The organism is Acidovorax sp., from assembly GCF_046294525.1.
GTDB lineage: Bacteria > Pseudomonadota > Gammaproteobacteria > Burkholderiales > Burkholderiaceae_C > Acidovorax.
On record NZ_JBKBKQ010000004.1, the window covers coordinates 112125 to 225500 of the forward strand.

Here is a 113376-nt window from a genome sequence, read left to right on the forward strand (position 1 = left end):
CTGCCCTTGCCCAGTGGCACGACTGTCGCGGAGTGCTGGGGTCGCTAACGCAGGGCGGCAAGATCTGGAATACCATCCGGACGCCATGCATACCGTCCTAACCCTCATCCGTGAGACGACAGGAGGGGCTCCACGCTGAAGTCATGGCCCTGCGGCAGGCCGCAAAGTCTGGTGAGGGTGTGCGTGGTGCTACAGCTTATGTCACCATGAGGCCATGTGCAGCAGCCCGAGGGGGCACCCTCGCAGGCTGTGATGCGCTGGTGTCCGCCGGCATTGCGCGGGTGGTGGCGTCGATGCAAGCCCCAAACTGGATGGTGCGACCGCGTTACTCAACGGACAGAGCCAATGGACTACCTCCCGGCAGGCGCGTGCGGACGGCCACGCGTGGCGCGTCCGCGCATGTGCGGTGCTGACTGGCATGGACACCGTACTCGACGATGACCCACGTATGGATGTACGCGAGGTGGAGACGCAACGACAACCTTACGTCGTTCTGATAGACAGTTCGCTGCAGCTGCCTCTGAACGCCCGGCTGCTTCAAGTGCAGCGCACGTGCCTGGTCTACACCGCAGATCTAGACCCAGCCAAGCAGTCGGCGCTGCGGGCGCTCGGTATAACGTAATTTCTTTGCCGAATGCAGCGGGCAAGGTTGACTCGACCGCAATGCTGCATGATCTGGCCGCCCGCGGCGTGAACGAAGTCCATGTGCTGGCGGTGGGCTGCTTCGGCTTCAATGTGATAAGCGCCCAAACGGTGGGCAAGCTGTCGAGCCTGGTTGCCGTGAATTCACTGATGGCCATGGTGGGCGGCACGTTGGCCGCCCTGTTGCTGGCAAGAACGACTCCGGCTTTGTGCACAACGGCCCTTTGGCTGGGCTGGTGGCTGTGTGCGCGGGGTCTGACCTGATGCACCCGCTAGGCGCGCTGGTGGTGGGTGCGGTGACGGGCTCGATTTTTGTGCTGACCTTCACCCAGACGCAGAACCGCTGGAAGATTGATGACGTGCTGGGGGTCTGGCCGCTGCACGGCTGGTGCGGCACCTGGGGCGGCGTGGCGGCAGGCATTTTTGGCAGCAAGGCCCTGGGCGGGCTGGGCGGTGTGAGTGTGTGGGCAAAGTTGCTGGGCTCAGCGATGGGCGTGGCCTGGGCGTTGGCCGGGGGCGTTGCCGTGTACGGCATCCTCAAGAGCACCGTGGGCCTGCGCCTGTCGCAGGAAAAAGAGTTCGATGGAGCCGACCTGTCGATCCACAAGATCAGCGCCACGCCGGAGCGCGAGGTCAACTGGTAGCAAAGCGCCGCGGGGCCTTACGGCCGCGGTCTGGGCAGCTGTTCACGCGGGCGCTTCTTGCCCACGAAAGGCCCCCACGAAACGCCGACGCGTAGTTCAATGCAGCCCCCCTGCACTGCCGCCGGACAGGCACCGCGTTGGCGCTGCGTCCGACACACGGCGTGCACACGCACGGCGACAATCGCGCGATGCAAACCCTGCCCGCTATCGCCACCCCAACCGCTCCCGCTTTTTTGGCGCGCACCGCGCGCTACGGCTGGATGGCTGTGCTCGCACTGTGCGTGGCCGGCGCGGCGGCCATGGTCGGATGCACGGGGTTGCCCAAGGACGTGGAGCGGCCCGTGTCTGCGGCGCTGCCCTCCCCCTCAGGCACCGCGCTCGGCCAGTTGGTGGCCGCGCGCAGGCAGGCAGACGGCGGCAAACATCCCTCGGGCTTCTTTCTGCTGAGTGGCCCGCAGGACGCGTACAGCAGCCGCCTGGCCCTGGTGGATGCCGCAGAAAAAACACTGGACTTGCAGTACTACGCGATCCACGCAGACGCCAGCACCGAGCGCCTTTTGCGCAGCGTGGTCGCTGCTGCCAAGCGCGGCGTGCGGGTGCGGGTGCTGCTCGACGACTTTCACAGCACCGGGCGCGATGCGCAGGTGATGCGCCTGGCGTTTGTGCCCAACATCGAGATGCGCATGTTCAATCCGCTCACGGGTGCGCGTGGCTCGCCCATTGGGCGCATTTTCAGCGCACTGGGCGACTTCTCCCGGGTGCAGCAGCGCATGCACAACAAGCTGTTCATTGCCGACAACGCCATGGGTGTGACAGGCGGACGCAACTTGGGCGATGCGTATTTCGGCACGGCTGACGCAGGCAACTTTGTGGACCTGGACGTGCTGGCCGCCGGGCCCGTGGTGCTTGAACTGTCGCGCAGCTTTGACAGCTACTGGAACAACGAACGAGCCTACCCGGTGCAGTCATTGATCACCCGCGAAGAGCTGCTTGCCATGCGCGAAAGCCTGCGCGCCGCCGATGCCGCGCAGCGCGAGCGGGTGGACGGCGACGCCCACTTGCCCGCACCCGACGGCACCCAGCCAACCAGCCAGGGCCACTCTGCCAATGAGGCGAAGCGCGCCCGCATCTGGGACTACCAGCCCATGGACCTGGCGCAAGCGCGGTTCAGCTGGGCTCCAGCCGCCGTGCTGGTGGACAAACCCGCGAAGATCCCGGCCGACAGCACCGCCACCGGCGCGCTGCCCGAGCAGCCCCCCGCCAAGGCCACGCCATTGGCCATCACATCCCAGGGCGCTGGCACGGCCGCCAAGTCCACGCGGCCCGCACCCGGCACACGGCCCGACGCTCTCCAGGTTGCGACTCCTGTGGATTCGCTCGACGCGACCACTGCGCGTTCGCCCCTCAGCGCAGAGGTACAGGCCGCGCAGACCGACACTGTGGTGGACGGCCTGCTGCAGCTCATGGGCCAGGCGCGGCGCGACCTGCTCATCATCTCGCCCTACTTTGTGCCAGGCCCCGACATGAAAAAGGCCTTTGCCGACGCGCGTGCGCGCGGGGTGCGCGTGCGGGTGCTCACCAACTCACTGGCGTCCAACGACGCCCCCATCGCCCACGCCGGCTATGCACGCCACCGCCCTGACCTGCTCGCCATGGGCGTGGAGCTGTATGAAATGCGCAGCGAGCTCACGGGCGTCTTGCGGGGCTCTTTGGGCTCTACCGGCAGCTCTGGCAACGCCAGCACCCACGGTTCCGCCACAGGCAGCAGCGGCGGCTCGCTAGGCAGTTCGCGGGCCATGCTGCACTCCAAGCTGCTGATCCTGGACGGCCGGCTGCTGGTGGTGGGTTCGATGAACCTCGACATGCGCTCCCAGCTGCAGAACACCGAGATTGCGCTGCTGATCCGCAGCACCGAGCTCTCTCGTCGCGCCACCGCACAGATTGAAGATGCGCTGCGCGAGGCCGCCTGGCATGTGCAGCTGCAGCCGCAGGGATCGCTGCTGTGGCGCGCGCCCCAGGGCAGCGGGTTGCAGGATGCGCGGTCCGAGCCCGACGCCAGTGCGCCACTGCGCCTGATGCTGAAGTTGCTCGGCCCCCTCGCTCCAGACCACCTTCTTTAAAAATAAGCGGCGAACCCGGTGCAATCCACGGACAGTTTCATGCACCGTGGCGCTGCTGGAGGTCATCCACCCACAGGCTGATGGCGCGCTGGTCTGTCATGGTGCGCACGTGCTGGTAGGCATCCTCGGCCTCGCCATAGCGCCTGCGCAGCAGATTCAGCCACTGCTTGAGCCGACCTGCGCGCTGGCGCGGCTCCAGGTCGTCGCACACCAGTTGCCAGAACATTGCCAGGTGCGGCACCAGGTCGGCCCAGGCGACTACATCTGTGCCGGGTCGCCCCTCATCAGACGCACGGATGGCACGGGCCAGTCCCGGGTCGGCCACCATGCCGCGCCCCAACATGAGGTGGTCGCAGCCTGACACAGCGCGGCAACGCTGCGCGTCCGCCACAGTCCAGATCTCGCCATTGGCCACGACCGGAATCGCCACTGCCGCTCGGATGTTGGGGATCTGCTCCCAGTAAGCGGGCGGCCGGTAGCCGTCTGCCTTGGTACGCGCATGCACCACCAGCTCAGCCGCGCCGCCTGCCTGCATGGCCTGAGCGCATTCACGCATCAGCGCCGTGTCGTTGAAGCCCAGGCGCATCTTGGCCGACACAGGCAGGTGCGCGGGCACCGCACGGCGCACAGCCCCCACCACGGCCGCAATACGCTCGGGCTCCTGCAGAAGCGCCGCGCCACCACCGTGCCGATTGACAACCTTGGCAGGGCAGCCAAAGTTCAGGTCAATGCCTTCGGGCCCCAGGGCTGCCAGCCGGGCCGCGTTCTCGGCCATGGAGACGGGGTCCGACCCCAGCAGCTGTGCACGCACCGGCACCCCGGCCAACGTGCGGCTGCCATGCTTCAACTCGGGGATGTAGCGCAGGAACACCTTGTCCGGTAGCAGCGTGCCAGTGATGCGGATGAACTCCGAAACGCAGCGGTCCACCCCGCCCACACGGGTCAGCACATCGCGCAGTACAAAATCCAGAAGCCCCTCCATGGGCGCAAGCAGCAGGGTCATCGCAGACAAATCACTCGCCGCCGCCACATACAAACCGCGGCGGCATGGCCAAGACAAAAATATGTATAAAAACAGGCTCTAGCGCTTATCCAGCAAGCGCTAGCAGCTATCAAAAACAAAGCACAAGCCTCACGGCTGCGCTGCCCATGCGTCCTCTGCGACCTCGCGCCCGGCGCCGCTGCAGCCAACGCGCCATTGTGCGTCAGCGGGGTCATCACGGCGTCACGGCGGGCTGCTGCAATGCCCCGCATCGAATCCGCTGGCTCCCCGTGAACGAGGCCCCCATGCTGCTCCAAAAAACTGACAAAGCCCGCCTGGAACTCTCACCCGGCGTCCGATCCCTCAGCCTGCGCGAGCGCTCGCTGCTGCTGCTGGCCGACGGCAAACCGCTGTCGGACCTGCAGGCCATGTACAACGGCGTCGGCGCACAGATTGTGGAAAACCTCATGCGGCAGGGCTACCTGTCTGGGCCGTCGACTTTGCCTGCGGCGGACCCGCCCGCCGCTGCCGCCAGCACGGTGCAGGCACCGTCCGTGCAGCGGCCCGAGCCCGGCGAATCGCTGCGCTCCCAGGCCGGTGCGCGCATGTATCTGTTTGACACCTGCGAGCGTCTGTTTGCCCGCCGCGACCCTGCGCTGGCGCAGCAATTTCGCGAGGCCCTGCGCGCCGCGAAAGACCGCGAGAGCATGCTGGACGTGGGCGAAGCCATGCTGGAGGAAGTGGCACTGGCCGCAGGCAACGAACGCGCCGCGACGCTGCGCGAGCGGCTGGAGCAGTTGCTGCCTCGCACGCCGGCCCAGGGCAGCTTCGCTTCCACGCAACCCGCCGACCTGGACTGACGCGACTCCGCCAATCCGATCCAACCGTCAGGCCACCCGCAATCGCCAGAGAGAAGTGACTTCGGCCGCGCGTGCAGCATGCAACGGGTCTTGTGCATCGGCCGCCTTAGCGTGCCGGGGCTTCACGTCGCGCCGGCCGCTCACCACCAGGCCCGCATCAGCAATCCAACCCAGCAACTGGTCGCGGGGCCGCAGCCCCAGGTGCTCGGCCAGATCCGACAGGATGAGCCAGCCTTCACCGCCTGGTTCCAAGTGGTCCTTCAAGCCCGACAAGAAGCCGCGCAGCATGCGGCTGCCTTCGTCGTACACCGCATGCTCGATGGGCGAACTGGCGCGCGCGGGCACCCAGGGCGGGTTGCACACCACCAGCGGCGCACGGCCAGCCGGGAAAAGATCGGCCTGCAGCAGTTCCACCTGCGGCAGAACGCCCAGGCGCTGCAGGTTTTCGCGCGCACATACCAGCGCGCGCGGGTCCTGGTCCGTGGCCACGACACGCTGCACACCCCGCCGCGCGAGCACGGCAGACAGCACGCCCGTGCCCACGCCAATGTCAAACGCCAGGCTGGTGCCCGGCAAGGGCGTCTGCGCAACAAGGTCCACATACTCGCCCCGCACGGGCGAAAACACGCCATAGTGCGGGTGAATGCAGTTGTGCGGCGGCGCGCCCAGCGCGGGCACTTCCACGCCCTTTTTGCGCCATTCGTGTGCGCCCACCAAGCCCAGCAGCTCGCGCAGCGTGGCCACCCTGCGCTCACCCGTGGCCGGGCCCCAGGCCTCGGTGCAGGCCTCGCGCCAGTCGGGTGCCCGGCGCAGCGCAATGCTGTAGTCGCCCTCCAGCGGGATGAGCACGGCCGCCAGCACCCGGGCGCGCTGCGCCTGGGCTTGCCGGTGCAGGTGGAAGGCCTCTGCAGGGGTGGCAGCGGCCAGCTTTTGCGACGCCTTGGTGGCGGACTTGCGCGGCTTCTTATCCACCCGGCGCATCAGCGCCTGCAGCAAGTGCCGCGCGTTCTGAAAATCCCCTTGCCACAGCAGCCCCGTGCCCTCGCACGCCATGCGATACGCCGTATCGGCCGACAAGGTGTCGTCGGCCACCTCCACCCGGCGTGGCGCTGGCGCGCCGCTCTCCGAGCGCCACAGCGCTTGCTGGGGCTGGCCTCGGTGAATCCAGTGGATCAACGGAATCTGTACGGACATTGAATTTTGACTGCGCGGTCGCTACCGACAGCCTGGGAAACTGGCAGGACCCAGACCAGCGCCACCGCACAAAGGCCGCCAAGCCGCGTGGGCGGCGCTTCGCTTGCGTACGCTGGGTGTGTCCCCATCCCGAGGGAGAGGGGAAAGGCGCCGCAGGCGACTCAGGGGGAGCCTCATCGCGTTATGCGTTGATCGGACGCTTCAACCGCACTTCTTCAATCTTCACGCCGCCAATCACCGCCGTCTTGGCCGTGGACAGCTCGCGCTTGAAGCCTGCCATTTCGTGGAAACGCAGGGCGCGCTCGTTGCGCAGCGGCACCCAGGCCGTCACGTTGGTGCAACCCTCTTCCTGCAGACCGTCGCGGGCGGCATCCCACAGGGCCAGGCCCACGCCCTGGTTCCAGTGGGTGGGGGCGGCGTAGATGGCCCAGATTTCACCGGTGGTAGGGCGCGACTTTTCGTCGCGCGAACGGTCATAGCCCACAAAACCGACGATCTTTTCGCCGTCGACGGCCACCTGGACCTGGGGCTCGCAATATTCGATGGCCTCGCGCCAATAGGCCTGGCGCTTTTCGACCGAAGACATGGCTTTCAATTGCTCGTCTGGCACCAACCCTTTGTAGGCCTCTTGGGCAGAGACGGTGTGGATCTGGGCGATGGCTTTGGCATCGCGAAGCGTAGCGGGACGAACCTGGATACTGGACATGGAAAAACCGAACGAAAACTGGGAATGAAAAATCGAAAACCCAGCATTGTCGCCGCAAACGGTTTTTCACTCCCTTCGCGCCCCTGGGCGGGCTCCGGAAAATCCGGCGCCACCCCGGCAAAGATCATCAAGCCATCAACATGCCCGCAGGCGCGCCGCCAGCCGCCATGGCAGCCCGCTGCGCCAGTGCACGCTTGTTGCGCGGGCGGGGAACGTGCACTTCGGGCGGTGTGCCGTTCACGGCCCCCAGGCTGAGCACCAGCGTCACGGTGCGCGACCCGTCGTCACGCTCGTCCGGCGCATAGGCCCGGTAGCTGCCATTGCCCGGCCCATGATTGCGCTGCACGGTGTGGAAGGCCACGCGTGCGCCCGTCACGCGGTGGCCGCCAAAGGGCAGCACGCGCAGGCGGGCATCGCGGTTCAGGGCCAGGCCCAGATGGCCGGCGCGGTTGATGAGGTCGGTGCGAATGGCCCGCCAAGTCTGGCCCTCATCGATGGAGAACTGCCAGGTGCCGGCCTGCGCGTCCAGGTGTTCGATGACCACGCCGGCTGCGGCCAACAGGTCAGGGCAATTGCTCTCCACGATGTGCGCCACGGTGTTGCCGCCCAGGCCCGTGGCCGCCTCTGCAGCACCGCCGGCGGGCGCGGCGCGGCGGGGGCTGCGGCGGATTACGCCGCCCTCGGAAGAGTCGGATGCGGCGGAGCCTTGGACGGTGGCATTGGCAGTCATGGAAATCCCTTCAGAACTTGGATGGAACAGGCATCGACACGGATGTCATCGCAGGTGTGCGCATTGGTGTGCCCTCCAGGTTCTTGTCCGTCTAAGGTGCATTTCAATGCTTGACGGAAAGTCTAAAAAGTGGCCCAGCACGCGTCCATCGCACAAATGGACTAGTCCGCCACGCCGGGTTGTGCGCAATACTCCGGTGTATGAGTGCACGCCTATTGCTTGTGGATGACCACGCCCTGTTCCGCACCGGGCTGCGCCTGATTGTTCAAGACCACCCGTCCGTGGGCGTGATCGCCGAGGCAGGCTCCATTGCCGAGGCCTGCGTCTTGAAGGCGGCCGACACCGACCTGGTGCTGCTGGACATCCAGCTGCCGGGCATGAGCGGGCTGGATGGCCTGCGCCCGCTGCGCCAGGCCTGCCCGGCCGCACGCATCGTGCTGGTGTCGGCCAGCGTGGCGCCCGACGCTATCCACGAGGCGCGGGGTCGCGGGGCTGATGGTTTTCTGCCCAAGTCCGCCAGCGCTGCAGATATCTTCGAGGCCATCACCAGCGCCCTGCAGGGCAAGCCGTGTTTTCCCATTCTCAACAGCACCAGCGCCGCGCCGCGCGCGGCCGACGCACCCGCGCTCACCACGCGGCAGCTGGAAGTGCTGTCGCTGCTGTGCACCGGCCGGCCCAACAAGGTCATTGCGCGCGACCTGGGGCTGAGCGAAAACACGGTGCGCGTGCACGTGGCCGCCATCTTCGCCCAGCTGGGCGTCAACAGCCGCAGCGCGGCACTGCTGGCCGCGCAGCGCCTGGGCCTGTCCACCCCGCAGGTCCATGACACGCTCTGAGGCGGCCGCCCCGCCCCTGTCGTCCACGCCTGCCGCTACGCCGGTGAACGAAGCCGGCGCACACCCGCCCACACGCTGGGGCTGGCCCCTGTGGGAGCGCGACGAGGTGCTGCGCGAACAGGTGGCGCTGCTGCGGCAGAACTTTCCGATGACGCTGCTGGCCTCGCTGGCCACAGCCCTGGGCACCCTGTGGGTGATGGCCCGCGTGGCCGATGCGCAGGCCGTGACCATATGGCTGATCACGCACACGCTGGTCGTAGCAGGGGTGTATGCCACGCTGCGCAGCATTGACCCGTTTGCCGACCCCGCCCCGCAGGCAGCGCGCAAACTCATCGCATGCATGGCGGCCATGGGCCTCAGCTGGGGCAGCCTCGGGTACGTGGTGCTGTACTGGGGCACGTCGGACAGCGTGATCTACGCCATCGGCATCATCAGCACCGTGTCGTCCGGCGCACTGGGACTGGGGGCCCCGCTCTACCGCGCGTACCTCACCTACCTCACCTGCGCCATCGGCGGGGTGATGGCGGCCGTGGCCCTCGCCGCCAGTGCGGTGATGTGGCCCGCGCTGTTTCTGACCAGCGTGTACTACGCCCTGACCAGCCTGCAGGCGCGCACCGCAGACCGCGCCACGCGGCGCAGCATCGCCCTGAAGCTGGAAAACGAACGCTTGGTGACCGAGCTGCGCGCCCAGTCGCAGCGCGCACTGGCCGCGCAGGAGGCAGCGGAACGCGCCGATCGCGACAAATCGCGCTTTCTGGCAGCCGCCAGCCATGACCTGCGCCAGCCCCTGCACGCCATGGGCCTGTTCCTGGAGTCACTGCAGCGCAGCCCCCTCAACGACCATCAGCACACCGTGCTGCGGCACGCCCACGCCGCGTCCGGTGCTGCGGCCGAGATGCTCACCACGCTGCTGGACTACTCGCGGCTGGAAGCCGGCGTGGTGAAGGTGCGCCCCGAGGCCTTTGCTGTGCAACCCTTGCTCACGGCGCTGGAGCAGGAATTCGGCGTGCAGGCCGATTCGGCCGGGCTGGTGTACCGCACGCGCGAGACCTCGGCCGCCGCATTTGCAGACCGGTCGCTGGTGGGGCTGGTCATGCACAACTTCATCTCCAATGCCCTGCGCTACACAACGCGCGGCGGCGTTCTGATTGCCTGCCGCACCCGGGGCAGGCGGCTGGCGCTGGAGGTGTGGGACACCGGAGCCGGCATACCCGAACACCAGTGGGACGACATCTTTCGCGAGTTCCACCAGCTCGGCAACCCCGAACGCGATCGCCGCAAGGGCCTGGGCCTGGGCCTGGCCATCGTGAAGCGGCTGGCGCGCGAGATGAAGACATCGGTCGAGCTGCGTTCCCAGCCCGGCCATGGCTCGGTGTTCCGGCTGTGGCTAGACCGCTGGCAAGGCGCGCTGGAAGACGAAACGCCCCCCGCGCTGGACGCACGCTGCCTGGTGGGTCTGAAAGTGCTGGCCATCGACGATGACGAGGCCGTGCGTCTGGGCATGCAGTCGCTGCTGCAAAGCTGGGGCTGCCACTGCATCACCGCGGAATCCAGCGCCGAGGCGCTGGAATGCCTGGACGACCTGACGCCCGACCTCATCATCACGGACTTCCGGCTGCGGCATGAGGAAACCGGCAAACAGGTGCTGGAGGCCCTGCGCGCCTACCTCGGCACGCCCGTGCCCGCCATCATCATGACGGGCGACACATCGCCCCAGCGGCTGCGCGATGCGCAGTCCACCTCGGCGCTGCTGCTGCACAAGCCCGTATCTACCGGCCAACTGCGCGATGCGATGGTGCAGCTGATGACTCAGCCGATGTTTGAGCCGTCAACGCCCCCCCACGGCGATCACCACGGCGACCACGATCACCCCGGCCACGCCGCTGGTGGAAACCCACCCGCTACAACCAGCGCCGCAGCATCGCCATGACCTGGTCGAACCGCGCGCCGTACGGCGGGTAGAACAGCGAGCCCATCGACCAGCGCGACTGGACCAGCACCGACTTCTGGTGGCAAAAGCGCAGAAAGCCCTGTTCACCGTGGTACGCGCCCCAGCCGCTGTCGCCCACCCCGCCAAAGGGCAGGTTATCGTGAGCAATGTGCATCAGCGTGTCGTTCACAGTCACGCCGCCGCTCACGGTGCGGCGCAGCACGTCGTCGCGCACCGCCTCACTGTTGCCAAACCAGTACAGCGCCAGAGGGCGTGGGCCGGCGTTGATATGGGCAATGGCATCGTCCAGCCGCTCGTACGAGATCACGGGCAGGATGGGGCCGAAGATTTCTTCCTGCATGAGCTGCATCTGCGACGTTGCGCCGAACACCAGCGTGGGCGCCATCTGGCGGCTGGCGCCGTCGCCCAAGGTGCCCGAGGTGTGCACAGGCGGTTTGCCCGCCGCTGGGTCAATGGTGTGCACCTCGGCGCCCTGCGTCTGGGCCTGCTGCAGCATGGTGCGCAGGCGCGCATGGTGGCGTGGGGTGATGATGGATGCGTAGTCGCCGTTGCCCTCCAGCGTGGGAAACAACCGCTGCACCGCCGCACGGTACGCCTGCGTGAACTCTGCCTCGCGGCCACGGGGCAGCAGCACGTAGTCCGGAGCAATGCAGGTTTGCCCGGCGTTCAGCAGCTTGCCGTGTGCGATCTTGAGCGCGGCGTCCTGCATATCGCAGTGGCCGTCAATGATGCACGGTGACTTGCCGCCCAGCTCCAGCGTTGTGGGCGTGAGGTGCTGCGCGGCCGCCTGCGCCACCTTGCGTCCCACGGCTGTGGAACCGGTGAACACCAGGTGGTCGAATGGCAGCGACGCAAAGAGTGCCGACAGGTTGGCATCGCCCTGTACCACGCAGAACTCGTCCGGCGTAAAAAACTGCGCTACCAGCGCCGCCAGCTGGGCCGAGGTGTGGGGCGTGAGTTCGCTGGGCTTGAGCATCACGCGGTTGCCCGCAGCCAGAGCTGTGATGGCCGGCGCCAGTGCCAGCTGCACCGGGTAGTTCCACGGCGCAATCACGCCCACCACCCCCAGCGGCTGGCGCTGGATGAAGGCGTGGGCAGGTTTCAGATACAGCGGCGTGTGCACGCGGCGGGGCTTCATCCAACGCGCCAGGTGGCGCAAAGTGTGTGACAGCAGCGTGCGCAGCACAAAGAAATCCGCCACCTCGGTCAGGCGCGGGGAACGTATGCCAAAGTCAGCCTGTACGGCCGCAGCCAGCACGGGGCCATGTTCGTCCAGCATCTTGCGGATGCGTAAGAGCCGCTCGCGGCGCACCAGCAAAGGCACATCCACCTGCGCGCGGCTGGCCTGGTGTTGGAGATCGAAATGGGCGTGGATATCGGCAGGTGTCATGGCTCAGGCGTGTCACAAAAAAACGAACGCACCCACAGGGTAACCGCCCTGTGGGTGCGTTCTACGAGGCACTTGACGCACCCTTAGCGCACTTCGCGCGCTTCGACGTCAGTGACTTCGGCAGAAGAGCCCGGCAGGATACCGCCCCGCCGCGATGCGGCGCCGTCAGTACCTGCCTCGGCCGCATTGCCTGCGCCGGAAGCCGCGCCGCGCCCGCCATACGCTGACCAGCGCTCTGTCGAGCGGAACACCGTGCTGAACCCAGTTCGCGGGTCCATGCGCATCACCCAGGGTGTCACGGGCCGACCTGTCAGGCGTGCCCAGCCAGCGCGCAGCAACCACACCAGCGCCAGCAGTGTCACCGCGACCAAGAGGCTTGCAAACAGCACCAGCCCCATGGCAACGACCACGACCTTCAGCAAAAGGCGCACAAGGCCCGATACAAAATCATTCAAACGACACCTCTCCTTCACAACGCAGGGGCTAGGCGGCCTGTGCCCCGTGCGGCTTCACGCGGCTCAGCTCGGTTCGGACACGCCGAACTGGAACACGCCTGGCTCCAGCACCGGGTTCACGGTAACCGGAATCACACTCTTGGGCGGGAAGCGCCCTTCGAGCAGCAGCTTCGACAACGGGTTCTCGATGCGCTGCTGGATCGCCCGCTTGAGCGGCCGCGCACCAAACACCGGGTCGAACCCCACCTTGGCCAATTCTGCCAAGGCGGCGTCGGACACCTGCAGCTCCAAATCCATCCGTGCCAGGCGGTTTTGCAGCGCCAGCAGCTGGATCTTGGCGATGGCGGCAATGTGCTGCGCATCCAGCCCGTGGAACACCACCGTCTCGTCAATGCGGTTCAGGAACTCGGGGCGGAAGTGGTTCTTGAGCTCGCCCCACACCGCGTCCTTCACGTCCTCGTAGTCCTGGCCCACCATGGCCTGGATGAGGTGCGATCCGATGTTGCTGGTCATCACGATCACCGTGTTCTTGAAGTCCACGGTGCGGCCCTGGCCGTCCGTCAGGCGGCCATCGTCCAGCACCTGCAGCAGCACGTTGAATACATCCGGGTGGGCCTTTTCCACCTCGTCGAGCAGCAGCACGCTGTAGGGCTTGCGGCGCACGGCTTCCGTCAGGTAGCCGCCCTCTTCATAGCCCACGTAGCCGGGCGGCGCGCCGATCAGGCGGGCCACGGAGTGCTTCTCCATGAATTCGCTCATGTCGATGCGCACCAGGTGGTCTTCGCTGTCGAACAAAAAGCCCGCCAGCGCCTTGCACAGCTCGGTCTTGCCCACGCCCGTGGGGCCGAGGAACAGGAACGAGCCCGTGGGCCGGTTCGGGTCCGACAGACCCGAACGCGAGCGGCGGATGGCGTTGGCCACGGCGGCAATCGCTTCGTCCTGGCCCACCACGCGCTCGTGCAGCTTGGTCTCCATCTGCAGCAACTTGTCCTTTTCGCCCTGCATCATCTTGGCCACGGGGATGCCCGTGGCGCGGCTCACCACCTCGGCGATTTCTTCAGCGCCCACCTGCGTGCGCAGCAGGCGGTTGGGGGTGGACACACCGTCCTTGCCCTCTTCCTTGGCCTGCGCTTCCTTCAGCTGGCGCTCCAGGTCGGGCAGCTTGCCGTACTGCAGCTCGGCGACCTTGTTGAAGTCGCCCTTGCGCTTGAGTTCCTCGATCTGCAGCTTCACCTTCTCGACCTGCTCGCGCACCTGCTGGCTGCCCTGGGCCTGCGCCTTCTCGGCGGTCCAGATGTCTTCCAGGTCGGCAATCTCTTTCTGCAAACGGGCGATTTCCTCTTCCAGCAGCGTGAACCGCTTTTGCGAGGCCTCGTCCTTTTCCTTCTTCACGGCCTCGCGCTCGATCTGCAGCTGGATCAGCCGGCGGTCGAGCTTGTCGATGGCCTCGGGCTTGGAGTCGATCTCGATCTTGATCTTGGCCGCGGCCTCGTCGATCAGGTCGATGGCCTTGTCGGGCAGGAAGCGGTCGGTGATGTAGCGGTTGGAGAGCTCGGCCGCAGCCACGATGGCCGGGTCAGTAATGTCCACGCCGTGGTGCAGCTCGTAGCGTTCCTGCAGGCCGCGCAGGATGGCGATGGTGGCCTCCACGCTGGGCTCGCCCACGAGGATCTTCTGGAAACGCCGCTCCAGCGCCGCGTCCTTCTCGATGTACTTGCGGTATTCGTCCAGCGTGGTCGCGCCCACGCAGTGCAGTTCGCCGCGCGCGAGGGCGGGCTTGAGCATGTTGCCGGCGTCCATCGCGCCCTCGGCCTTGCCGGCGCCCACCATGGTGTGCAGTTCGTCGATGAAGACGATGGTCTGGCCTTCGTCCTTGGCCAGCTCGTTGAGCACAGCCTTCAGGCGCTCTTCAAACTCGCCGCGGTACTTGGCGCCGGCCAGCAGGGCCGCCATGTCCAAGCTCAGAACGCGCTTGTTCTTGAGCGACTCGGGCACCTCGCCCGCGATGATGCGCTGAGCGAGACCCTCCACGATGGCGGTCTTGCCCACGCCGGGCTCGCCGATCAGCACAGGATTGTTCTTGCTGCGGCGCTGCAGCACCTGGATGGCGCGGCGGATTTCATCGTCGCGGCCGATCACAGGATCGAGCTTGCCCGCGCGGGCGCGCTCGGTCAGGTCCAGGCAGTATTTCTGCAGCGCGCCGCGCTGGCCTTCGGCCTCGGCGCTGTCCATCTTCTGGCCGCCGCGCACGGCGGTGATGGCGGCTTCCAGGCTCTTGCGGGTCAGGCCGTTGTCTTTGGCGATCTGGGCGGCGTCGCCCTTGCTGTCGGTGAGCGCCAGCAAGAAGAGCTCGCTGGCGATGAACTGGTCGCCGCGCTTGAGCGCCTCCTTCTCAGTCGCCTGCAGCACGCGGCCCAGTTCGGGGCCGCCCTGCACCTGGTCATGCCCCTGCACCTGCGGCAGGCGCTTGATGGCGGCTTCGGCCGCGCTGGTGAGGCCGGGCACGTTGGCGCCCGCACGCTGCAGCAGCGCCTTGGGGCCGTCGTCCTGCTTGAGCATGGCCAGCAGCACGTGCACGGGTTCTATGTAAGCGTTGTCATGGGCCAGGGCGAGGCTCTGGGCATCGCTCAAGGCTTCCTGGAACTTGGTGGTGAATTTGTCGAGACGCATGGGTGAATGTCCTCCGATTGCGTCTCATGTGAGGAGGGGCATGCAGTTTTCAAGCTGATGCAGATCAACTTATCCACAGCTTCACGGCGTGCTACGAGCGTCAATTACTATCATTTTGATAGCTTCCAGCGATTGACGGATAAGCGTTGGAGCCTATTTTCACTCAAAACATCTGGCCACGATCTCTTCGGCGCCGGCGCTGCCAGGCTGCCATCCCCGCCAGCAGCAGCGACATCCCGGCAAGCCCCGCCCCCGACAGCGTGGGAATGCCTACGGCCCCGCCCGGTGCAGCGAGCGGCACGGCCACCACCGGATCGTTGATGGTGCCGTCCAGCGCGCCGAAGCTGTCGTCGCCCAGCCCGCCGTCCGTCACGTCATACGTGGCCGTGTTGCCGCTGATCTGCAAGTTGGCAGGGTCGTAGTAGCGGCTGGTGGTAGGGCTCGCGGGCGTGGGCCCGTATTTCTTGATCGTGAGGCCCGCGAGACTCGGGAAGGTCACGGCCACGCGCACCGTCTCGCCTGGCTGGCAGTTGACAAGGCGCAGGCGGAAGGCCCCGTGGGGCAACGTGCCGGCGCCCGGGTATGGCGCAGGTGCCGCCACCGGGCCGGTGCCAGCCAGGTCGAGCCGGCAGCCCGCGCTGCCATTGACGACGCCCACGGTCACGGGACCGGAGCCGGTACTGGTGTCCACCGGAACGGTTTCAAAGCGGGCTTGCACCTGGCATGCGCCCATCACGGCGGCGGTGGTAAATGCGCTGCCGGCCAGCGTGCCGCCACAGCCGGTGACGGCAGCAATGCGATAGCCGGCGTCGGGAGCGAGGTTGAAAGCCCGCGTCTGCCCCTGCGCCACGCTCACTGCACCGGCCGGGCTGATGCTGCCGCCCGACTGGGCCGAGGCCGTGACGGTGTGCAGGATGGGCGTGAACGACGCCGTAACGGTGCAGTTCTGCGTGACCGCGGCGGTGGTGTAGAGGTTCTGCACCAGCGTGCCGCCGCAGCCAGTCACCGACGCGATCTGGTAGTTCGCCAGCGGCGTGACGGTGAAGCTGGCGGTGGCGCCGTCCGCAACGGCCTGGGCACCGCTGGGGCTGATGCTGCCACCCGCGCCTGCGGTGGCTGTCACGGTGCGTGCCACGGCAAAGCCGGCGCTCACGGTGCAGTCTTGCGTGACCGGGCCGGCGGTGTAGGTGGTGCCTGCCAGCGTTCCGCCGCAGCCCGTGGCGGACGTGGCGATCCACCCGGCGTTGGCCTGCACCTGCAGGCTGGCGCTGTCCCCCTGGCGCACAAGCTGCGGGGTCCAGGGCAGGAAGTAGCCTTGGCTGCTGACGGTGGGGGTGACCGTGTACTGCGGCACATACTGGTCCGCCGCAGTGCCTTGCCCCATGGCCAGCACCCGCCCTGACGGCAGCAGCACCGACACCAGCGAGGCCCGCGCCGACCGCAGCGACGACGCCTCGGTCCAGGTGCCAAGCGCGGGGTCGTACAGCAGAGCACTGGCGTAGGCAAAGCCGTTCACCGTGACGGCGTAGGGGGATTTGTCCCCGCCAGCAATTAGGACCCGGCCATCGGAGAGCAGTTGGGCCGTGTGCTTGGCGCGCGGGGTGTACATGTCCGCCAGGCGCCTCCAGCCGGACAAGGGGTTGTAGGAATAGACCGACGGCAGGGCGTGGCCGTTGAACCCACCGCTCCCATATCCGCCCACGGCCAGCACCTCGCCTGACGGCAGCCGGGTCAGCGTTGCTCCGCCGACGGCCTGGCCCAGGCCGCCAGCGTCTGTCCAGCTGTCTGTGGCAGGGTCGTAAAGCTCGCTGTTCGATTCGCCGCTCATCCCGTCGCTGCCCACCACCAGCACCTTGCCAGACGCGAGCAGCACGGCAGCGTGGCCCTTGCGCTGCCGCAGCGGGTTGGCAGCCGCTGACCAAGTCTGCGTAGCGGGATCGAACAGCTCCGCGCTGCCGGCGGTGCTGCCAGAGCCTTCGCCGCCGACGACCAGCACCCGGCCGTCTAACAGGGTCGTGGCGGAGTGTCGGCTTCTGGGTTGGGCCATGTCGGGCACGTTGGTCCAGGCGTCGGCGGCGGGGTCGTACACCTCCGCCGTCCGCGAGTACGAGGTGCTCAGCGACCAGCCCCCCGTCGCCAGCACCTGCCCCGACAGCAGCTTGGCCGCCTCAAACCGGTAGCGGTGGTGGTTCATCGGCGCCGCCGGGGCCCATTGGTCGGCGGCCGGGTCGTACAGGTCCGCACTGCTCAGGTAGGTACTGCCATACCCCCCAAACACCAGCACCTTACCGGTGTCCAGCAGGAAGGCGCGGTGCTCCATGCGCGGGGAAGGCATGTCCTGCGCGTCATCCCAGAGCCCCGTGCCCGCCGTGTTGTGATAGCGCTCCGCCCGGGACACCGCCCCGCTGGCGCCCGCGCCGCCCAGCGCCAGAATTTCTCCATCGGCAAGCCTCACGGCCACATGCCACATGCGCCCCGTGCCCAGCGGCGCATCGGCGCGCCAGGTGCCCGATGACGGATCGAACCGCTCGGTGGTGGCGGTAAAGCCTGCACTTGGCACATCCTCGCCGCCGAACACGATCACCTCGCCGTTGGGCAACAGTCCGGCCTCGTGGGAAGAGCGGGCCTGGGCCATCGGGCCCACGCTGGACCAGGTGCCGGTGGCCGGGTCGTAGAGTTCGGCCGAAGCGAGCTGCGCGCTCCCGCTGCGCCCGCCCGCCACCAGCACCAGTCCCGAGGGCAGCAGCGTGGCGGTGTGCTCGGTGCGCGCCTCGGCCATCGACCCGGTGGCAGACCACGTATTGGTGGCCGGGTCATACAACTCGGCACTCGACTCCACCCCGGCGCCCGAGTACCCGCCCACCACCAGCACCTTACCCGACAGCAGGAGGGTTGCGGTATGTTGCTGCCGCCGCACCTGCATGGCCCCGGTCGCACTCCAGGTGCCGGGAGACCCGGGCACGAACACTTCGGCCGAACCCGCGGCCAGATTGCCGCCCGCCACCAGCACACGGCCGGACAAGAGGCGCGTGGCCGTGTGCCGAAAGCGCTCCACGGCCAGCGGCGGCGTGGCCACGCTGGCGCCTGTGGCCGGGTCGTACACCTCCGCCGACGCCAGCGGCCACCCGGCATAGCCACCCGCCACCAGCACCCGACCGGTTGCCAGCGGGGTCACCGTGTGCAGCTCCCGCGGCTCGAGCAGGTCAGGCATGGCGGTCCAGGTGTTGTCGCGCGACTGGTACCGCATGACGGTGGCGGTGACGCCCGCGTTGCCCGAGCCGCCAGTAAGCAAGACATCGCCAGACGCCAGCAGTGCCGCCGCGTGCTGGTAGCGGGGGATGCCAGGGTTCGCAGCGTCGCGCCAGTGGCCTGACTGGGCCGCCGCAGCCAGCGCCATGCCCAGGCAGGCCGCAGCCAACATCCCTTTCAAGCCCCGGCGCGCGAGGCGCATCCACCGGCCTCCGATGCTCCTTCCACCCTCCTCTCCATCAAGACCGGACCGGCCAACAAGCGGGGGCAGAGGCAGCAAGGGAGGAGGGCAATGAGGGCGCATGAGGACCATGGGGGTGGCAAAGCGCGCAGTATCCCGAGCCCCGCACTGCGGTGCCAAGTCCAAAGATTGCATGGATCTCGCCCGGCGCCTTCCGGCCGACACAGAGGAGAACGGGCTCAGAGCCTGTTCACGCTCTCTCAGGCGTTACGCGCCGTGATGCCCCAGCGCGCCAGCGCCGCATCGTCGCTCACGCGGGCGTCCACCCAGCGGGCGCCCTGGGCGGTCTGCTCTTTCTTCCAGAACGGGGCCTGGGTCTTGAGGTAGTCCATCAAAAACTCGCAGGCCTGGAAGCTCTGCCCGCGGTGCGCGCTTGTCACGGCCACCAGCACGATCTGGTCGAGCGGCTGCAGCAGGCCCACGCGATGGATCACGCGCGCACTGAAAATGTCGAAGCGGGCGAACGCCTCGTCCACCATGGCCTCGATGGATTTTTCGGTCATGCCGGGGTAGTGCTCCAGCTCCATCGACGACACCGCGTCGCCCTCGTTGCGGTCGCGCACGGTGCCGACAAAGCTGCACACGGCGCCCACGCCCTTGTTTTCGCGGCGCAGGGCGGCTACTTCAGCGCTAAGGTCAAAGTCCTCGGTCTGGATGGAAACACGGGGCAAGGTCATGGCTGTGACGAAAGAAGGCGGAATGCAAAGCGGTCAAGGGGCGCGGTGCAGGCGCGGCGCGGCGAGCAACGCGCGTTCTTCTTCCACCACCTTGTTCAGCTGCACCATGGCGGGCGTGGAAGGCAAATCGGCCAGCAGGGCCTGTAGGCGCGTGATGTCGCCCACCGTGGGCGCCACCTTGATCTGCGCCACGGCCGCAGGGATGTTGCCGCCCCGTACCAGGGCCAACACCTTGGTCGGCCATTCACTTTTGTTTTTGGGGTTGCGTGCCATAGAACGAAGGGCAAAAAGCTTTGTCTGTACGATGCGATCCAATTCGGCAGCACTGTACCCTCTCTGCAGCGCGCAGCAGCCTTTTCCCAGCACCCGCCCATGGCCACCCAGACGATCCAGACCGAGCTGTACAAGCTCTACCCCTCGCCGCGCAACACGACCAAGGAGGTCTTTGCGCACCAAGTGTTCGTGCCATATCCCTACGCCATCATTGACCTCGAAGTGATGGAGCTGGCTGGCAAGACCACGCTGTTTGCAGCCTGCCGGCTGGCCGACATGAAGATGGGGCAGGTCGTGACGTTCGAGCTGGCGGCGGACCAGGCGCGGTTCGAGCGCCTGTTCACGCCCGACTGATCCACCCCAGCGCACCGGTCCATGGATTTCGAGGAATCGTTCCACCCGCTGGAGTCGCAGGCGCCCGACGCCTACACCGAAGCCGTGGAAGCCTACTGCCACGGCATCCTGCGGCTGCACTGGAACGAGCGGCTCATCAACAAGATCTTCGGCCGCGCGCTGCAGTCCCACGCTGCAGGGCGGCTGGTGGTGCAGCACTTCCAGTGGCAACGCGAAGGCGCACCCCGCCCGACCCTGGCCTTGCTGCAGCGTCAGGCGGGCAGCGGCGGCCGCACGCTGGCCACGTTCTTTGCCGTGCTGCGGCTGGCCGGCATGGTCAGCGCCGCGCCCGATGCGGCGGACCGCCGTGTGCGCTACCTGGTGCCCGGCCCGCGGCTGCTGGACGGGCTGCGCACCTGGGTGGTCCACCACCTGCAGTGCGCCGAGGCCCTGGGCGTGCTGGCCCGCGGCCACGCGGCGCGGTTGGGGGCGGATGCCGACTACTTCGAATCCTTTCTGTGCCGGGCCGACACCATCCTGGACCGCCTGGCCGCGCACCGCGGCCACTTTGGCGGTTGGGACTGGTTCGACCAGCGCGAGGGCGGCGGGCGCGTGGCCATGCTGCTGCTGCGCGAGCACTGCCGCACCACCGCGGCCCGCGTGGGCGGCCCGGCGCCGCTGTTTCCGCTGCGCGCGCAGGAGCTGGCCGAGCGCCTGGGCTTTTCGCACTCGCACGTGCGCAACCTGGTCAACGACGCCACGGCCGAGGGTCTGCTCACGCAGGACGGGCGCCGAGGCCTGGTAGCGCTGACGCCCCGCTTCGAAGCCGACCTGCGCCACTGGCTGCAGCACGTGCTGGGCTGGTTTGCCGAAGCCGCCCAGGCGGCCAACCGCAGCCCACAGCCACATGCCCGCCGCTGACCCCATCCGAGAACCCATGTACGACGACAACCAGATCCACGTGCCGCCATCCTTCATGGCGGTGTATTCCGACGCGCGCGGCCGGCTCACAGAGAGCGCCGACACCGTGCGAACCCGCTACGAGCTGTGCGAAGACCTGGCCGGCCACTTGGTGGAACAGGCGCAGACGCTCTACCACGTGCAGGCCCCGTCCGAAGCCGAGATACTGCGGCGCATCCATGCCGGGCTGTGCACGGCCGAGTCGGGCGTGCTGGTGCCCGAAGCCACCTGGATCACCACCCGCCTGGCCGAGCTGCTCAACTGGCCTTGCCCCGAACTCGTGCCTCCCACGCCACAGTCCTCAGAGGGCGCCTGAGGCGCTTGGCTATACTGCGCCGCATGCCCACGCACGCCCCCATCGCCCTGACCGCCCCACCGGCGGCGGCGTTGCAGTGCGCGGTCATCACCACCAAAGCCAAAAAACCCCAGCTCATCTGACCGGAGCTGCGTGGTTCCGTCCCGGATGAGCGACGGAACCCTTGGCACACAACCCTTCTTTGTTGATTCCTGGTTTTCCGCGCGCACACCCTGGACGGTTCTTCCTTGCGGTCGAATCTCCGTGGAGTGTTTCGCATGCCTTCTTCGTTCTCGCAGTCCACCGACGCCGCCGTTGACACCGTTTTCAGCGGGCTATGGATTCCCCTCGTCACGCCCTTCCGTGACGGCGCCATCGACCACCCAACCCTCGCCAAGATGACCGGCACTCTCGCGCAGCAGGGTGTCTCGGGCTTTGTGGCCTGCGGCTCCACCGGCGAGGCAGCGGCGCTGGACAAAGCCGAGCAGCTGGCCGTGCTGGAAACGGTGCTCGGCGCTGCCCAGGGGCTGCCGGTGGTGATGGGCCTGTCTGGCTACCACCTCGGGCAGACGGTGGAGTGGGTGCAGACGCTGGCGCGCTGCCCGCTGGCCGGCCTGCTGGTGCCCGCACCGCACTACATCCGCCCAGGGCAGGACGGCCTGCTGCACTGGTTCCGCACGCTGGCCGATGCGAGCCAAGTGCCGCTCGTCATTTACGACATCCCCTACCGCACGGGCGCCACGCTGGCCACCGAGACGCTGCTGGCGCTGGCGGCCCACCCGCGCATCCGCGCCATCAAGGACTGCGGCGGCAGCCCGGCCAAGACGCAGGCGCTGATCGCCGATGGCCGCCTGGCGGTGCTGGCGGGCGAAGACGCGCAGATGTTCGCCACCCTGGCCCTGGGCGGCACGGGCGCCATCGCCGCCAGCGCGCACTGGCGGGCACCGGAATTCTTGGAGCTGATGGTGCTGCTGCGTGGGGGGCAACTGGCCGAGGCCCGCCGTGCGTGGCAGGCCCTGTTGCCCTGGGTAGAGATGTGTTTTGCCGAGCCCAACCCCGCCCCGCTCAAGGCCGTGCTGGCGCAGGCGGGATGGATGCGCAACGAATTGCGCGCGCCGATGATGCCGGCCTCGCAGGCGCTGATCCAACGCCTCGGGGCCTTGCCGGGGATCAGCCGCCCGTGACCGGCGGGAAGAACGCCACCTCGGCCCCATCGGCCAGGGTGGCGGATTCGTCACTCAGGGTCTGGTTGAGCGCCATGCGCACCGCCTTGCCGCGCGCCAGGCTGGTGGCATGCGCACCGCCGCTGGCGATGAGTTCGTCGCGCAGCGCACCCAGGGTGGCGGCGCTGGTGTCCAGTGCCTCGCTGCCCTGGCCGATGGCCTCGCGGATGGAGGCGAAGTAGCGGACGGTGATCTTCATGAAATGAGGTCCGAGAAGGCGATGTACTGCACGGTGTCACCCGCCGCGATGGTCTGGCCGGCCGGGTTGTCCACCACGCCGTCACCCCAGGCGGCGGATGTGAGCACGCCCGAGCTTTGGTTGCTGAACAGCTCCAGGCCTCCTTGTGGATGGCGCCGCACGCGCAGAAATTCACGGCGTTTATCGGCTCTAGGCCAATCAAATCGAGCGGTGACAGCTATTGATTTAGGAGCAACCTCCTGCACCCCTTGCAGGCGCAGTACGAACGGCCGCACCAAAAGCGCGAAGGAGAGGAAGCTCGACACCGGGTTGCCCGGCAGCCCCATGAAATGCGCATTGCCCACCGTGCCGTAGGCAAACGGCTTGCCCGGCTTCATGGCGATCTGCCACAGGTCCAGGCGGCCCAGCGATTCGACGGCGGGCTTGATGTGGTCTTCCTCGCCCACGCTCACGCCGCCGCTGGTCAGGATCAGGTCGTGCGCGCTGCTGGCGTCGCGCAGCGCGGCGATGGTGGCCTCGCGCCGGTCGGGCACGATGCCGAAGTCCGTCACCTCGCAGCCCAAGCGCAGCAGCATGGCGCGCAAAAAGAAGCGGTTGCTGTTGTAGATGGCGCCGGGCCGCATCTGATCGGGCGGCACTTCACCGGGCATGACCAGTTCGTCGCCAGTGGAAAACAACGCCACGCGCGGGCGGCGTGCCACGGGCAGCAGGTGCAGGCCGATGCTGGCGGCCAGACCCAGCTCGGCGGGGGACAGGCGCGTGCCGGCAGCCAGCACCACGGCGCCACGGGTGATGTCTTCGCCCGCGCGGCGGATCCACTGGCCCGGCTGGGGCACGGCGTTGAGGCGCACGCTGCCGGGCTCCACGGCCTCGCAGTCTTCCTGCATCAGGATGGCATCGGCCCCTGCAGGGACCGGCGCGCCGGTGAAAATGCGCGCGGCCGTTCCGACAACCAGCGGCTCGCCTGCGCTGCCAGCGGCAATGCGCTGCGACACGGGCAGCACCGTTCCGGGTGCGGCAATGTCGGCGCAGCGCACGGCGTAGCCGTCCATGGAGCTGTTGTCCTGCGGGGGCACGTGCAGGGCAGAGATGCAGTCCTGCACCAGCACGCGGCCATCGGCGTCGAAAGTGGCCACGGTGTCGGTGCCCGGCAGCGGCGCGGCCAGGGCCAGCAGCTCGGCCAGGGCGTCGTCCAGGGGCTTGAGGGGCTGTTTTTTCATGCTGATGCGGGTACGGTTGTGCAAAGGGAACAGACGCGCGGCGACCCTGAGGCCCAAGGCATCGCCGCTAAGCCGACGGCAGCAAGCCTCCGTGCAGTTCCCAGTTGTATTCGAAGCGGTGCTCGTACTGGATCAGCCAGTCCACCACTTGCGAAGGCGCGTTCAGGTTCAGCAAGGGCAACTGGGTCGGCACAGGCAGCTGGGTGGGTGCATCGGTGGCCACGGCGGCCACAAAGTCGTCGTCGGGATAGCGCACGGGCTTGGCCACCTGGCCGGGCTCGGGCGCGCGCCACACTTCCACCTTGAGCAGGTCGCTGTCCTTGAAGCCCTCCACCAGCACCCAGTCCACGCCCTGGTACAGCTCAGCCAGCAGGTGGTGCACGCTGAGCGTGGCGGGCTGTTCGAACTCGCGCACCAGCATCAGGCGCTTGTCCGACGCAGCTACCACTTCAAACGCTCCGGCCTCGCGGTGCCGGTAGGTGTCCTTGCCCGGGTGGTCGATGTCAAAGCTGTGGTGGGCGTGCTTGACCACCGACACACGCAGGCCCCGCAGCCGCAGCTCGGGGATCAACTGCTCCACGAGCGTGGTCTTGCCACTGCCGGAGAAACCGGCAAAACCGACAACCTTCATCCGATGCTCCTTGTATAGCGATGCTATTTAATTTATAGCTGCCAGCGCTTACCAGAAAAGCGCTAAGGGCATTTTTTATTCAAAACTCTGCACCCGAAGGGCGGCACCAGCCTAGGCCGCAGGCCCGCAGTTGCGTTCGATATAGGCCTTCACCAGCACCACGTCGGCCGGCATCACCTGCACCCGCTTGGGCAGATCTTCGATGCCCGCAAACTTTTCGGGCCGGTCGGGCGCGTGGCCCAGCGCCTCCACGATGGTGGAAGCGAACTTGATGGGCAGCGCCGTCTCCAGCACGATCATGGGTACGTTCGCGTCGCCGCGGTGCTCCAGCGCCACCTTCACGCCGTCGGCCGTGTGGGTGTCAATGGTGACGCCGTGGCGCTGGTAGTTGTCCTTGATGGTGGCCAGGCGATCGGCGTGCGTACTCTTGCCGCTTTCAAAACCGTACTTGCCCGCTGCGTCGGCAAAACGCGGGTCGCCGCTCAGGTCGAACTGACCGTCCTTGGCCAGCGCATCGCCGAACAGCGCCTTCGTCTTGGCACTATCGCGGCCCAGCAGGTCGAACACAAAGCGCTCGAAGTTGCTGGCCTTGCTGATGTCCATAGAGGGGCTGGACGTCTCGTGCGTGTCCGCACTGCCGCGCACGCGGTACACGCCGGTGCGGAAGAACTCGTCGAGCACGTCGTTCTCGTTGGTGGCCACCACCAGCTTGTCAATCGGCAGGCCCATCATGCGGGCCACGTGGCCGGCACACACGTTGCCGAAGTTGCCGCTGGGAACTGTGAAGCTGACCTTCTGGTCGTTGGTCTCGGTGGCCTGGATGTAGCCTGCAAAGTAGTACACCACCTGCGCCAGCAGGCGCGCCCAGTTGATGGAGTTGACGGTGCCGATCTTGTACTTGCGCTTGAAGGCCAAGTCGTTGCTCACGGCCTTGACAATGTCCTGGCAGTCGTCGAACACCCCTTCAATGGCGATGTTGTGGATGTTCTCATCCTGCAGGCTGAACATCTGCGCCTGCTGAAAGGGGCTCATGCGGCCGTGCGGGCTGGTCATGAACACGCGGATGCCCTTCTTGCCGCGCATGGCGTATTCAGCCGCGCTGCCAGTGTCGCCGCTGGTGGCGCCCAGGATGTTCAACTCGGCGCCGCGGCGGCCCAGTTCGTATTCGAACAGGTTGCCCAGCAACTGCATGGCCATGTCCTTGAAGGCCAGCGTGGGGCCGTTGGACAGGGCTTCGAGCCACAAGCCGTCTTCAAGGTGGCGCAGGGGCACGATCTCGCCGGTGCCGAACACCTCGGCGGTGTACGTCTTGGCGCACAGGGCTTTCAGGTCGGCGGCCGGGATGTCGTCGATGTACAGCGACAGGATCTGGAACGCCAGTTCGGCGTAGCCCTGCTCGTGATAAGCCTTGCGCAGGCGCGTGAGCATGGCGGCATCCACCTGCGGGTAGTGCTCGGGCAGGTACAGGCCGCCATCGGGCGCCAGGCCTTCGAGCAGGATGTCGCAGAACTGTTTGCGGTCTGCGTGGCCGCGTGTGCTGAGGTATTTCATGAGGGGGTCCCGTCGGTGTCGCTCAAAGACTGATGCCGTACACACGGATATCAAGGTAAAAACGTGAGGCGATCAGCAGCAGAAAGCCGCCGATCAGGATCAGCCAGTACAGTGGCTTGTCCTCGTAATTGTCCGTGCGCTCCAGCAGCACGAAGTACAGCCAGCCTGCCAGAAAGCTGCCCACGCCGTTGAGGATGGCCTCCCCACGCGGCATGGACTGGAACAGCGCCAGCGTGATGAGCACGCCAAACCAGAAGGCCAGATGCCAGCGCGGCATATCCAGATGGGCCATCTTGAGCAGCGCCGCCAGCGTGAGCGCAGCGACCAGCGTAGGCATGGCGGTGGGGCTTGATCATCACGCGGCGGCGCCGGGCGTCGGCAGCTTCATCGTCATCATCGTCAGTTCAGCTCTTCCTTGCGGATGCGCGTGATAGGCGCCAGCACCGTGGGCAGGGCCTGCATCTGCGCGATGACGGCGTCCATGGTGCCTTCGCGCGTGTCGTGGGTCAGGATGATGAGGTCGGTTTGCGTGGAACCTTCACCCCCCACCTCGTCGGCCTCGCGCTGCAGCACCGCATCGATGCTCACCCCGGCCTCGGCCAGCAGGCCCGTGACCTTGGCCAGCACGCCAGCCTGATCAGCCACACGCAGGCGCAAGTAGTAGCTGGTCACGATTTCGCTCATGGGCAACACCGGCAGCGCGTCCATGGCGTCGCTGAGCGTATTCGGCTGGAAGGCCAGGTGCGGCACACGGTGCTCGGGGTCGGCCGTGTGCAGGCGGGCGATGTCCACCAGGTCGGCAATCACCGCGCTGGCCGTGGGCTCACTGCCCGCGCCCTTGCCATAGTAGAGCGTGGTGCCCACGGCATCGGCCTGCACCACGACGGCGTTCATGGCGCCTTCCACGTTGGCGATCAGGCGCTTGGCGGGCACGAGGCTGGGGTGCACGCGCAGCTCCACGCCCTTTTCAGCACGCTTGGTAATGCCCAACAGCTTGATGCGGTAGCCCAGTTGCTCGGCGTACTTGATGTCGGCGGCGGAGAGCTTGGTGATGCCTTCCACATAAGCCTTGTCGAACTGCACCGGGATGCCAAAGGCAATGGCGCTCATGATCGTGGCCTTGTGGGCGGCGTCCACGCCTTCGATGTCGAAGGTCGGGTCGGCCTCGGCGTAGCCCAGGCGTTGCGCTTCTTTGAGCACCACGTCAAAGTCCAGGCCCTTGCTGCGCATCTCGGACAGGATGAAGTTGGTGGTGCCGTTGATGATGCCGGCGATCCACTGGATACGGTTGGCGGTGAGGCCTTCGCGCAGCGCCTTGATGATGGGGATGCCGCCGGCCACGGCGGCCTCGAACGCCACCATCACGCCCTTGGCTGACGCGGCGGCAAAGATCTCGGTGCCATGCACGGCCAGCAGGGCCTTGTTGGCAGTGACCACGTGCTTGCCGGCGGCAATTGCCTCCAGCACCAGGCCCCGCGCAATGCCGTAGCCGCCAATGAGCTCGACCACGATGTCGATCTCGGGGTTGGCGATGATGGCGCGGGCGTCGTTGACCACCTGCACGCCGTCGCCCACCACGCTCCTGGCGCGCTCCACATCCAGGTCGGCCACCATGGCGATCTCAATGCCGCGGCCTGCGCGGCGTCGGATCTCTTCCTGGTTGCGACGCAGCACGTTGAACACGCCGCTGCCGACGGTGCCGATGCCCAGAAGGCCTACTTGGATGGGTTTCATAACAACAATCGAGAGAAAAAGTGAGAAATGGAGGAGATTGAAAATCGATCAGGGCGCAGCCGCCATCACCGTGTGACGTGGGAAGGCAATTGCCAAGCGCCGCCGGCAAAACCGCGGCACATGCTGTCGCCCGCCTCACGGGCCCGTACGAACACGTGCCCGTCAAACTGCCACTCGCGCGTCCACCAGCAGTCGCCAATGCCTCGCCCCTTCATCGCGGAATGCACTCTGCCGGTGGCGGAGTCGAACTCCCCGTCCACGTCGCGCAGCGGCTCGGGCTGGTACGGGGGCCGGTCGTTGGCGATCCACAGCAGGCTGCTGAAGTTGTAGGCCCCCATGCCACAGGGCACGGACAGAAGCACCTTGCGGTCGGTCAGTCGGTGGACCTGGACATTGGCCGGGTTGAAAGCGTCGTCGCCATTGCACTGCCCTTCGGCGCTGGCGCGGTCCAGTGCCGCCAGAAGAGGCTTGGCCAGCGCGGCATCGCCCTTGCGCGTGGGCACCGGCGCCACGGCCTTGACCGCTGGCGCCGGCAGAGGTGGCAGCACCGATGCTTCTGGCCGCGAACCCCGGCGCACCAGCGCACCAGGCGTGCCTACACGGCCCTGGGCCTCGTCCATCTTGAGCAGCACCGCATGGGCGCCCGCCAGCGACAGCGTCCACTGGTCCTTGCCGGCCGAGACAGTCGCCTCGTTGTTCTTGAGCAGTTCCTGCAGCAGCCGCGGCACCTGGCCCGGCGACACGCGCGGCGCATTGCCCTTCAGGCCACCCAATACAAAAGAGCCCACCTTGATCTGCAGGACCGCGGGACTGGCCTTTTCGGAATAGACCTGCAGTTCCACCTGGACCGGCGTGTCCGGGCCGGCATCGCGGGTCAGCAGCACGGACACGGGCTCGGAATCGCCGCCCTCGGCCTGGTAACCCACGGCGCGGCACGTGCGGGTGTTGTCACACTGCAGGGCCCAGTCCTTGTGCTGGAAGCTGAGGGAAGCCTTGTCCTGGTCCTTATGGTCGTCCGCCGCGTGCACCGGCACCAGGCCTGCGGCGACTGCCACCAGCGCACCCCACAGGCACGCCAGGCGTGCCCCTGAATGGTGGGTCACACGGTACATGCGCATGGGGCGGTCTCTTGCGGCAGCGACGGGCTCAGGCCGCGAGCGCAGCCGGCGCCGAGGCCTGCCGGCGCTTGCGGTACTGCTCCAGGAACTTCGCCACACGACCAATGGCGTCGCGCAGGTCGTCTTCGTGCGGCAGGAACACGATGCGGAAGTGGTCGGGTGCCGACCAGTTGAAGCCTGTGCCCTGCACCAGCATCACCTTAGTCTCCTGCAGCAGTTCCAGAAAGAACTGCTGGTCGTCTTCGATGGGGTACACGGCCGGGTCCAGGCGCGGGAACATGTACAGCGCCGCCTGCGGCTTCACACAGGTCACTCCAGGGATGGCGGTGATCAGCTCGTAGGCCAGGTCACGCTGCTTGCGCAACCGGCCGCCCTCACCCACCAGTTCGTTGATGCTCTGGTAGCCGCCCAGCGCCGTCTGCACAGCCCACTGGCCGGGCACGTTGGCGCACAGGCGCATGTTGGAGAGCATGTTCAGGCCCTCGATGTAGTCCTTGGCGGCCTTCTTGTCGCCCGACACCACCAGCCAGCCCGCACGGTAGCCGCAGGAGCGATAGCTCTTGGACAGCGAGTTGAAGGTGAGCGTGAGCACATCCTCGCTCAACGATGCGATGGCCGTGTGCTTGGCGCCGTCGTACAGAACCTTGTCATAGACCTCGTCGGCAAAGATCACGAGGCCGTGTTCGCGCGCGATGGCGATGATGCCCTTGAGCAGCTCATCCGAGTACAGCGCGCCCGTGGGATTGTTGGGGTTGATGACCACGATGCCCTTGGTGCGGGGCGATATCTTGGAGCGGATGTCGGCCAGGTCGGGCATCCAGCCATTGGCCTCATCGCACAGGTAGTGCACGGGCGTGCCGCCCGAGAGGCTGGCCGCCGCCGTCCACAGCGGGTAGTCGGGCGAAGGCAGCAGCAGCTCGTCGCCGTTGTCCAGCAGGGCGTTGGTGGCCATCACGATGAGTTCGCTGGCCCCGTTGCCCAAATAGATGTCGTCCAGCATCACGCCCTTGATCCCTTGCTTCTGCGTCTCGTGCATCACGGCCTTGCGCGCGGCGAAGATGCCCTTGCTGTCGGAGTAACCCGCCGAGTTGGGCAGGTTGCGGATCATGTCCAGCTGGATCTCTTCCGGCGCGTCGAAACCGAACACCGCCAAGTTGCCGATGTTGAGCTTGATGATCTTGTGCCCGTCTTCCTCCATCTTCTTGGCCGCGTCCATGATGGGCCCCCGGATGTCGTAGCAGACGTTGGCGAGCTTGGCTGATTTCTGGACGGTTTTCATGCGCTGACGGGTGTGCAGTGGGGTCAGGGGGCGGCCCCGCAAGGGATGCTGGGGCGAAACCTATAATTTGACCACAGTTCACCCGCGCCCTTTGGCCCCTCACCGGGCTTGCAGGCCAAGAACCAATGCCTTCGGCAGAGCCCACAACCACCCCGCCGCCATGAAATTCCAACCCGACCGATCCAGCGCACAGACCATCAGCGGCTACGGCCCCGGATGGATCGGTGTAGACGCGGACCGGATCACCCACAGCGTCATCATCGGCTCGGCCGGCCTGCGGCAAGCCTGGGCGCCCGCGCGGTTTGAGGACTTGGGGCCAGAGCACTTTGCTGAACTGGCCACGCTGGAGGCCGAACTGGTGATCTTCGGCAGCGGCAGCCGCAACCGGTTTCCGCCGCCGGCCTGGCTCGCCCCTCTGATGGCGCGGCGGATGGGCCTGGAAGCCATGGACACGGCCGCAGCCTGCCGCACCTACAACATCCTGGCCAGCGAGGGCCGCAATGTGGTGGCGGCGCTGATTCTGGAGCGTTAACACGCCCCCAGTTCCCGCCGTCGTAAAACGATTGCGCACGGGCACCCGATCCCTCGGCCAGAGGGCTAGACACACTGTCTTACATTTGGCCGAGGAACGATTTCGGGGTAAAATCTCCGGTTGCGGTCGGGGGCACTTCCAAGAGCAATAACACACCCGCTCCCCCGGCTTACCAACGACTACATCCTGAGAGATTGAAGTGTTATGGCGATCGTTGTCAACAAACCCCTCCCCGAATTTGAAGCCAACGCGACCGGCGGCCTGAAGGTCTCCAACACCTCGCACCTTGGCCAGGTTCTGGTTCTGTACTTCTATCCCAAGGACAACACGCCCGGCTGCACCACGGAGGCCATGCAGTTCCGCGACAAGTACAAGGATTTCGTGAAAGCTGGCGCCGCAGTGTTCGGCGTCTCGCGCGACAACATGAAGTCGCACGACGACTTCAAGGAAAAGTTGGAACTGCCCTTTGAGTTGATTGCCGACACCGAAGAAAAGATGTGCCACATGTTTGGCGTGGTCAAGAACAAGATCATGTACGGCAAGAAGGTAAAGGGTATCGAGCGCAGCACTTTCCTTATCGGCCCTGATGGTGTGCTGCTGCAAGAGTGGCGTGGCCTCAAGGTGCCCGGCCACGTGGACGACGTGCTCAAGGCCGTCAAGTCCATTAAGGCCTTGAAGAAGGCTGCCTGAGCCGGCTTGGGCCCTCCACTCCTTTTGGCCGGACGGTCATCTGGAGTAGGCATAATGGGCCGATGTCCCAGGTTTGCGCAACGCTTGCTTCCCCCGAAAAAGCCGCCTTGGCCTCCAGGCGGCTTTTTGCTTTCTGAACATCCTTGACCGAGGCCCTGCCACCATGCCCCTGCCCCCCGCCCCCAGCCGGCGCGCCGCGCTCCTCGCCCCAGAAGCCTTTGAGATCACCGCGCCACCCCGCGCCACATCGCTGTCCGCCGGCGATGCAGATGATTCGGTGATTCCACTGAATGCACCCGCTGCCAACCGCAGCAGCCGCAGAACAACGTCCAGCGCATTGACGCAGGCCCCTACCGCCGTTGCGGCCCCGCTGGTGCAGGTCGAAACCCGCGCCCGTGCCGCCGAGCCGACCCCGGTAGCACGCGGCCGTGCAGTTGCCACCGCCGACGCGCTCACGGCCCGCGGCACCACCAGCCGCCGCAGCACGACTGCCAAACCCACCGCTGTGGCCGCTGCACCTGCAACAGCAGCTGCCCCAGCACCCAGCCGCGCCAGCGGTAGCAGCAACAGCAAACGCACGCGCCCCCAGGGCCCCCCCACCAAGCTGTTTGTGCTGGACACCAACGTGCTGCTGCACGACCCCTCCAGCCTGTTCCGCTTTGAGGAACACGACATCTTCCTGCCCATGATCGTGCTGGAAGAGCTGGACGGCCACAAGAAGGGCATGACCGAAGTGGCGCGCAATGGCCGCCAGGCCAGCCGCACGCTGGACGCGCTCGTGGCTACACAGGGCGCTGACATGGCACGCGGTCTGCGGCTGGATGCCACGGGCCAGAAGGCGGCAGCCGGCTGCCTGTACTTCCAGACCGCGCCGCTGAACTACAGCCTGCCCACCAGTCTGCCGCCCGGAAAGGCCGACAACCAGATCCTGGGGGTGCTGGAGGCCCTGTCCAAGCTGCACGCGCCTCGCGAGGTGGTGCTGGTGTCGAAGGACATCAACATGCGCGTGAAGGCGCGGGCCCTGGGCCTCTCGGCCGAGGACTACCAGAACGACAAGACCCTGGAAGACGGTGACCTGCTCTACGCCGGCGTGATGGCCCTGCCGCCCGACTTCTGGGCGAAGACCGGCAAGAACGTGGAAAGCTGGCAAAGCGGCGCGCACACGTACTACCGCATCGGCGGCCCCATCGTGCCGCAGTTGATGATCAACCAGTTCGTCTATTTCGAGGCCCCTGGCGAGCCCAGCCTGTTTGCGCGCGTGAGCGAGATCCGCGAAAAGACGGCCGTGCTGCAGACCCTCAAGGACTACGGCTCCACCAAGAACGCCGTATGGGGCGTGACCACGCGCAACCGCGAGCAGAACTACGCCATGAACCTGCTCATGGACCCGGAGATCGACTTCGTCACGCTGACCGGCACGGCCGGCACCGGCAAAACCCTGTTGGCCCTGGCCGCCGGCCTGACGCAGGTGCTGGACGAGCGGCGCTACACCGAAATCATCATGACGCGCGCCACCGTGAGCGTGGGCGAAGACATCGGCTTTTTACCCGGCACTGAAGAAGAAAAGATGGGCCCATGGATGGGCGCGCTGGACGACAACCTGGAGTTTTTAGCCAAGGGCGATGGTGGCAATGCCGGCGAGTGGGGCCGTGCGGCCACCAACGAGCTGATCCGCAGCCGCATCAAGATCAAGAGCATGAACTTCATGCGTGGGCGCACCTTCCTGAACAAATACGTGATCATCGACGAAGCGCAGAATCTGACGCCCAAGCAGATGAAGACGTTGATCACACGCGCAGGCCCGGGCACCAAGATCATCTGCATGGGCAACCTGGCGCAGATCGATACGCCGTACCTGACCGAGGGCTCTTCCGGCTTGACGTATGCCGTGGACCGCTTCAAGGGATGGCCGCACAGCGGCCACATCACCCTGGCACGCGGCGAGCGTTCGCGCCTGGCGGACTTCGCCAGCGAAGTGCTCTGACCCGGGAGGCACCTAACCATGGCCGTGTGGCTCACCGCGCTGAAACTGGTGCCCTGGGGCGATGTCATCGAGGCTACGCCCCAGATCCTGAATGCCGCCAAGAAGCTGATGGGCAAGACTCGCGCCGGTGGCGCCGACCCAGCTGCAGGCGCACTGGCAAACGCTGGTGATGCGGCCGCCACGCCGGTGGAGGCGCAGATCCAAGCGCTGACACAGCGGGTGGCGCAGTTGGAGCAGGAGCAGCGCGATTCTGCGGCGCTCATCGAGTCGTTGGCCGAGCAGAACGCGGTGGTAGTGCGCGCGGTGGAAGCCCTTCGAAAGCGCTCCCAGCGCCTGTCGGTGGCCATGTGGGTGCTGGGCATGGCCTGCGCAGCTCTGGGGGTGTGGGTGCTGCGCCAAGCCTGATCGTCACAACGCCGCCCGCTACTGTATTGATAGCTGCTAGCGCTTATTCAGTAAACGCTAGCAGCTATTTTTATGCTTAAAAGTCGTCGCCAGACCCCATCGCCAGGTTCTCAAAGCGCGTCTGGTTCTTCTGGAAGAACAGCTTGACCGTGCCCGTGGGGCCGTTCCGCTGCTTGCCGATGATGACCTCTGCCACGTTGGGCTCCTTGGAGTCTTTGTTGTAGTAGTCATCACGATAGATGAACATGATGATGTCCGCGTCCTGCTCGATGGCGCCGGACTCGCGGAGGTCGGACATCATGGGGCGCTTGTCGGTGCGCTGCTCCACCGAGCGGTTGAGCTGCGACAGCGCGATCACTGGGCACTGCAGCTCCTTGGCCAGCATCTTGAGGCCCCGGGAGATTTCGCCCAGCTCGGTGGCACGGTTGTCGCTGCCACTGCTGCCCGAGCCGCTCATGAGCTGCAGGTAGTCCACCACGATCAGGCCCAGCTTGCCGCACTGGCGCGCCAGGCGGCGCGCGTTGGCGCGTAGCTCGCTGGGAGTGAGGCCCGGCGTCTCGTCGATGTGCAGCGACACCGTGCGCAGCTTTTCGATGGCTTCAGTCAGGCGCGGCCATTCATCGTCGGTGAGCTGACCGGTACGCAAATGCCCTTGGTTCACGCGGCCGATGGAGCCCACGATACGCACCGCGAGCTGGGCGGCCCCCATTTCCATCGAGAAGATGGCAACCGGCAGCCCTTCGTTGAGCGCCACATGCTCGGCGATGTTCACGGCGAACGAGGTCTTGCCCATGGAGGGGCGCGCGGCCAGCACGATCATGTCGCCGGCCTGCAGGCCCGAGGTCATGCGGTCCAAGTCGGCAAAGCCGGTGGGAATGCCGGTCACATCCACCGGGTTGTCCGCCATTTCCTGCACTTTGTCGAGCAGGTCGATGACCAGCGTGTCGAGCGACTGGAAACCCTGCTTGGTGCGCGATCCTTCCTCGCCAATGGCAAAGATCTTGGCCTCGGCCTCGTCCAGTATCCGCTCCACCGTCTTGCCCTGCGGATTGAAGGCGTTGGTGGAAATATCGTCGCTGGCGGTGACGAGTTTGCGCAAGATAGCCCGCTCGCGCACGATCTCGGCGTACCGGCGGATGTTGCTGGCGCTCGGCACATACTGCGCGAGATTGTTCAGGTAAGTCAGCCCGCCCGTTTCCTGCGCCTTCCCCAGGTTGGTGAGGTGCTCGAACACTGTGATCACGTCCGCAGGCTTGCTGGCATTGATCAGTGCTCCGATGGCCGTGAAGATCATCTGGTGCTCGTGCCGGTAGAAGTGGCTTTCCACCAGCAGGTCCCCCACGCGGTCCCAGGCGTTGTTGTCCAGCAGCAGCCCGCCCAACACGCTGGATTCGGCCTCGATGGAATGCGGGGGCACACGCAACTGCGCCACATCACGGTCCGGCACTGGCGTGAAGCCATCGTCAAGAGGGGGAAAAACGGCAGACATGGAATCCTCGGAGCTAACCCGGCATGCTAGCGCCCGTGCGGCGCGCCGTCATGGCACAAGTCTGTGGATAAGGCGGGAGTAACCCGTGGGCAACCTTGTACAAAACCACGGTCACATAAAACAAAAAGCCGCCCGAAGGCGGCTTTATCGTCAGTCTTGAATGAAGGACGATCAGGCAGTTTCGCCGTAGACCGAAACGGTCACTTCGACCACCACGTCAGTGTGCAGAGCCACGCTCACGGTGCTTTCGCTCACGACCTTGATGGGGCCGTTGGGCATGCGCACTTGGGACTTCACCACCTTGTAACCTTGTTTGTTCAGCTCTTCGGCGATGTCATGGTTGGTCACCGAGCCGAACAAACGGCCGTCCACGCCAGCCTTTTGCGTCAGCTTGACGGTGGTGCCGGCCAATTTCTCGCCTTGGGCCTGGGCTTCTGCCAACTTGGCGGCAGCCGCCTTTTCAAGTTCAGCGCGCTTGGCTTCGAACTCGGCCTTGTTGGCTTCGGTGGCGCGGCGTGCGCGGCCCGAGGGAATCAGGAAGTTGCGTGCGTAACCGTCTTTGACCTTGACGATTTCGCCGAGGTTGCCGAGGTTCACAACCTTGTCGAGCAGGATGATTTGCATGGGTTGTGCTCCTTAGATCTTGTGCTGGTCGCTGTAAGGCACCAGGGCCAGGAAGCGGGCGCGCTTGATGGCGGTGTTCAGCTGACGCTGGAAAATGGCGCGCGTGCCGGTCAGGCGTGCGGGGATGATCTTGCCGTTTTCGGCGATGAAATCGCGCAGCGTATCGACATCCTTGTAGTCGATTTCTTCAACACCGGTCACCGTGAAGCGGCAGAAGCGCTTGCGCTTGAACAGCAGGGACTGGGTGTTGCGCTTTGGGCGCTTGTCTTTGTTGAACTTCTTGAACGTGGCCATTGCGGACCCCTTGAAAATTAATTTTGTTGAATATCCTGGATGTGCAGCACTGCCGTCTTGCCATTGCGCGGGGTGGCCAGAAATCCTTCAAAAGTCCAGCGACTTCCGATGTTCTGCCTTGCCAGACGCTCTGCCATCGCCCCGAAGGCCATGGCTTTGATGGCGGCCTTGACGTCGCGCGGGTGGCCTGCTTCAGTCTGCTGGGACTCGTGTTCGAGGCGCAGCGTGAGGGCAGGCAGTCCGGCGGGCGTGTAGCGCAGGGGCTCGGCCTCTGCAATACAGGCGGTCAAGACGACGCGGTTCTCCACTCCAAAGAGGAAGGATCAGCGCTCGCCGCGCTCGCCAGCAGCTGCGTATTCAGCTTGGCTGGCCTTACGGGCTTCTTCACGCTCCACGGTCTTCATCATGGAGGAAGGACCAGTTTCGGCCTTCTTCTTTTGCACGGTCAGGTGGCGCAGCACGGCGTCGTTGAACTTGAAGGCGTGCTCCAATTCAGCCATCACAGCCTGGTCGGCTTCGATGTTCACGCACAGGTAGTGGGCCTTGGCCAGCTTGTTGATCAGGTACGCCAGTTGACGACGGCCCCAGTCTTCCACGCGGTGCACCTTGCCACCGCCAGCGGTGATCATGCCCTTGTAACGCTCCAGCATGGCTGGAACTTGTTCGCTTTGATCCGGATGGATCAACAAAATGATTTCGTAATGACGCATGCAGACTCCTTTTGGATGAAGCCACCCACCGCGTCCAGAAGTGGTGTGGCAAGGGAAAGCCTGCGATTATAACCCGCCCCGCACGGCTTGTACACTCTGGCACCTTGCGCTGCCGAATGTGCGCCGCCAGCGCAGCCCTGCCCTTGCAAAACGCGGGACCGGGCCGACATGCCAAGCAACAATGTTCTCTGCCCGCATGCCTTAAATGGCATATCCCTTGCGCAGACCTTGATTTGCGGCAGCCTGCCCTCAACTCCCGCGCGTGTCCGCAGCTTCATTCGGTTTTCTGCTGCAGCTGTCCACCTTTACCTTCAGACCACAACATGTCCGATACCAGCCCTACCAATCCACCCCAAAGCGCTCCCGCCCCCGAAGAAGTTGAAGCCGCCATGGCTGCACACGCCTCTGACGAGATGGCCCGCCTGCAGGGCGAGCTGGCCGAGCTGAAGGCCAAAAGCGCCGATCTGGCCGACCAGTTCCTGCGCGCGAAGGCCGAGGCGGAAAACGCCCGCCGCCGCGCCGAGGATGAAGTAGCCAAGGCCCGCAAGTTCGGCATCGAGAGCTTTGCCGAAAGCCTGCTGCCCGTGTGTGACAGCCTGGATGCAGCCTTGGCCATCAAGGAGGCCACCCCCGAGCAGCTGCGCGAAGGCGCGGACGCCACTCTGCGCCAGTTGACCACCGCCCTGGAGCGCAACAAGGTGCTGGCCATCAACCCCGCCGCAGGCGCCAAGTTCGACCCGCACCAGCACCAGGCCATCAGCGTGGTGCCCGCCGAGCAGGAGGCCAATACCGTCGTGGCCGTGCTGCAAAAGGGCTATGTGATTGCCGAGCGCGTGCTGCGCCCCGCGCTGGTCACCGTCGCAGCGCCGAAGTAAGCCCCATCCTTTCAAAAAAATCAGCGCGGACGACTTGAACCCCCACGAGTTATCCACAAGTTACTAGCCATCCAAACCATTCCAGCATTCGGAGAAAAATCATGGGAAGAATCATCGGCATTGACCTGGGCACCACTAACAGCTGCGTGTCCATCATGGAAGGCAACACCACGCGTGTGATCGAGAATAGCGAAGGTGCACGCACCACGCCCTCCATCGTGGCTTACCAGGAAGACGGCGAAATTCTGGTCGGCGCATCGGCCAAGCGCCAGGCCGTGACCAACCCCAAGAACACGCTGTTCGCCATCAAGCGCCTGATCGGCCGCAAGTTCACCGAAAAAGAAGTGCAAAAGGACATCGACCTGATGCCCTACTCCATCGTGGCCGCCGACAACGGTGACGCCTGGGTGGAAGTGCGCGGCAAGAAGCTGTCGGCACAGCAGGTGTCGGCCGACATCCTGCGCAAGATGAAGAAGACGGCCGAGGACTACTTGGGCGAGCCGGTCACGGAAGCCGTGATCACGGTGCCCGCGTACTTCAACGACGCCCAGCGCCAGGCCACCAAGGACGCCGGCCGCATTGCAGGCCTGGACGTCAAGCGCATCATCAACGAACCCACGGCTGCAGCCCTCGCCTTCGGCCTGGACAAGCAGGAAAAGGGCGACCGCAAGATCGCCGTGTATGACCTGGGGGGCGGCACTTTCGACGTGTCCATCATCGAAATCGCCGACGTGGACGGCGAAAAGCAGTTCGAAGTGCTGTCGACCAACGGCGACACCTTCCTGGGCGGCGAAGACTTCGACCAGCGCATCATCGACTACATCATCAGCGAGTTCAAGAAAGAGCAAGGCGTGGACCTGTCCAAGGACGTCCTGGCCCTGCAACGCCTGAAGGAAGCCGCTGAAAAGGCCAAGATCGAGCTGTCCAACTCGGCCTCCACCGATATCAACCTGCCCTACATCACGGCAGATGCCTCGGGTCCCAAGCACCTGAACATCAAGCTGACCCGCGCCAAGCTGGAAGCCCTGGTGGAAGAGCTGATCGAGCGCACCATCGCCCCTTGCCGCATGGCCATCAAGGACGCTGGCGTGTCCGTGTCTGACATCCATGACGTGATCCTGGTGGGCGGCATGACCCGCATGCCCAAGGTGCAAGAGAAGGTCAAGGAATTCTTCGGCAAGGAACCCCGCAAGGACGTGAACCCCGACGAAGCCGTGGCCGTGGGCGCTGCCATCCAGGGCCAGGTGCTGTCGGGCGACCGCAAGGACGTGCTGCTGCTGGACGTGACACCGCTGTCGCTGGGCATCGAAACCCTGGGCGGCGTGATGACGAAGATGATCACCAAGAACACGACCATCCCGACGAAGTTCGCGCAGACCTTCTCGACGGCCGACGACAACCAGCCAGCCGTGACCATCAAGGTCTACCAGGGCGAGCGTGAAATGGCCTCGGGCAACAAACTGCTGGGCGAGTTCAACCTGGAAGGTATTCCGCCTGCAGCACGCGGCGTGCCACAGATCGAAGTGTCGTTTGACATCGACGCCAACGGCATCTTGCACGTGGGCGCCAAGGACAAGGGCACGGGCAAGGAAAACAAGATCACCATCAAGGCGAACTCGGGTCTGTCGGAAGAAGAGATCCAGCAGATGGTGAAGGACGCCGAGCTGAACGCCGCCGACGACAAGAAGAAGCTGGAACTGGTGCAGGCCAAGAACCAGGGCGAAGCCGCCGTGCACAGCGTGAACAAGAGCCTGGCCGAGCATGGCGACAAGCTGGACGCTGGTGAAAAGGACGCGATCACCGCCGCTGTAAAGGCCCTGGAAGATGCCCTGAAGGGCGAGGACAAGGCCGCCATCGACGAGAAGACGACCGCGCTGATGGCCGCGAGCCAGAAGCTGGGCGAGAAGATGTACGCCGAGTCCCAGGCTGCGCAAGCGGCCCAGGCCGCAGGCGGTGCAGAAGCCGCAGGTGGCGCCTCGGCCGGCGCGTCCAGCAAGCCAGCGGACGACGACAACGTGGTGGACGCTGAAGTCAAGGAAGTCAAGAAGGGCTGATCAGCCTGCTGTTGACCCGAGCCGCCGCGCGGTGCCGTTGAAGGTGCTTGCGCGGCGTTCCTGTTCCAACCGGGCTTAGAAGACCATGTCCAAAAGAGACTTTTACGAAGTGCTGGGCGTTCCCAAGAACGCATCGGACGAAGAAATCAAGAAGGCCTATCGCAAGCTGGCGATGAAGTACCACCCTGACCGCAATCAGGGTGATGCGGCCAAGCCTGCGGAAGAGAAATTCAAGGAGGCCAAGGAGGCCTACGAGATGCTCTCGGACCCCCAGAAGAAGGCGGCCTACGACCAGTACGGCCACGCCGGCGTGGACCCGAACATGCGCGGCCCGGGCGCGGGTGCGGAAGGTTTTGGCGGCTTTGCCGAAGCCTTTGGCGACATCTTCGGCGACATGTTTGGCCAGCAGGGCGGGCGTGGGCGCGGTGCCGGCGGCCGACAGGTGTACCGGGGCAGCGACCTCAGCTACGCCATGGAGATCACGCTGGAAGAAGCCGCACGCGGCAAGGATGCGCAGATCCGGATCCCCTCGTGGGAGAGCTGCGACACCTGCCACGGCAGCGGCGCCAAGCCCGGTACCAGCGCCAAGACCTGCGGCACCTGCCAGGGCGCAGGCACGGTGCAGATGCGCCAGGGCTTTTTCAGCGTGCAGCAGACCTGCCCGCACTGCCGTGGCACTGGCAAGATCATTCCCGAGCCCTGCACAACCTGCCATGGCCAGGGCAAGCTCAAGAAGCAAAAGACGCTGGAAGTGAAGATCCCTGCGGGCATCGACGACGGCATGCGCATCCGCAGCACCGGCAACGGCGAGCCTGGCACGAATGGCGGCCCACCGGGTGACCTGTACATCGAAATCCGCCTGAAGAAACACGACATCTTCGAGCGCGATGGCGACGACCTGCACTGCCAGGTGCCCGTGAGCTTCATCACGGCAGCACTCGGCGGCGAGATCGAAGTGCCCACGCTGGCTGGCAAGGCAGCGATCGACATTCCTGAAGGCACCCAGGCCGGCAAGCAGTTCCGCCTGCGCGGCAAGGGCATCAAGGGCGTGCGCGCCAGCTACCCGGGAGACCTGTACTGCCACATCGCGGTCGAGACGCCCGTCAAGCTGACCGAGCACCAGCGCAAGCTGCTGCGCGAACTGGAAGAGTCGCTCAAGAAGGGCGGCGCACGCCATTCGCCCAGCGGCGAGAGCTGGACGGACCGGCTGAAGAACTTCTTCAGCTGACCTCTCTCCCAGCCGACCGCCAGTGCCTTCTCGGGCCTGGCGGTTTTTTTTTGCGCCGCCACGGACAGTCCTGGCGCCATGAAACGGACGGAATGCTTGATGCGCATCAAGCCGGATTCGCGGGCATGCGACATCCCGCCCCACAGCGGCCGTGCAGCCCATACCATGGCCGCTGTACACACGCGGGAGCAATGGCATGGACGTGAACATCACCTTCCTGGGCGGCGCCGGCACGGTTACCGGCTCCAAGTACTTGGTCCGCCACAACAGCAAAAGCCTGCTGATCGACTGTGGGCTTTTCCAGGGTTACAAGCAGCTGCGCCTGCGCAACTGGCAACCTCTGCCGCTGGCCCCGGGCCAGATCGACGCGGTGCTGCTTACGCATGCCCACCTGGACCACAGCGGCTACCTGCCGCTGCTGACGCGCGATGGCTACCACCGCGCGATCCACACCACGCCCGGCACGCGCGACCTGTGCGCCATCCTGTTGCCCGACAGCGGCCACCTGCAGGAGGAAGACGCCGCCTTCCTGAACCGGCACCAGCTCAGCAGCCACACGCCCGCCTTGCCGCTGTACACACGTCTCGATGCGCTACACAGTCTCAAGCAATTCAAGGTGCACCCGCTGCACCACCGTTTTGATCCGCTGCCCGGCTGGCATGCCACGTTCTCCAGCGCGGGCCACATCCTGGGCGCTGCCAGCGTACTGCTGGAGGTGGGCGGGCGGCGCATTCTGTTCTCGGGCGACCTGGGGCGGCCCGACGACATGCTGATGAACCCGCCCGACTCGCCGCCGCAGGCCGACACGGTGCTGATCGAATCGACCTACGGCGACCGGAAGCACCCTCAGGAAGACCTGCTGAGCGAACTGGGCCCAGCCCTGCAGCGGCTGGCCGCGCGCGGCGGCGTGGCCGTGGTGCCGGTGTTCGCCGTGGGGCGTGCACAGGTGGTGCTGCACGCCATCGGGCTGCTCAAGGCGCAGGGCGTCATTCCCGCCAACCTGAAGGTGTTCCTCGACAGCCCCATGGCCGTCAGCACCACCGGCCTGTACCGCCATCATTTGGGCGAGCACCGGCTGGACGCGCGGCAGGTTAACGCGCTGGAGCACGGCGCCACCATGGTGCAGACGCCCGAGCAGTCCAAGGGTCTGGCCCGCCTGCACGGGCCCATGGTCATTCTGTCGGCCAGCGGCATGGCCACGGGCGGGCGCGTGCTGCACCACCTGGCGCTGCATGCGGGCGACCACCGCAACATGATCATCCTGACTGGCCACCAGGCGCCAGGTACACGCGGCGGCCGCCTGGCCGATGGCGAGAAAACCATCCGCATCCATGGGCAGGACGTGGCGGTGCGCGCCGAGGTGGTGAAGCTCAACACCGCATCGGCCCATGCAGACGGCAACCAGCTCCTCGCTTGGCTCCACAGCATGGACCACGCGCCCGACCAGGTGTTTGTAGTGCACGGCGAGATGGGCGCGGCCGACCAGCTTCGCCAGCGGATCGCGCACGAATTGCGCTGGCGTGCCACGGTGCCGGAACACGGCAGCACCGCTACCGCTTGAGCTATAACAATAGGAGCACTCAGCGCTTTAATAGCAACAGCTTTAGCTATTTTTTATGATTCAGTCTTCAGCCGACAAGCGCCAGCAGCTCACTTTTTCCATAGCTATTATCATGGCTACGACATCAACCATCGTATTCCACGATGGCAAGATACATGAGATTTGGGGGAAAATACACAGCCTTCTCCAAACAAGAAGGCTTACCCCCACCCATGAAAAGCTCAGAGCGCAGTTTTGCGCGCCGTATTGACCTGACCTCGCTGCAATTGTTTGTGGCGGTGTGCGAGCTTGGCAGCATCGGCCGCGCGGCCGAGCGCGAGTTCATCGCGGCATCGGCCGTCAGCAAGCGCCTGTCGGACCTGGAAACGGCCGTGGACACCGCTCTGCTGTACCGCCACAGCCGGGGCGTCACGCTCACCCCCGCAGGCGAGAGCCTGCTGCACCACGCGCGCACCGTGCTGTTCGGCCTGGAGCGTATGCAGGGCGAACTCAGCGAATACGCCGACGGCGTGCGCGGCCATGTGCGCATGCACGCCAACATCTCGGCCATCTTCCAGTTTCTGCCCGAAGACCTGGGCGCCTTCGCGCGCGAGCACAGCCAGATCAAGATCGACCTGCAGGAGCACCTCTCCAGCGACGTGCTTCACGCCGTGCAGGAAGGCGCCGCCGACCTCGGCATCTGCAACGTGGGCATGGCGAACGGCGGCGGCGCCCTGGCGCTGCAGACCCGCCCCTACCGCGCAGACAATCTGGTACTTGTTGTGCCCCGGGCGCACGCCCTGTCTACGCTGGCAGCTATCAATTTTGACGAAGTCCTTGACTGGGACATCGTGGGCCTGCACGCCAACAGCAGCATCAGCCTGGCCATGCGCGCGGCTGCTGCTGCCGCCGGGCGCCCACTGCGCCAGCGCATCCAGGTCACGGGTCTTGATGCCATGTGCCGAATGATCGACAACGGCCTGGGCGTAGGGCTATTGCCCGACAGGGCCTTTGCACTGATGCGCGGCGTGGGCAACCTGCAGGCCGTTCCGCTCACCGATGCCTGGGCGCACCGCGAACTGCGCGTGGTGGCCCGTGACTTTGACGCCCTGCCTGTCACGGCGCGTTTGCTGGTGGAACACCTGTCGCCGCGCCAGGACCCCGACACTAAAATCCAAACCCCCACCTGAAGCCAGGAAGCACAAAGAAAGAAAGCCACGCCATGGGACGCACGCTGTACGACAAGATCTGGGACGAACACGTCGTCCACACCGAGGAAGACGGCACGTCCATCCTCTACATCGACCGCCACCTGGTGCACGAAGTCACCAGCCCCCAGGCGTTTGAAGGCCTGCGCGAGGCGGGCCGCAAGGTCTGGCGCATGAGCTCCATCGTGGCCACGGCCGACCACAACACCCCCACCACGGGCTGGGAGAACGGCTACGACGGCATCACCGACCCGATCAGCAAGGAACAGATCACCACGCTAAACGACAACATCGCGCAGATCACGCCGGCGGCATTCTTCCCCTTCATGCACAAGCGCCAGGGCATCGTGCACGTGATCGGCCCTGAAAACGGCGCCACCTTGCCCGGCATGACGGTGGTGTGCGGCGACAGCCACACGAGCACGCACGGCGCGTTCGGCGCACTGGCCCACGGCATCGGCACCTCCGAGGTCGAGCACGTGATGGCCACGCAGACCCTGCTGGCCAAGAAGGCCAAGAACATGCTGGTGCAGGTGGACGGCCAGCTCGCCAAAGGGGTGACGCCCAAAGACGTGGTGCTGGCCATCATCGGCAAGATCGGCACGGCCGGCGGCACGGGCTACACCATCGAATTTGCAGGCTCCGTCTTCCGCGCGATGAGCATGGAAGGCCGCATGACCGTGTGCAACATGGCCATCGAAGCCGGTGCCCGCGCAGGCTTGGTGGCGGTAGACGACAAGACCATCGAATACGTCAAGGGCCGCCCCCTGTCGCCCACGGGCGTGGAATGGGACCAGGCCGTTGCGTACTGGAGGACGCTGCACTCCGACGCCGACGCAAAGTTCGACACCGTGGTCAAGCTTGATGCGGGCGACATCGTGCCGCAGGTCACCTGGGGCACCAGCCCCGAGATGGTGCTGGGCGTGGACGCTCGCGTGCCCGACCCGGACAAGGAAAAGGACGTCAACAAGCGTGGTGCCATCGAGCGCGCCTTGACCTACATGGGCCTCACGCCCGGCAAGCCGATCAACGACATCACCATTGACAAGGTGTTCATTGGCAGCTGCACCAACAGCCGCATCGAAGACATGCGCGAAGCCGCCGCCGTAGTGAAGAACCTGGGCCGCAAGGTGGCCGGCAACGTGAAACTGGCCATGGTGGTGCCTGGCTCGGGCCTCGTCAAAGAGCAGGCCGAGCGCGAGGGCTTGCACGAAATCTTCAAGGCCGCAGGCTTTGAATGGCGCGAACCTGGCTGCAGCATGTGCCTGGCCATGAATGCCGACCGCCTGGAGCCCGGCGAGCGCTGCGCATCCACCAGCAACCGCAACTTCGAAGGCCGCCAGGGCGCTGGTGGCCGCACCCATCTCGTCAGCCCCGCGATGGCTGCCGCTGCCGCCGTGCACGGCCACTTCGTGGACATCCGCCAGTTCGCCTGATCGACAACCAAGGAGCGCATCATGAAAAAGACTGCTGCATTCATCACCCTCGCGCTGGCTTTTGTGCTGGCGGGTTGCAACACCGTCAAGGGCGTGGGCCAGGACGTACAGCGCGCTGGCGGTGCCATCGAGCGCGCGGCCAACAAATAAGTAATACACACGCCATGCAGAAATTCACCGTGCACCAGGGCCTCGTGGCCCCGATGGACCGCGAGAACGTCGACACTGACGCCATCATCCCCAAGCAGTTTCTCAAGTCGATCAAGAAGACGGGCTTTGGCCCCAACCTGTTTGACGAGTGGCGCTACCTGGACAAGGGCGAACCCGGCATCCCTGAAAGCCAGCGCAAGCCCAACCCCGACTTCGTGCTGAACCAGCCGCGCTACCAAGGCGCCAGTATCCTGATCGCGCGCAAGAACTTCGGTTGCGGCTCCAGCCGCGAACACGCGCCCTGGGCGCTGGACCAGTACGGCTTTCGCGCGATCATTGCGCCCAGCTTTGCCGACATCTTCTTCAACAACTGCTTCAAGAACGGCCTTTTGCCCATCGTGCTGCCCGAGACCACTGTGGCCCAGCTGTTTGATGAGGTGGCGGCCTTCCCCGGCTACCAGCTCACCATCGACCTGGAGCGCCAGGTCATCGTGCGCCCGCAGGGTGAAGAGATTCCGTTCGAGGTGCAGGCCTTCCGCAAGTACTGCCTGCTCAACGGCTTCGACGACATCGGCCTGACCTTGCGCCAGTCGGAAAAGATCAAGGCCTTTGAAGCCCAGCGCCTGGCCACCAAGCCGTGGCTGGCCCACACCATGGTGTCCTGATCAAAAAAATTCAGGTCAAATTGGCCGCTAGCGCTTACTAAACAAGCGCTGGCAGCTATCGTTTTTGAATCACATTAAGTCATGAAAATCGCAGTTCTGCCGGGTGACGGCATTGGCACCGAAATCGTCGCCGAGGCCGTCAAGGTCCTGGAAGTGCTGGACCTGAAGTTCGAGATGGAATCCGCCCTGGTCGGCGGCGCCGCCTACGAAGCCCACGGCCATCCGCTGCCCGACTCCACCCTCAAGCTCGCCAAAGAGGCCGACGCCATCCTGTTCGGCGCCGTGGGCGACTGGAAATACGACAAGCTCGACCGCCCCCTGCGCCCCGAGCAAGCCATTCTGGGCCTGCGCAAGAACCTGGGCCTGTTCGCCAACTTCCGCCCCGCCATCTGCTACGAGCAACTGGTGGGCGCATCGAGCCTCAAGCCCGAGCTCATCGCGGGCCTCGATATCCTCATCATCCGCGAGCTGACGGGCGACATCTACTTTGGCCAGCCGCGTGGCCGCCGCGTGGCCACCGATGGCCACTTCCCCGGTGCCGAGGAAGCCTTCGACACCATGCGCTACAGCCGTCCCGAGATCGAGCGCATCGCCCACGTCGCCTTCCAGGCCGCCCGCAAGCGCAACAAAAAGGTCACCAGCGTGGACAAGGCCAACGTGCTTGAAACCTTCCAGTTCTGGAAGGATGTGGTCACCGACGTGCATAAGGAATACCCCGACATCGAGCTGCAGCACATGTACGTGGACAACGCGGCCATGCAGCTGGTCAAGGCCCCCAAGGCGTTTGACGTGGTGGTGACCGGCAACATGTTCGGCGACATCCTGTCGGACGAAGCCTCCATGCTCACTGGCTCCATCGGCATGCTGCCCTCGGCCAGCCTGAACAGCAGCAACCAGGGCCTGTACGAACCCAGCCACGGCAGCGCCCCCGACATCGCCGGCAAGGGCGTGGCCAACCCGTTGGCCACCATCCTGTCGGCCGCGATGATGCTGCGCTTCAGCCTGAACCAGGAAGCCGCCGCCCAGCGCATCGAAGCCGCGGTGCAAAAGGTGCTGGCCCAAGGCCTGCGCACACCCGACATCTTCAGCGAAGGCACGACCAAGGTGGGCACTGCACAGATGGGCGATGCGGTGGTGAAGGCGCTGTCGGCGCAGTGAGTCTGACGCCCGGCCCTGTAAAGCCACCCCATCACGAAGAAGCGCCGCCCCCTGCGGCGCTTTTTTCATGACCGGACGGTTTAGCCTGTATCCAGAAAACATCGGAAAAACGCGAAACGGCGATCAAAACGGTCGAAAACCGCCAAGACCCCATCCGCGCGACTGCGGTCAAAGGCTTATCCGCTACAATCCCGCCCAATGTTTGCCGCCCGCCCGTTCGCCCTGATGAACACCGCTACTGCCGCCCTGGCAGGCGTGGCTGTGCGCGCAATCACCACCAAAACCACGACCATTAAGGGCTGACCTAGCTCCGGTATCGTCGTGCGCCCTCCCTGGCCCAGACGAGCCGGGGCAAAGGTCCAGTCCCGGTCGGGCACTGTTTCTTACACTGAAAAGGGGCGTTGAAATGAGCAAGTTGGTAGGGTTGGTCGGCTGGCGCGGCATGGTCGGCTCGGTTCTGATGGACCGCATGGAACAAGAGAAGGACTTCGATCTGATCGAGCCCATGTTCTTCTCCACGTCGAACGCAGGCGGCAAGGCGCCCGCCCAGGCGAAGAACGAGACCACGCTGCAGGACGCGTTCAACATTGATGCTCTCAAGCGCTGCGAAATCATCATCACCGCTCAGGGCGGCGACTACACCAACGAGGTGTACCCCAAGCTGCGTGCCGCGGGCTGGAACGGCCACTGGATCGACGCGGCCTCGTCCCTGCGCATGGAGAAGAACGCGGTCATCGTCCTTGATCCGGTGAACATGCCTGTCATCAAGAATGCCCTGGCCAACGGCGGCAAGGACTGGATCGGCGGCAACTGCACCGTGAGCTGCATGCTGATGGGCGTGGGCGCGCTGTACAAGGCGGGCCTCGTGGAATGGATGAGCACCCAGACCTACCAGGCCGCTTCGGGCGGCGGTGCCCAGCACATGCGCGAGCTGCTCACGCAGTACGGCACACTGAACGCCGAAGTCCGCGCCCTGCTGGATGACCCCAAGAGCGCCATCCTCGAAATCGACCGCAAGGTCATCGCCAAGCAGCGCAGTCTCTCCGCTTCCGAAACTGCCAACTTCGGCGTGCCGCTGGGCGGCTCGCTGATCCCCTGGATCGACAAGGACCTGGGCAACGGGATGTCCAAGGAAGAATGGAAGGGCATGGCCGAGACCAACAAGATCCTGGGCCAGGGCGAAGGTTTCAACACCGCCGCCATCCCCGTGGACGGTTTCTGCGTGCGCGTGGGTGCGATGCGTTGCCACAGCCAGGCGCTGACCTTCAAGCTCAAGAAGGACGTGCCTGTGGCGGACATCGAGGCGATGATCGCCGCCGACAACGAATGGGTGAAAGTGGTTCCCAACACCCGTGAAGCCACCATCAAGGATCTGACTCCCGTCGCCGTAACCGGCACCATGACCATCCCCGTGGGCCGCATCCGCAAGCTGGCCATGGGCCCAGAGTACGTGGGCGCCTTCACCATCGGCGACCAGCTGCTGTGGGGCGCCGCCGAGCCGCTGCGCCGCATGCTGCGTATCCTGCTGGACGCCTGAAACCGCTACACACCTCCCTCGAAAAAGCGCGCATAACGGCCGTTGTGGGCGCTTTTTTACAGCCAACGTCTTGACACACCCGGTTACGGGTCGTTGGCAATTGGCAACAACCCAATGCCCCAAGTTGGGGCGTGGGGCCGCCGCACAAAGCTTCGGCGCCACCTCAGCTTGTCAGTGCAAAACATTGATGCTATGGTGCTTTTTACATATTTTCACGCGCCGGGGCGGGGATCAGACTATGAGAAAAACTGCACCGCTCGACCGAGCCGCAAAAAATCCTAATCAGTTGTTGGCAAACATGCATCGTTGGAAAATTTCTGCCTTGGCGGCTGCGGCCGTTGTGTCGGCTGGCTTTTACGCTGGAGACGCAGCCGCTTTGGCCCTGGGTCGCATCACTGTGCAGTCTGCTTTGGGCGAGCCTCTGCGCGCCGAGATCGACCTCCCCCAGATCACGCCCGCCGAGGCCGATACGCTGCGGGCCACAGCCGCCTCGCCCGAAGTCTTCCGTGCGCAGGGCATGGAATACACCCAGACGATGAACAGCCTGCAGATCCAGCTGCAGCGCCGCGCCGACGGCACCGCCGTGCTGCGCCTGTCCAGTGACCGCCCGGTCAACGAGCCTTTCCTCGACCTGGTGCTGGACGCCAACTGGGGCACGGGCCGCATCCTGCGCAGTTACACCATGCTGTTCGATCCGCCCACGCTGCGCCGCCCGGCGCCCGCAGTCACGGCGTCGCCCCAGATCACTGCGCCCGCCGCGCAGCCTGCACCGTCTACACGCGCCACGCCCCCCGCCCCGGCCCGCAGCGAATCGGCCGCAGCGCCCTCAGCACCGCGTCCGGCCGCCACACCACGCACCGCACCCGCCGATGGCGTGACGGTTCAGGCCGGCGATACGGCAGGCCGCATTGCCAACGCCTACCGCCCTGCGGATGTCTCGCTCGACCAGATGCTGGTCGCCATGATGCGCGCCAACCCCGACGCATTCATCCAGGGCAACGTGAACCGCCTCAAGGCCGGCGCCGTGCTTCAGATGCCCGACCAGGCTGCCGCACAAGCGACCCCCGCCGCCGAAGCCCGCCAGATCTTGTCGGCGCAGGCCCGCGACTTCAACGAATTCCGCCGCAAGCTGGCGGGCGCAGCCCCTTCTACCGAAGTGGCCGCCGCGCAGCGCTCTGCCACCGGCACGGTGCAAACCCGTGTCGAAGACCGCAAGCCTGCCACCACGGCGCCCGACAAGCTCACGCTGTCCAAAGGCTCCGTCACCGGCCAAAAGGCCGCGGAAGACCAGGTGGCCCGTGACAAGCAAGCCAGCGAAGCCGCCACGCGCATGGCCGAGCTGTCGAAGAACATCACCGATCTGAACAAGCTGGGCGCAGCGTCGGCCCCCACGGGCAGCGCCGCCCCTGCCGCGGCAGGCGCCGCCAGCGCCCCCGCTGGTGTGGCTGTGCAAACACCCGCCGTGCCCGCCACGCCAACCGCCCCGGAGGCGCCGGCATCTGCCCCCGAAACCTCTGCCAGCGCCCCCGCCCCCGCTGCCGAAGCTGCGGAAGCCGCTTCCGAACCCGCGTCGGCTCCTGAACCCGCACCCGCCCCAGCGCCCGCGCCAGTGCCAGCCCCCGCACCGGCCGAGGAGCCCGGCTTCCTGTCGGGCCTGATGGACGACCCCGTGCTGCCCCTGGCGGGTGGCGGCCTGTTGGCATTGCTGCTGGGCTATGGCGCCTACCGCGTGGTGCAGCGCCGCAAGCAAAACGCTGGCGTGGACAGTTCCTTCCTGGAAAGCCGCATCCAGCCCGATTCGTTCTTCGGCGCCAGCGGCGGCCAGCGTGTAGACACCGCCAACAGCGAGATGACCACCGGCTCGTCCATGGCCTACTCGCCCAGCCAACTCGACGCGGGCGGCGACGTGGACCCCGTGGCCGAGGCCGACGTGTACCTGGCCTATGGGCGCGACCTGCAGGCGGAGGAAATCCTCAAGGAGGCCATTCGCCACAACCCCGCCCGGGTGTCGGTGCATGTGAAGCTCGGCGAGATCTACGCCAAACGCCAGGACCGCAAGGCCCTGGAGGCAGTGGCCGGTGACGTGTTCAAGCTGACCCAGGGCGAAGGCCCGGACTGGGCGCGCATCGCCGAACTGGGCCGTGACCTGGATCCCGACAACCGCCTGTACCAGCCTGGCGGCCGCCCTGGAATGGGCGACGACGACTACCCATCGCAACCACCCGGCGGCTTCCCCAGCACGTTCACCGGCGCGGGTGCCGGAACAGCGGCTGCGACTGCAGCAGCCATGCCGCCCGACCTGGATCTGGACCTCGACCTGGATCTGCCGGACGACGCGCTCACCGACGCGCCCCCCGCGGCCCCCGGCGGCTTTGCCGCTGCAGCGGCAGCCGCAGCGGCCCACTCGCGCAGCGCTGCACGCGACGAAGACGAGCCCCCCACACTGCGCCCCGGTCTGGATTTGCCGGATGTGTCTCAAGCCACGGCAGCGCCTGCCTGGAACGCCCAGGAAACTGCGCCGAGCCCCATGGCACCACCTCCCGTCGCCAGCCTGGACTTTCCGACTGACGACCTGAGCATGGCGCCCTCGGGCCCCATGCCCCTGTCGGGCCAGGCGCAGGACTCCGGACCCATGGAATTTGACCTGGGCGAACTTTCGCTCGACCTGAACGCCCCCGTCAAACCCATGGCGGCGCCCGCCCCCAAGGCAGCCGCCCCCGCACCGGTGGCCGATCTTTCGGACGATGGCGCAGCCGGTTCAGACGACCCGCTGGCCACCAAGCTGGCACTGGCCGAAGAGTTCAACGCGATCGGCGATACCGACGGTGCACGCACGCTGATCGAAGAAGTAGTGGCGGAATCCAGCGGCGCCCTGAAAACCCGCGCCCAGCGCATGCTGGCCGAACTGGGTTGATGCCACACCTGCGGGCGCTTTTGACACACCGCGCCCCCACCCTGCCCCAGGCCGCACGATGAGGGTGGCCCTGAGTGTGAGCTACAACGGTAGCACCTACAGCGGCTGGCAAAGCCAGCCGTCTGGCAACACCATTCAAGACAAACTCGAAGCGGCCCTGGGCCGCTTTGCTACGCACCCCGTCGGCACCCTGTGCGCAGGCCGCACGGATGCAGGGGTGCACGGCTTGATGCAGGTGGTGCATTTCGACACGCCACTGCAGCGCCCGCCCGCCTCGTGGGTGCGCGGCACCAACACTTTTTTGCCCGCCGACATTGCCGTGCAATGGGCGCAGGCCGTACCAGACAATTTCCATGCGCGGGGCAGCGCCGTGGCACGGCGCTACGCCTACGTGCTCCTGCAGTCCCCCGTGCGCCCCAGTGTGGATGCCGGGCGAGTGGGCTGGGTCTACCGCCCACTGGATCTGGGCGCCATGCGCGAGGCTGCCGGCTTTTTGCTGGGAGAGCACGACTTCACCTCGTTCCGCGCTTCGGCCTGCCAAGCGAAGACACCCGTCAAGACGCTGCACCGCATCGACATCTCACGGCGCGGCCAGGGCAACCCGCACACAGAGCTGGGCTGGAGCCCTTGCTACTGGCGCTTCGAGTTTGAGGCCAATGCCTTCCTGCACCACATGATCCGCAACATCATGGGCTGCCTGATCACCGTGGGCCAGGGCGACCAACCGCCGCAATGGATGCAACAGGTGCTGCAAGCGCGCTCGCGCAAGGTCGCGGCGCCGACGTTCTCGCCGGATGGCTTGTACTTTCAAGGCCCCGTCTACGGCCCCGAATGGGCATTGCCCGAGCGCACGGCTGCGTATGATTGGCTGCCATGAAAGCAGCCGCACTCCCAACCACGCCCGCCCCCGCCCGCACACGCATCAAGATCTGCGGCCTGACACGCGAGCAGGACGTGGATGCGGCCGTGGCTGCAGGGGTCGATGCGGTAGGTTTTGTGCTTTACGCGCCAAGCCCCCGTGCGGTAACTCTGGAACGCGCCGCAGAACTGGCCCGCCGCCTTCCCCCTTTCGTCACTCCCGTTTTGCTGGTGGTGAATGAGACCGCTATCAATGTGATAGCTGCCAGCGCTTTGATACCAAGCGCTACCATCCAATTTCATGGTGATGAATCGCCCGAGGAGTGTCTGGTTGCCACCAGTCAGGGCGCGCGGCCCTACCTGCGCGCGGCGCGAATTCCCCTGGGCGACGAGGCGGCACACTTCGACCTCGTAAAATACGCGCTCGATTACTCCCACGCCCAGGCCATCCTGCTCGACGCCCATGTCGAGGGTTATGGCGGCGGCGGCAAGGCATTCAATTGGTCACTCCTTCCACCAAGCGTCAGCTCTCACCTCGTTTTGTCTGGTGGACTCACGCCTGCAAACGTGACCGATGGCATTTTGCAAGTCCGCCCGCGTTGCACCACGCTGGCGGTTGATGTCAGCTCCGGCGTCGAAGCCGATGGCCCTGATGGCAAGCCCATCAAGGGCATCAAGGACGCCGACAAGATCCAACGCTTCGTTGCCGCCGTGCGCGCGGCCGATGCACAACTTGCAAAGAATCCGCATGAATTCCTATCAGCAACCTGATGCTTCGGGCCATTTCGGCCCCTATGGCGGCAGCTTCGTGAGTGAGACCCTCACCCACGCGATTGCCCAGCTGCGCGAGGCCTACGCCCGCTACCAGAACGACCCCGAGTTCCTCGCGGAATTCGAGTACGAGCTCAAGCATTTCGTGGGCCGCCCTTCGCCCGTGTACCACGCTGCCCGCACCAGCCGCGAGCTGGGCGGCGCACAGATCTACCTCAAGCGCGAAGACCTTAACCACACCGGCGCCCACAAGATCAACAACGTGATCGGGCAGGCCATGCTCGCCAAGCGCATGGGCAAACCGCGGGTGATTGCCGAAACCGGTGCCGGCCAGCACGGCGTGGCCACTGCCACCATCTGCGCCCGCTACGGGCTGGAATGCGTGGTGTACATGGGCAGCGAAGACGTGAAGCGCCAAAGTCCCAACGTGTTCCGCATGAAGCTGTTGGGTGCCACCGTGGTGCCCGTCGAGTCGGGCAGCAAGACGCTGAAAGACGCGCTGAACGAAGCGATGCGCGACTGGGTGGCCAACGTGGACAACACCTTCTACATCATCGGCACCGTGGCCGGCCCTCACCCTTACCCGATGATGGTGCGCGACTTCCAGAGCGTGATTGGCAAGGAAGCCATCGAACAGATGCCGGCCATGCTGGCGGAACAGAAGATCGCGGCCCAGCAGCCTGACGCCGTGATCGCATGCGTGGGCGGCGGCAGCAACGCCATGGGCATCTTCCACCCCTACATCCCGTTCGAGAAAACGCGCCTGATCGGTGTGGAAGCGGCTGGCGAGGGGCTGGACAGCGGCAAGCATTCCGCCAGCCTGCAGCGCGGCAGCAGCGGCGTGCTGCACGGCAACCGCACCTTCATCCTGCAGGATGCCAACGGCCAGATCACCGAAACGCACAGCATCAGCGCGGGCCTGGACTACCCCGGCGTGGGCCCCGAGCACGCGTGGTTGCAAGAAATCGGCCGCGCCGAGTACGTGGGCATTACCGACCAGGAGGCGCTGGCGGCTTTCCACTTCCTGTGCCGCACCGAAGGCATCATCCCCGCGCTGGAATCCAGCCACGCCTTTGCCTACGGCATGAAGCTGGCCAAGACCATGCGCCCGGACCAGTCCATCCTGGTCAACCTCTCGGGCCGGGGCGACAAGGACATCGGCACCGTGGCCGACCTGTCGGGAGAGGATTTCTATGACCGCCCGTCCATGCGCGGTCTGACTGTCAAGGGTGCCCCAGGAGACGCCAAGCCATGAGCCGCATCGCGACCACTTTTGAACAGCTGAAAGCCCAGGGCCGCAAGGCGCTGATTCCTTATGTCACGGCCGGTTTCCCGTTTGCCGACATCACGCCGGCGCTCATGCACGGCATGGTCGACGCGGGGGCCGACGTGATCGAGCTGGGCGTGCCCTTCTCCGACCCTATGGCCGACGGCCCCGTGATCCAGAAGGCCGGCGAAAAGGCCTTGGGACTGGGTGTGGGCATGGTGCAGGTGCTCGACCACGTGCGCGAATTCCGCAAGCGCAACAGCACCACGCCGGTGGTGCTGATGGGCTATGCCAACCCCGTGGAGCGCTACGACCAGATCCATGGCGAGGGCGCCTTTGTGAAGGACTGCGCTGTCGCTGGCGTGGACGGCGTGCTCATCGTGGACTACCCGCCCGAAGAGTGCGAGGCCTTTGCCGCCAATCTGCGCGCGCACGGCATGGACCTGATCTTCCTGCTGGCCCCCACCTCTACGTCCGAGCGCATGGCCCAGGTGGCGCGCGTGGCCAGCGGCTATGTGTATTACGTGTCGCTCAAGGGCGTGACCGGCTCGGGGGCGCTCGACACCTCGGCCGTGGAGCAGATGCTGCCGCGCATCCGCCAGCATGTGCAGATTCCGGTGGGCGTGGGCTTTGGCATCCGCGACGCGGCCACGGCCCAGGCCATTGGCAAGGTGGCGGATGCCGTGGTCATCGGCACCCGCATCATCCAGCTGATCGAAGACCAGGAGCACGCCAAGGTGGTGCCCCTGACCATCGACTTCCTGCGCGGTATCCGCAAGGCCCTGGATACTGCCCCCAACGCATAATGCAGCCCGGCGCAGCCCCACCGGGCTGCGCTATTCCCAAGGAGAACACCATGTCCTGGCTTGAAAAACTTCTGCCCTCCAAGATCCAGCAAACCGACCCCACCGAGCGCCGCCAGGTGCCCGAAGGCCTGTGGACCAAGTGCCCGAGCTGCGAGACGGTGCTCTACAAAACCGATCTGGAGCAAAACCAGAACGTCTGCCCCCACTGCAGCCACCACCACCGCATCGGTGCCCGCGCGCGCCTGAACGCCTTCCTGGACGCCGAAGGCCGCTACGAGATCGGCCAGGAAGTGCTGCCCGTGGACGCCCTCAAGTTCAAGGACAGCCGCAAGTACCCCGAGCGCCTGAAGGAAGCCCTGGAGAACACCGGCGAGACCGACGCGCTCATCGTCATGGGCGGCGCGGTCAAAAGCGTCAATGTGGTGGCGGCCTGCTTCGAGTTCGACTTCATGGGCGGCTCCATGGGCTCCGTGGTCGGCGAGCGCTTCGTGCGCGGCGTGGAAACCGCCATCGAGCAGAAGGTGCCCTTCATCTGCTTCACCGCGACCGGCGGCGCGCGCATGCAGGAAGGCCTGCTGTCGCTGATGCAGATGGCCAAGACCAACGCCGCCCTCACCCGCCTGGCCAAGAAGGGCCTGCCCTACATCAGCGTGCTGACCGACCCGACCATGGGCGGCGTGAGCGCAGGCTTTGCTTTCGTGGGCGACATCGTGATTGCCGAGCCCAAGGCCCTGATCGGCTTTGCCGGCCCCCGCGTGATCGAATCCACCGTGCGCGTGACGCTGCCCGAAGGCTTCCAGCGCGCCGAATTCCTGCAGACCAAGGGCGCCGTCGATTTCATCTGCGACCGCCGCGAGCTGCGCAACACCGTGGCCAGCAGCCTGGCCATGCTGCAGCGCCTGCCGGCCGACGCGGTGATGTAAGACCTCCGCGAGACCCGGTGGTCTGCAAAAGGCGCCCCGCGAGAGCGCCGCTTCTTTTTTGATAGCTGCCAGCGCTTACCAGATAAGCGCTAGAGGCCGATTTGATCAAAAAAAACACCCAGCAGGACAAGTGTGCGCCAATATCGGCGCGTGCCCATCGCCCCCCGGGGTAAAACGCCGTGCGCGGCGCAGAGGGGGGGCTACCTCATCACATTAGCCTGCAGGTGGCCCAGCATGATCATCACCACCTGTAGCAGCACCAGCACCACCAGCGGCGACAGGTCGATGCCCCCCACCAGAGGGATGATGCGGCGGAACGGACGCAGCACGGGCTCGCTCAGCCGGGTGATCACATCGGCCAGCGGCGAACGGGCCTGCACCCACGACAGCACGGCATAGACGATCAGCAGCCCGATGAGCCCGGACACAGCCACGCGCGCGAGCCCGAACAGCGCCAGCCAAGGCAACCAGGCCCAGGCCGATGCGGCGCCCAGCAGCAGCGTGAGCAAGAAGTACTGCGCCAGTTGCAGCAGCACGGCCGCCACCAAGCTCGACACATCAAATCGCCCCACTGGCCGGATCACCCGGCGCAAGGGCAAGACGAGCCAGTCCGTCAAGGCAAAGATCAGCCCGCCGACGGGGTTCCCAAACGGGATGCGCTGCCACTGCATGTACAGCCGCAACAGGCATGCCCCGGTAAGCAGGCCTCCGATTACGTCGAGCAGGAATGAGGCGATCTGGTAGAGCATGGATAAGACAAAAGCAAGGGCGCGCCGCGAAAGCGGGCGGCATCATGGGATGATAGCGGGCCAAGGTGTTTCGATTACATGACCCAACCCCTCACCCTGACGTCCCTGCCCCTGTTTCCGCTGGGCTCCGTGCTGTTCCCCGGTGGTTTGCTGGCGCTGCGCGTGTTCGAGGTGCGCTATCTCGACATGGTGCGCAAATGCCACCAGGCGGGTGCACCCTTTGGAGTGGTCTCGCTCACGCAGGGCCGCGAGGTGCGCCAGGCCGGCGCGCCCGACGAGCAGTTCAGCGACGTGGGCACGCTGGCCGTCATCGAGCAGATCGACACCCCGCAGCCGGGGCTGATCACGCTGCTGTGCCGAGGCAGCCAGCGCTTTCGCATCACACAGCGCAGCCACCTGCCCCATGGCCTCTGGATTGCCGACGTGGGCCATCTGGACGACGACCTCACTGTCCCAGTACCGGCGGACCTCAAGAAAGCCGCCACGGCCCTCGCCCAGGTGCTGCACACCCTGCACCAGCGCGACCCCGACGCCGCCATTGCGGCCACGCCCACCCCGGCTCAGCTGGACGACTGCGGCTGGGTGGCCAATCGGTGGTGTGAGCTGCTACCCGTGCCGCTAGAGTTGAAACAGCGGCTGATGGAGTTGGACAACCCCCTGGTGCGGCTGGAACTGGTGGGAGACGTGCTGGAGCGTACGGGGATAGCGCCCGCCCCATGAGCCGACTCACCGCCTCCAAGCCGCCCGCCTACGCCGTTCTTGTACACCCATGCTGAGTCGCATCCTGGGTTGGTCGCGAGCGGCCAAGCGCTTCGTGGTGGTGGTGCTGGACGTGATCATGGGTGTCGCCGCCATGTGGCTGGCCTTCACGCTGCGGCTGGAAACGCCGCACTGGCCTCAGGGCATGCAGTGGGTGGTTTACGTGCTTGCACCTGCGCTCGCGTTTCCAGTGTTTGCCAAACTGGGGCTGTACCGGGCCATCTTCCGCTACACGGGGCTCACGGCGCTCATCACCACGGGCAAGGCGGTGGCCATCTATGGCGCGCTTCTGGCGGTGTGTGTGCTGGCGGCCCAGTGGGATGGCGTACCCCGCAGCGTGGGCATTCTGCAGCCGCTGCTGTTCATGCTGCTGGTGGGGGCCAGCCGCGCGCTGGGCTGGCTGGTCCTGGCGGGGCGCAGCCGTAACCCGGCCTACCGATTGCTGATCTATGGCGCGGGCAGCGCAGGCGCGCAGACCGCAGCCGGCCTGGGCAGCATGCGGCAGTACGAGCTCAAAGGCTTTGTGGACGACGACGCCACCAAGATTGGCCGCAGCATCAATGGCGTGCGGGTCTACGCCACCCAGGCACTGCCCGACATGGTGCAGCACCTGGCCATCACCGACGTGCTGCTGGCCCTGCCCAGCGCCACGCGGGAGCGGCGGCGCGAAATCATCGAAAGCCTGCGCGACCAGCCCGTGCGCATCCGCACCCTGCCCGGCCTGTCGGACTTGGCCAGCGGGCGCGTCACCCTCACCGACTTCCAGGACCTGGAGATCGAGGACCTGCTGGGGCGCGAGCCCGTCGCTCCCAACCCGGGCCTGCTGGGCCGCAACCTGGCGGGCACCGTGGTGCTTGTGACAGGCGCGGGTGGCAGCATCGGCAGTGAGCTGTGCCGCCAGATCGTGCGCGAGAGCCCCACGCTGCTGCTGCTGGTGGACCACAGCGAATATGCGCTCTACACCATCCACCACGAACTGCAGGCCCTGGCGCAGCAGGGCGAACACACGTGCGAGCTGGTGCCCCTCTTGGCCAGCATCACCCAGGCCGCGCGCATGAAGGAGATCTGCAGCACATACTGCCCGGTGTCCATCTACCACGCTGCCGCCTATAAGCACGTGCCGATGGTGGAAGCCAACGCGGGCGAAGGCGTGCTGAACAACGTGTTCGGCACGCTGCAGATGGTGCAAGCGGCCATGGAATGCGGCGCCCGGCACTTCGTGCTGATCTCCACCGACAAGGCGGTGCGGCCCACCAACATCATGGGCGCGAGCAAGCGCGTGGCCGAAATGGTGCTGCAGGCGATTGCCGCCAGCGCCACGCCGCCGTTTGCCCCCGCCAGCAGCGCATCAGCAGCGCCCACCCGCCTGTCCATGGTGCGCTTTGGCAATGTGCTGGGCTCCAGCGGCAGCGTGATCCCGCTGTTTCACAAGCAAATCGCGGCCGGCGGGCCCATCACCGTCACACACCCCGAGGTCACCCGCTACTTCATGACCATTGCCGAGGCCGCCCAGTTGGTGCTGCAGGCCGGCGCCATGGCCGAAGGCGGGGACGTGTTCCTGCTGGACATGGGCGAGCCACTGCAGATACTGGAACTGGCACGGCGCATGGTGGGACTGTCGGGTCTGACGGTGCGTGACGAGGACCATCCCGAAGGCGACATCGAGATCGTGTTCACCGGCCTGCGGCCTGGCGAGAAGCTGTTTGAAGAACTGCTGATCGGCGACAACCCCCTGCCGACTGCCCACCCGCGCATCCTGCGCGCGCGCGAGGAATACCTGCCGTGGGCCGAGCTGCAGCATCAGCTCAACGCGCTCAAGGACGCCGTGGGCCAGGGCGACCGCAACGCCATCATCGCGCTGCTGCATCAGCTGGTGCCGGGCTACCACCCCGAGCCCCAGAGCGAACCATGAAGCCCGGCATGCTGCGGGCCACGCTGACCCTGTTGACGGGCAGCGCGGCGGCCCATGCCGTTCCGCTGCTGCTGGGCCCGGCCCTCACCCGCGTGTACATGCCCGACGCGTTCGGGCAGTTTGCGCTGCTCTGGGCCATTGCCACCAACATCGCCGTCATCGGCTGCGCGCGGTATGAATTTGCCCTTCCGCTTGAAACCTCGGAGCCCCGCGCGGCCGAGCTGATGGCGCTGTGTGCGCGCATCCTGCTAGCGGTGACGGCAGCGTCGGTCGCTGTGGGGCTGGGCCTGCACCTCGCGCGCGGCCTGCCCCTGGCCTGGGCGCTGCCTGCGGCGGTGCTGGCAGGTGGGGCCGTGCAGTGGCTCACGATGTGGGCCACGCGGTCGCGGCGTTTTGGCCTGCTCGCCAGCGCGCGGCTGGTGCAACACGGCGGCGGCGCCAGCCTGCAGCTGGCGCTGGGCGCGCTGTCGGCAGGCCCTGGCGGGCTGGTGCTGGGCGCCACGGGGGCCAGCCTGGTGGCGGCATGGCTGCTGGCCCGCCCAGCGCCCGACGGCGGCTGGGCGGGGCTGTGGCGCCAGCCGTCCGCCGGCCTCAAGGCTATGGCACGGCGCCACCGCGATTTTCCGTGGCTCAACACGCCCCACGCGTTTCTGGGCGCGCTGCAAGACACGCTGACCCTGGTGCTGCTGGCTACCTGGACCGGGGACGCCGCGGCCGGCTACTGGGCCCTCGCCGTGCGCTACCTCAAGGCCCCCGCCACGCTGGTGGGTGGTGCTCTGTCGCAGTCGCTGTACCCCCACCTGCTGCAGGCCCGCACTCCAGAGCAGGCGCGCGCGCTGGTGCGCCGCACACTGCTGCTGCTGATCGCCCTGGCCGCGCCGCTAGCGGCGGTGCTGTGGTTGGCGGGGCCAGCGCTGTTTGCCTGGGCCTTCGGTGAACAATGGGCGCCAACGGGGCCCCTGGCCCGCGCGCTGGCGCTGTACATTGCGCTGCACTTCATCGCATCGCCCCTGGCCGTGGTGACCATGGCGTGGCGCGCGCAGGCCTGGGCGCTGCGGCTGGCCCTTGCGGGGCAAGTGGCCTACTTTGCGGGGCTGCTGGGCGGGCTTGCCTACGGGGGGCTGGTGGGTGCGGGCTGGGGCGTTTCGATCAGTATGCTGGCCTACTTTGCGTACTACTTCTGGGCCCTGGCCACATGGAAGGACATTCCGCATGAGAGCTTGGCTTAACCGCTGGCGCCGCCGCCTGTGGCAGGCGCTGTTCTACCGCATGGTGTTCGGCGAGCGCTCGGCCCAGGGCCTGCCGCTGCCCCACACGCGCATTGCGCCCAGCACCTGCATCGCGGGCGAGGATGGCCTTGTCCTCGCCGACCATGTGTTCATCGGCCACTTCAATTTTCTGGATGCGGCCGGGGGCCTCACCATCGGCGAAGGCGCGCAGATCACCAACTTCGTGAGCGTGGTCACCCACAGCTCGCACCGCGCCGTGCGGCTGATGGGGCGCAGCTACGCAACCCATGCCGGGCCCGCAGGGCAGCGGCCCGGCTACCTGCAGGCGCCCGTGCACATCGGCGCCTATGCGTTCATCGGCCCGCACAGCCTGATTGAGGCAGGCAGCCGCATCGGCAAGGGCGCCGTGGTGTGCGCCTATGCCCAGGTGCGCGGCGAGGTGCCGGACTTCGCCATCGTGGCTGGGCAACCGGCGCGGGTGGTGGGCGACGTGCGCACGCGCGATGCCACCCTGCTGGCGCAGCACCCCGAGATGGCAGTGCACTACGCCGCATGGGCGGGCGAACTGCCCGCTGCCAGCGCGAACCCCGCCGGAGCGCCGTGACCATGACAGCTCCCGCCGCCGCGTCGCCGCACCTGTGCCTGCTGGGCGATGCCACCAGCCCCCACATCCAGCGCTGGGCGCGCGAGATGCGTGCGCGCGGCTGGCGCGTGTCGCTGGTCACCGCGCGGCCCGCGCCCATCGACGGCGTGCACCAGCAGGTGCTGCGCCCCGTGCGCCGTTCGGCCCAGTGGCTGTTGCGCGCGGGCGTTGCCCGCCGCGCCATCGCCGCCCTGGCGCCCGACATCGTGCACGCGCACTACACCACGTCCTACGGCTACCTGGGCGCCCGCGCCGGCCGGCACCCGCTGGTGATGACGGCCTGGGGCAGCGACCTGCTGGTCACCCCCCACGCGAGCCCCTGGATGCGCTGGCTTACGGCCTGGACCCTGCGCTGCGCCGACCTCATCACCGGCGATTCGCAAAGCCTGGTGGACGCGGCGCACAGCCACCAGCCCACCGCGCCCGTGCACTGCATCCACTGGGGCGTGGAGCTGGAGCGCTTTGCGCCCGTGCCGTGGCAGGGCAAGCCGGGCTTCGAGATCGTGAGCCTGCGCTCCTGGGAGCCCAACTACAACATCCCCACCCTTATCGACGCCGTGGCCCAGCTGCACCGGGCGCAGCCCCACCTGCCGCTGCACCTGCACCTGCTGGGCGGCGGGTCGATGGAAGCCCCGCTGCGCGCCCAGGTGGCCGCGCAGGGCCTGCAGGCGCTGGTGAGCTTTCACGGCCGCCAGGACGATGCGGGCATGGCCCGCGTGCTGGCGCGCTGCAAGGTGTCGGTGTCGGTGCCCACGCAGGACGCGACCTCGGTGTCCGTGCTGGAGAGCATGGCCTGCGGCCTGCCCGTGGTGGCCACGCAGCTGCAGGCCAACACCCAGTGGCTGGAGCCCCGCTGGCTGGTGCCCGCGCGCGACAGCACCGCCCTGGCGCACGCGCTGGCCCAGCTGGCGCAGGATGATGCGGCGGCCCAAGCCACCGGCCAGCGCAACGCCGCGCTGATGCAGCGCGAGGGCGACCGCCGGCTGCAGATGGACCGCATGGATGCGCTGTACCGCGAACTGCTGCAGGCCCGCGCCGCGGCACGCCACCAGAATTCAAGCAAAATTGGCCGCTAGCGCTTATCCAGTAAGCGCAAGCAGCTACTTAAAATATAGCAATCACCGCATGTTCCTCCACCCTCCAGAATCTCAGTGCCTGAGCGTCATTGCGCCCTGCCGCAACGAGGCCGCGCACATCGATGCGTTTTGCGACAGCGCGCTGGCCCAGCAGCTGCCCGCAGGCTGGCGCATGGAGGTGCTGGTGGCCGATGGCCGCAGCGATGACGGCACACGCGAGCGGCTGCAGGCGCGCTGCGCGGCCGACCCCCGCCTGCGCTGGGTGGACAACCCCGGCCGCATCGTCTCCACCGGCCTGAACGCCTGCCTGCGCGAAGCGCGCGGCAGCGTGATTGCGCGCCTGGACGTGCACACCCGCTTTGCGCCGGACTACCTGGCCCAGTGCCTCGCAGCGCTGGAACGCACCGGCGCCGACAACGTGGGCGGGCCCTGGGTGGCCGAGGGCGTGGGCCACGTGGGCCAGGCGATTGCCGCCGCGTTCCAGAGCCGCTGGGTGGTGGGCGGCGCCCGCTCGCGCGACACGGCATACGAAGGCCCGGTGGACACGGTGTACCTGGGCTGCTGGCCCCGCGCCACGCTGGAGCGCTTTGGCGGCTTTGACGAGGCCCTGGTGCGCAACCAGGACGACGAGCACAACCTGCGCCTGCGCCTGGGCGGCGCACGCATCTGGCAAAGCAGCCGCATCCGCTCGCACTACCGCCCGCGCAGCTCGCTGCGCCACCTGTTTGCCCAGCAGCGCCAGTACGGCTACTGGCGGCCGTTTGTGATGCGCAAGCATGGCCAGCCAGGCTCGGTGCGCCAGCTGGTGCCGGCGGTGTTCGTGGCAGCGCTCCTGGCCAGCGTGCTGCTGGCGCCGTGGATGGCCCTGCCGCTGGCCGTTCTGCTGGGCGCGTATGGCACGTATCTCGGCGCCGTCAGCGTTCAGGCCGCCGTGGCCAGCGGCCACCTGGCCGCCCTGCCCTGGCTGCCGGTGGTGATTGCCGCCTACCATGTGGCCTACGGCCTGGGCACCTGGCGCGGCCTGTGGGACGTGCTGCGCGGCCAGGCGCCGTCCTCGCAATTTGCGCGCATCACGCGATGAGCCCCGTGCCCCCGCCCTCCTCCGAGCCCCAGGCCGTGGCCGCACGCTACGCCCGGCGCGATGCCGCGCAGGACGCGCAGCGCTACAGCCTGTATGCCAGCGCCTCCGCCCTGCAGGCCCAGCAAGAGCGCCTGCGCGCCCTGCGCCGCCTGTGGCTGGCCCACGGCTGGCACAGTCTGGCGGGCCTGGCCATGACCGAAGTGGGCTGCGGCAGCGGCGGCAACCTGCACGACCTGATCCGGCTGGGCGCCGACCCGGCGCAACTGCAGGGCCTGGAGCTGCTGCCCGAGCGCGCAGCGCAGGCGCGCGAGCGCCTGCCCGCCGCCGTGCGCATCACGCCGGGCGACGCGCTGCAGGCCCCCATCGCACCCGGCAGCCAGCAGGCCGTGCTGGCCTTCACGCTGTTCAGCTCGGTGCTGGACACCGCATTTCGCACCGCCCTGGCCCAGCGCATGTGGCAGTGGGTGGCGCCGGGCGGCGGCGTGCTGGTGTACGACTTCACCGTGGGCAACCCGCGCAACCCTGATGTGCAGGGCGTGCCGCTGCGCGAGGTGCAGCGGCTGTTCCCGGGGGCGCAGATCGCCTCGCGCCGGCTCACGCTCGCGCCGCCGCTGGCGCGCCGCCTGCCCCCCGCGCTGCTGGCCCCGGCGGCCGCCGTGCTGCCGGCCGTGCTGCCCGTCGTGCGCACGCACCGCCTGAGCTGGGTGGTCAAACCGTCTTCTTCACCGTTGTCATCGTCATGAAAATCACCGTCATCGGCACGGGCTACGTGGGGCTGGTCACCGGCGCCTGCCTGTCTGAAATGGGCAACCACGTGGTCTGCCTGGACCGCGACGCCGCGCGCATCGCCACGCTGCAGCAGGGCGGCATCCCGATTCACGAGCCGGGGCTGCCAGACCTGGTGCGCCGCAATGCGCAGGGCGGGCGCCTGTCCTTCACCACCGACGTTGCCGCGGCCGTGGCGCACGGCAGCGTGGTCTTCATCGCCGTGGGCACGCCGCCGCAGGAAGACGGCTCGGCCGACCTGCAGCACGTGCTAGCCGCCGCCGAGGCTGTGGGTCAGCATATGGCCGGCTACAAGCTCATCGTGAACAAGAGCACCGTGCCCGTGGGCACGGCCGAGCAGGTGCGCGGCGTGCTGGCGCGGGCGCTGGCCGCGCGCGGGCTGGCGGCGGAGTTTTCGGTGGTGTCCAACCCCGAATTCCTGAAGGAAGGCTCGGCCGTGCAGGACTTCATGCGCCCCGACCGCGTGGTGGTGGGCAGCGACGACGAGCGCGCCACCGCCCTGATGCGCACGCTGTACGCCCCCTTCATGCGCAACCGCGAACGCCTGGTCGAGATGGACGTGCGCAGCGCCGAGTTCACCAAATACGCCGCCAACGCCATGCTGGCCACGCGCATCAGCTTCATGAACGAGCTGGCGCTGCTGGCCGAGAAGCTGGGGGCCGACATCGAAAACGTGCGCATCGGCATCGGCTCGGACCCGCGCATCGGCACGCACTTTTTGTACGCCGGCACGGGCTACGGCGGGTCGTGCTTTCCCAAGGACGTGCGCGCGCTGATCCAGTCCGCCGAAGGGGTCGGCCAGCCGCTGCAGATCCTGCAGGCCGTGCAGTCGGTGAACGAGCGGCAAAAGCGCGTGCTCATCGACAAGATCGTCGCCCGCTTCGGCCCCCGCCTGCAAGGCCACCGCTTTGCGCTGTGGGGCCTGGCCTTCAAGCCCGGCACCGACGACATGCGCGAAGCGCCCAGTGTCACCGTGATCGAAGAGCTACTAGCGCGTGGCGCAGAAGTAGTAGCCTACGACCCCGAAGCCATGCCGCAGGCGCAAGCCGCCCTGGGCAACCGCGCCCACCTGCGGTATGCGCCACAGGCCGACGCTGCGCTGGAAGGCGCCGATGCGCTGGTCATCGTCACCGAATGGAAGGAGTTCCGCAGCCCCGACTTCGCCCACCTGGCCGCCACGTTGAAGCACCCGGTGGTGTTTGACGGGCGCAACCTGTTTAACCCCGCCACCGTGCAGCAGGCAGGCCTGGAATACCACCCTATTGGCCGGCGGCCCACCACGCCGGAAAGCCCATGACTGCCCCCACCTCCAACGCCCTTCCCTTCCTCCCCTTCGCACGCCCCGACATCGGGGATGCCGAAATCGCCGCTGTCACCGAAGCCCTGCGCTCGGGCTGGGTGACGACCGGGCCCATGGCCAAGCAATTCGAGGCCGCCTTCACCGACTACCTGGGCGGCGGCCTGCACAGCGTGGCCGTGAACTCGGCCACCGCCGGCCTGCACCTGGCGCTGGAGGCGCTGGGCATCGGCCCGGGCGACGAGGTGATCGCGCCCACGCTCACCTTCACCGCCACGGTGGAGGTGGCGCGCTACCTGGGCGCCGACGCGGTGCTGGTGGACGTGGACCCGGTGACGCTGAACATGGACCCTGCGCGCGTGCGCGCCGCCATCACGCCGCGCACGAAGGCCATCGTGCCGGTGCACTACGGCGGCCTGGCGTGCGACATGGATGCGATCCTCCCCATCGCCCGGGAACATGGCCTGAAAGTGGTGGAAGACGCCGCCCACGCGCTGCCCACCACCTGGCGCGGCACGCTGGTGGGGCAGCTGCCGTCCGACGTGACGGTGTTCAGCTTCTACGCCAACAAGACCATCACCACCGGCGAAGGCGGCATGGCCGTGACGCGCGACGAGGCCGTGGCCCAGCGCATGCGCGTGATGCGCCTGCACGGCATGAACCGCGACGCGTTCGACCGCTTCACTTCCAAGACCCCGGCGTGGTACTACGAAGTGGTCGCGCCCGGCTTCAAATACAACATGACGGACGTAGCCGCCGCCATGGGCGTGCAACAGCTCGCGCGCCTGCCGCAGTTCGTGCAGCGGCGCGAATACCTGGCCAAGCGCTACCATGCCGCGCTCGCCAATCTGCCGCTGGTGCTGCCCGCCACCGCGCCCGTTGGCGACCAGCACGCCTGGCACCTTTATGTGGTGCGGCTCGCGCCCGGTGCGCGCCTGGGCCGCGACGACCTTATCCAGGGCCTGTCGGACCGCGGGATTGGCACCAGCGTGCACTACGTCCCCCTGCACCGCCACCCGTACTGGCGCGACCGCTATGGCCTGGCGCCCGAACAGTTCCCCCACGCCGACGCGGCCTACCAGGCCATGGTGAGCCTGCCGCTGTTCACCGCGATGAGCGACGCGGACCAGGACCGGGTCATTGCCGCACTGCACGAGCTGCTGGGTGGCTGACAGCCCTCACCCGCCCATGGCCAAGCGGCTCTTTGACATCCTGTTTGCCGCCAGCGCGCTGCTGGCATTGGCGCCGCTGCTGGCGGCCATCGCGCTGTGGGTGCGGCTGGATTCGCCCGGCCCGGTGTTGTACCGGCAGACCCGGGTGGGCCGGGGCGGGCGGCACTTTCGCATTGCCAAGTTCCGCACCATGCGCATCGGGGCTGACCAGGCGGGCCCGGCGATCACGATCGGGGCGGATGCGCGCATCACCCGTGCGGGGCACTTCCTGCGCCGCACCAAGCTCGATGAACTGCCCCAGTTTGCCAACGTGCTGTGCGGCGACATGAGCGTGGTCGGCCCCCGGCCCGAGGTGCCGCGCTACGTGGCCCTGTACCCGCCGGAGGTGGCGCAGCAGGTGTTCAGCGTGCGGCCCGGCATCACCGACCTGGCCTCGCTGGCGTTTCGCGACGAAAGCACGCTGCTGGCGCACAGCAGCGACCCCGAGCGCACCTACGTGCACGAGATTCTGCCCGCCAAGCTGCGCTACGCCTGCGAATACGCGCGCACGCAGTCACTGTGGCTGGACCTGCGCATCATTGCCCGCACGGCCGTAGCCGTGCTGCGCAGCTCGGCGCCGGGGCGGAAGCCCTAAAATCACGGGTTTGGCTTTCTCGGGCGCCGCCTTGCCTCATTTGGGGTTCGCGGCATGGCGTGTTGCCTGCAGCAGCGCCGCCCCCCGTTTCCGCAGCCCCCTCCATTTCCCTACCGCACACAGGCCCATGTCTGAACAGAACCCCGCACCCGCGCCCCAGGACGAAAACCAGCTCATCGCCGAGCGCCGCGAAAAGCTCCGCGCCTTGCGCGATGTGCAAGCCAGTGGCGGGAGCGTCGCCTTCCCCAACAACTTCAAGCCCGCCCACAAGGCCGCCCAGCTGCACCTGGACCACAGCGAAGCCACCGCCGAGGCGCTGGAGGCCGCGCCCGTCAGCGTCTCCGTGGCCGGCCGCATGATGCTCAAGCGCGTGATGGGCAAGGCCAGCTTTGCCACGGTGCAGGACGGATCGCTGGGCGAAGTCGGCGGCCGCATCCAGCTGTATATCACCCGCGACGCCGTGGGCGAAGAGCTGTACGCCGCGTTCAAGCACTGGGATCTGGGCGACATCGTGGGCGCCGAGGGCACGCTGATGAAGACCAAGACGGGCGAGCTGTCGGTCAAGGTGACCAGCCTGCGCCTGCTCACCAAGAGCCTGCGCCCGCTGCCCGACAAGTTCCACGGCATGGCCGACCAGGAGCAGAAGTACCGCCAGCGCTATGTGGACCTGATCACCGACGAGCACGCCCGCAAGCGCTTCGTGGCCCGCAGCAAGGCCGTGAGCGGCCTGCGCGAGTTCATGGTGAGCCACGGTTTTCTCGAGGTCGAGACGCCCATGCTGCACCCCATCCCGGGCGGTGCCAACGCCAAGCCGTTCGTCACGCACCACAACGCGCTGGAGCAGGAGATGTACCTGCGCATCGCGCCCGAGCTGTACTTGAAGCGCCTGATCGTGGGGGGCTTCGAGCGCGTGTTCGAGATCAACCGCAGCTACCGCAACGAAGGCATCTCGGTACGCCACAACCCCGAGTTCACCATGATGGAGTTCTACGCGGCGTACTGGAACTACCTGGACCTGATGGACTTCACCGAGACGCTGATCCGCGAGGTGGCCATGAAGGCCACAGGCAGCCTGCAGATGACCTACCAGGGCCGTGCAGTGGACCTGAGCCAGCCGTTTGCCCGCCTGACCATCCGCGAGGCGATCTTCCAGTACACCGAAGCCGGCGCCCACGTGGACGATGCCGCTTGGCTCATCAGCGCCTTGAAGAAGCTGGGCCTGACGGAAGAGAAGGACAAGCTCTCCACCCGCTCGCTGGCAAGCCTGCAGGTGCTGTACTTTGAAGAGACGGTGGAAGACAAGCTGTGGCAGCCCACCTTCATCATGGAGCACCCCACCGAGATCAGCCCGCTGGCGCGCGCCAACGACCTGCGTCCCGAGGTGACCGAGCGCTTTGAGCTGTACATCACCGGCCGCGAGTTCGGCAACGGTTTTTCCGAGCTGAACGACGCCGAGGACCAGGCCGCGCGCTTCCACGCCCAGGTGGCGGCCAAGGACAGCGGGGACGACGAGGCCATGTTCTACGACCACGACTTCGTGCGGGCGCTGGAATACGGCATGCCGCCCACGGGGGGTTGCGGAATCGGCATCGACCGGCTCATGATGCTGCTCACCGACAGCCCGAGCATCCGCGACGTGATCCTGTTCCCCGCGCTGCGCCGGGAGGGCTGAAGCCCTCGCTTCGGCTGTTGTAGAGCCCCGGGGCGCCGCATGCCGCGCCCCTTGATGGCCCCGAGGAGACCCACCGTGCCGTTCAGCCCCTCCAGCAACGCCTCCAACCCTCCGCCCACTGCGCACTTTCCGGCGGGCAATGCGTTTTCAGTGCTGGTGGTCGAAGACCAGCCCTCAGTGCGCGCGGCACTGGTAGCCGAGCTGCGGCAGGCAGGGGTGTCGGACATTTACGAGGCGCCAGAAGGCGGCGCGGCCTTGCAGCTCTTCAAGGCCCACCGGCCGGACCTTGTGCTGCTGGACATCCGGCTGCCCGGCCACGATGGCTACTGGGTGGCGCAGCAGATGCGCGAGAGCGAGGCGGGCGACTGGACGCCGATCATCTTCCTGTCGGGCCTGGACAACGAACTGGACGTATGGCGCGGCATCGAGGTGGGTGGCGACGATTACCTGGTCAAACCCGTCAAGCCCATCGTGCTGATGGCCAAGCTGCGCGCCATGCGTCGCCTGCTGGACATGCGCCGACGCCTCGTAGCGATGTCTGCCGAGCTGCATCAGGCCAACCAGCGGCTGAACGAGATGGTCGAGATGGATTCCCTCACCGGCCTGATCAATCGCCGAGGCTTCGACCGCATCCTGCACCACGAAATCCTGGCCGCGCGGCGCGACGGCACACCGCTCACGCTGATGCTCTGCGACCTGGATCACTTCAAGCTGTTCAACGACGCCAGCGGCCATGTGCAGGGCGATGCTTGCCTCAAAGAGGTGGGCCGCCTGCTGCGCGAGGTGTGCGTGCGCCCACGCGACGTGGCCTCGCGCTACGGGGGTGAGGAGTTTGCGCTGATCCTGCCCAACACGCCGCGATCTGGCGCCATGACGTTTGCGCGGGCGCTGGGGCAAATGCTCAAGGTGCGTGCCTTGCCTCACGCAGGTTCGCCCCTGGGCGACACACTGACCTTGTCGGGTGGCATCACCACCTGCGTGCCCGACGACAGCACCAGCGCCGAGAGCATGATCATGCGCGCCGACCAGGCGCTGTATGCGGCCAAGGCCCAAGGCCGCAACCGCTTTTTCAGCTTTGAAATGCAAATGGACACTGTGGAGCAATTGCGCAGTTGAACTGGTTCACTTCCTTCTTTCCTCTTGAGGCTACGCAGCGCAACGCGCAAGCGGCCACGCAAACGGCGATTTCCCGCATGCAAGTTCTCAAAACCCGCCTCCCCGACTGGATCCAGGACTGGCTGGAGATCATCGTCCCCGGCCTGCAGATCCTGCTGATCGTGCTGGCCGCCTGGCTGCTGCAGCGCGTGCTGCGACGCTTGGTGCGCCGCGCCAGCGCCCATTACCAGGTGCCCGACGCGCTGGTGGTGCCCATGACCGGCCTGATCAGATGGGTGACCGTGGCAGGTGCCATGCTGCTGGTTCTAGAGCGCCTGGGCGTGTCGGCCACTGTGCTGTGGACGGCCTTCACCGGGTTTGCCACGGTGGGCGCGGTGGCGTTTTTTGCAGCGTGGAGCGTGTTGTCCAACCTGTTCTGCGCACTGCTGATCTTTACGGTGCGGCCCTACCGCATAGGCGAATACATCGAGGTGCTGGACACGGCCGAAAAACCCGGCGCCAAGGGCCGCGTTGTGGACATCAACCTGCTGTACACCACACTGGAAGACCATGGCGGCGCAACCCACGGCACGGGCGCGTGGCTGCAGATCCCGAACTCGCTGGTGTTCCAGCGGGTGGTGCGTCGCTTCCACGGGGTGCCGCCGCCGGAGCCTGCGGCAGCGGAGCCGCAGGCCGCGCAGGCGGCCGAGGCGGTCGCTGCTCCCGCGCCATCAGCTGCGGCGGCGGTTTCGCCTGTGCCTTGACGGCTTACAGGCCCCGAGTTTTGGCTGGGTTTGAAAGGTGCAAGGCGTGCAGCGGCACAAGACTCTCAGTCGCTTGCCCTCTCAGGGCAACAGGTCCAGCGCCTGCATGTACGCGGGCTGCAGCATCAGCTCGTCCCAGGGCTGGGGCAGCGTTTCAGGCAGCAGCGCCACGCGGCGCGCTTCGCTGTCCACGCTGGGCTGCCAGCGGCCTTGGGCGTGGGCCTTTTCCAGACCTTCGATGAGTTCGTCCACGGGCTTGCCGTCGCCCACGCTCTGGTTGCACAGCAGCACCAGATCACAGCCCGCATCCAGCGCGGCCACGGCGGCGTCGGTGTAGCTCACCACTTCGCCGTCCAGCCGGCGGGCGCCTTCCATGCTCAGGTCGTCGCTGAAGATGGCGCCGTCAAAGCGCATCTGGCGGCGCAGGATCTCCTGCAGCCAACGCTGCGAGAAGCCGGCCGGGCGGCTGTCCACCTTGGGGTAGATCACGTGCGCCGGCATCACGCTGGTGAGCGTGTTGCTGAGCCAGGGGTACGGCGCCGCGTCGTCCGCCAGGATGGCCTTGAGGCTGCGCTTGTCCACCGGTACTTCGGTGTGCGAATCGGCCTTGACGAAGCCGTGCCCCGGGAAGTGCTTGCCGCAGTTGGCCATGCCCGCCTGCAGCAGGCCGTGCATCAGGCTCTTGGCCAGCAGCGCCACCACGCGCGGATCGCGGTGGAAGGCGCGGTCGCCGATGACGCCGCTTTCGCCAAAGTCCAGGTCCAGTACGGGCGTGAAGCTGAAATCCACCCCACAGGCGCGCAACTCGCTGCCCAGCACATAGCCCGCAGCCGTGGCGGCGCTGGTGGCCCGCAGGGCGCCGCTGCCCGGGCCGCCTTTGCCGTCCCCGTGCATCCACAGCTCGCCAAACGCGCTCATGGGGGGCAGATGGGTGAAGCCGTCGGTGCGAAAACGCTGCACGCGGCCGCCTTCGTGGTCCACGCAGATGAGCAGGTCATCCCGCACGGCCTTGATGCTGCTGGTGAGCTGCAGCAGCTGGGCGCGGTTCTCCCAGTTGCGGGCGAACAGGATGACCCCGCCGGTCAGCGGGTGGGCCAGGCGGCGGCGGTCCGCAGCGCTGAGGGTGGTGCCTGCGACATCCAGGATCAGGGGAGCATGTTCGGTCATGGTGTGGGGCGGAGTAGTTTGCTATGCAATATGTAGCTGCCAGTGCTTATTAATCAAGCGCTAGAGCCCATTCTTATTCAAATTTTTCGACCACGCAGAAGCTGGCGGCGTAGTCGGTCTCATCAGTCACGCTCAGATGGGCCCTGAGGCCCCGGGCTTCGAACCAGTCCTTGAGCGCCCCGTGCAGCACGATCACGGGCTGGCCGCTCGGAAGCTTGGCCACTTCACAATGGCGCCACGTCATCGGCATGCGCATGCCCAAACCAATGGCCTTGCTGAAGGCCTCCTTGGCCGAAAAACGCGTGGCCAGGTATCGCAGACCCCGGTCCGGCCAGCGCCCGCTGCGCTCGCGCCAGGTGGCCAGTTCGCCATCGGCCAGCACCTTTTGCGCAAACCGCTCACCGTTGCGCTCCAAGCTGGCGGCGATGCGGCGCACATCGCAAATGTCGGTGCCAATGCCGTAAATCATGGAAATTTGGGTCAAATATGCCACTAGCGCTTATCAATCAAGCGCTAGTAGCTATCAAATCAGGAGTTATTCGCAGAGCGGCTTCCGTCTGCAATGCAGGCGAGATAGGCCTGCACCGTGGCAGCGTAGCCCAGCTCCAGCGCGTCACCGATCAGTGCGTGGCCAATGGAGACCTCCAGCACACCGGGCACTTCGCGCACAAAAGCGGCGAGGTTGTCACGGTTCAGGTCATGCCCCGCATTCACACCCAGGCCAGCATCCAGCGCAGCCTGGGCCGCGGCCGCGTAGCGCGCCACCTGGTCCGCCTGCTGCGCGGTACCCCAAGCGGCGGCGTATGGCTCGGTGAACAGCTCCACGCGGTCGGCACCCACGGCACGGGCGGCAGCCATCTGCGCAGGCACCGGGTCCATGAACAGGCTCACGCGCACGCCCAGGGCCTTGCATTCGGCGATGAGCGGCGCGAGGCGCTCGGCGTCCTGCGGAAAGCTCCAGCCGTGGTCGCTGGTGAACTGATCTTCGCCGTCGGGCACGAAGGTGGCTTGGTGCGGGCGCACCTGGCGGATGAAGTCCATCAGGTTTTGCGTGGGGTTGCCTTCGATGTTGTATTCGCGGTCGGGCCAGGCCTTCATCAACTGAGCCAATTCGAACACGTCGTGCGCGCGGATGTGCCGCTCGTCGGGCCGAGGGTGCACGGTGATACCTTGGGCACCGGCTTGCAGACACAGCTCTGCAGCGCGGGTGACGCTGGGAATGCCCAGGTGGCGGGTGTTGCGCAGGAGTGCGACCTTGTTGACGTTGACGGACAGTGCGGTGGGGCGTGGGAGGCTTGGGTGGGTCGAGGTCATAGGGCCTGCAGATCGATCATAAGCTGGCGGGTGCGCAGCAGGGGGCTGCCGCAATGGTATTGCAGCACGGCGCGCAGCTGGGGCTTGAGTTCGGCTGCCACCGGGGCGCAGGCCCGCAGAGTGGCGGTGTAGCTGGCGGCATCATCAAGCGCACGCTGCAGCGCCTGCCACTGGCTGCCCTCCAGTGTTGCACGGTCGGCCGCAGAGGCCGCACGCAATCCGCCTTCGGGCACCAGGGTGTAGCGTTGCTGGGGCGCGAGCGGTGCCAGCGTCATGGTTTGCACGTCCAGGCCGGGCAGCAGACCGATTTCGCGCAGCAGCAGCAACTCGAAGCTGCGCAGCACGGGCTCCAGCAGCTCGGGTGAGGTCGCAGCCCCCTGCTCGCCCGCCAGCACGCGCACCACGCCGGCATAGGCATCGAACAACGCAGGGTGCGGGTCGGCACGCGCCAGCAAGCGCAGCAGCAGCTCGTTAAGGTACAGGCCCGACAGCAGCGCGTCGCCCGTGGGCATCACATGCCCCCCCACCCATTCCGCGCCCTTGAGCGTGTGGATGTCGGCGTTGCCGTCCCCCGCCAGGGTGTAGGTCAGCGCCACAGGCTGCAGCGGCAGCAGCACCGGGCGAAAGTTGGAGCTGGGCTTCTTGGCGCCCTTGGCCACTAGTGCCACGCGCCCCTGACGGCGGCAGAACACCTCCAGAATCAGGCTGGACTCGCTCCAGTCGTAGCTGTGCAGCACAAAGGCGGGCTCATCGGCAATGCGCTTGGCTGCAGCCACGGTGGGATGGGGAGTGTGAAGAGTGCGATAGGTGGCGGCTGGCGCCCGCGGTCACAAGCAGCAGCCTTTGAAACAGGGAGCGGTCAGCCGGCAAGGCTCATTCGTAGCCGAAGGAACGGACGCGGGCCTCATCGTCCGCCCAGCCCGAGCGCACCTTGACCCACAGTTCCAGAAACACCTTGGCATCCATGAGCTTTTCCAGTTCCTGCCGCGCTTCGGTGCCAATGCGCTTCAAACGCTCGCCCTTGTCACCGATCACCATCATCTTGTGGTTGTCGCGCTCGACCACGATGGTGGCAGCGATCTTCACGAGGCGCTTGTGCTGCTTGCTTTTTTCCTCGTCGAACTTGTCGATGACCACCGTGGAGGTGTAAGGCAACTCGTCGCCAGTAAAGCGGAATAGCTTCTCGCGCACGGTTTCGCTGGCGAGGAACTTCTCGCTGCGGTCGGTGAGTTCATCTTCGGCATACCACCAGCCCTGCTCAGGCAGATATTTTTCGCAGATGCCGAACAGGCGCTCGATGTCGCCTTTGTTTTTGGCCGACATGGGCACAAACTCGGCAAACGGATGGCGCTCTTGCATGCTCTTGAGCCAGGGCGCAATCTCAGCTCGGCGGTGCACCATGTCCAGCTTGTTGGCCACCAGCAGCGTGGGAATGCCCGGTTTGAACAGCGACAGTACCTTGGCGTCGGCCAGTGTGAAGTTACCGGCCTCGACCACAAACAGGATCAGATCCACATCGCCAATGGCACCCATCACGGTTTTGTTGAGCGACTTGTTGAGGGCGGTGGCGTGGCGCGTCTGGAAACCCGGCGTGTCCACGAAGATGAACTGCGTCTGCTCGCGCGTGCGAATGCCGGTGATGCGGTGGCGCGTGGTCTGCGCCTTGCGCGAGGTGATGCTGATCTTCTGCCCGACCAGCGCATTGAGCAGCGTGGACTTGCCCACATTGGGCTTGCCCACAATCGCGATCACGCCGCAGCGCTGCCCAGGCACCGCCGCTGGCGTGCCAGCAGCCGCGAGCATCGCCTCCAGGTCATTTTGGACTGGAGCGCTTACTGCATCTGCGTTGGCAGCTACATTTTTAGTAGCTTCATTCATCGTTTAGTCGCTTTCAATGTCGCCAGCATGGCTGCAGCAGCAGCCTGCTCGCCGGCCCGGCGTGAGCCCCCGATGCCCCGTTCGGCAAGCCCCAGTTCGGTGATTTCACACTCGACGTCAAAGGTCTGGCGGTGCGCCGCACCCACGGTGGCCACTACTTTGTACTGCGGCAGCTTCATTTTGCGGCCCTGTAGCCACTCCTGCAAAGCGGTTTTGGGGTCCTTGGACGCCGCCTGCATCTGGGGGTTGATCTCCACGCCCTGGAACAGCCGGTGCACCAGCGCTTCCGCGCTGGCATACCCGGCGTCGAGGTACACGGCGCCGATCAGGGCTTCAAGTGCATCGGCCAGGATGGAGGGACGCTGCTGTCCGCCCGATTTCGACTCGCCTTCCCCTAGGCGTAAAACTTCCGGCAGCTTGAGACGCAACGCCAACTGGTGCAGGGTGTCCTGTTTAACGAGGTTGGCACGCACCCGCGAGAGATCCCCCTCGGGCAAAGCCGACAGCCGCTGGTACAGCAGGCTTGCCACCGCGAGGTTCAGCACCGAGTCGCCCAGAAACTCCAGCCGCTCGTTGTGGTCCGCAGAAAAACTGCGGTGCGTGGTTGCACGCTGGAGCAGCGCGGGATCAGAAAAAACATGCTGCAGGCGATCCTGCAGCGCAGTGAGACCGGAATGCACCTATTTGGACTGCCCTTCGAAGCGATAGACCAGGAAGGCGGGGCCAGCCAAGGCGATCTCGCGGGAGTACTTGTATGACACGACCGTCTTGTCGCCACGCTTGGTCACTTCGAGATCCTTGCCTTGAATGGAAGTAATGTCGTCAATGGCCGCTGCGCGGTCGAATGCAGCACGTATGCCCGCCACCGAACTCTCGACCTTGGATTTCTCAACGGCGCGGTTGATGGCAACGTTCTCAATAAAAATCGGGACGGACTGCCCCCCGATTGCAAAGGCCGCCACCGCGAACACGCCGATAAACACGAGACCAAAGAACGACAACCCCCGCTGACGCGAACGGCTGGCCGAGCGATGCAATGTCATAACTACCCTCTCCTTGTGCTCTAAGACCGGCCGGTCAATGGAACGGGCCGATGCGCTTGAGATTGCCAAAATTCATCCAGACAAAAAAGGCCTTGCCCACGATATTGCCTTCGGGCACAAAGCCCCAGTAGCGCGAATCCAGCGAGTTATCGCGGTTGTCGCCCATCATGAAGTAGTGGCCTTCAGGCACCTTGCAGGTAACGCCTTCCACACTGTAGCGGCAGTTTTCTCGGTAGGCAAAGTTACTTGCGCCCTGCACAAAGCCAGGCACCTCCGGGTTGTTCAACAGCCGGTGCGGGCGGCCTCCGAGCTGCTCTTCAAACTGCTTGAAGTAGCGCATCGAGTCCTCTTCGAAGAAATCGGGCTCGGGACGGGTCTCGATGGCCTTGCCATTGATGGTGAGGCGTTTGTTGATGTATGCCACCTCGTCACCCGGGACACCCACCACACGTTTGATGTAATCCAGACTGGGTTGGGGTGGATAGCGAAAGACCAGCACATCGCCCCGCTCAGGCTTGCTGCCTTCCGTAATCTTGGTATGGATCACTGGCAAACGAACGCCATACGTGAACTTGTTCACCAGTATCAGGTCGCCGACCAGCAACGTCGGGATCATGGAACCCGACGGAATCTTGAACGGCTCGAACAAAAACGATCGCAGAAAGAACACCGCCGCAATCACCGGGAACAGACCAGCCGTCCAGTCCAGCCACCAGGGCTGCATGAGGATCCGGCCCTTGGCCTCGTCGGCATCGACATCGACTTGGCGGATGCCCATGCGGTCCAGTTCTGCGCGGCGCTGGGCAGCGGCGTCTTCAATGGCCTGCGCCGCACGCCGGCGGCGCGGCAAGAAGTACATGCGTTCTGCAAGCCAATAGGCGCCTGTGACCACTGTGGCCAGAAACAGCAGCAGCGCAAAGTTTCCTTCGAGCAAACCGGCGTACCAAGCACCAATGTATCCCGCAAAGGCCGCCAGGACCATTGCGGTGAGGATCTGCATGAATTGCATCAGTCTTCCACCTGCAAAATGGCCAGAAACGCCTCTTGGGGCACCTCGACCGAGCCAATCTGTTTCATGCGCTTCTTGCCCGCCTTCTGCTTCTCCAGCAGCTTGCGCTTGCGGGTGATGTCGCCGCCATAGCACTTCGCCAACACGTTCTTGCGCAAGGCCTTGATGGTCTCGCGCGCGATGATGTTCGCGCCGATGGCCGCCTGGATGGCGACATCGAACATCTGGCGGCTGATGATCTCGCGCATCTTGGCCGCCACGGCGCGTCCACGGTACGCCGACTGGCTACGGTGCACGATGATGGACAAGGCATCCACCTTCTCGCCATTGAGCAGGATGTCCACCTTCACCACGTCCGAGGCGCGGTACTCCTTGAACTCGTAATCCATCGACGCATAGCCGCGTGACACGGATTTCAGCTTGTCGAAAAAGTCGAGCACGATCTCGCCCAGCGGCAGTTCGTAAGTCAGCATTACCTGCCGGCCGTGGTAGGCCATGTTGATCTGCACGCCGCGCTTCTGGTTGGCAAGCGTCATCACCGGGCCAACATAGTCCTGCGGCATGTACAGGTGCACCGTGACGATGGGCTCGCGGATCTCCTGGATCTTGCCCTGCTCGGGCATCTTGGAGGGGTTCTCCACCATGATGACTTCGCCGTCGCCCTTGACCACTTCGTACACGACGCTGGGCGCAGTCGTGATCAGGTCCTGGTCAAACTCGCGCTCCAGGCGCTCCTGCACGATTTCCATGTGCAAGAGGCCCAGGAAACCGCAGCGAAAGCCGAAACCCAGCGCCTGGGACACCTCGGGTTCGAAATGCAGCGAGGCGTCGTTGAGCTGCAGCTTCTCCAGCGCATCGCGCAACTGGTCGTACTCGCTCGCCTCTGTGGGGTACAGGCCAGCAAACACCTGCGGCTGGATTTCCTTGAAGCCCGGCAGCGCCTGGTCTGCAGGCCCCATGTTGTTGGGGAGCTTCTTTTCGAGCGTGATGGTGTCGCCCACCTTGGCTGCCTTCAGTTCCTTGATGCCCGCGATGATGTAGCCCACTTCACCAGCGTGGAGGGCCTCACGTGGCGAGTTGGCAGGGGTGAACACCCCAAGGTTGTCAGCGTTGTAGGCCGCGCCAGACGCCATCATCTTGAAGCGCTCGCCCTTGAGCAGGCGGCCGTCTACCACGCGCACCAGCATCACGACGCCCACGTAGGGGTCGAACCAACTGTCGATGATCATCGCGCGCAACGGGGCTTCAGGATTGCCGCGGGGCGCAGGCACCTTGGCCACGATCAGCTCTAGGATCTCATCAATCCCCATGCCGGTCTTAGCGGAGCATGGGATCGCATCCGTAGCGTCGATGCCGATCACGTCTTCAATCTCGGCCTTGGCGTTCTCGGGATCAGCCTGCGGCAGGTCCATCTTGTTCAGCACTGGCAGCACCTCTACACCGAGATCCAATGCGGTGTAGCAGTTGGCCACCGTCTGCGCCTCCACACCCTGCGAGGCATCCACCACCAGCAGCGCGCCTTCGCAGGCGGACAGCGACCGGCTCACTTCGTAAGAGAAGTCCACATGGCCCGGTGTGTCAATGAGATTGAGGTTGTAGACCTGCCCATCACGCGCCTTGTATTGCAGCGCGGCGGTCTGTGCCTTGATGGTTATCCCACGCTCTTTTTCGATGTCCATCGAGTCCAGGACCTGGGCTTCCATCTCGCGATCGGCCAAGCCGCCGCAGCGCTGGATCAAGCGATCAGCCAGCGTCGACTTGCCGTGGTCGATGTGGGCAATGATGGAAAAATTTCTGATGTGGTTCATCAACGGAAAGCGTCAAGTGATTGAATTAAAACGGCGCCCACAAGAAAAAAGGGCGCGTCGAGTGGCGACGCGCCCTGAACCAACAATCATTGGCAACTGCGATAGTTGGGTCTTCATTGTAGGCAAAAAGCCCGTGTGCGGAATGCCGGACAGGAGTCGATGAGGGGAGTTGCCACGCTGCAACAAGGATTTTATACACAACTTATTCACAGTTGGCGCTGCAACAACGCTGGACAACTTGTGGGTGAGCTGTGGATCAGCTGTGCATTGCACAGCCGCATCCCGCATCGTGAACCCATCTCCGACCGATATGCACATTTAGGTTGAACAATAGCCGCTATTCTATCGAAATTGGTCGAAGAGGTTTTCAGAAGTTAGCAAAAACTAACATCTAACTGGGTCCGAAAAAGAGTTTTCACCTGCCGCTAAACTGCCCCGCCGCCGCCCAAAAAACCCCGCAATTCACACGGGGTTTAGGAAGAACGGCGGAGGTACGACGATGCTCAGCGCGCAGGGCGGATCAACGCATACTGCGCCCACTCCCCCCGGCGATACAACACATTGATAGGCTTGCTCTTGTCGGCCTTGGCCAGTGCAGCTTCAAAGTCCTTCACGCTGGCCACCTCGGTGTTGGAGATCGACAGGATGATGTCCCCTTCGCGCAAACCGGCACGCGCTGCCGCTTCGGTTGCGGCAGCAACGGCAACGCCGCCGCGCAGCTTGAGCTCCTTCTTTTGCGCTTCGGTGAGGTCCGTGACGGCCAATCCAATCTGCTGGGCGGCCGGCGATGCCTTGGGTTTTTCTTCGCGCTCGGGGGCCTTAGTAGCGGACGGCTTGTCGGGCTCGATCTCTGCGATCGTGATCGCCAGATCGCGGGACGTACCGCGGCGGAACACGGTGACTGTGCTCTTGTTGCCAGGCTTGGTGTTTCCCACCAGGCGCGGAAGGTCCGCCACCTTTTCAATGGGCTTGCCGTCAAAGCGCGTGATGATGTCGCCGGCCTCTATGCCCGCCTTGTCAGCGGGCGAGCCCGCCTCCACACCGGTTACCAAGGCCCCTTGGGACTTGCCCAAGCCAATCGACTCGGCTACGTCCTTGGTCACTTGGCCAATCTGAACGCCGATACGACCCCGTGTGACGCGGCCGGACGCACGCAGCTGGTCACTCACTCGGATTGCCTCATCCATAGGAATTGCGAAGGAAATCCCCATGAAACCACCTGAACGGGAATAGATCTGGCTATTAATGCCCACCACCTCTCCGCGCATATTGATCAAGGGCCCCCCAGAGTTGCCGGGGTTGATGGCAACGTCGGTCTGGATGAAGGGCAGATAGTCGCCGGTGTCGCGCTGCTTGGCGCTCACAATGCCCGCGGTTACGGTGTTTTCCAATCCGAACGGCGAGCCGATGGCCATCACCCACTCGCCCACACGCAGACGACTGAGATCACCCACCTTGACGGCAGGCAGCCCCGACGCCTCAATCTTGACCACTGCCACATCCGTGCGCTTGTCGGCGCCTACGATCTTGGCCTTGAACTCACGCTTGTCAGTGAGTGTCACGATCACTTCGTCAGCACCGTCCACGACGTGGGCATTGGTCATCACAAATCCGTCCGCCGTCAGGATGAATCCCGAGCCTACGCCGCGCGGCTGCAGCTCTTCTTCCTGCTGAGGCCGCTGCGGGCGTTGCTGGCGAGGCATGTTGGGAATCGGCACGCCAAAACGGCGGAAAAACTCCAGCATTTCCTCGTCCATGCCACTCGTACCGCCCCGCGCGGAGGCTTTCTCGATGGTGCGGATGTTGACGACCGAAGGACCCACCTGATCAACCAGATCAGTGAAATCAGGTAATCCCCGCACTGCTGCAGCTTGTTGCGCGTGGGCAGCCTGATAGGGCCCCATCGCAAGGCTAGACACCCCGGCGAATACTGCGACAAGGGCCACGGAGCGTAGCGAATTCTTATCAAACATTGGCATCATCAACCTTTCGTAAGCTGTGGTGACTGGTGTGAGCAAACTGTGTGTCATTGTGAAGGGCGTCCCTTCAATTGGTTCCCAGCCAACGCAGCCCGTTCGCATCGATGTGCGCAAAGGCAATGGTCAAGCGCCCCGCAATGGAAAGAGCCGGCTAGCGCACGCGTTCCAACTGCCCAGTAAACAAGCGCAGCGTCTGCAAGGGCACTTCGCCCACGGCCGTGACCCACACATCGGGGGGCAGGCGTTGCGCAAGCATCTGCGTAGCACCAACACCCGAGACCTGTGCCTGGGCAGGATGGCGCTGTGGGTCGAACGTCTCCAGAAAAAGCGACACCGACGCCAGCCCGTCAGAGTACAGGCACTGCAGCACGCTCTGGGACGATTCGTCCTGCGAAACGCTGCGACGGTGGCAACTCACGGGCACAAAACCCGCAATCTGCTGCCGCAGCTGCCATCCCTCAGCCTTTGCCGTGGTCTTGGCTAGCGTGGGTGTTACAAGCTTGTACCCATCGGTCGCGTCCATCATGCGCGAGAGTTGGTCCGGTCGGACGGAAGCGCTCAGGTCCAGCTCTGAAAAGGCCGCTTGTTCAAGCACACGCCCGTCGCCGCCCAGCGTCTGCAGTTTGACGACCAAGCCCGTATCGCGCTCGCTCCAGAGCCGATATCCAAAACGCAGCGAATCCTTGGGCTTGAACCACACTACATCCGCCACCAGGCCGGCAACCCTCTCCTGGCCCATGAAACGAGCACCGTAGAAGTTCCCAATGACCGCGCCGCTGACTACTGGCACGCGCGGGAATATGCCGGAGGCTTCGCGCTGGTCGGTGCGAACCACCCTGGACTGCGGCAGAAAAGTCCGCACCTCATTGTCCCGGCGGAAGATGGTTCGAGGCGTGCCGCTCAAGGCCTCCACCCGCTCCAACTGTTGCGCTCCATCACAAACATGCCAGATGCGCGAACTGGCCATGGCGCCGGACGCGGCCAACACCACGAAGGTCCCTGTGTAAGGGCGGACACACGGCGCGGCACGCACACGTTCAATCCATTGCGCCACATCACGCTCGCCAGCGCCCGAGCCTTCAGCGACTGCCCCCGGGTCCACCGGCGCAGCGCCTGCAGCAGCCTGCGCCCCGGCCACCAGCGCCAACGCATACAGCCACCGAGCGCTCAGGGCATGGAGGGCACGAAAGCTTGCAATCACGTCGAACTTGCTCATCGCATCAGCAGCGCACACCACCACGCCAACTCCTCGGTTCACCGTCCTGGAGACTCGAAAGTTGCGTTACGCAGAAAACCAGCGGGCATCTGCAGGGCCGATGTGCTGCCAAACTGCTTATGAGCTGCCAGCAACTCGTCCAGACGGGGGTCCCGGATCATGACCTGCTGCCCATCGCTGTCGGCCACTGCAATGACGGGAGCGCCCTGCTCTGCCGCAGCACGCTCTGGCGCCGAGGCCAACTGAGCGCCAGCGCCTGAACCGCCTCCTTGTAAGGTGGCCAATGAGGTCCACCCAATGGCCGCCACAGCGGCCAGCGATGCAAAACCGGCGACCATCTTCCAGCGAAAAACGGAGGCATTGGCCGCCGCGTCCACCTGACTGGGCACATTTGCAACCACAGTGGGCTGCGCGCCCGTTTCCAACTGCCGAGGCACCACGGGCTCTTGCGCCAGTTGGGTGCGCAAGCGAGCCAGGAACGCGGAGTCGGCTGCCTGGGCAAGATCGGGGGAACGCAGCACATCACCCACCAAGTGGTACAGCTCCCAAGTTGCCTGCCCTTCTTCATCGCAGGCGAAAGCGAGCGCCTGGCTCCAGTCGTCACCCCTCAGCTCGCCATCCGCCAATGCGGACAACTGCTCGCGTCGCTTGCTCAATTCATCCACCATCATGGCGCTCTTCAAAGACCCGTCGTTTCCTGATACAGCCTGGTTCATGTCCAATACCTCACCATCGTTTACCCGATTGGTTCTCGAGCAAAGGTCGCACGCGGGCCGAAATGGCTTCTCGTGCCCTGAAAATCCGGGACCGCACCGTGCCGATCGGGCACCCCATCGCAGTGGCGATCTCTTCGTAACTCAACCCTTCGATTTCGCGCAAGGTGACGGCCTGCCGCAAATCGTCAGGCAAAGCTTCCATCGCCGCGTTGACGGTTTGCGCGATTTCACGCGCGGCGAGCACGGTTTCGGGAGTTTCTTCGCTGATTAGTTCATGCCCCAGCCGGGAAGTTTCATCTTCCTCGTCGCCGCCCCGCAATGCGTTCTCGGAGATCACCGGGTTACGCTTCATGTCCATCAACGCCTTTTTGGCGGTGTTGACGGCGATGCGGTAGAGCCACGTATAGAACTGCGCCTCGCCGCGGAACTGGTGCAGCGCGCGGTAAGCGCGGATGAAAGTTTCCTGCGCGATGTCCGGAATCAGGTCGGTATCCCGCACCATGCGGCCAATCAGTCGCTCGATGCGGCGCTGGTACTTTATGACCAGCAGCTCATAGGCGCGCTGATCGCCCGCCACCGTGCGCTCCACCAGTTGGAGATCGCTGTCTTCGGAGGGAGAAGGCGGAATAACAGTCATGAGTACTCAGAAATCACGCCTCACGGCTGCTGGCCAGGGCGGTGTTGTCAGCGTTGTCGCCTGCGCCCGGTGTGGCGCGCGAATATACCGCACGGCGCAAATCCATCCATCTCTCGGGCTGCCGGGTCCGGTCCAGCCACAGCCAGACGCGTCTGCGCTCTTCCAGAGAGACAGCCACCCACAGACACGATTGCACATCCAAAAGGACTTCAGGCGCGGCAGAAAGTGCCAGAAAGCGGTCGGGTTGCCGCGCGTCATCTAGTTGCCAGTGGCGTCCGTCCCACCTGAGCGCACCGCACCACTGGCGTTTCCAAAAACAAAACGCTGCAATGGCAGCACCACTCCAAACGGCGTAAGCCATCCATGTAGGCCACCCTACGGCCCGTACGCCCTGCAAAGTCCACCCAATGAGACCACCCAGCCCACCAAAGGCCAGGGCCGCCAGAAGAGCCGCCAGCACCATGCTGCGCCCGAGCGGATATGACACAGGGGGCGGCAGACGGGACATGCGAGTCATTCGCCGCCAGCTGCTTGGAGCCAGAAAGCGCGGCGAACAGTTGTGGCCCGGTGGGCGCGCGGGCCTGGCCGGTCGGCCTCAGACGCGCTTGAAAACCAGCGTTCCATTCGTGCCACCAAAACCGAAGTTGTTTTTGACGGCAACATCGATCTTCATGTCACGCGCAGTATTTGCGCAGTAATCCAGATCGCACTCAGGGTCTTGATTGAACAGATTGATGGTGGGCGGCACCTTCTGGTGGTGCAGGGCCAGCACCGTGAAGATGCTTTCGATCCCACCGGCGCCACCCAGGAGGTGACCCGTCATGGACTTCGTCGAGCTCACCACCGTTTTGTAGGCATGATCGCCCAGCGCCGACTTGATGGCGTTGGTTTCGTTGATGTCCCCCAGTGGCGTGGACGTGCCATGCGCATTCAGGTAGTCCACCTGGTCGGCGTTCACCCCGGCGTTGCGCAGCGCGCTGAGCATGGCGCGGCGCGGGCCATCCATGTTGGGCGCCGTCATGTGTCCGGCGTCTGCGCTCATGCCGAAGCCGCTCAACTCGGCATAGATCTTGGCGCCGCGGGCCTTGGCATGTTCGTACTCTTCCAGCACCATCACCCCGGCACCTTCGCCCAGAACAAAACCGTCCCGGTCCTTGTCCCAAGGGCGGGAGGCAGTCTTGGGATCATCGTTGCGAGTGGATAGGGCACGCATGGCAGCAAAGCCGCCGATTCCGAGCGGGGACACAGTCGATTCTGTCCCGCCAGCCACCACCACGTCAGCGTCACCGTACTCGATCATGCGGCCCGCTTCACCGATGCAGTGAAGGCCCGTCGTGCAAGCCGTCACCACCGACAGATTCGGGCCCTTGAAGCCGAACCGCATGGACACGTGGCCCGCCACCATGTTGATGATGGACGCAGGCACGAAGAATGGCGTAATGCGCCGGGGGCCGCGGTTGGTGAGTTCGGCGTGGGTGTCTTCGATCAGCGGCAGACCACCAATGCCTGAACCGATCACGCAGGCAATGCGTGTGGCGAATTCTTCGCTGAGCGCCTCACCCGTCGGAATGCCGGCGTCCTGCACAGCCTGCGCCGCTGCAGCGACACCGAAATGGATGAAGGTGTCCATCGCGCGCGCATCCTTGGCGCTGATGTACGACTCCAGGTCAAAGCCTTTGACCTCGCCTGCGATCTTGCAGGCAAAGTTCGACGCGTCGAACTTGGTGATGAGGTCAATGCCGGATTGCCCGGCAAGGAGGTTGGCCCAGGAATCGGCCACCGTGTTGCCCACGGGGCTGACGCATCCCAGGCCGGTCACGACAACGCGACGACGGCTCATGCGTAAAAACCTTCTGCTTGGAGATCGCTGGAGTCAGGCGCGGGGCGCCGCTCAGGCCTTCTGGTGGGTGTTGGCGTAGTCGATGGCGTTTTGCACCGTGGTGATCTTCTCGGCGTCTTCGTCGGGAATCTCGATGCCGAACTCGTCTTCCAGAGCCATCACCAGTTCCACCGTGTCGAGCGAGTCGGCACCGAGGTCTGCCACGAAAGCCTTTTCATTGGTGACCTGGGACTCTTCCACACCGAGTTGTTCGGCAATGATTTTTTTGACGCGTGCTTCGATATCGCTCATGGTTTCCCTCTGGGGGTTGTGAATGAATCCGCGATTCTAGCCGCTTAAGGAGAAGCCCCTAAACGGCCCGCCGCACGGACTAACCGGCGTTAACTTGTCTCAATTACATGTACATGCCGCCATTGACGTGCAACTCCTGCCCGGTCACATAGCCCGCCTCGCGCGAGGCGAGGTACGCCACGGCATGTGCGATGTCCCCTGGCTTGCCCATGTGACCCAGCGGAATCTGTGCGTTGAGCGCTTTCTGCTGGTCTTCCGGCAACACGGACGTCATGTCGGTCTCGATGAAACCAGGCGCCACACAATTGACGGTGATGCCGCGGCTGCCAAGCTCACGCGCCAATGCGCGCGTCATGCCCGCCACTCCGGCCTTTGCCGCAGCGTAATTTGCCTGCCCCGGATTGCCCGACGCACCTACCACGCTCGTGATGCTGATGATGCGCCCGAAGCGCTGCTTCATCATCGGACGGATGGCGGCGCGGCTCACGCGAAAAACCGCCTTGAGATTGGTGTCCAGCACCGCATCCCAATCGTCGTCCTTCATGCGCATGGCCAAGGTGTCGCGCGTAATGCCGGCGTTGTTGACCAACACGTGCAAGCCGCCCTGCTGCTTGACGATGCTGTCCATCAAGGCCTCCACAGCCGCCCCGTCGTTCACGTTCAGGTTGGCGCCCCGGCAACCGGGGTGGGCCGACAGGGCCTGGGTAATGCGCTCTGCACCGTCGTCAGTGGTAGCGGTGCCCACCACTTGGTAGCCGCGCACGGCCAGTTCCAGCGCAATGGCAGCGCCAATGCCGCGCGAGGCGCCGGTGACCAGTGCCACCTGCGCGACGGATGAAGATTCGCTCATGCCAGCAACTCCCGGGTGTCGGCCAACGTGGCCGTATCAAATAGTGCCGCACCGACCAGGTCCGGATCGATACGCTTGGTCAGGCCGGCGAGCACCTTGCCCGGGCCGCTTTCAATAATGTGCGTCACGCCGCGCGCCTTCAGTGCCTGCACACACTCCACCCAGCGCACCGGGCCGAACGCCTGGCGGTACAAGGCGTCGCGGATGGCATCAGCCTCTTGCTGCACGGCCACGTCCACATTGTTGACCACCGGAATCTGCGGCGCTGCGAGCGCCACATCTGCCAGCGCCGCCTTGAGCTTTTCCGCCGCCGGCTTCATCAGGCTGGAATGGAAAGGTGCAGACACAGGCAGCGGCAACGCGCGCTTGGCGCCCGCCGCCTTCAGCACTTCACAGGCTTTGTCGACGCCTGCCTTCGTTCCTGCGATCACGGTCTGGATGGGGTCATTGAAGTTCACGGCCTCCACCACCTCGGCTGAGCCGGCACCGAACGATGCCCGGGCCTCGGCACATGCCGCGATGACCTTCGACGCCTCCATCCCCAGGATGGCCGCCATGGCGCCCGTGCCCACCGGCACGGCCTCCTGCATGGCGGCCGCACGCAGCCGCACCAGCGGAGCCGCCTGGCCCAGCGTGAGCACGCCGGCTGCCACCAGCGCCGAGTATTCACCCAGCGAATGTCCCGCCAGAGCGGCTGGAGCCGCGCCGCCTTCGGCACGCCACACACGCCACGCTGCGACACCAGCCACCAACATCACGGGCTGGGTGTTGGTCGTGAGCGCCAACGCCTCCTTGGGGCCTTCCTTGATCAAGGTGCCCAGGTTCTCACCCAGAGCGTCCGAGGCTTCCTGCAGGGCTTGCGCCACCGCCGGGTGGTCGCCCCAGCCGTCCAGCATGCCCACTGACTGCGAGCCCTGCCCCGGAAAGACAAATGCAAAAGTCTTCATCAAAATCCAGAAAATATGTATGAAATTGGGCTCTAGCGCTTATGGATCAAGCGCTAATAGCTATAACTTCAGGAGCACAGCACCCCAGGTGAAACCACCGCCCACGCCTTCCAGCAGCAGGGTTTCTCCCTTGTGGACCTGCCCGTTGCGCACGGCGTGGTCGAGCGCCAGCGGAATGGACGCTGCCGACGTGTTGCCGTGCTGATCCACCGTGACCACGACCTTGTCCATCGACATCTTCAGCTTGCGGGCTGTGCCCTGCATGATGCGTATGTTGGCCTGGTGCGGAATCAGCCAGTCGATATCCGACTCCGTCAGGCCGGCCTTTGCCAGCGCTGCATGGGCCGCCTTCTCCAGCACACCCACCGCGAGCTTGAACACTGCCTGGCCATCCATCTTGAGCAGGGGGTCCCCCAGGACCTGGCCACCGGCCACGTTGCCGGGCACACACAGGATGTCCACATGCTTGCCATCGGCGTGCAGGTCGCTGGACAGAATGCCTGGCGTGTCCGACGCCTCCAGCACCACGGCGCCAGCGCCATCGCCAAACAACACGCAGGTGGTGCGGTCATTGAAGTCCAGGATGCGGCTGAACACTTCTGCGCCGATGACCAGCGCCTTGTTCGCGGCGCCCGTCTGGATCATCGCGTCCGCCACCGACAGGGCATAAACGAAACCGCTGCACACCGCCTGCACGTCAAACGCAGGGCAGCCATTGGCGCCCAGCTTGTTCTGCAGGATGCAGGCCGTGGACGGAAACACCATGTCCGGCGTGGACGTGGCGACGATGATCAGGTCAATATCCGTCGCTTGCAGGCCCGCCGCCTGCAAGGCGTTGCGCGCGGCCTCCAGCCCCAGGTCGCTGCTCGCCACGTCGGGCGCGGCAAAGTGGCGCGCACGGATTCCGGTCCGCTCCACAATCCATTCGTCTGAGGTTTCAATACCGCGTTGGCCCAGCTCGGCCACCAGATCGGCGTTGGTCAACCGGCGGGGGGGCAGGTAGCTGCCGGTGCCGGTGATGCGGGAATAACGTCTCATCTAATTAATAGCCGCCGCAACGCCAGGCTGGGGCTGGGCATCTGCAGACACCAGCAGTGGCGCCGCGTGCGCAATCCGGGTCCGGACACGGTCGAGCAGGTTGTTGCGGGCTGCATCATACGCCCGGTTCAAAGCTTGCTCGAACGCCATGGCGTCCGCTGATCCGTGACTCTTGAAGACAAGGCCACGCAGACCCAGCAGCGCCGCGCCGTTGTACCGGCGGTAGTCCATGCGCTTCATTAGCGCTTTTAGAACCGGATAGGCGGCAATTGCCGCCACTTTGGTGAAGATGCTGCGCGAAAATTCTGTCTTGAGCGCACCGATGATCATCGAGGCCACGCCCTCGCTGGCCTTGAGGGCCACGTTGCCCACAAATCCGTCACACACGACGATGTCCACTGTGCCCTTGAAAATGTCATTGCCCTCGACATTTCCAAAGAATTTCAGATCTCCGGCGTTGCCTGCAGATCGCAGCAATTCGCCGGCTTTTTTGATCACTTCGCTGCCCTTGATGACTTCTTCACCGATGTTGAGCAGCCCCACGGTCGGCTCACCCTCGCCCCCTTCTCGCAGGGCCGACACCAGGGCCGAGCCCATCACGGCAAATTGCAAAAGGTGCTCGGCCGTGCAGTCCACATTGGCCCCCAGGTCGAGCACCGTGGTCGCACCCCCAGCCGCATTGGGCATCTGGGTGGCGATGGCGGGGCGGTCGATGCCGTCCAGGGTTTTGAGCAGGTAGCGCGCAATGGCCATGAGCGCTCCCGTGTTGCCAGCAGAGACCGCTGCCGATGCGGCACCGTCCTTGACCTGCTGAATGGCCACCCGCATTGAAGAATCCTTCTTTTTGCGCAGGGCCACCTCCACGGGGTCGTCCATGTTCACCACCTCGGTGGCGACGACCACGGTGGCGCGCTCGTGGGAAAAGGACTGGAGACTGTCAGGCAGCCCCACCAGCAGCAGGCGAGCGCCCGGGTGATGTTCAAGAAACTGGCGGCACGCCGCGAGCGTGACGCGGGGGCCATGGTCGCCCCCCATGCAGTCAACAGCCAGTGTGATCATGGGCGACTTGTCCGGCCGGCCCACAGGGCCGAAAGATGAATGCAATAGTCAAAACAAAGGCCCGCGCTACTGTTGTTGTAGCAGCGGGCCTTGGTATGAGGCGAAAAATCAGGCTTCAGACTTGTTCTTCAGCACTTGGCGGCCACGGTAGAAACCGTTGGGGCTGATGTGGTGACGCAGGTGGGTTTCACCGGTGGTGGGTTCCACTGCGATGCCCGGCACGGTCAGGGCATTGTGCGAACGGTGCATACCGCGCTTGGAAGGGGACTTTTTGTTTTGCTGAACGGCCATGATGGCTCCTGATCTGAAATGGGTTGGTAAAAACGCGATCAGCCCAAAAAGACACGATGGGGTTCGCGTGAAGCCCACGATTATAACCCAAATGATTTTTGGCCCCTGTACGGACCCGCCGGCGGACTTTTGAGGATGGCCGTTACCTCGCGCTGGTCAGCCCTTGCCGTCCTTGCGCAAAGCGGCGAGCGCGGCAAAGGGGTTGGGCTTTTCGGTGTTGGCCTCTTCAAAATCGTCGTCGGACGAAGACATCGGCACCTGAGTAGGGCACTCGTCGTGTTTTGGCACCACGGGGAGGGCCATGAGCAGCTCGTCCTCGATGAGTTCATGCAGGTCGAACTCACGGCTCATGGCCAGAAGGTCTTCTTCGCACTCGTCGTCCAGCGCCTCGGCAGTGGCCTCGTCGGCCACGAAGCGGAATTCACGATCCACCTCCAGCGGCACGTCCACCGGGGTCATGCAACGCTGGCATTCCATCGGGAAGCTGGCGCGCACGCGAATACGCATCCATACCTGACTCATCCCGCCCAAGACCGTGCGCACCTCGCCCACAGCTTCCCAGTCCACAAGCAGGTCAGGGTGCAGGCCCTTGGCCTCTTGCGCCAAGCGTTCGTACTTGAGCAGCGAATCGTGGCCCGCCAGCCGCGCGCCTGCCTGTGCGAAGGCTTTCACGTCGAGCCGCTGCGGGGAGAATTCCTTGGTCATGGCGGCAGTGTAAGAGAATCGGCGCATGCATCAATCCCCCTCCCCGCAGCGCCCTCTGGTATTGGGTTCCACCTCGCGCTACCGGCGCGAATTGCTGGAGCGACTGGGCCTGCCGTTCACCGTGGCGGCGCCCCACGTGGACGAAACCCCCCAGCCCGACGAAGCCCCGCGCGCGCTGGCCTTGCGCCTGGCGTTGGCCAAGGCGCGCGCCGTGGCGCAGCAGCATCCGCATGCCGTGGTGATCGGCTCGGACCAGGTGGCCGACCTGGCGGGCCAGCCCCTGGGCAAGCCGGGTACGCATGACCGAGCGGTACAGCAGCTGCGCCAGATGCGCGGCAACACCGTCATCTTTCAGACCGCACTGGCGGTAGTGTGCGCAGAAACAGGCTTCGAACAGGTAGACTTGGCGCCGGTGGAGGTGCGGTTTCGCACGCTTTCGGACGAAGAAATCGAGCGTTACCTGCGCGCCGAGCAACCCTACGACTGCGCCGGCAGCGCCAAAAGCGAGGGCCTGGGCATCGCACTGCTGGACGCGATCCACAGCGACGACCCCACGGCACTCGTCGGCCTGCCGCTGATCCGCACCTGCCGCATGCTGCGCGCCGCCGGGCTGGTGCTGCCATGAGCCGCCCCGCCCCTGGCACCCTCTACCTGGTGCCTGCGCCGCTGGACTTTGGCTGCGACAGCCAAGTGCCCGTGCAGGACGCCCTGCCCGCCAGCACCCTGCAGGCAGCGGCGCGGCTGACGCACTGGGTGTGTGAAAACGCCAAGAGCACGCGCGCCTACCTCAAGCGTGTGGATGCCCTGTACCCGCTGGCCCTGCCCCTGCAGCAGCAGCAGATCACCGAGCTGCCGCGCGAAGTGCACAAGCGGGGCGACCATGGCGGCAAAGGCTCGGCACCCTTCGATGCGCGCCCGCTGCTTGCCGCCGCCCTGGCCGGGCACGACATGGGGCTGGTCAGCGAAGCAGGCATGCCCGCCGTGGCCGACCCAGGTTCTTCGGTGGTGCGGGCGGCGCACGACCTCGATATCCCTGTGGTGCCGCTGGTTGGCCCGGTGTCTCTGCTGCTGGCGCTGGCCGCCAGCGGGCTCAATGGGCAGAACTTTGCGTTTGTAGGCTACCTGCCGCAGGACGCGGCGGAGCGCATCCAGCGCATTAAGGAGCTGGAGACCGTGGCCCTGCGAACCGGGCAGACCCAGCTTTTTATCGAGACACCCTACCGCAATGCCGCACTGTGGCAAGCGCTGGTGCAGACCCTGCAATCCACCACGCGCTTGGCGTATGCCAGCGGCCTCACCCTGCCCGAGGCCCGCATCCGCAGCCAGCCCGTACGCCAGTGGCGCCAGCAAACAACGCTGCTGCCAGACAACCGCACGCCGGTGGTGTTTGCCCTGGGACTTTGACCATGCTTGCTAGAAATACTCTCGTTTTGATAGCTGCCAGCGCTTACTGGATAGGCGCTGGAGCCATAATTCGTTGTGAATTGAATGGCAAGGCCATCAACATCTCCAATGGCGCCGAAACCGCCGGTCAGAGCGGGCTGGTGCGCTGCCGCGAGGACGACACAGGCCACCTGCAGCGCGAGCAGGAACTGCGCAACGGAAAGTTTGTGGGCCTGGAGCGCATGTACGACCGCGAGGGACGCCTGCAACGCGAGCGCACGGTGAACGAGAAGGGCAACAGCCAGGGCCGCGTGGCGGAGTTCTGGCCCAACGGCAAGCTGCGCCGCGAGGAGTTTGCCGAGAACGGCCGCACCCAGGGCGCCGCGCGCCGCTTTGACGCAACGGGGCGCGTCGAACGCGTGGCCTTCCATGGCGACGGGCAGGAGTTGTTCTCGGCCGAATACAACGCGCAGGGCCAGCTATCGCGCCTGATGTGCCCGCGTAACAGCGTCCTGCCCGAGGACCGCAAGCCCTGCGGCTTTGACGGCGTAATCGACACCGTGCTCCACACCCATACTGGCCGGCCCGCAGCACAGCTGCGGTACGACCAGGGCCGGCTGCTGAGCGCCACCGAATGGAGCGCCGACGGCATCGTGTCCGCCCAGCAACTGATGCAGGACGGCCGGCGCGTGCACCGCAGCTTCTACACCGAGGGCGGCAAGAGTGTGCTGCGCGAAGAGCGCGTGTATGCGCCCGACGAGCGCACCCTGCGCGACAGCCGGGGCACGCTGCACAGCCAGCGGCGCTACGGGTCCACCGGGCAGATCACCGAGCAGCGCACCTTTGCCGAGGGCCGCGAGGTGTTGCTGGAGCGCTGGTATCTGAACGGCGCGCTGCGCGAGCGCAGCGCCCTGACAGGCACCGGCGACCAGGCCCGCCTGCGGCGCGAACAGTTCCGCGACGATGGCACCCTGGCCCTGCGCGAAATGCTCACGACCGAGCACCAGCCCGTGGGAACCCAGCAGTACTTCCATGACAATGGCCGCCTGGCCGTCGAAGAGCAGTACACCGACCCGGACGTGCGCGGCCGTACACGGGCCACGGCCCGCAAGCAATGGGACGAAGCCGGCAAGCTGGTGGCTGACGACATCCTGCTGGAGGATGGATCGCGCCAACGCAAGGCGGGTGGGCTGGACAGCTGATCGCCCATGAAAAAGCCCTGGCAGGAGGGCGTCCCGCCAGGGCCTTTTTGTGTCCTTGTCTTGCCGGCCGCCTGTGGCGCGCGGCAATGACCGACTGAATCAAAAAATCAACGCAGCTGCGGTCCCGCCAGAGAAAGCGACTTGACCGCCCCCACACCAATCGCCGCGCCAAACCGCTTGACCAGGCGCTCCGCCACATTGTCGCGGCGGGTGTAGTCAATGATCTCCTCGGCCTTGACGACTTCGCGCGCCACGTAGTCGAGGTTGCCCAGCTTGTCGGCCAAGCCCATTTCCACCGCCTGCTGGCCCGTCCAGAACAAGCCGCTGAAGGTGTCGGGTGTGGTCTTGAGCCGGTCACCCCGACCGGCCTTCACCACGGCAATGAACTGCTGGTGGATCTGGTCCAGCATGGTCTGCGCGTAGGCGCGCTGCTTTTCGGTCTGGGGGCTGAAGGGGTCCAGAAAACCCTTGTTCTCGCCCGCCGTGAGCAGGCGGCGCTCCACGCCCAGCTTCTCCATGGTGCCGGTGAAGCCAAAGCCGTCCATCAGCACGCCGATGCTGCCCACAATGCTGGCCTTGTCTACATAGATGTCGTCGGCCGCCGCAGCGATGTAGTAGGCCGCCGAAGCGCAGGTCTCTTCCACCACGGCATAGATGGGCTTGTTGTGCTTGGCCTTGAGGCGCACGATCTCGTCGTTGATGATGCCGGCCTGGACGGGGCTGCCGCCCGGCGAGTTGATGAGCAGTACCAGCGCCTGCGATCCCTCGTCCTCCAGCGCGCTGCGCATGGCAGCCACCACAAACTCGGCGCTCGCCTCGGCACCACTGGCGATTTCGCCCTTGATGTCCACCACCGCAGTGTGCGGCGTGCTCTTGCTGGCACCGGGCGATGCCTGGCGCAGCGCCATGAACGCAATCCCTGCAATCAGCAGCAGCCAGGCCAGGCGAAAGAAGATCTTCCAGCGGCGGGCGCTGCGCTGTTCTTGAAGGGTGGCAAAGGCCAGCTTTTCCAGCGTGGCGCGCTCCCAGCCGGGTTCACGCGATGATTCGCTCACAGATGCTCCTGAATTGATAGCTTCTTGCGCCCACAGATCGGGCGCTGGATTGGTTTTTGGATCAAAACCCGAAGATCCGGGCTGATAGGGATTGGTCATGTCATGCGTCCTGGCACGGAGTGGGCGCGGGGTCGGCGCTCGGTGCGGTTCCCTCCGCGCTAGAACTCTAGTGGCTTCAGGAGCTGTGCAGTATGCCAGTGCACCACACCATCGCTCTCCGACAAAACAATTTTTACCAATCCGCCGCGGCAGGGGCCGCCCGCGCATTCCCCGGTGTCGGGCAGGTAGGCCGCGCCATGGGTGGCGCATAGCAGCCACTGGCCGGTGTCGTCAAAAAACCGCCCTTCCTGGTAGTCCATCTCCATCGGAACGTGGGTGCAACGGTTCAGGTAGGCATGGGGCACGCCCCGGTAGCGGATGGCAAACGCGCGGCAGGTCTGGCCCGCATACACCACATCAAAAGCCACGGCAACACCGCCGTCTACCAAGTCGGTGCTTGCGCACAAGGCGATGGGCTGCTGCTCGGCCGAGATGTTCACGTTCAGCCTTTCTACGGCGCGCTACGCATTGCGCAGCAGCCAGTCATGCAATTCGGCAACCGAGTGCGCCACATGCAGGGGGCCCAGGGCATGGAACACGTCGGGCTCGTGCGCGCCGTAGCTCACGCCCACGCTGGCGCAACCTGCGTTCACGGCCATCTGCAGGTCATGGGTGGTGTCGCCGATCATCAAGAGGCGATCCGGTGGCACATCCAACTCGGCCATCAGCTCCTGCAGCATCAGCGGGTGGGGCTTGCCGGCCGTCTGGTCGGCCGTGCGTGAGCCGTCAAACATGCCGCGCAGCTGTACGGTGTGCAGCACCTCGTCCAGCCCGCGCCGGCTCTTGCCCGTGGCCACGGCCAGCAGGTGGCCGCGCTCGCGCAGGTCGTTCAGCAAGGGCAGCACGCCGTCGAACAGGTTCAGGTCGTCCTGGTGCTGCAGGTAGTGGTAGCGGTAGCGGTTGCCCAGGTCGGTGTACCTCTCCGGGGGCACATCGGGCGCAGCATGGGCCAGGGCCTGCATCAGGCCCATGCCGATCACGTAGGCGGCCTCCTTGTCGGTGGGCACTGTGCCGCCCACATCGCGCACCGCCTCCTGGATGCAGCGCACGATGATGGCCGTGGAGTCGAACAGGGTGCCGTCCCAGTCAAAGGCAATGAGGTCGAAGCGGCGGGAACGGGTGAGGGGCATCAGGCAGGTCCAGGAAGGAAAGCAGCCAACTCGGCGGGAAGTTCGGCGTTCAGCGCAACGCGTTCGCCCGTGGCAGGGTGGTTGAACTGTAAACGCCACGCATGCAGAAACATGCGCTTCATCCCCTGCTTCTGCAGGCGTTTGTTGAGGTCGAAATCGCCGTATTTGTCGTCGCCCACGATGGCGTGCCCCTGGCTGGCCAGGTGCACGCGGATCTGGTGGGTGCGACCGGTCTTGATGGTCACCTCCAGCAGCGACATCGCGGGCAGGCCCTGTTCCGGCCGGGCCGCTGCTGTGCAGCGCACCTTGACCAGGGTGATGGAGCGCATGCCATCCGGGTCGTCTGCGGTGGTCACGCGCACGCGGCGTTCGCCGTCGGCCTGCAGGTATTTGTGCAGCGGCAGGTCGATGACCTTCTTGTTGGCCGGCCAGGTGCCGGTGACCAGCGCCAGGTAGGTTTTGCCCGTCTCGCGCTCGCGGAACTGGTCCTGCAGGTGAGTGAGCGCTGACCGCTTCTTGGCCACGAGCAGGATGCCGGAGGTCTCGCGGTCCAGCCGGTGCACCAGCTCCAGGAATTTGGAGGCAGGGCGCGCCTGGCGCAGCTGCTCGATCACTCCGAAGCTCACACCGCTGCCGCCGTGCACCGCCACGCCAGCAGGTTTGTCGATGGCGATCAGGTGCTCGTCTTCGAGCAGGATGGGGAATTCGCGCGCGGGCGCCGGGCGCTCGGCCTTTTCGGCCACCTTGTCTGAAATTCGAACAGGAGGCAGGCGCACCACGTCCCCTGCTTCCACGCGGGTGTCGGCACTCACGCGGCCTTTGTTGATGCGCACCTCGCCGCTGCGGATGATGCGGTAGACATGCGTTTTAGGCACACCTTTCAAGTGGCGTATCAAAAAGTTATCGAGCCGCTGGCCGGCGGAGTCAGCATCCACTTCCACCAGGCGGGCTGCGGGAAGCCCTGCAGAAGCTACGGGCGGTTTGGCCCCTATAATGTGTTTCACCTGCGCGTTGTCATGTAAGTGGTTGATTTGTCTGGAGTTTAGTCCACACAGCCCTTGCCCCTCGTGCAGGCAGGTCGATGCCAGCGGGCGTCGTGCGCGCAGATTGCAGGCCAGATGCCTGTGGTGGCCAGCACGCCGTGCGGCGGGCTGACAGATTGAAACACTGATACGGAATCCCCCAAGCTGGCAGATGTTCCCTACCCGGGCGCAGCCTGCCAGCGGATCAAAGCGAGCATGTGGTTGTTGATGGCATGGATGGTGACCTTGTGGCGGAGGCTGCGGCCTTTGGCTGCATGCTCAAAATCGCCCTCAGCGCACAGCCAGCAAGCGCAATCAGCTACTTTTTTGATAGCAAAACTGCGTTCCTACCACTCGCCCCCATCCACGCGCCCCTGCCTCCCGATGCTGCGCTAGAGCGCGGCAGATCATTGGCATCCCCGGCAATTCCCTTCGTTTCGATGCGTCAGTCCAGGCATTCACAGCTCCTGTAGAGCTTGTTGTATTGGTTTGGAAACTGTGGGCGGCAGCCCGCGCAGCCCTCTCCGTGGGTCACGGTTGGCTGCTCCGCTGCTGTCCGCGAAACACTGAAGGAATCGCATCATGAAGCGGATGCTCATTAACGCCACGCAGCCCGAAGAACGGCGACTGGCCATCGTCGACGGACAAAAACTCCTCGACTACGAAATCGAGATCGAAGGGCGCGAACAGCGCAAGGGCAACATCTACAAGGCCGTCGTCACGCGCGTCGAGCCCTCGCTGGAAGCCTGTTTTGTGGACTACGGCGAAGACCGCCATGGCTTCCTGCCGTTCAAGGAAATCTCGCGCAGCTACTTCACCCCCGGTGTCTCGCCCAGCCAGGCGCGCATCAATGAGGTGATCAAGGAAGGCCAGGAGCTGCTGGTCCAGGTCGAAAAGGAAGAGCGCGGCAACAAGGGCGCCGCCCTGACCACCTTCGTCTCGCTGGCCGGCCGCTACGTGGTGCTGATGCCCAACAACCCCCGTGGCGGTGGCGTATCGCGCCGCATCGAGGGCGAGGACCGCGCCGAGCTCAAGGAGGCGATGGACCAGCTCGAATACCCGAACGGCATGTCCATCATCGCGCGCACCGCCGGCATTGGCCGCACCGCGCCCGAGCTGCAGTGGGATCTGAACTACCTGCTCAAGCTCTGGAATGCCATCGACGGCGCTGCCAAGGGCGGCAAGGGCGCTTTCCTGATCTATCAGGAATCGAGCCTGGTGATCCGCGCGATCCGCGACTACTTCAACAACGACATCGGTGACATCCTCATCGATACCGACGACATCTACGAACAAGCGCAGCAGTTCATGGCGCACGTCATGCCCGAGCATGCCGCCCGCGTGAAGCGCTACCGCGACGACGCCGCCCTGTTCAGCCGCTTCCAGATTGAGCACCAGATCGAATCGGCCTACGCCCGCACCGTGAGCCTGCCCTCAGGCGGCGCCATCGTGATCGACCACACCGAAGCGCTGGTGTCCGTGGACGTGAACTCGGCCCGCGCCATCAAGGGCGGCGACATCGAGGAAACCGCCACCCGCACCAACCTGGAAGCCGCCGACGAAGTGGCCCGCCAGATGCGCCTGCGCGACCTGGGCGGCCTGATCGTGATCGACTTCATCGACATGGAAGAGTCGAAGAACCGCCGCGAAGTGGAAAACCGCCTGCGCGACGCACTGCGCCAGGACCGTGCCCGCGTGCAGTTCGGCACCATCAGCAAGTTCGGTCTGATGGAAATGAGCCGCCAGCGCCTCAAGCCCGCCTTGAGCGAAGGCTCGTCCATCCCCTGCCCCCGCTGCGGCGGCTCGGGCCACATCCGCGACACCGAATCGTCGGCGCTGCAGATCCTGCGCATCATTCAAGAAGAATCGATGAAGGACAACACCGCCGCCGTGCACTGCCAGGTGCCGGTGGAAGTGGCTTCGTTCCTGCTCAACGAAAAGCGCACCGAGATCGCCAAGATCGAACTCAAGCAGCGCGTGGCCGTGCTGATGGTGCCCAACAAGACGCTGGAAACCCCTAACTACAAGCTGGAGCGCCTGAAGCACGACGACCCGCGCCTGGACCACCTGGACGCCAGCTACAAGCTGGCCGAAGAGTTTGAAGACCCCACGGCCGTGACCCGCCGCTCGCAAGAGCCCACCAACAAGCAGACCCCGGTGATCAAGGGTGTGTTGCCCGACGCACCCGCTCCCGTGGCCGAACCCCGCCCAGAAGGCGCGCCGCGCCCGCAGCGCGCAGGCCAGCCGCCCCGTGGCGGCGCTGCGCCCGCCCCCGCACCGGCCCCGGTGGCGGCACCCGCCCCGGCTGCGCCGCAGGAGCAAGGCTTCTTCGCCTGGCTCAAGAGCCTTTTCGGCTTTGGCGACGCACCCGCAGCCCCTGCACCTGCAGCGGCCCCCGCTCCCGTTGCGGCCCCCGCTGCCGCAGGCCGCAGCGAACCGCGCCGTGATGGCCGCAATGGCGAAGGCCGTGGCCGCCGTGGTGGCCGGGATGGGCGTGACGGGCAGCCCCGTGACGGCCAGCGCGAAGGCGTCGCCAGCGAAGGCCGCGGCCGCAGGGGCGAGCGCCCCGCCGAAGGCCGGGGCCCGCGCGATGGAGACACACGCCCACCCCGCGACGCCGGCCAGCGCCCCGAAGGCGAAGGCCGCGACAACGTACAAGCACGTGGCGAAGGCCGTGAGGCACGCGGTGACGGCCGTGAAGCACGCAATGGCCGCGAGGGCGGCCGCCCCCGCCGCGATGCCGAGCCCCGCCAACAAACAGCCGGCTTGAACGGCGAGGCCTCTGCCGCACAAGTGGCTGTGGAAGGCCCGAACGGTGGTTCGAACGGTGCCGAACAACCTGCCCGCGGCGACCGTGGCCCCCGCCGCGAACGTGGCGAACGCGGTGGCCGAGGCGGCGATCGCGGTGACCGTGGTAGCGAGCGCGCTCCACGGGTGGCCGAAGGTGCTGAGGGCACTGCAGCGATGACACCGGCTGCTGCGCAAGGCGACTTTGCCGACACCGCGCCGCTGGCCTCGTTGCCCGACCTGGACCTGACCGGAAACGATGCCCCGGCCAGCGAAGAACAGCGCCGCGAGCGCCGCTCTCGCGACCGTTACGGCCGTGACCGCCGCGAGCGGGGCGACCGCGGCCCGCGCGACAGCGCCAACGGCACTCCAGCCGACGCTGCGCCCCCCGCCGCGGCCGAAGCTGCCGCTGCCAGCCCCGCCGCCGAGCAGGACGACGCGCCGCGCCGCAGCTACTTCAGCACGCAGGCACCCACACCCGTGACGGCGCCCGCAATAGCCGCTGTCGACGTTGCTACGGGCACACCTGCTCCATCCGAAGCAGTTTCCCAGGCACTCGCAGCGCCAGCACCCGCACCGGTCGTCGCCGCACCGGTGGCCGCGCCCGTGCCGGCACCAGCGCCAGCCGCCCCTGTAGCCGCGCCAGCCGCCGCAGCCACCCAAGGTAGCATGCCCCGCGTGCAGCCTTTTGTGCTGCCTGTGGACGCCCTGCAGCAAGTGGCCGCCTCGTCGGGCCTGCAGTGGGTGAACTCGGACGCCGAAAAGATCGCCGCCGTGCAGGCCGCCATTGCCGCCGAGCCACGCCCCATCCATGTACCGCGCGAGCGGCCCCCGGTGGTGGTGGTGGACGAAGGTCCGCTGGTGCTGGTTGAAACGCGCCGCGATCTGGCGGCCATGAAGATGCCTTTTGAAGGCTCTGCACCCTGAGCTCGCCTCCCCTCTCTCACAATGCCGTGCAATGCGGGAGAGGGTGTCAGCTTCGGCCGCCGCGGGTCGGCCCCGGTTTGGAATTTCTCACCGAAGCCTCGCCGGGTGTTGCCAACGCCATGCGCTGCAGATCAGCGTCACCCATCCCTAAAAGCGGCCCCGGCCGCTTTTTTTCATTACGCTATCGCCCACCATGCTGTACCTGCTGTCCCCCGCCAAATCGCTCGACTACGACACGCCCCTGCCAGAAGGGCTGCCCCACACCACCCCGCAATTTGTGCGCGAGGCTTCTGCGCTCATTGAGGTGCTGCGCCAGCAGGCACCGCAGGACATCGCCTCGCTGATGGACCTGAGCGACAAGCTGGCCGCTCTCAACGTGGCGCGTTACCAAGCCTGGCGGCCCCGCTTCACGGCCAGCAATTCGCGCCAGGCGCTGCTGGCCTTCAACGGCGATGTGTACGAAGGGCTGGACGCCCGTACCCTGGGGCCGCAGGACCTGGACTGGGCGCAGAGCCATGTTGCCATCCTGAGCGGCCTGTATGGCGTGTTGCGCCCGCTGGACCGCATGCAGCCCTATCGTCTGGAGATGGGTACGCGGCTGGCCACCGACATGGGCAGCAACCTCTACCAGTTCTGGGGCAGCCAGATTGCCGAGCACCTCAACACCCGGCTGCGTGCCGACACGACACCGGTGGTGGTCAACCTCGCGTCGCAGGAGTACTTCAAGGCCGTGGACCGCAAGGCCCTCAAGGCCCGCGTGATCGAATGTGTGTTCGAGGACTACAAAGGCGGCAGCTACAAGATCATCAGCTTCCACGCCAAGCGCGCCCGGGGCCTCATGGCCCGATACGCCATCACGCACCGCATCGCCGCACCCCATGGGCTTGAAGGATTTGATCTGGACGGCTACGCGTTCGCACCGGCATCATCCGGACCTGAGCGCCTGGTCTTCCGGCGCAAGGCAGCACCCACTGCCTAGGTTTGCCCCTCCTTTCTGCGTTGATGAAGGACCGCCATGACTCCCACAACGACCCACGGCCCGGCCGCTACCACCGCTTCCACCGCAACCGCTGCCAGAGACGACCGCACCAGCGCAGCGCGCCAGGCCATCACGCCCGAGCTGCGCCGCTGGATCATCGAACAGGCGCAGGCCGGCTATGCAGCGCCCGTGGTGCTGCAGTCCATGCGCGACGCCGGCTGGGACGAGGACGTGGCCACCGATGCGCTGGAGATCACGCTGCAAGACCACCTCAACGAACTGGCGGTGCAGCAGGGACAACCCTCCGGCGTGCCCGTGCCCGAGCCCGACTTAGGCGAGTCCCCCGCGCAGGTGGACTGCGGCGACCGCACGGTGAACGTGCTGCTGGCCGTCGCCCAGCCCCGCGTGGTGGTGTTCGGCAACCTGCTGTCGCCCGAAGAATGCGATGCCCTCATCGCCGCCGCCGAGCCTCGCATGGCGCGCTCGCTCACCGTGGCCACCAAGACGGGCGGTGAAGAGATCAACGCCGACCGCACCAGCGACGGAATGTTCTTTCAGCGTGCGGAGAACGCGCTGATCGAACGCATCGAAAAACGCATTGCGCGCCTGCTGAACTGGCCGATCGAGAACGGCGAAGGCCTGCAGGTGCTGCACTACCGTCCGGGCGCCGAATACAAACCCCACTACGACTACTTCGACCCCGCCGAGCCCGGCACGGCCACCATCCTCAAGCGCGGCGGACAGCGCGTGGGCACGCTGGTGATGTACCTCAACACGCCGGAAAAAGGTGGCGGCACCACCTTTCCGGACATCCACGTGGAGGTTGCGCCGCAGCGCGGCAACGCCGTGTTCTTCAGCTACGACCGGCCCCACGCTTCCACGCGCACGCTGCACGGGGGTGCGCCCGTGATCGCCGGTGAAAAGTGGATCGCTACCAAATGGCTGCGCGAACGCGAGTTCAAGTGAATTGGCGCTCCCGCTTTACAAAAAATTCAAGCAAAAATGGGCTCTAGCGCTTATCCATAAAGCGCTAGCAGCTATAAATTAATGAGCAAATCACCTTCCACCCTCCCTCACCCTGCACCGGCCGTGAACACTCCCGAACAATCGCAGCTGGGCAAGGCGTCGGCCTATATCGACCAGTACGACGCCGACCTGCTATTCCCCATCCCCCGCGCCGGCAAACGCGCGGAGATCGGCATCACCGGCTCAGCACCCTTCTTCGGTGCAGACCTGTGGACGGCATTCGAGCTGTCGTGGCTGAATGCGCGCGGCAAGCCGCAGGTGGCGCTGGCGCACATCACCGTGCCGTGCGAGACGCCCAACATTGTCGAGAGCAAGTCGTTCAAGCTCTACCTCAACAGCTTCAACAACACGCGCTTTGCCGATGCGGCCGAGGTGCAGGCCCGCATCCGCGCGGACATCAGCGAAGCCGCATGGCGCGGCGCCGAGCACCCTGCCACCGTAGGTGTGAAGCTCATCAGCCCTGAGCTGTTCGACCACGAACCCGTGCACGAGCTGGACGGCCTGAGCCTGGACCGGCTGGACGTGGAGTGCACGCAGTACCAGCCCGCACCCGAGCTGCTCACGGCGGAATTCAACGAAGCGCCGGTGACCGAGACCCTCACCAGCAACCTGCTCAAGAGCAACTGCCTGGTGACCGGCCAGCCCGACTGGGGCAGCGTGCAGATCAGCTACAGCGGCCCGCAGATCAACCAGGAAGGGCTGCTGCAGTACCTGGTGAGCTTTCGCAACCACAACGAGTTTCACGAGCAGTGTGTGGAGCGCATCTTCATGGACGTGTGGACGCGCTGCAAACCCATCAAGCTCACGGTGTATGCGCGCTACACGCGCCGGGGCGGGCTAGACATCAACCCCCTGCGCACCAGCCACCCACAGGGCCTGCCGCGCAACGTGCGCACAGCGCGGCAGTAGGCCAACAGACCAGATGGCCGGCCGGCGGACACGCAGCCAGCTGCCCATCCCTAAATCCATCTGTGGCTGTGGCGTCAACCCAGCCGGAACACGTCCACAGACCGGCCCAGCGACTCGGCGCTCTCCTTCAGGCCCTGCGCTGCGGCGGCCGACTCTTCCACAAGTGCCGCGTTCTGCTGCGTCACAGTGTCCAGTTGCGTCACGGCCTCGTTGACCTGCGCGATGCCTTGCGATTGTTCGTGCGTGGCACTGCTGATCTGCTGGACCAGGGCGCTCACGCGCCCCACAGCGCTGACCACGCCTTCAATGGTTGTGCCCGCATGGTCCATTTGCTGGGCACCGCTGGCGATCTGGTCCACCGTGACGCCGATGAGCGCGCTGATCTCCTTGGCCGAGCTGGCGCTGCGCTGCGCGAGCGCCCGCACCTCGCCCGCCACCACCGCAAAGCCCCGGCCTTGTTCGCCCGCACGGGCTGCCTCCACGGCAGCGTTGAGCGCCAGCAGATTGGTCTGGAAGGCGATGCCCTCGATCACACCCACGATCTCGCTGATCTTGGTGGACGATTGCTTCATCTGCTGCATGGCCGCGCCCACCTCTTGCACCGCGCGTCCGCCGCGTGTGGCGATATCGCTGCTCTGCGCGCTTTCGTGCGACACCTTGGCCGCCGTTTCGGCCGTCTGCTGCACGGTGCTGGCCAACTGCTCCATGGATGCAGCCGTCTCCTCCAGGCTGCTGGCCTGGGACTCCGTACGGGCAGAAAGGTCCAGGCCTCCACGCGAGATTTCATCGGCAGACTCGATGAAGTTCCGCACCTCCGTGCGCACGTCGCCCACCACCGCGCGCAGGTTCACCTGCGTCTGTTGCAGACGCTGCATCAACGCGCCCAGAGGCTGGGGGTAATCCGCACTGACGGAGGTGGCCAGGTTGCAGGCGGAAATATCGGATGCGAACCGCGTGGCGTCGTGCACGCCCTGCAGCACCAGGGCCTGAAAACGCCACAGCGTCCACCCCGCTCCCAGCAGCAACAGCGCCAGGCGGGTTACCCAGGCAGTGGTCCCCTGCAGGCCCAGCACATCTGGCACGAGGGCTAGCACCACCACCATGCTCAATAGCAAGGCCATGCGCGGCAGCAGCGCCATCTGTGACAGGCCTTGCAGCCAGCCACGCAGGCCACGGTGGCGCACCACGCCAGATTCCAGCGTGAAGCTGCTGGCGCCCGCGCTGGCCTCTGTGCGCATCTGCGCATAGAGCGCGTCGGCAGCCGCGACCTCGGCAGCGGCAGGCTTGGTGCGCACCGACATATAGCCCCGTGGCTTGCCGCCCTCCATGATGGGAGTGACGTTGGCGCGCACCCAGTAGTGGTCGCCGTTCTCGCGTCGGTTCTTGACCAGGCCCGTCCACGGCTCGCCCCGGCCAATCGTGCGCCACATGTCCTTGAATGCCTCGGAGGGCATGTCGGGGTGGCGGATAAGGTTGTGCGGCTGGCCGATCAACTCCTCAAAGCTGTAGCCGCTCACACGCACGAATGCGGGGTTGCAATGGGTGATTTCACCCTTGGTATTGGTGCTGGACACCAGCAGCTCATCGCCCGGAAAGTCGAAGTTCTGCTGTGTCACAGGCAGATTGATGCGCATCGTTTGCTCCTGGAATGACTGCGGGATCGGGGGACTGCGCGGCCGGGTTGTTGAAGTGTTTGTAACCGCTTGATACCAATCAAGTCTAACGGCGTATGCGTGGGTTTTTGAGCCAAACCCGCTCACAACGACAGGCCGGAAAAATCAGGAAGCCTCACTCAGAACAACTGACCTGTTTCCATCTCGCCACCCCTCGCTCCCGCGTCTCTTCGTGCGGCTGCAGAGCGGGCCGTCCTGGGCTCTAGCGCGGGTTCTTCGCCACGCACCGCCAGCCCGCTGGCCCGCACGCCCAACAGCCTCAGGCGCTTGTCCAGCGGCACGCGCTTGAGGCACTGTCCGGCCAGCTTGCGGATCGTGGGGCCGTCGGCGGTGAAGAAATCCACGGTGTGGTCGCGCGTGGCGATCTTGAAGTCGTCGTAGCGCAGCTTGATGCCGAAGGTGCGCGCCACATAGCCCTTGCGCTGCAGGTCCGCCGCCACGCGCATGCACAGGTCTGTGAAGATGGCCGACAGCTCGGCTCGGTCGCGCACGGCGTGCAGGTCGCGGTCAAAAGTCGTCTCGCGGCTCATGCTCACGGGCTCGCTCTCGGTCACCACCGGGCTGTCGTCGCGGCCCCAGGCTACGCGGTGCATCCACGCGCCGGTGGACTTGCCGAAGTGGCCGATGAGCCATTGCTCGTCCTGCGCGGCCAGTTGGCCAATGGTCTCGATGCCCAGCCGCGCCAGCTTCTCGCCCGCCTTGGGGCCGATGCCGTTGATCTTGCGCACGTTCAGCGGCCAGATCTTGCTCTGCAGGTCTTCCTCGTAAACGATGGAGATGCCGTTCGGCTTGTTGAACTCGCTGGCCATCTTGGCCAGCAGCCGGTTGGGCGCCACGCCGATAGAGCAGGTAAGGCCCGTCTTTTCAAAAATGCTTTTCTGGATGAGCCGCGCCAGCACCCGCCCCCCCTCGCGCTGGCCGCCGGGCACGTCGGTGAAGTCGATGTACACCTCGTCCACGCCGCGGTCCTGCATTACGGGGGCTATCTCCATGATGGTGCTTTTGAACAGGCGTGAAAACCGCCGCACCTCGTCAAAATCCACCGGCAACACAATGGCTTGCGGGCACAGCTTGGCAGCCTTCATCATGCCCATGGCCGAGCCCACACCGAACTGCCGCGCGGGGTAGGTGGCGGTGGTGATCACGCCCCGGCCCACATAGTCCTTAAGCAGCGGGAAGTCCTCCACCGGGATGAAATGCCGCTCGCGCAAACCCGTGCCATCCGGGCCTTGCAGCAACAGTTCATCCACCTTGCGCCGCCCGCCTCCAATCACCACGGGCAGGCCCTTGAGCTGCGGGTAGCGCAGCAGCTCGACGGATGCAAAAAAGGCATCCATGTCGAGGTGGGCGATGCGGCGCAGCCGCTGCTGCCCTTCGCGCTCTGGCGGGGCAGGCGCTGCGGGCTTGTGGTCGGAAGAATCGGGCACGCCCGCTATTGTGCGCTGCAGCGTGACAGGCTGCTGCCATGGGACAACAAGCGCGCTTATCGAAAGGCCTGCCGCTGGCGCAGCAGCGCGTCTCGGTCGATACTGGCGCGCAGCAGCTCCATGTCGGCGGCGCTCACGCCCTGCTGCACGAAATGCGCGGCCCACCCATCGACCACCTGCACCACCTGCCGGATCAGCTCAATGGCCCGCGGCCGCTTGATGCCGAACTCGCTCAACTCGGTCAGCGCGTTGTCCAGGCTGGACTCCGCCCCCGCAATGCCAACGGCCAGGGCCTGGTAGCCCAGATTTTGCAAGGTGGGCACCACGTCATAGGCCGGGGTGAGTTCGTAGTAGCCGTTCAGCCCCAGGCGCACGCTGTGGTTTCGCTCGTGGTCGTCGGTGTTGTCCATCAGGATGTTGAACACCATGCGCTGGAACAGCTCCTCGCGCTGCGCCACCTGCCCTTCGGGGTGCGCCAGCCGCAGCAGGACGGTGGCCAGCGCGCCGTAGCTCTCGGGCAGCCGCGCCGCCCGCAGCAGTGTGCGGGCCGAGAGGCAGTGCAGCCGATAGGGGCCCACGCGGTCAAAGCGCTCGATGGTGAGCGCATGGTGCGCCTTGCCGTGGCGGGCTGGCAGCGGCAGCACGCCCGTGGTGGCCACGCGAATGCCTGCGCAGGCGGCCAGCGTCATGGTGGCGTGCTCCACCAGAGGCGTGTCCACCGCATCGTCCAGCTCGCTGAACTTGACCACGCAGGCGCCGGCCTCGGTCTGCAGCAAGGCCTTGGGCCGGGCGCCACCCAGCGTCACGCCGGGCTGGATCAGGCGCTGCATGTCGGCAGTGACCGGGGCCTGGGTTTGGAGGTCCTCTACCGCGGCGCTCAGTTGCGCCAGGTCGCGCACCTGCGGGTAGGGGCCCAGCAGGCGGGGCACGTAGCGCACGGCAGATACCGAAACGCCTAAAGCGCCAAACCTGTCGTCGCCGGCAAACAGCAGCATCTCCAGGATCGACAGCCGCGCAGGCCGGTCCACATGGCGGATGATGCGCTCGCCCCAGCGGTCGGGCCGCGCATCGTCGATGGCCCCCGGGGCGCTGCCGCGCTCGCCGGCGGTGAACTCCTGCCCCGCCACCAGCGGCAAATCCTCGCTGAGCGGAAAGTGCCACCAGTCCTGCGCGTACCGGAAGGTGGCGCAGTCGGCGACTAGGTGCGACAGGCGCAGTTCCCCCACCAGCATGGGCTGGGCGGGATTCACCAACGCCCAGACATAGAGCTGGTCCTGCGGTAGATAGCTGCGGGCGGTGACCGGGCCCGTGCGCTTCGCGGATTTCATCGCGCAGCCTTGGCGCCCGGGTTCAGCAACGCTGCCAGTCCCGCGGCTGCGCCCTGGAGCCCCACCTCCGAGGCAGCCACCGGCGCGCGGGGGCCCGCCGCGCCGGAAAAGCCCGCTGTGCGCGAGCGCGACCGGGGTTTGCGCACCCGGCTCACTTCGCGCTCCAGCGCCGCGCTGTCGTGTTGCGGTGCCACGAGATCGGCCACCGCCACGGCCGGATTCACCAGCCACATGCACATCACATAGCTGGCCATGGCCACGGACGGGTCGCCGCGTTCAATGCGTGCCATAGTGGGCTGCGATACCCCCAGGCGACGCGCCCATTCAGCTTGCGTCTCGCCCCGCCGCTTGCGCGCAATGGAGATGTGCTGGCCTAGCAGCTCAATCTGCTGCAGGACGGCTTGCGGATATTCCGCCGGGGGCGTCACCTGTTTTGGCATTCATAGATAGTAGCAAAGTCCGATTTTCATGCAACTCTATGAATAAAATCTCAGCCAGAGACAGTACGCGTTGCGAATCAACTATTCAATTTATTCATAGAAATTTGTTTTTCGGCTTCTACACTATTTCTATGAATTAAATTACCGTTTAGCCAGCGCCGCGCTGCGAATGCCCTGCAGCGTGCCCGTGGGCGTGATGGCCTCAGGGTTGATCAAACAGTGCAGCACGCTGGGCAGGCCGCTGGCGCGTGCGCGGGCCAGGGCGGGGGCAAACTCTTCCGTCCGCTCAACCCGCTCGCCGTGGCCGCCAAAGGCGAGCGCGTACGCCTTGAAGTCCGGGTTCTTGAGCTGTGTGGCGCTCACGCGGCCGGGGTACTCGCGCTCCTGGTGCATGCGGATGGTGCCGTACATGGCGTTGTCGAGCAGCACCACGATGATGGGCAGGCCGTACTGCACGGCAGTCGCAAACTCCTGGCCGTGCATCAAGAAGTCGCCATCACCCGCAAACACCACCACCTCGCGCTCTGGCCACAGGCGCTTGGCACCCACACCGGCCGGCAGGCCATAGCCCATGGAGCCGCTGGTGGGCGCGAGCTGGCTGGCATAGGTTGTGAATGGCCAGAAGCGGTGCACCCAGGTGGCGAAGTTGCCCGCACCGTTGCAGAAGATGGTGTTGGGCGGCAGTGTGGACTTGAGGTGCTGCATGACCTGGCCCATCTGCAGTTCGCCCGGAATCTGGATGGGGTTGGTATCGCTCCACAGCACATACTCAGACCGCGCCATTTCGGCATGGGCATGCCACGCCACGGGCGTTGCGGGGCGCACGCTGGCCAGCGCGGCAGTGAACGCTTGCGGGGTGGCGTGGATGGCCAGGGCGGGCCGGTACAGCTTGCCCAGCTCGTCGGCGTCGGCATGCACATGCACCAGTGGCTGCGCGGGGTTGGGGATGGCAAACAGCTCGTAGCCCTGCGACGGAATCTCGGACAGCCGCCCGCCCACCACCAGCACCAGGTCGGATTCGCGGATGCGCGCCAGCAGGCGCGGGTTCACGCCCAGGCCCAGGTCGCCGCCATAGCACGGGTGGTAGGCCGGGAACAGCATCTGCCGCCGGAACGAGCAGTACACCGGCAGCGACCAGGCCTCGGCAAAGGCCACAAACTCGCGCACAGCCTGCTCGGACCAGCGGCTTCCGCCCAGGATGGCCACGGGCTGGTGTGCAGCTTTCAGGCGCTGGGCCAGCTCGGCCATCTGCGCGGGGCCGGGGTGCGTTTCGGTGACCTGGTAGGGCAGCGCATCGGCCACCGTGGCGGCTTCAGTCAGCATGTCTTCGGGCAACGCCACCACCACAGGGCCCGGGCGGCCCGAGGTGGCCACATGGAAGGCACGCGAGATCAGCTCGGGCACACGCGCCGGGTCGTCAATCTGCACCACCCACTTGGCCATGGTGCCGAACACGGCGCTGTAGTCCAGTTCCTGGAACGCCTCGCGGCCCATGGCGTTGCGGGCCACCTGGCCCACGAACAGGATCAGCGGCGTCGAGTCCTGGTGCGCGATGTGCACGCCGGCCGACGCATTGGTAGCGCCCGGCCCGCGTGTCACAAAGCAGATGCCCGGCTGGCCCGTGAGCTTGCCCTGCGCCTCGGCCATCATGGCCGCGCCGCCCTCCTGGCGGCACACGGTCACGCCGATGTCGGCATCGTGCAGGGCATCCAGCACGGCCAGATAGCTCTCGCCCGGCACGCAAAAGAGCTGCTTCACGCCATGGGTGATGAGCTGCTGAACGAGGATCTGGCCGCCCGTGCGGGCAGTTGCAGGGGCGGGGTTCTGTGGGGTGGTCATGGCGTTGGTCACAGGTGGAAATTCAACAGACAAATCGTACAAAGGAGCGCAGCCGCAAGCTGCCACCGGGCAGGCCGCAGCGCCGTGCTGCATGTTCAGATCACATTCTTCTCCAGCAGGGGCTGCCCGCGTGCGATGCGGCCGATGGACAGGGGCGACAGGTCCATGCTCTGGTAACGGCCGGTCAACAACCATTCGGCCAAGCCGCGCCCTATGGCCGGGCTTTGCTGCAGCCCATGGCCCGAGAACCCGTTGGCGAACACTAGGTTGTCGCAGGCGGCGTGCAGGCCCACCAGCGCATTGTGGTCGAACGTATTCATTTCATAGTAGCCCGCCCAGGCACCCTGCATGCGCAGTGCCTCAAAGCCTGGGATGCGCTCGGCCAGCGTCGGCCAGATGTAGCTGTCAAACGCGTCGTAGTCGGGCTCCAGCGGGGCAAAGTCGGCGTCGTTGTCGGCCTCGGGCGCAAAGCCGCAGATAAAACCTTTGCCCTCGGGCCGCAGCCAGATGCCGCTGCTGTCGATGAGGAGCGGGCAACCCGGCAGCGCTGCCGGGCTGGCCAGGTTGAACACCGTGCGGCGCTTGCCCACCACGGGCAGATCAATACCCGCCCAGCCGGCAATAGCAGCCGCCCACGGGCCACCCGCGTTCACGGCGTAGCGGCAAGGCAGCACGGCGCCGCTTTGCAAGCGCACCGCTTTCACATGCACAACGCCATCGCTGCTCACGGTGTCCAGCCCCACCGCCTCATCGGCCACGTAGCGCACACCCTGGCTTTGCGCCTTCTTTCGCAGCGCCGTCAGCAGCAGGTACCCATCGAACCAGCCCTCACCCGACAGACCCAGCGAGCCCAGCACCACGTCCTGCAGTGCCAGCCAGGGAAAGCGTTCGGCCAGCTGCTGCGGGCTGAGCAGCGCTACATCGGCACCGTGCTGCATTTGCAGCGCGTGGTTCTCGCGCAGCGTGGCCTCACCGGCGTGGGTGGCCAGGTACAGGTAGCCACCTTCGTGCAAGCCAATGTCGGGCACATCGCCATGGCACGCCAACAGCGCGCCCACGTTGCGCAAAAAGCCAATGCCAAATGCCGAAATCTGGATATTGATGTCGGTAGAGAACTGCTGTCGGATGGAGCTGGCCGACAGCGCTGACGAGGCGCGCGTGTAGGTCGGGTCGCGTTCGACTACCACCACCCCACAACCCGGGTGCTGCAACGTGAGGAAGTAGGCAATGGCGCTGCCGATGACGCCGCCGCCGATGATGACGATGGGCATCACACGTCAAACTTCACGCCCTGCGCCAGCGGCAGCGCATTCGAATAGTTGATGGTGTTCGTCGCCCGACGCATGTACGCCTTCCAGCTGTCCGACCCCGCCTCGCGCCCGCCACCGGTTTCCTTCTCGCCGCCAAACGCGCCCCCAATCTCGGCGCCGCTGGGGCCGATGTTCACATTGGCAATGCCGCAGTCTGAACCCGCTGCGGACATGAACAACTCGGCCTCGCGCATGTTCAGCGTGAAGATGGACGACGACAGGCCCGCGCCCACGGCGTTGTTCATGGCAATGGCCTCATCCAGCGTGCTGTAGCGCACCACGTACAGGATGGGCGCAAAGGTTTCGTGCAGCGCGGGGCCTTCGTGTTTTTGCAGCTCCACCAGAGCGGGGCGCACGTAATACGCATCCGCACCGCCGATGCCTTCCACAAGGCCGCCCCCGTGCACGGTGGCGCCCAGCGCGCGGCTTTGTTCCAGCGCCTTTTGCATGCCGTCAAACGCCATGCGGTCAATCAGCGGGCCCACTAGCGTGCCCGCAGTGCGTGGGTCGCCCACCTGCACGTTGGCGTACACCTTGGCGAGCTGGGGCACCAGCTGGTCGTAAATGCTCTCGTGCACGAACAGACGGCGCAGCGTGGTGCAGCGCTGGCCGGCCGTGCCCATGGCCGCAAACGCAATGCCGCGCAGGGCCAGGCCCAGGTCGGCCGTGGGCGCCACGATGGCCGCGTTGTTGCCGCCCAGCTCCAGAATGCCGCGCGCAAAACGCGCTGCCAGGCGCGGGCCCACGGCACGGCCCATGGCGGTGGAGCCCGTGGCCGACAGCACGGGCACACGGGCGTCATCCACCAGCACCTCCCCGATGTCGCGCTGGCCGATGAGCAGCTCCAGCAGGCCTTCGGGCGCATCGCTGCCGAAGCGTGCAAGGGCGCGCTGCGCGATGGCGTGGGTGGCCAGTGCGGTGAGCGGCGTTTTCTCGGACGGCTTCCACACCACCGAATCACCGCACACCAGCGCCAGCGCGGCGTTCCACGACCACACGGCCACGGGGAAGTTGAAGGCCGAGATCACGCCGCACACGCCCAGCGGATGCCAGGTTTCCATCATGCGGTGGCCGGGGCGCTCGGTGGCAATCGTCAAGCCATACAGCTGGCGCGACAGGCCCACGGCAAAGTCGCAGATGTCGATCATCTCCTGCACCTCGCCCAAGCCTTCGGACGGGATCTTGCCCGCCTCGATGGTTACAAGCAGGCCCAGGTCGGCCTTGGCCGCGCGCAGCTCTTCGCCCAGCAGGCGCACCAGTTCGCCCCGGCGCGGTGCGGGCACATTGCGCCACGCCTGGAAGGCCGCATGCGCGCGGCCAATCGCGGCCGTGGCATCGGCCGGCGACGCCTGCGCCACCGCACCAATCGCCTCGCCCGTGATGGGCGAGCGCACCGGCAGGCTGCCGCCCGAGTACGCCCTGCGGGGCACGCCCAGGCGTTGCAGCAGTTGATCAACTTCGGTCACCAGGGGGGCGGCGGTGGGGATGGCGGACATGGCAGGACTCGCTACGGAAGGAGGAATAAGAGAAACAGCCAGACGTCGGGACTGCCCGGCAACACGCCACTATCGCCCCATCCGCCCCGCCCTGCATAGCAAAAAAATGGAACGACTTGATCACAAAACGGAATTAACTGGCCGCACAATAGCATAGCACCTGGCGCTTACCCTAAAAGCGCCAGCAGCCCAAAACAATTCAAGTTTCCGCCCTCCCATCATTCCCCTCACGCATGACCCTGCTGCGCCGCGCCTTCTTGCCGTCCACCGCTGATCTGCTGGCCTTTGAAGCGGCCGCGCGCCACCAGAGCGTGTCGCGCGCGGCCGAAGAGCTGCACCTCACGCAAAGCGCCGTGTCGCGCCAGATCCGGCAACTGGAAGAACAGCTGGGCACCGCCCTCTTCCA

The 113376-nt window shown here is 65.7% G+C and carries 106 protein-coding genes and 2 pseudogenes (2 of these 108 running past the window's edge); 52 read left to right on the forward strand and 56 right to left on the reverse strand.

The window, feature by feature from the left end; all coding sequences use genetic code 11:
• The 4 genes and pseudogenes from ACK4HJ_RS06490 to ACK4HJ_RS06505 form a co-directional block, all read left to right on the forward strand.
• Window positions 1–48, forward strand: partial view of a type IV pilin protein gene (locus tag ACK4HJ_RS06490; RefSeq protein ID WP_409828939.1) — the end only. Its footprint begins 390 nt before the window's first position; only the last 48 of its 438 coding nucleotides appear in the window; its start codon lies off the left edge, out of view; the stop codon is at window positions 46–48.
• 95 nt (window positions 49–143) lie between these two features.
• Window positions 144–714: pseudogene (locus tag ACK4HJ_RS06495) on the forward strand (bifunctional diaminohydroxyphosphoribosylaminopyrimidine deaminase/5-amino-6-(5-phosphoribosylamino)uracil reductase); the annotation flags it as partial.
• A pseudogene (locus ACK4HJ_RS06500) lies at window positions 706–1286 on the forward strand (ammonium transporter); the annotation flags it as partial. The pseudogenes ACK4HJ_RS06495 and ACK4HJ_RS06500, both read left to right, overlap by 9 nt.
• A 188-nt stretch (window positions 1287–1474) precedes the next feature.
• A complete protein-coding gene (locus ACK4HJ_RS06505) occupies window positions 1475–3406 on the forward strand; it encodes a phospholipase D-like domain-containing protein (protein ID WP_409828941.1) in 1932 nt (643 codons plus the stop codon).
• A 37-nt stretch (window positions 3407–3443) separates the two neighbouring features.
• On the opposite strand, the gene ACK4HJ_RS06510 is transcribed toward ACK4HJ_RS06505, so the two are convergent.
• Window positions 3444–4409 (reverse strand): tRNA dihydrouridine synthase, encoded by a 966-nt coding sequence (locus ACK4HJ_RS06510; RefSeq protein WP_409828943.1) that lies wholly within the window; start codon window positions 4407–4409, stop codon window positions 3444–3446.
• Window positions 4410–4693: 284 nt separating this feature from the next.
• Between ACK4HJ_RS06510 and ACK4HJ_RS06515 the strand changes: the two genes are divergently transcribed.
• Window positions 4694–5248: a hypothetical protein gene (locus ACK4HJ_RS06515; protein WP_409828945.1), complete on the forward strand. Its 555-nt coding sequence runs from the start codon at window positions 4694–4696 to the stop codon at window positions 5246–5248.
• 27 nt (window positions 5249–5275) lie between these two features.
• On the opposite strand, the gene ACK4HJ_RS06520 is transcribed toward ACK4HJ_RS06515, so the two are convergent.
• From ACK4HJ_RS06520 to ACK4HJ_RS06530, 3 genes are all read right to left on the reverse strand, one after another.
• Window positions 5276–6442, reverse strand: coding sequence for a methyltransferase (locus ACK4HJ_RS06520; protein ID WP_409828948.1), 1167 nt, complete (start codon window positions 6440–6442; stop codon window positions 5276–5278).
• A gap of 181 nt (window positions 6443–6623) precedes the next feature.
• Window positions 6624–7148, reverse strand: a complete 525-nt coding sequence (locus ACK4HJ_RS06525) for an N-acetyltransferase family protein (RefSeq protein WP_409828950.1) — start codon at window positions 7146–7148, stop codon at window positions 6624–6626.
• A 127-nt stretch (window positions 7149–7275) separates the two neighbouring features.
• Window positions 7276–7878, reverse strand: coding sequence for a hypothetical protein (locus tag ACK4HJ_RS06530; RefSeq protein WP_409828952.1), 603 nt, complete (start codon window positions 7876–7878; stop codon window positions 7276–7278).
• A 200-nt stretch (window positions 7879–8078) separates the two neighbouring features.
• Here ACK4HJ_RS06530 and ACK4HJ_RS06535 point away from each other — a divergent pair, with 200 nt between their 5' ends.
• The gene (locus ACK4HJ_RS06535) at window positions 8079–8714 is read left to right on the forward strand and encodes a response regulator (RefSeq protein WP_409828955.1); all 636 of its coding nucleotides are present in this window, start codon (window positions 8079–8081) and stop codon (window positions 8712–8714) included.
• Entirely contained in the window at window positions 8701–10644 is a 1944-nt protein-coding gene (locus ACK4HJ_RS06540) for a hybrid sensor histidine kinase/response regulator (protein WP_409828956.1), read from the forward strand. Before ACK4HJ_RS06535 ends, ACK4HJ_RS06540 begins: the two co-directional genes overlap by 14 nt.
• Here ACK4HJ_RS06540 and ACK4HJ_RS06545 read toward each other — a convergent pair.
• The 6 genes from ACK4HJ_RS06545 to ACK4HJ_RS06570 form a co-directional block, all read right to left on the reverse strand.
• Complete coding sequence (locus tag ACK4HJ_RS06545; protein WP_409828958.1) at window positions 10616–12055, reverse strand: coniferyl aldehyde dehydrogenase; 1440 nt, start codon at window positions 12053–12055, stop codon at window positions 10616–10618. The two genes, ACK4HJ_RS06540 and ACK4HJ_RS06545, sit on opposite strands and share 29 nt — an antisense overlap.
• Before the next feature lie 83 nt (window positions 12056–12138).
• Window positions 12139–12510, reverse strand: a complete 372-nt coding sequence (locus ACK4HJ_RS06550; protein WP_409828961.1) for a hypothetical protein — start codon at window positions 12508–12510, stop codon at window positions 12139–12141.
• A 63-nt stretch (window positions 12511–12573) separates the two neighbouring features.
• Window positions 12574–15180 (reverse strand): ATP-dependent chaperone ClpB, encoded by a 2607-nt coding sequence (gene clpB, locus ACK4HJ_RS06555; RefSeq protein WP_409828964.1) that lies wholly within the window; start codon window positions 15178–15180, stop codon window positions 12574–12576.
• Between the two features lie 163 nt (window positions 15181–15343).
• On the reverse strand, window positions 15344–18631 hold the full coding sequence (locus ACK4HJ_RS06560; protein ID WP_409828966.1) for an IPTL-CTERM sorting domain-containing protein: 3288 nt from the start codon (window positions 18629–18631) through the stop codon (window positions 15344–15346).
• A 239-nt stretch (window positions 18632–18870) separates the two neighbouring features.
• Window positions 18871–19347 carry a molybdenum cofactor biosynthesis protein MoaE gene (locus ACK4HJ_RS06565; protein ID WP_409828969.1) on the reverse strand — a complete coding sequence of 159 codons (477 nt, stop codon included), beginning with the start codon at window positions 19345–19347 and terminating at the stop codon, window positions 18871–18873.
• 33 nt (window positions 19348–19380) lie between these two features.
• Window positions 19381–19620, reverse strand: coding sequence for a hypothetical protein (locus ACK4HJ_RS06570; RefSeq protein WP_409828971.1), 240 nt, complete (start codon window positions 19618–19620; stop codon window positions 19381–19383).
• Between the two features lie 99 nt (window positions 19621–19719).
• Here ACK4HJ_RS06570 and ACK4HJ_RS06575 point away from each other — a divergent pair, with 99 nt between their 5' ends.
• From ACK4HJ_RS06575 to dapA, 4 genes are all read left to right on the forward strand, one after another.
• Window positions 19720–19974, forward strand: coding sequence for a hypothetical protein (locus ACK4HJ_RS06575; RefSeq protein WP_409828974.1), 255 nt, complete (start codon window positions 19720–19722; stop codon window positions 19972–19974).
• Between the two features lie 21 nt (window positions 19975–19995).
• On the forward strand, window positions 19996–20874 hold the full coding sequence (locus tag ACK4HJ_RS06580; RefSeq protein WP_409828977.1) for a hypothetical protein: 879 nt from the start codon (window positions 19996–19998) through the stop codon (window positions 20872–20874).
• Between the two features lie 16 nt (window positions 20875–20890).
• A complete protein-coding gene (locus ACK4HJ_RS06585) occupies window positions 20891–21229 on the forward strand; it encodes a hypothetical protein (protein WP_409828979.1) in 339 nt (112 codons plus the stop codon).
• A gap of 257 nt (window positions 21230–21486) precedes the next feature.
• Window positions 21487–22392: a 4-hydroxy-tetrahydrodipicolinate synthase gene (dapA, locus tag ACK4HJ_RS06590; protein ID WP_409828982.1), complete on the forward strand. Its 906-nt coding sequence runs from the start codon at window positions 21487–21489 to the stop codon at window positions 22390–22392.
• Here the strand turns inward: dapA and moaD are convergent.
• The 8 genes from moaD to ACK4HJ_RS06630 form a co-directional block, all read right to left on the reverse strand.
• Window positions 22379–22630 (reverse strand): molybdopterin converting factor subunit 1, encoded by a 252-nt coding sequence (moaD, locus tag ACK4HJ_RS06595; protein WP_409828985.1) that lies wholly within the window; start codon window positions 22628–22630, stop codon window positions 22379–22381. The genes dapA and moaD overlap by 14 nt on opposite strands.
• The gene (gene glp / locus ACK4HJ_RS06600) at window positions 22627–23850 is read right to left on the reverse strand and encodes a gephyrin-like molybdotransferase Glp (protein WP_409828988.1); all 1224 of its coding nucleotides are present in this window, start codon (window positions 23848–23850) and stop codon (window positions 22627–22629) included. Before glp ends, moaD begins: the two co-directional genes overlap by 4 nt.
• 67 nt (window positions 23851–23917) lie before the next feature.
• Window positions 23918–24481 (reverse strand): molybdopterin-guanine dinucleotide biosynthesis protein B, encoded by a 564-nt coding sequence (gene mobB / locus ACK4HJ_RS06605; protein ID WP_409828990.1) that lies wholly within the window; start codon window positions 24479–24481, stop codon window positions 23918–23920.
• A 111-nt stretch (window positions 24482–24592) separates the two neighbouring features.
• Complete coding sequence (gene thrC / locus ACK4HJ_RS06610) at window positions 24593–26032, reverse strand: threonine synthase (protein WP_409828993.1); 1440 nt, start codon at window positions 26030–26032, stop codon at window positions 24593–24595.
• A gap of 22 nt (window positions 26033–26054) precedes the next feature.
• Window positions 26055–26369, reverse strand: a complete 315-nt coding sequence (locus ACK4HJ_RS06615; RefSeq protein WP_409828995.1) for a response regulator — start codon at window positions 26367–26369, stop codon at window positions 26055–26057.
• Window positions 26370–26431: 62 nt separating this feature from the next.
• Window positions 26432–27766 (reverse strand): homoserine dehydrogenase, encoded by a 1335-nt coding sequence (locus tag ACK4HJ_RS06620; protein ID WP_409828998.1) that lies wholly within the window; start codon window positions 27764–27766, stop codon window positions 26432–26434.
• A gap of 65 nt (window positions 27767–27831) precedes the next feature.
• Window positions 27832–28884: a DUF1176 domain-containing protein gene (locus ACK4HJ_RS06625; protein WP_409829000.1), complete on the reverse strand. Its 1053-nt coding sequence runs from the start codon at window positions 28882–28884 to the stop codon at window positions 27832–27834.
• A 28-nt stretch (window positions 28885–28912) separates the two neighbouring features.
• Window positions 28913–30163 (reverse strand): pyridoxal phosphate-dependent aminotransferase, encoded by a 1251-nt coding sequence (locus tag ACK4HJ_RS06630; RefSeq protein WP_409829002.1) that lies wholly within the window; start codon window positions 30161–30163, stop codon window positions 28913–28915.
• A gap of 160 nt (window positions 30164–30323) precedes the next feature.
• Here ACK4HJ_RS06630 and ACK4HJ_RS06635 point away from each other — a divergent pair, with 160 nt between their 5' ends.
• From ACK4HJ_RS06635 to ACK4HJ_RS06650, 4 genes are all read left to right on the forward strand, one after another.
• Complete coding sequence (locus ACK4HJ_RS06635; protein ID WP_409829004.1) at window positions 30324–30695, forward strand: Mth938-like domain-containing protein; 372 nt, start codon at window positions 30324–30326, stop codon at window positions 30693–30695.
• 204 nt (window positions 30696–30899) lie between these two features.
• Entirely contained in the window at window positions 30900–31385 is a 486-nt protein-coding gene (locus ACK4HJ_RS06640) for a peroxiredoxin (RefSeq protein WP_409829007.1), read from the forward strand.
• 163 nt (window positions 31386–31548) lie between these two features.
• Window positions 31549–33369: a PhoH family protein gene (locus ACK4HJ_RS06645; protein WP_409829009.1), complete on the forward strand. Its 1821-nt coding sequence runs from the start codon at window positions 31549–31551 to the stop codon at window positions 33367–33369.
• An 18-nt stretch (window positions 33370–33387) separates the two neighbouring features.
• Window positions 33388–33774: a hypothetical protein gene (locus ACK4HJ_RS06650; RefSeq protein ID WP_409829012.1), complete on the forward strand. Its 387-nt coding sequence runs from the start codon at window positions 33388–33390 to the stop codon at window positions 33772–33774.
• Window positions 33775–33850: 76 nt separating this feature from the next.
• Here ACK4HJ_RS06650 and dnaB read toward each other — a convergent pair whose 3' ends face one another.
• The 5 genes from dnaB to rpsF form a co-directional block, all read right to left on the reverse strand.
• Window positions 33851–35263: a replicative DNA helicase gene (gene dnaB / locus ACK4HJ_RS06655; protein ID WP_409829014.1), complete on the reverse strand. Its 1413-nt coding sequence runs from the start codon at window positions 35261–35263 to the stop codon at window positions 33851–33853.
• A 171-nt stretch (window positions 35264–35434) separates the two neighbouring features.
• Window positions 35435–35887, reverse strand: a complete 453-nt coding sequence (rplI, locus tag ACK4HJ_RS06660; protein ID WP_409829016.1) for a 50S ribosomal protein L9 — start codon at window positions 35885–35887, stop codon at window positions 35435–35437.
• A 12-nt stretch (window positions 35888–35899) separates the two neighbouring features.
• The gene (gene rpsR, locus ACK4HJ_RS06665) at window positions 35900–36181 is read right to left on the reverse strand and encodes a 30S ribosomal protein S18 (RefSeq protein WP_005795932.1); all 282 of its coding nucleotides are present in this window, start codon (window positions 36179–36181) and stop codon (window positions 35900–35902) included.
• 17 nt (window positions 36182–36198) lie between these two features.
• Window positions 36199–36489 carry a primosomal replication protein N gene (gene priB / locus ACK4HJ_RS06670; protein WP_409829019.1) on the reverse strand — a complete coding sequence of 97 codons (291 nt, stop codon included), beginning with the start codon at window positions 36487–36489 and terminating at the stop codon, window positions 36199–36201.
• Between the two features lie 15 nt (window positions 36490–36504).
• Window positions 36505–36891, reverse strand: a complete 387-nt coding sequence (rpsF, locus tag ACK4HJ_RS06675) for a 30S ribosomal protein S6 (RefSeq protein WP_409829021.1) — start codon at window positions 36889–36891, stop codon at window positions 36505–36507.
• A 323-nt stretch (window positions 36892–37214) separates the two neighbouring features.
• On the opposite strand from rpsF, the gene grpE reads away from it, so the two are divergent.
• The 16 genes from grpE to accD all read left to right on the forward strand — a co-directional run bounded on the left by grpE (window position 37215) and on the right by accD (window position 56281).
• Window positions 37215–37766 carry a nucleotide exchange factor GrpE gene (gene grpE / locus ACK4HJ_RS06680; protein WP_409829023.1) on the forward strand — a complete coding sequence of 184 codons (552 nt, stop codon included), beginning with the start codon at window positions 37215–37217 and terminating at the stop codon, window positions 37764–37766.
• Window positions 37767–37867: 101 nt separating this feature from the next.
• A complete protein-coding gene (gene dnaK / locus ACK4HJ_RS06685; RefSeq protein WP_409829026.1) occupies window positions 37868–39820 on the forward strand; it encodes a molecular chaperone DnaK in 1953 nt (650 codons plus the stop codon).
• Window positions 39821–39905: 85 nt separating this feature from the next.
• Window positions 39906–41048 (forward strand): molecular chaperone DnaJ, encoded by a 1143-nt coding sequence (gene dnaJ, locus ACK4HJ_RS06690; protein WP_409829029.1) that lies wholly within the window; start codon window positions 39906–39908, stop codon window positions 41046–41048.
• Window positions 41049–41244: 196 nt separating this feature from the next.
• Window positions 41245–42609, forward strand: a complete 1365-nt coding sequence (locus tag ACK4HJ_RS06695; protein ID WP_409829032.1) for an MBL fold metallo-hydrolase — start codon at window positions 41245–41247, stop codon at window positions 42607–42609.
• Window positions 42610–42821: 212 nt separating this feature from the next.
• Complete coding sequence (locus ACK4HJ_RS06700) at window positions 42822–43778, forward strand: LysR family transcriptional regulator (protein ID WP_409829034.1); 957 nt, start codon at window positions 42822–42824, stop codon at window positions 43776–43778.
• Between the two features lie 32 nt (window positions 43779–43810).
• The gene (gene leuC / locus ACK4HJ_RS06705) at window positions 43811–45232 is read left to right on the forward strand and encodes a 3-isopropylmalate dehydratase large subunit (RefSeq protein WP_409829036.1); all 1422 of its coding nucleotides are present in this window, start codon (window positions 43811–43813) and stop codon (window positions 45230–45232) included.
• Between the two features lie 21 nt (window positions 45233–45253).
• A complete protein-coding gene (locus tag ACK4HJ_RS06710) occupies window positions 45254–45382 on the forward strand; it encodes an entericidin A/B family lipoprotein (protein ID WP_409829039.1) in 129 nt (42 codons plus the stop codon).
• Window positions 45383–45396: 14 nt separating this feature from the next.
• A complete protein-coding gene (leuD, locus tag ACK4HJ_RS06715; RefSeq protein ID WP_409829041.1) occupies window positions 45397–46047 on the forward strand; it encodes a 3-isopropylmalate dehydratase small subunit in 651 nt (216 codons plus the stop codon).
• 81 nt (window positions 46048–46128) lie between these two features.
• Window positions 46129–47205 carry a 3-isopropylmalate dehydrogenase gene (leuB, locus tag ACK4HJ_RS06720; protein ID WP_409829044.1) on the forward strand — a complete coding sequence of 359 codons (1077 nt, stop codon included), beginning with the start codon at window positions 46129–46131 and terminating at the stop codon, window positions 47203–47205.
• 406 nt (window positions 47206–47611) lie between these two features.
• A complete protein-coding gene (asd, locus tag ACK4HJ_RS06725; RefSeq protein ID WP_409829046.1) occupies window positions 47612–48742 on the forward strand; it encodes an aspartate-semialdehyde dehydrogenase in 1131 nt (376 codons plus the stop codon).
• 298 nt (window positions 48743–49040) lie between these two features.
• Entirely contained in the window at window positions 49041–51656 is a 2616-nt protein-coding gene (locus tag ACK4HJ_RS06730; RefSeq protein WP_409829048.1) for a FimV/HubP family polar landmark protein, read from the forward strand.
• Between the two features lie 58 nt (window positions 51657–51714).
• Window positions 51715–52533, forward strand: coding sequence for a tRNA pseudouridine(38-40) synthase TruA (gene truA / locus ACK4HJ_RS06735; protein ID WP_409829050.1), 819 nt, complete (start codon window positions 51715–51717; stop codon window positions 52531–52533).
• Entirely contained in the window at window positions 52530–53285 is a 756-nt protein-coding gene (locus ACK4HJ_RS06740) for a phosphoribosylanthranilate isomerase (RefSeq protein WP_409829053.1), read from the forward strand. The genes truA and ACK4HJ_RS06740 overlap by 4 nt, the downstream gene beginning before the upstream one ends.
• The gene (gene trpB / locus ACK4HJ_RS06745) at window positions 53263–54540 is read left to right on the forward strand and encodes a tryptophan synthase subunit beta (protein ID WP_409829055.1); all 1278 of its coding nucleotides are present in this window, start codon (window positions 53263–53265) and stop codon (window positions 54538–54540) included. The genes ACK4HJ_RS06740 and trpB overlap by 23 nt, the downstream gene beginning before the upstream one ends.
• The gene (trpA, locus tag ACK4HJ_RS06750; protein ID WP_409829058.1) at window positions 54537–55358 is read left to right on the forward strand and encodes a tryptophan synthase subunit alpha; all 822 of its coding nucleotides are present in this window, start codon (window positions 54537–54539) and stop codon (window positions 55356–55358) included. Before trpB ends, trpA begins: the two co-directional genes overlap by 4 nt.
• A 50-nt stretch (window positions 55359–55408) precedes the next feature.
• Window positions 55409–56281, forward strand: a complete 873-nt coding sequence (gene accD / locus ACK4HJ_RS06755) for an acetyl-CoA carboxylase, carboxyltransferase subunit beta (protein WP_409829059.1) — start codon at window positions 55409–55411, stop codon at window positions 56279–56281.
• A 200-nt stretch (window positions 56282–56481) separates the two neighbouring features.
• Here the strand turns inward: accD and ACK4HJ_RS06760 are convergent, their stop codons facing one another.
• On the reverse strand, window positions 56482–57030 hold the full coding sequence (locus ACK4HJ_RS06760; protein ID WP_409829062.1) for a YggT family protein: 549 nt from the start codon (window positions 57028–57030) through the stop codon (window positions 56482–56484).
• 78 nt (window positions 57031–57108) lie between these two features.
• Between ACK4HJ_RS06760 and ACK4HJ_RS06765 the strand changes: the two genes are divergently transcribed.
• The 13 genes from ACK4HJ_RS06765 (at window position 57109) to ACK4HJ_RS06825 (ending at window position 71150) form a co-directional block, all read left to right on the forward strand.
• Complete coding sequence (locus tag ACK4HJ_RS06765; protein ID WP_409829065.1) at window positions 57109–57750, forward strand: LON peptidase substrate-binding domain-containing protein; 642 nt, start codon at window positions 57109–57111, stop codon at window positions 57748–57750.
• Window positions 57751–57799: 49 nt separating this feature from the next.
• Entirely contained in the window at window positions 57800–59701 is a 1902-nt protein-coding gene (locus ACK4HJ_RS06770; protein WP_409829068.1) for a polysaccharide biosynthesis protein, read from the forward strand.
• Window positions 59698–60930 (forward strand): lipopolysaccharide biosynthesis protein, encoded by a 1233-nt coding sequence (locus ACK4HJ_RS06775; protein WP_409829071.1) that lies wholly within the window; start codon window positions 59698–59700, stop codon window positions 60928–60930. The genes ACK4HJ_RS06770 and ACK4HJ_RS06775 overlap by 4 nt, the downstream gene beginning before the upstream one ends.
• Window positions 60914–61534, forward strand: a complete 621-nt coding sequence (locus tag ACK4HJ_RS06780; RefSeq protein WP_409829074.1) for an acyltransferase — start codon at window positions 60914–60916, stop codon at window positions 61532–61534. Before ACK4HJ_RS06775 ends, ACK4HJ_RS06780 begins: the two co-directional genes overlap by 17 nt.
• Window positions 61535–61536: 2 nt before the next feature.
• A complete protein-coding gene (locus tag ACK4HJ_RS06785) occupies window positions 61537–62649 on the forward strand; it encodes a glycosyltransferase (protein ID WP_409829077.1) in 1113 nt (370 codons plus the stop codon).
• Between the two features lie 49 nt (window positions 62650–62698).
• The gene (locus ACK4HJ_RS06790; protein WP_409829080.1) at window positions 62699–63730 is read left to right on the forward strand and encodes a glycosyltransferase family 2 protein; all 1032 of its coding nucleotides are present in this window, start codon (window positions 62699–62701) and stop codon (window positions 63728–63730) included.
• Window positions 63727–64473, forward strand: a complete 747-nt coding sequence (locus ACK4HJ_RS06795; RefSeq protein WP_409829082.1) for a class I SAM-dependent methyltransferase — start codon at window positions 63727–63729, stop codon at window positions 64471–64473. The genes ACK4HJ_RS06790 and ACK4HJ_RS06795 overlap by 4 nt, the downstream gene beginning before the upstream one ends.
• Window positions 64470–65813 (forward strand): UDP-glucose dehydrogenase family protein, encoded by a 1344-nt coding sequence (locus ACK4HJ_RS06800; RefSeq protein WP_409829085.1) that lies wholly within the window; start codon window positions 64470–64472, stop codon window positions 65811–65813. Before ACK4HJ_RS06795 ends, ACK4HJ_RS06800 begins: the two co-directional genes overlap by 4 nt.
• Entirely contained in the window at window positions 65810–66985 is a 1176-nt protein-coding gene (locus ACK4HJ_RS06805) for a DegT/DnrJ/EryC1/StrS family aminotransferase (RefSeq protein ID WP_409829087.1), read from the forward strand. The genes ACK4HJ_RS06800 and ACK4HJ_RS06805 overlap by 4 nt, the downstream gene beginning before the upstream one ends.
• A 16-nt stretch (window positions 66986–67001) precedes the next feature.
• Window positions 67002–67619, forward strand: a complete 618-nt coding sequence (locus ACK4HJ_RS06810) for a sugar transferase (protein WP_409829268.1) — start codon at window positions 67002–67004, stop codon at window positions 67617–67619.
• A 127-nt stretch (window positions 67620–67746) separates the two neighbouring features.
• The gene (gene lysS / locus ACK4HJ_RS06815) at window positions 67747–69291 is read left to right on the forward strand and encodes a lysine--tRNA ligase (protein ID WP_409829089.1); all 1545 of its coding nucleotides are present in this window, start codon (window positions 67747–67749) and stop codon (window positions 69289–69291) included.
• A 75-nt stretch (window positions 69292–69366) separates the two neighbouring features.
• On the forward strand, window positions 69367–70407 hold the full coding sequence (locus ACK4HJ_RS06820) for a diguanylate cyclase domain-containing protein (RefSeq protein WP_409829092.1): 1041 nt from the start codon (window positions 69367–69369) through the stop codon (window positions 70405–70407).
• Window positions 70408–70484: 77 nt separating this feature from the next.
• Window positions 70485–71150: a mechanosensitive ion channel family protein gene (locus ACK4HJ_RS06825; protein ID WP_409829095.1), complete on the forward strand. Its 666-nt coding sequence runs from the start codon at window positions 70485–70487 to the stop codon at window positions 71148–71150.
• Between the two features lie 81 nt (window positions 71151–71231).
• Here ACK4HJ_RS06825 and nagZ read toward each other — a convergent pair whose 3' ends face one another.
• From nagZ to ACK4HJ_RS06930, 21 genes are all read right to left on the reverse strand, one after another.
• On the reverse strand, window positions 71232–72317 hold the full coding sequence (gene nagZ, locus ACK4HJ_RS06830; protein WP_409829098.1) for a beta-N-acetylhexosaminidase: 1086 nt from the start codon (window positions 72315–72317) through the stop codon (window positions 71232–71234).
• Window positions 72318–72390: 73 nt separating this feature from the next.
• Window positions 72391–72786, reverse strand: a complete 396-nt coding sequence (gene acpS / locus ACK4HJ_RS06835; RefSeq protein ID WP_409829101.1) for a holo-ACP synthase — start codon at window positions 72784–72786, stop codon at window positions 72391–72393.
• A gap of 59 nt (window positions 72787–72845) precedes the next feature.
• A complete protein-coding gene (locus ACK4HJ_RS06840) occupies window positions 72846–73631 on the reverse strand; it encodes a pyridoxine 5'-phosphate synthase (RefSeq protein ID WP_409829104.1) in 786 nt (261 codons plus the stop codon).
• Window positions 73628–74407: a DNA repair protein RecO gene (recO, locus tag ACK4HJ_RS06845; RefSeq protein WP_409829107.1), complete on the reverse strand. Its 780-nt coding sequence runs from the start codon at window positions 74405–74407 to the stop codon at window positions 73628–73630. Before recO ends, ACK4HJ_RS06840 begins: the two co-directional genes overlap by 4 nt.
• A gap of 97 nt (window positions 74408–74504) precedes the next feature.
• Window positions 74505–75509 carry a GTPase Era gene (era, locus tag ACK4HJ_RS06850; protein ID WP_409829109.1) on the reverse strand — a complete coding sequence of 335 codons (1005 nt, stop codon included), beginning with the start codon at window positions 75507–75509 and terminating at the stop codon, window positions 74505–74507.
• Window positions 75506–76189 (reverse strand): ribonuclease III, encoded by a 684-nt coding sequence (gene rnc, locus ACK4HJ_RS06855; protein ID WP_409829112.1) that lies wholly within the window; start codon window positions 76187–76189, stop codon window positions 75506–75508. Before rnc ends, era begins: the two co-directional genes overlap by 4 nt.
• A complete protein-coding gene (locus ACK4HJ_RS06860; protein ID WP_409829115.1) occupies window positions 76190–76552 on the reverse strand; it encodes a DUF4845 domain-containing protein in 363 nt (120 codons plus the stop codon). It lies immediately after the preceding gene.
• Window positions 76553–76586: 34 nt separating this feature from the next.
• Window positions 76587–77561, reverse strand: coding sequence for a signal peptidase I (gene lepB / locus ACK4HJ_RS06865; RefSeq protein WP_409829117.1), 975 nt, complete (start codon window positions 77559–77561; stop codon window positions 76587–76589).
• On the reverse strand, window positions 77561–79369 hold the full coding sequence (gene lepA, locus ACK4HJ_RS06870) for a translation elongation factor 4 (RefSeq protein ID WP_409829120.1): 1809 nt from the start codon (window positions 79367–79369) through the stop codon (window positions 77561–77563). The genes lepB and lepA overlap by 1 nt, the downstream gene beginning before the upstream one ends.
• Window positions 79370–79872: 503 nt before the next feature.
• Window positions 79873–81351 (reverse strand): DegQ family serine endoprotease, encoded by a 1479-nt coding sequence (locus tag ACK4HJ_RS06875; RefSeq protein ID WP_409829270.1) that lies wholly within the window; start codon window positions 81349–81351, stop codon window positions 79873–79875.
• 148 nt (window positions 81352–81499) lie between these two features.
• Window positions 81500–82606, reverse strand: coding sequence for a MucB/RseB C-terminal domain-containing protein (locus ACK4HJ_RS06880; RefSeq protein ID WP_409829123.1), 1107 nt, complete (start codon window positions 82604–82606; stop codon window positions 81500–81502).
• Complete coding sequence (locus tag ACK4HJ_RS06885; protein ID WP_409829126.1) at window positions 82603–83280, reverse strand: sigma-E factor negative regulatory protein; 678 nt, start codon at window positions 83278–83280, stop codon at window positions 82603–82605. The genes ACK4HJ_RS06880 and ACK4HJ_RS06885 overlap by 4 nt, the downstream gene beginning before the upstream one ends.
• 10 nt (window positions 83281–83290) lie before the next feature.
• Window positions 83291–83917: an RNA polymerase sigma factor RpoE gene (gene rpoE, locus ACK4HJ_RS06890; protein ID WP_409829129.1), complete on the reverse strand. Its 627-nt coding sequence runs from the start codon at window positions 83915–83917 to the stop codon at window positions 83291–83293.
• A gap of 595 nt (window positions 83918–84512) precedes the next feature.
• Window positions 84513–85757, reverse strand: a complete 1245-nt coding sequence (fabF, locus tag ACK4HJ_RS06895) for a beta-ketoacyl-ACP synthase II (RefSeq protein WP_409829131.1) — start codon at window positions 85755–85757, stop codon at window positions 84513–84515.
• A 51-nt stretch (window positions 85758–85808) separates the two neighbouring features.
• Window positions 85809–86048 carry an acyl carrier protein gene (acpP, locus tag ACK4HJ_RS06900; RefSeq protein ID WP_003058049.1) on the reverse strand — a complete coding sequence of 80 codons (240 nt, stop codon included), beginning with the start codon at window positions 86046–86048 and terminating at the stop codon, window positions 85809–85811.
• Between the two features lie 103 nt (window positions 86049–86151).
• Window positions 86152–86898 carry a 3-oxoacyl-ACP reductase FabG gene (gene fabG / locus ACK4HJ_RS06905; RefSeq protein ID WP_409829134.1) on the reverse strand — a complete coding sequence of 249 codons (747 nt, stop codon included), beginning with the start codon at window positions 86896–86898 and terminating at the stop codon, window positions 86152–86154.
• Window positions 86895–87845 carry an ACP S-malonyltransferase gene (gene fabD, locus ACK4HJ_RS06910; RefSeq protein ID WP_409829137.1) on the reverse strand — a complete coding sequence of 317 codons (951 nt, stop codon included), beginning with the start codon at window positions 87843–87845 and terminating at the stop codon, window positions 86895–86897. Before fabD ends, fabG begins: the two co-directional genes overlap by 4 nt.
• A 60-nt stretch (window positions 87846–87905) precedes the next feature.
• A complete protein-coding gene (locus ACK4HJ_RS06915; protein WP_409829140.1) occupies window positions 87906–88883 on the reverse strand; it encodes a beta-ketoacyl-ACP synthase III in 978 nt (325 codons plus the stop codon).
• Window positions 88884–89942 (reverse strand): phosphate acyltransferase PlsX, encoded by a 1059-nt coding sequence (gene plsX / locus ACK4HJ_RS06920; protein WP_409829143.1) that lies wholly within the window; start codon window positions 89940–89942, stop codon window positions 88884–88886. It abuts the gene before it with no gap.
• 108 nt (window positions 89943–90050) lie between these two features.
• Window positions 90051–90233: a 50S ribosomal protein L32 gene (gene rpmF, locus ACK4HJ_RS06925; protein WP_011794326.1), complete on the reverse strand. Its 183-nt coding sequence runs from the start codon at window positions 90231–90233 to the stop codon at window positions 90051–90053.
• 156 nt (window positions 90234–90389) lie between these two features.
• Entirely contained in the window at window positions 90390–90938 is a 549-nt protein-coding gene (locus ACK4HJ_RS06930; RefSeq protein ID WP_409829146.1) for a YceD family protein, read from the reverse strand.
• A gap of 25 nt (window positions 90939–90963) precedes the next feature.
• Here ACK4HJ_RS06930 and ACK4HJ_RS06935 point away from each other — a divergent pair, with 25 nt between their 5' ends.
• The 3 genes from ACK4HJ_RS06935 to ACK4HJ_RS06945 all read left to right on the forward strand — a co-directional run bounded on the left by ACK4HJ_RS06935 (window position 90964) and on the right by ACK4HJ_RS06945 (window position 93523).
• Window positions 90964–91563 carry a Maf family nucleotide pyrophosphatase gene (locus ACK4HJ_RS06935; RefSeq protein ID WP_409829149.1) on the forward strand — a complete coding sequence of 200 codons (600 nt, stop codon included), beginning with the start codon at window positions 90964–90966 and terminating at the stop codon, window positions 91561–91563.
• Window positions 91560–92342 (forward strand): SAM-dependent methyltransferase, encoded by a 783-nt coding sequence (locus ACK4HJ_RS06940; protein ID WP_409829152.1) that lies wholly within the window; start codon window positions 91560–91562, stop codon window positions 92340–92342. The genes ACK4HJ_RS06935 and ACK4HJ_RS06940 overlap by 4 nt, the downstream gene beginning before the upstream one ends.
• 80 nt (window positions 92343–92422) lie before the next feature.
• Entirely contained in the window at window positions 92423–93523 is a 1101-nt protein-coding gene (locus ACK4HJ_RS06945) for a hypothetical protein (protein ID WP_409829155.1), read from the forward strand.
• A 107-nt stretch (window positions 93524–93630) separates the two neighbouring features.
• Here ACK4HJ_RS06945 and ACK4HJ_RS06950 read toward each other — a convergent pair whose 3' ends face one another.
• Genes ACK4HJ_RS06950 through ACK4HJ_RS06965 form a run of 4 tightly spaced genes read right to left on the reverse strand, consistent with a single transcriptional unit; the run spans window position 93631 to window position 96811 of the window.
• Window positions 93631–94677 carry a S49 family peptidase gene (locus ACK4HJ_RS06950; protein ID WP_409829158.1) on the reverse strand — a complete coding sequence of 349 codons (1047 nt, stop codon included), beginning with the start codon at window positions 94675–94677 and terminating at the stop codon, window positions 93631–93633.
• A gap of 59 nt (window positions 94678–94736) precedes the next feature.
• Window positions 94737–95117: a Rieske (2Fe-2S) protein gene (locus ACK4HJ_RS06955; RefSeq protein ID WP_409829161.1), complete on the reverse strand. Its 381-nt coding sequence runs from the start codon at window positions 95115–95117 to the stop codon at window positions 94737–94739.
• A 21-nt stretch (window positions 95118–95138) separates the two neighbouring features.
• Complete coding sequence (locus tag ACK4HJ_RS06960) at window positions 95139–95807, reverse strand: HAD family hydrolase (RefSeq protein WP_409829164.1); 669 nt, start codon at window positions 95805–95807, stop codon at window positions 95139–95141.
• Complete coding sequence (locus ACK4HJ_RS06965; protein WP_409829166.1) at window positions 95807–96811, reverse strand: RluA family pseudouridine synthase; 1005 nt, start codon at window positions 96809–96811, stop codon at window positions 95807–95809. The genes ACK4HJ_RS06960 and ACK4HJ_RS06965 overlap by 1 nt, the downstream gene beginning before the upstream one ends.
• 600 nt (window positions 96812–97411) lie before the next feature.
• Between ACK4HJ_RS06965 and ACK4HJ_RS06970 the strand changes: the two genes are divergently transcribed.
• From ACK4HJ_RS06970 to queF, 4 genes are all read left to right on the forward strand, one after another.
• Window positions 97412–100543, forward strand: a complete 3132-nt coding sequence (locus tag ACK4HJ_RS06970; protein WP_409829168.1) for an Rne/Rng family ribonuclease — start codon at window positions 97412–97414, stop codon at window positions 100541–100543.
• 193 nt (window positions 100544–100736) lie between these two features.
• Window positions 100737–101522: a peroxide stress protein YaaA gene (yaaA, locus tag ACK4HJ_RS06975; RefSeq protein WP_409829171.1), complete on the forward strand. Its 786-nt coding sequence runs from the start codon at window positions 100737–100739 to the stop codon at window positions 101520–101522.
• 36 nt (window positions 101523–101558) lie between these two features.
• Window positions 101559–102488, forward strand: coding sequence for a 2OG-Fe(II) oxygenase (locus tag ACK4HJ_RS06980; RefSeq protein ID WP_409829173.1), 930 nt, complete (start codon window positions 101559–101561; stop codon window positions 102486–102488).
• A 123-nt stretch (window positions 102489–102611) separates the two neighbouring features.
• Window positions 102612–103457 carry an NADPH-dependent 7-cyano-7-deazaguanine reductase QueF gene (queF, locus tag ACK4HJ_RS06985; RefSeq protein ID WP_409829272.1) on the forward strand — a complete coding sequence of 282 codons (846 nt, stop codon included), beginning with the start codon at window positions 102612–102614 and terminating at the stop codon, window positions 103455–103457.
• A 74-nt stretch (window positions 103458–103531) separates the two neighbouring features.
• On the opposite strand, the gene ACK4HJ_RS06990 is transcribed toward queF, so the two are convergent.
• The 7 genes from ACK4HJ_RS06990 to ACK4HJ_RS07020 form a co-directional block, all read right to left on the reverse strand.
• Entirely contained in the window at window positions 103532–105091 is a 1560-nt protein-coding gene (locus ACK4HJ_RS06990) for a methyl-accepting chemotaxis protein (protein ID WP_409829176.1), read from the reverse strand.
• Between the two features lie 158 nt (window positions 105092–105249).
• Entirely contained in the window at window positions 105250–106467 is a 1218-nt protein-coding gene (locus ACK4HJ_RS06995) for a Y-family DNA polymerase (RefSeq protein ID WP_409829274.1), read from the reverse strand.
• A 146-nt stretch (window positions 106468–106613) separates the two neighbouring features.
• Complete coding sequence (locus ACK4HJ_RS07000; protein WP_409829179.1) at window positions 106614–107885, reverse strand: type II toxin-antitoxin system HipA family toxin; 1272 nt, start codon at window positions 107883–107885, stop codon at window positions 106614–106616.
• Window positions 107882–108325 (reverse strand): helix-turn-helix transcriptional regulator, encoded by a 444-nt coding sequence (locus ACK4HJ_RS07005; protein WP_409829182.1) that lies wholly within the window; start codon window positions 108323–108325, stop codon window positions 107882–107884. Before ACK4HJ_RS07005 ends, ACK4HJ_RS07000 begins: the two co-directional genes overlap by 4 nt.
• Window positions 108326–108466: 141 nt before the next feature.
• Window positions 108467–110164 carry a thiamine pyrophosphate-binding protein gene (locus ACK4HJ_RS07010; protein ID WP_409829185.1) on the reverse strand — a complete coding sequence of 566 codons (1698 nt, stop codon included), beginning with the start codon at window positions 110162–110164 and terminating at the stop codon, window positions 108467–108469.
• A 95-nt stretch (window positions 110165–110259) separates the two neighbouring features.
• Window positions 110260–111435, reverse strand: coding sequence for an NAD(P)/FAD-dependent oxidoreductase (locus ACK4HJ_RS07015; protein WP_409829188.1), 1176 nt, complete (start codon window positions 111433–111435; stop codon window positions 110260–110262).
• Window positions 111435–112970 carry an aldehyde dehydrogenase family protein gene (locus ACK4HJ_RS07020; protein WP_409829191.1) on the reverse strand — a complete coding sequence of 512 codons (1536 nt, stop codon included), beginning with the start codon at window positions 112968–112970 and terminating at the stop codon, window positions 111435–111437. Before ACK4HJ_RS07020 ends, ACK4HJ_RS07015 begins: the two co-directional genes overlap by 1 nt.
• A gap of 233 nt (window positions 112971–113203) precedes the next feature.
• On the opposite strand from ACK4HJ_RS07020, the gene ACK4HJ_RS07025 reads away from it, so the two are divergent.
• A protein-coding gene (locus ACK4HJ_RS07025; RefSeq protein WP_409829194.1) for a LysR family transcriptional regulator crosses the window boundary here: on the forward strand, window positions 113204–113376 show its 5' end (the start). It continues 745 nt past the right edge of the window; 173 of the gene's 918 nt are visible here — the first part of the coding sequence; the start codon lies at window positions 113204–113206; the stop codon falls past the right edge of the window.

Bases quoted from the DNA above. Each gene is read 5' to 3' on its own strand.
- ACK4HJ_RS06505 (WP_409828941.1), top strand. From the start codon at position 1,475: ATGCAAACCCTGCCCGCTATCGCCACCCCAACCGCTCCCGCTTTTTTG.
- ACK4HJ_RS06510 (WP_409828943.1), bottom strand. From the start codon at position 4,409: ATGACCCTGCTGCTTGCGCCCATGGAGGGGCTTCTGGATTTTGTACTG.
- ACK4HJ_RS06515 (WP_409828945.1), top strand. From the start codon at position 4,694: ATGCTGCTCCAAAAAACTGACAAAGCCCGCCTGGAACTCTCACCCGGC.
- ACK4HJ_RS06520 (WP_409828948.1), bottom strand. From the start codon at position 6,442: ATGTCCGTACAGATTCCGTTGATCCACTGGATTCACCGAGGCCAGCCC.
- ACK4HJ_RS06525 (WP_409828950.1), bottom strand. From the start codon at position 7,148: ATGTCCAGTATCCAGGTTCGTCCCGCTACGCTTCGCGATGCCAAAGCC.
- ACK4HJ_RS06530 (WP_409828952.1), bottom strand. From the start codon at position 7,878: ATGACTGCCAATGCCACCGTCCAAGGCTCCGCCGCATCCGACTCTTCC.
- ACK4HJ_RS06535 (WP_409828955.1), top strand. From the start codon at position 8,079: ATGAGTGCACGCCTATTGCTTGTGGATGACCACGCCCTGTTCCGCACC.
- ACK4HJ_RS06540 (WP_409828956.1), top strand. From the start codon at position 8,701: ATGACACGCTCTGAGGCGGCCGCCCCGCCCCTGTCGTCCACGCCTGCC.
- ACK4HJ_RS06545 (WP_409828958.1), bottom strand. From the start codon at position 12,055: ATGACACCTGCCGATATCCACGCCCATTTCGATCTCCAACACCAGGCC.
- clpB (WP_409828964.1), bottom strand. From the start codon at position 15,180: ATGCGTCTCGACAAATTCACCACCAAGTTCCAGGAAGCCTTGAGCGAT.
- ACK4HJ_RS06560 (WP_409828966.1), bottom strand. From the start codon at position 18,631: ATGCGCCTCGCGCGCCGGGGCTTGAAAGGGATGTTGGCTGCGGCCTGC.
- ACK4HJ_RS06565 (WP_409828969.1), bottom strand. From the start codon at position 19,347: ATGACCTTGCCCCGTGTTTCCATCCAGACCGAGGACTTTGACCTTAGC.
- ACK4HJ_RS06570 (WP_409828971.1), bottom strand. From the start codon at position 19,620: ATGGCACGCAACCCCAAAAACAAAAGTGAATGGCCGACCAAGGTGTTG.
- ACK4HJ_RS06575 (WP_409828974.1), top strand. From the start codon at position 19,720: ATGGCCACCCAGACGATCCAGACCGAGCTGTACAAGCTCTACCCCTCG.
- ACK4HJ_RS06580 (WP_409828977.1), top strand. From the start codon at position 19,996: ATGGATTTCGAGGAATCGTTCCACCCGCTGGAGTCGCAGGCGCCCGAC.
- ACK4HJ_RS06585 (WP_409828979.1), top strand. From the start codon at position 20,891: ATGTACGACGACAACCAGATCCACGTGCCGCCATCCTTCATGGCGGTG.
- dapA (WP_409828982.1), top strand. From the start codon at position 21,487: ATGCCTTCTTCGTTCTCGCAGTCCACCGACGCCGCCGTTGACACCGTT.
- moaD (WP_409828985.1), bottom strand. From the start codon at position 22,630: ATGAAGATCACCGTCCGCTACTTCGCCTCCATCCGCGAGGCCATCGGC.
- glp (WP_409828988.1), bottom strand. From the start codon at position 23,850: ATGAAAAAACAGCCCCTCAAGCCCCTGGACGACGCCCTGGCCGAGCTG.
- mobB (WP_409828990.1), bottom strand. From the start codon at position 24,481: ATGAAGGTTGTCGGTTTTGCCGGTTTCTCCGGCAGTGGCAAGACCACG.
- thrC (WP_409828993.1), bottom strand. From the start codon at position 26,032: ATGAAATACCTCAGCACACGCGGCCACGCAGACCGCAAACAGTTCTGC.
- ACK4HJ_RS06615 (WP_409828995.1), bottom strand. From the start codon at position 26,369: ATGCCTACGCTGGTCGCTGCGCTCACGCTGGCGGCGCTGCTCAAGATG.
- ACK4HJ_RS06620 (WP_409828998.1), bottom strand. From the start codon at position 27,766: ATGAAACCCATCCAAGTAGGCCTTCTGGGCATCGGCACCGTCGGCAGC.
- ACK4HJ_RS06625 (WP_409829000.1), bottom strand. From the start codon at position 28,884: ATGCGCATGTACCGTGTGACCCACCATTCAGGGGCACGCCTGGCGTGC.
- ACK4HJ_RS06630 (WP_409829002.1), bottom strand. From the start codon at position 30,163: ATGAAAACCGTCCAGAAATCAGCCAAGCTCGCCAACGTCTGCTACGAC.
- ACK4HJ_RS06635 (WP_409829004.1), top strand. From the start codon at position 30,324: ATGAAATTCCAACCCGACCGATCCAGCGCACAGACCATCAGCGGCTAC.
- ACK4HJ_RS06640 (WP_409829007.1), top strand. From the start codon at position 30,900: ATGGCGATCGTTGTCAACAAACCCCTCCCCGAATTTGAAGCCAACGCG.
- ACK4HJ_RS06645 (WP_409829009.1), top strand. From the start codon at position 31,549: ATGCCCCTGCCCCCCGCCCCCAGCCGGCGCGCCGCGCTCCTCGCCCCA.
- ACK4HJ_RS06650 (WP_409829012.1), top strand. From the start codon at position 33,388: ATGGCCGTGTGGCTCACCGCGCTGAAACTGGTGCCCTGGGGCGATGTC.
- dnaB (WP_409829014.1), bottom strand. From the start codon at position 35,263: ATGTCTGCCGTTTTTCCCCCTCTTGACGATGGCTTCACGCCAGTGCCG.
- rplI (WP_409829016.1), bottom strand. From the start codon at position 35,887: ATGCAAATCATCCTGCTCGACAAGGTTGTGAACCTCGGCAACCTCGGC.
- rpsR (WP_005795932.1), bottom strand. From the start codon at position 36,181: ATGGCCACGTTCAAGAAGTTCAACAAAGACAAGCGCCCAAAGCGCAAC.
- rpsF (WP_409829021.1), bottom strand. From the start codon at position 36,891: ATGCGTCATTACGAAATCATTTTGTTGATCCATCCGGATCAAAGCGAA.
- grpE (WP_409829023.1), top strand. From the start codon at position 37,215: ATGTCCGATACCAGCCCTACCAATCCACCCCAAAGCGCTCCCGCCCCC.
- dnaK (WP_409829026.1), top strand. From the start codon at position 37,868: ATGGGAAGAATCATCGGCATTGACCTGGGCACCACTAACAGCTGCGTG.
- dnaJ (WP_409829029.1), top strand. From the start codon at position 39,906: ATGTCCAAAAGAGACTTTTACGAAGTGCTGGGCGTTCCCAAGAACGCA.
- ACK4HJ_RS06695 (WP_409829032.1), top strand. From the start codon at position 41,245: ATGGACGTGAACATCACCTTCCTGGGCGGCGCCGGCACGGTTACCGGC.
- ACK4HJ_RS06700 (WP_409829034.1), top strand. From the start codon at position 42,822: ATGAAAAGCTCAGAGCGCAGTTTTGCGCGCCGTATTGACCTGACCTCG.
- leuC (WP_409829036.1), top strand. From the start codon at position 43,811: ATGGGACGCACGCTGTACGACAAGATCTGGGACGAACACGTCGTCCAC.
- ACK4HJ_RS06710 (WP_409829039.1), top strand. From the start codon at position 45,254: ATGAAAAAGACTGCTGCATTCATCACCCTCGCGCTGGCTTTTGTGCTG.
- leuD (WP_409829041.1), top strand. From the start codon at position 45,397: ATGCAGAAATTCACCGTGCACCAGGGCCTCGTGGCCCCGATGGACCGC.
- leuB (WP_409829044.1), top strand. From the start codon at position 46,129: ATGAAAATCGCAGTTCTGCCGGGTGACGGCATTGGCACCGAAATCGTC.
- asd (WP_409829046.1), top strand. From the start codon at position 47,612: ATGAGCAAGTTGGTAGGGTTGGTCGGCTGGCGCGGCATGGTCGGCTCG.
- ACK4HJ_RS06730 (WP_409829048.1), top strand. From the start codon at position 49,041: ATGCATCGTTGGAAAATTTCTGCCTTGGCGGCTGCGGCCGTTGTGTCG.
- truA (WP_409829050.1), top strand. From the start codon at position 51,715: ATGAGGGTGGCCCTGAGTGTGAGCTACAACGGTAGCACCTACAGCGGC.
- ACK4HJ_RS06740 (WP_409829053.1), top strand. From the start codon at position 52,530: ATGAAAGCAGCCGCACTCCCAACCACGCCCGCCCCCGCCCGCACACGC.
- trpB (WP_409829055.1), top strand. From the start codon at position 53,263: ATGAATTCCTATCAGCAACCTGATGCTTCGGGCCATTTCGGCCCCTAT.
- trpA (WP_409829058.1), top strand. From the start codon at position 54,537: ATGAGCCGCATCGCGACCACTTTTGAACAGCTGAAAGCCCAGGGCCGC.
- accD (WP_409829059.1), top strand. From the start codon at position 55,409: ATGTCCTGGCTTGAAAAACTTCTGCCCTCCAAGATCCAGCAAACCGAC.
- ACK4HJ_RS06760 (WP_409829062.1), bottom strand. From the start codon at position 57,030: ATGCTCTACCAGATCGCCTCATTCCTGCTCGACGTAATCGGAGGCCTG.
- ACK4HJ_RS06765 (WP_409829065.1), top strand. From the start codon at position 57,109: ATGACCCAACCCCTCACCCTGACGTCCCTGCCCCTGTTTCCGCTGGGC.
- ACK4HJ_RS06770 (WP_409829068.1), top strand. From the start codon at position 57,800: ATGCTGAGTCGCATCCTGGGTTGGTCGCGAGCGGCCAAGCGCTTCGTG.
- ACK4HJ_RS06775 (WP_409829071.1), top strand. From the start codon at position 59,698: ATGAAGCCCGGCATGCTGCGGGCCACGCTGACCCTGTTGACGGGCAGC.
- ACK4HJ_RS06780 (WP_409829074.1), top strand. From the start codon at position 60,914: ATGAGAGCTTGGCTTAACCGCTGGCGCCGCCGCCTGTGGCAGGCGCTG.
- ACK4HJ_RS06785 (WP_409829077.1), top strand. From the start codon at position 61,537: ATGACAGCTCCCGCCGCCGCGTCGCCGCACCTGTGCCTGCTGGGCGAT.
- ACK4HJ_RS06790 (WP_409829080.1), top strand. From the start codon at position 62,699: ATGTTCCTCCACCCTCCAGAATCTCAGTGCCTGAGCGTCATTGCGCCC.
- ACK4HJ_RS06795 (WP_409829082.1), top strand. From the start codon at position 63,727: ATGAGCCCCGTGCCCCCGCCCTCCTCCGAGCCCCAGGCCGTGGCCGCA.
- ACK4HJ_RS06800 (WP_409829085.1), top strand. From the start codon at position 64,470: ATGAAAATCACCGTCATCGGCACGGGCTACGTGGGGCTGGTCACCGGC.
- ACK4HJ_RS06805 (WP_409829087.1), top strand. From the start codon at position 65,810: ATGACTGCCCCCACCTCCAACGCCCTTCCCTTCCTCCCCTTCGCACGC.
- ACK4HJ_RS06810 (WP_409829268.1), top strand. From the start codon at position 67,002: ATGGCCAAGCGGCTCTTTGACATCCTGTTTGCCGCCAGCGCGCTGCTG.
- lysS (WP_409829089.1), top strand. From the start codon at position 67,747: ATGTCTGAACAGAACCCCGCACCCGCGCCCCAGGACGAAAACCAGCTC.
- ACK4HJ_RS06825 (WP_409829095.1), top strand. From the start codon at position 70,485: ATGCAAGTTCTCAAAACCCGCCTCCCCGACTGGATCCAGGACTGGCTG.
- nagZ (WP_409829098.1), bottom strand. From the start codon at position 72,317: ATGACCGAACATGCTCCCCTGATCCTGGATGTCGCAGGCACCACCCTC.
- acpS (WP_409829101.1), bottom strand. From the start codon at position 72,786: ATGATTTACGGCATTGGCACCGACATTTGCGATGTGCGCCGCATCGCC.
- ACK4HJ_RS06840 (WP_409829104.1), bottom strand. From the start codon at position 73,631: ATGACCTCGACCCACCCAAGCCTCCCACGCCCCACCGCACTGTCCGTC.
- era (WP_409829109.1), bottom strand. From the start codon at position 75,509: ATGAATGAAGCTACTAAAAATGTAGCTGCCAACGCAGATGCAGTAAGC.
- ACK4HJ_RS06860 (WP_409829115.1), bottom strand. From the start codon at position 76,552: ATGACATTGCATCGCTCGGCCAGCCGTTCGCGTCAGCGGGGGTTGTCG.
- lepB (WP_409829117.1), bottom strand. From the start codon at position 77,561: ATGCAATTCATGCAGATCCTCACCGCAATGGTCCTGGCGGCCTTTGCG.
- lepA (WP_409829120.1), bottom strand. From the start codon at position 79,369: ATGAACCACATCAGAAATTTTTCCATCATTGCCCACATCGACCACGGC.
- ACK4HJ_RS06875 (WP_409829270.1), bottom strand. From the start codon at position 81,351: ATGATGCCAATGTTTGATAAGAATTCGCTACGCTCCGTGGCCCTTGTC.
- ACK4HJ_RS06885 (WP_409829126.1), bottom strand. From the start codon at position 83,280: ATGAACCAGGCTGTATCAGGAAACGACGGGTCTTTGAAGAGCGCCATG.
- rpoE (WP_409829129.1), bottom strand. From the start codon at position 83,917: ATGACTGTTATTCCGCCTTCTCCCTCCGAAGACAGCGATCTCCAACTG.
- fabF (WP_409829131.1), bottom strand. From the start codon at position 85,757: ATGAGCCGTCGTCGCGTTGTCGTGACCGGCCTGGGATGCGTCAGCCCC.
- acpP (WP_003058049.1), bottom strand. From the start codon at position 86,048: ATGAGCGATATCGAAGCACGCGTCAAAAAAATCATTGCCGAACAACTC.
- fabG (WP_409829134.1), bottom strand. From the start codon at position 86,898: ATGAGCGAATCTTCATCCGTCGCGCAGGTGGCACTGGTCACCGGCGCC.
- fabD (WP_409829137.1), bottom strand. From the start codon at position 87,845: ATGAAGACTTTTGCATTTGTCTTTCCGGGGCAGGGCTCGCAGTCAGTG.
- ACK4HJ_RS06915 (WP_409829140.1), bottom strand. From the start codon at position 88,883: ATGAGACGTTATTCCCGCATCACCGGCACCGGCAGCTACCTGCCCCCC.
- plsX (WP_409829143.1), bottom strand. From the start codon at position 89,942: ATGATCACACTGGCTGTTGACTGCATGGGGGGCGACCATGGCCCCCGC.
- rpmF (WP_011794326.1), bottom strand. From the start codon at position 90,233: ATGGCCGTTCAGCAAAACAAAAAGTCCCCTTCCAAGCGCGGTATGCAC.
- ACK4HJ_RS06930 (WP_409829146.1), bottom strand. From the start codon at position 90,938: ATGACCAAGGAATTCTCCCCGCAGCGGCTCGACGTGAAAGCCTTCGCA.
- ACK4HJ_RS06935 (WP_409829149.1), top strand. From the start codon at position 90,964: ATGCATCAATCCCCCTCCCCGCAGCGCCCTCTGGTATTGGGTTCCACC.
- ACK4HJ_RS06940 (WP_409829152.1), top strand. From the start codon at position 91,560: ATGAGCCGCCCCGCCCCTGGCACCCTCTACCTGGTGCCTGCGCCGCTG.
- ACK4HJ_RS06950 (WP_409829158.1), bottom strand. From the start codon at position 94,677: ATGACCAATCCCTATCAGCCCGGATCTTCGGGTTTTGATCCAAAAACC.
- ACK4HJ_RS06960 (WP_409829164.1), bottom strand. From the start codon at position 95,807: ATGCCCCTCACCCGTTCCCGCCGCTTCGACCTCATTGCCTTTGACTGG.
- ACK4HJ_RS06970 (WP_409829168.1), top strand. From the start codon at position 97,412: ATGAAGCGGATGCTCATTAACGCCACGCAGCCCGAAGAACGGCGACTG.
- yaaA (WP_409829171.1), top strand. From the start codon at position 100,737: ATGCTGTACCTGCTGTCCCCCGCCAAATCGCTCGACTACGACACGCCC.
- ACK4HJ_RS06980 (WP_409829173.1), top strand. From the start codon at position 101,559: ATGACTCCCACAACGACCCACGGCCCGGCCGCTACCACCGCTTCCACC.
- ACK4HJ_RS06990 (WP_409829176.1), bottom strand. From the start codon at position 105,091: ATGCGCATCAATCTGCCTGTGACACAGCAGAACTTCGACTTTCCGGGC.
- ACK4HJ_RS06995 (WP_409829274.1), bottom strand. From the start codon at position 106,467: ATGGATGCCTTTTTTGCATCCGTCGAGCTGCTGCGCTACCCGCAGCTC.
- ACK4HJ_RS07000 (WP_409829179.1), bottom strand. From the start codon at position 107,885: ATGAAATCCGCGAAGCGCACGGGCCCGGTCACCGCCCGCAGCTATCTA.
- ACK4HJ_RS07005 (WP_409829182.1), bottom strand. From the start codon at position 108,325: ATGCCAAAACAGGTGACGCCCCCGGCGGAATATCCGCAAGCCGTCCTG.
- ACK4HJ_RS07010 (WP_409829185.1), bottom strand. From the start codon at position 110,164: ATGACCACCCCACAGAACCCCGCCCCTGCAACTGCCCGCACGGGCGGC.
- ACK4HJ_RS07015 (WP_409829188.1), bottom strand. From the start codon at position 111,435: ATGCCCATCGTCATCATCGGCGGCGGCGTCATCGGCAGCGCCATTGCC.
- ACK4HJ_RS07020 (WP_409829191.1), bottom strand. From the start codon at position 112,970: ATGTCCGCCATCCCCACCGCCGCCCCCCTGGTGACCGAAGTTGATCAA.